109 protein-coding genes and 2 riboswitches (1 of these 111 running past the window's edge) are annotated in these 115343 nt (G+C 33.3%); of the genes, 61 read left to right on the top strand and 48 right to left on the bottom strand.

Features of this window, described 5'->3' with window-relative positions; genetic code table 11:
- Positions 1–202: fumarylacetoacetase (locus ISP71_00005; GenBank protein MBL6662460.1), on the bottom strand; the 202-nt coding region annotated here is incomplete at its 3' end.
- An 87-nt stretch (positions 203–289) separates the two neighbouring features.
- On the opposite strand from ISP71_00005, the gene ISP71_00010 reads away from it, so the two are divergent.
- Together ISP71_00010 and ISP71_00015 are read left to right on the top strand one after the other, a co-directional pair.
- Positions 290–1141: a DUF2279 domain-containing protein gene (locus ISP71_00010; GenBank protein MBL6662461.1), complete on the top strand. Its 852-nt coding sequence runs from the start codon at positions 290–292 to the stop codon at positions 1139–1141.
- The gene (locus tag ISP71_00015; GenBank protein ID MBL6662462.1) at positions 1131–1661 is read left to right on the top strand and encodes a Smr/MutS family protein; all 531 of its coding nucleotides are present in this window, start codon (positions 1131–1133) and stop codon (positions 1659–1661) included. The genes ISP71_00010 and ISP71_00015 overlap by 11 nt, the downstream gene beginning before the upstream one ends.
- Positions 1662–1712: 51 nt before the next feature.
- Here ISP71_00015 and ISP71_00020 read toward each other — a convergent pair whose 3' ends face one another.
- From ISP71_00020 to ISP71_00030, 3 genes are all read right to left on the bottom strand, one after another.
- Positions 1713–2816: an OmpA family protein gene (locus ISP71_00020; protein ID MBL6662463.1), complete on the bottom strand. Its 1104-nt coding sequence runs from the start codon at positions 2814–2816 to the stop codon at positions 1713–1715.
- Between the two features lie 66 nt (positions 2817–2882).
- Positions 2883–4343, bottom strand: coding sequence for a DUF5106 domain-containing protein (locus ISP71_00025; protein MBL6662464.1), 1461 nt, complete (start codon positions 4341–4343; stop codon positions 2883–2885).
- A 55-nt stretch (positions 4344–4398) separates the two neighbouring features.
- Positions 4399–5256: a DMT family transporter gene (locus tag ISP71_00030; GenBank protein ID MBL6662465.1), complete on the bottom strand. Its 858-nt coding sequence runs from the start codon at positions 5254–5256 to the stop codon at positions 4399–4401.
- A gap of 97 nt (positions 5257–5353) precedes the next feature.
- On the opposite strand from ISP71_00030, the gene yaaA reads away from it, so the two are divergent.
- The 7 genes from yaaA to ISP71_00065 all read left to right on the top strand — a co-directional run bounded on the left by yaaA (position 5354) and on the right by ISP71_00065 (position 15126).
- Positions 5354–6124, top strand: a complete 771-nt coding sequence (gene yaaA / locus ISP71_00035; protein ID MBL6662466.1) for a peroxide stress protein YaaA — start codon at positions 5354–5356, stop codon at positions 6122–6124.
- A 497-nt stretch (positions 6125–6621) separates the two neighbouring features.
- Positions 6622–6822, top strand: a complete 201-nt coding sequence (locus tag ISP71_00040; protein MBL6662467.1) for a hypothetical protein — start codon at positions 6622–6624, stop codon at positions 6820–6822.
- Between the two features lie 125 nt (positions 6823–6947).
- Positions 6948–8654 carry a DEAD/DEAH box helicase gene (locus ISP71_00045; GenBank protein MBL6662468.1) on the top strand — a complete coding sequence of 569 codons (1707 nt, stop codon included), beginning with the start codon at positions 6948–6950 and terminating at the stop codon, positions 8652–8654.
- The gene (gene typA / locus ISP71_00050) at positions 8655–10415 is read left to right on the top strand and encodes a translational GTPase TypA (protein ID MBL6662469.1); all 1761 of its coding nucleotides are present in this window, start codon (positions 8655–8657) and stop codon (positions 10413–10415) included.
- Positions 10416–10485: 70 nt separating this feature from the next.
- Positions 10486–11679 (top strand): NAD(P)/FAD-dependent oxidoreductase, encoded by a 1194-nt coding sequence (locus tag ISP71_00055; GenBank protein MBL6662470.1) that lies wholly within the window; start codon positions 10486–10488, stop codon positions 11677–11679.
- Positions 11676–13550: an ABC-F family ATP-binding cassette domain-containing protein gene (locus ISP71_00060; protein ID MBL6662471.1), complete on the top strand. Its 1875-nt coding sequence runs from the start codon at positions 11676–11678 to the stop codon at positions 13548–13550. Before ISP71_00055 ends, ISP71_00060 begins: the two co-directional genes overlap by 4 nt.
- A gap of 64 nt (positions 13551–13614) precedes the next feature.
- Entirely contained in the window at positions 13615–15126 is a 1512-nt protein-coding gene (locus ISP71_00065; protein ID MBL6662472.1) for an aminotransferase class V-fold PLP-dependent enzyme, read from the top strand.
- Here ISP71_00065 and ISP71_00070 read toward each other — a convergent pair.
- Complete coding sequence (locus ISP71_00070) at positions 15116–15490, bottom strand: group III truncated hemoglobin (protein ID MBL6662473.1); 375 nt, start codon at positions 15488–15490, stop codon at positions 15116–15118. The genes ISP71_00065 and ISP71_00070 overlap by 11 nt on opposite strands.
- 6 nt (positions 15491–15496) lie before the next feature.
- Complete coding sequence (locus tag ISP71_00075; GenBank protein MBL6662474.1) at positions 15497–15793, bottom strand: hypothetical protein; 297 nt, start codon at positions 15791–15793, stop codon at positions 15497–15499.
- A gap of 85 nt (positions 15794–15878) precedes the next feature.
- Between ISP71_00075 and ISP71_00080 the strand changes: the two genes are divergently transcribed.
- Entirely contained in the window at positions 15879–16475 is a 597-nt protein-coding gene (locus ISP71_00080) for a Crp/Fnr family transcriptional regulator (GenBank protein MBL6662475.1), read from the top strand.
- 40 nt (positions 16476–16515) lie between these two features.
- The gene (locus ISP71_00085; protein MBL6662476.1) at positions 16516–17340 is read left to right on the top strand and encodes a M48 family metallopeptidase; all 825 of its coding nucleotides are present in this window, start codon (positions 16516–16518) and stop codon (positions 17338–17340) included.
- A gap of 217 nt (positions 17341–17557) precedes the next feature.
- Here ISP71_00085 and ISP71_00090 read toward each other — a convergent pair whose 3' ends face one another.
- The 3 genes from ISP71_00090 to gyrA all read right to left on the bottom strand — a co-directional run bounded on the left by ISP71_00090 (position 17558) and on the right by gyrA (position 24137).
- Entirely contained in the window at positions 17558–18718 is a 1161-nt protein-coding gene (locus ISP71_00090; GenBank protein ID MBL6662477.1) for a tetratricopeptide repeat protein, read from the bottom strand.
- Positions 18719–21523 (bottom strand): insulinase family protein, encoded by a 2805-nt coding sequence (locus ISP71_00095; GenBank protein ID MBL6662478.1) that lies wholly within the window; start codon positions 21521–21523, stop codon positions 18719–18721.
- Positions 21524–21620: 97 nt separating this feature from the next.
- Positions 21621–24137, bottom strand: coding sequence for a DNA gyrase subunit A (gene gyrA, locus ISP71_00100; GenBank protein ID MBL6662479.1), 2517 nt, complete (start codon positions 24135–24137; stop codon positions 21621–21623).
- A 180-nt stretch (positions 24138–24317) separates the two neighbouring features.
- On the opposite strand from gyrA, the gene ISP71_00105 reads away from it, so the two are divergent.
- A complete protein-coding gene (locus ISP71_00105; protein MBL6662480.1) occupies positions 24318–26891 on the top strand; it encodes an ATP-dependent Clp protease ATP-binding subunit in 2574 nt (857 codons plus the stop codon).
- A 56-nt stretch (positions 26892–26947) separates the two neighbouring features.
- Here the strand turns inward: ISP71_00105 and ISP71_00110 are convergent, their stop codons facing one another.
- The 6 genes from ISP71_00110 to bamD are packed head-to-tail and all read right to left on the bottom strand — an operon-like array spanning position 26948 to position 32740.
- Positions 26948–27760 carry an SDR family oxidoreductase gene (locus ISP71_00110; protein ID MBL6662481.1) on the bottom strand — a complete coding sequence of 271 codons (813 nt, stop codon included), beginning with the start codon at positions 27758–27760 and terminating at the stop codon, positions 26948–26950.
- Between the two features lie 40 nt (positions 27761–27800).
- Positions 27801–29459 (bottom strand): DNA repair protein RecN, encoded by a 1659-nt coding sequence (recN, locus tag ISP71_00115; GenBank protein ID MBL6662482.1) that lies wholly within the window; start codon positions 29457–29459, stop codon positions 27801–27803.
- A 3-nt stretch (positions 29460–29462) separates the two neighbouring features.
- On the bottom strand, positions 29463–30407 hold the full coding sequence (locus ISP71_00120) for a DUF4835 family protein (GenBank protein ID MBL6662483.1): 945 nt from the start codon (positions 30405–30407) through the stop codon (positions 29463–29465).
- A complete protein-coding gene (coaBC, locus tag ISP71_00125) occupies positions 30400–31611 on the bottom strand; it encodes a bifunctional phosphopantothenoylcysteine decarboxylase/phosphopantothenate--cysteine ligase CoaBC (protein MBL6662484.1) in 1212 nt (403 codons plus the stop codon). Before coaBC ends, ISP71_00120 begins: the two co-directional genes overlap by 8 nt.
- Positions 31611–31952, bottom strand: a complete 342-nt coding sequence (locus tag ISP71_00130; GenBank protein ID MBL6662485.1) for a DNA-directed RNA polymerase subunit omega — start codon at positions 31950–31952, stop codon at positions 31611–31613. The genes coaBC and ISP71_00130 overlap by 1 nt, the downstream gene beginning before the upstream one ends.
- Positions 31949–32740: an outer membrane protein assembly factor BamD gene (gene bamD / locus ISP71_00135; protein MBL6662486.1), complete on the bottom strand. Its 792-nt coding sequence runs from the start codon at positions 32738–32740 to the stop codon at positions 31949–31951. The genes ISP71_00130 and bamD overlap by 4 nt, the downstream gene beginning before the upstream one ends.
- Before the next feature lie 129 nt (positions 32741–32869).
- Between bamD and ISP71_00140 the strand changes: the two genes are divergently transcribed.
- Positions 32870–34111, top strand: a complete 1242-nt coding sequence (locus tag ISP71_00140) for a pyridoxal phosphate-dependent aminotransferase family protein (protein MBL6662487.1) — start codon at positions 32870–32872, stop codon at positions 34109–34111.
- On the opposite strand, the gene ISP71_00145 is transcribed toward ISP71_00140, so the two are convergent.
- From ISP71_00145 to prmC, 4 genes are read right to left on the bottom strand one after another with little or no spacing between them, the layout of a single operon-like run.
- Entirely contained in the window at positions 34108–34989 is an 882-nt protein-coding gene (locus tag ISP71_00145) for a 4-hydroxy-tetrahydrodipicolinate synthase (protein ID MBL6662488.1), read from the bottom strand. The genes ISP71_00140 and ISP71_00145 overlap by 4 nt on opposite strands.
- Entirely contained in the window at positions 34979–35536 is a 558-nt protein-coding gene (locus tag ISP71_00150) for a hypothetical protein (GenBank protein ID MBL6662489.1), read from the bottom strand. Before ISP71_00150 ends, ISP71_00145 begins: the two co-directional genes overlap by 11 nt.
- Complete coding sequence (gene ligA, locus ISP71_00155) at positions 35536–37527, bottom strand: NAD-dependent DNA ligase LigA (GenBank protein ID MBL6662490.1); 1992 nt, start codon at positions 37525–37527, stop codon at positions 35536–35538. Before ligA ends, ISP71_00150 begins: the two co-directional genes overlap by 1 nt.
- 12 nt (positions 37528–37539) lie before the next feature.
- Positions 37540–38379 (bottom strand): peptide chain release factor N(5)-glutamine methyltransferase, encoded by an 840-nt coding sequence (gene prmC, locus ISP71_00160; protein MBL6662491.1) that lies wholly within the window; start codon positions 38377–38379, stop codon positions 37540–37542.
- Between the two features lie 31 nt (positions 38380–38410).
- Between prmC and ribD the strand changes: the two genes are divergently transcribed.
- From ribD to ISP71_00180, 4 genes are read left to right on the top strand one after another with little or no spacing between them, the layout of a single operon-like run.
- Positions 38411–39421 carry a bifunctional diaminohydroxyphosphoribosylaminopyrimidine deaminase/5-amino-6-(5-phosphoribosylamino)uracil reductase RibD gene (gene ribD / locus ISP71_00165; protein ID MBL6662492.1) on the top strand — a complete coding sequence of 337 codons (1011 nt, stop codon included), beginning with the start codon at positions 38411–38413 and terminating at the stop codon, positions 39419–39421.
- Positions 39418–40257: a DMT family transporter gene (locus tag ISP71_00170; protein ID MBL6662493.1), complete on the top strand. Its 840-nt coding sequence runs from the start codon at positions 39418–39420 to the stop codon at positions 40255–40257. Before ribD ends, ISP71_00170 begins: the two co-directional genes overlap by 4 nt.
- Entirely contained in the window at positions 40258–40872 is a 615-nt protein-coding gene (locus ISP71_00175; GenBank protein MBL6662494.1) for a YigZ family protein, read from the top strand.
- Position 40873: 1 nt separating this feature from the next.
- Entirely contained in the window at positions 40874–41794 is a 921-nt protein-coding gene (locus ISP71_00180) for an aminopeptidase (GenBank protein ID MBL6662495.1), read from the top strand.
- Here the strand turns inward: ISP71_00180 and ISP71_00185 are convergent.
- From ISP71_00185 to ISP71_00195, 3 genes are read right to left on the bottom strand one after another with little or no spacing between them, the layout of a single operon-like run.
- A complete protein-coding gene (locus ISP71_00185; protein MBL6662496.1) occupies positions 41784–42419 on the bottom strand; it encodes an aquaporin in 636 nt (211 codons plus the stop codon). The two genes, ISP71_00180 and ISP71_00185, sit on opposite strands and share 11 nt — an antisense overlap.
- The gene (locus ISP71_00190) at positions 42416–42823 is read right to left on the bottom strand and encodes an acyl-CoA thioesterase (protein MBL6662497.1); all 408 of its coding nucleotides are present in this window, start codon (positions 42821–42823) and stop codon (positions 42416–42418) included. The genes ISP71_00185 and ISP71_00190 overlap by 4 nt, the downstream gene beginning before the upstream one ends.
- A gap of 3 nt (positions 42824–42826) precedes the next feature.
- A complete protein-coding gene (locus ISP71_00195; protein ID MBL6662498.1) occupies positions 42827–43765 on the bottom strand; it encodes an SPFH domain-containing protein in 939 nt (312 codons plus the stop codon).
- 124 nt (positions 43766–43889) lie between these two features.
- On the opposite strand from ISP71_00195, the gene ISP71_00200 reads away from it, so the two are divergent.
- The 7 genes from ISP71_00200 to ISP71_00230 all read left to right on the top strand — a co-directional run bounded on the left by ISP71_00200 (position 43890) and on the right by ISP71_00230 (position 50071).
- Complete coding sequence (locus tag ISP71_00200; GenBank protein ID MBL6662499.1) at positions 43890–44567, top strand: 5'-nucleotidase C-terminal domain-containing protein; 678 nt, start codon at positions 43890–43892, stop codon at positions 44565–44567.
- Positions 44557–45486: a metallophosphatase gene (locus ISP71_00205; protein MBL6662500.1), complete on the top strand. Its 930-nt coding sequence runs from the start codon at positions 44557–44559 to the stop codon at positions 45484–45486. The genes ISP71_00200 and ISP71_00205 overlap by 11 nt, the downstream gene beginning before the upstream one ends.
- A 174-nt stretch (positions 45487–45660) precedes the next feature.
- On the top strand, positions 45661–47094 hold the full coding sequence (gene dnaA / locus ISP71_00210) for a chromosomal replication initiator protein DnaA (protein MBL6662501.1): 1434 nt from the start codon (positions 45661–45663) through the stop codon (positions 47092–47094).
- A complete protein-coding gene (locus tag ISP71_00215; protein ID MBL6662502.1) occupies positions 47094–47549 on the top strand; it encodes a low molecular weight phosphotyrosine protein phosphatase in 456 nt (151 codons plus the stop codon). The genes dnaA and ISP71_00215 overlap by 1 nt, the downstream gene beginning before the upstream one ends.
- Positions 47530–48246 (top strand): SAM-dependent methyltransferase, encoded by a 717-nt coding sequence (locus ISP71_00220; protein ID MBL6662503.1) that lies wholly within the window; start codon positions 47530–47532, stop codon positions 48244–48246. Before ISP71_00215 ends, ISP71_00220 begins: the two co-directional genes overlap by 20 nt.
- A 58-nt stretch (positions 48247–48304) precedes the next feature.
- The gene (locus ISP71_00225; protein ID MBL6662504.1) at positions 48305–48679 is read left to right on the top strand and encodes an SRPBCC domain-containing protein; all 375 of its coding nucleotides are present in this window, start codon (positions 48305–48307) and stop codon (positions 48677–48679) included.
- A gap of 15 nt (positions 48680–48694) precedes the next feature.
- Positions 48695–50071: an LptF/LptG family permease gene (locus tag ISP71_00230; protein ID MBL6662505.1), complete on the top strand. Its 1377-nt coding sequence runs from the start codon at positions 48695–48697 to the stop codon at positions 50069–50071.
- Here the strand turns inward: ISP71_00230 and ettA are convergent.
- Positions 50068–51756 (bottom strand): energy-dependent translational throttle protein EttA, encoded by a 1689-nt coding sequence (ettA, locus tag ISP71_00235; GenBank protein ID MBL6662506.1) that lies wholly within the window; start codon positions 51754–51756, stop codon positions 50068–50070. The two genes, ISP71_00230 and ettA, sit on opposite strands and share 4 nt — an antisense overlap.
- 81 nt (positions 51757–51837) lie before the next feature.
- Between ettA and ISP71_00240 the strand changes: the two genes are divergently transcribed.
- Complete coding sequence (locus ISP71_00240; protein ID MBL6662507.1) at positions 51838–52410, top strand: DNA-3-methyladenine glycosylase I; 573 nt, start codon at positions 51838–51840, stop codon at positions 52408–52410.
- A 62-nt stretch (positions 52411–52472) separates the two neighbouring features.
- Entirely contained in the window at positions 52473–53102 is a 630-nt protein-coding gene (locus tag ISP71_00245; protein MBL6662508.1) for a peroxiredoxin, read from the top strand.
- A gap of 57 nt (positions 53103–53159) precedes the next feature.
- Here the strand turns inward: ISP71_00245 and ISP71_00250 are convergent, their stop codons facing one another.
- The 7 genes from ISP71_00250 to ISP71_00280 all read right to left on the bottom strand — a co-directional run bounded on the left by ISP71_00250 (position 53160) and on the right by ISP71_00280 (position 60049).
- Positions 53160–53594, bottom strand: coding sequence for a DUF2141 domain-containing protein (locus ISP71_00250; GenBank protein MBL6662509.1), 435 nt, complete (start codon positions 53592–53594; stop codon positions 53160–53162).
- Entirely contained in the window at positions 53594–54349 is a 756-nt protein-coding gene (locus ISP71_00255) for a hypothetical protein (GenBank protein ID MBL6662510.1), read from the bottom strand. Before ISP71_00255 ends, ISP71_00250 begins: the two co-directional genes overlap by 1 nt.
- 132 nt (positions 54350–54481) lie before the next feature.
- Positions 54482–55867 (bottom strand): phosphoglucomutase/phosphomannomutase family protein, encoded by a 1386-nt coding sequence (locus tag ISP71_00260; GenBank protein MBL6662511.1) that lies wholly within the window; start codon positions 55865–55867, stop codon positions 54482–54484.
- A 6-nt stretch (positions 55868–55873) separates the two neighbouring features.
- Positions 55874–56926: an endolytic transglycosylase MltG gene (mltG, locus tag ISP71_00265; protein ID MBL6662512.1), complete on the bottom strand. Its 1053-nt coding sequence runs from the start codon at positions 56924–56926 to the stop codon at positions 55874–55876.
- On the bottom strand, positions 56926–58776 hold the full coding sequence (locus ISP71_00270; protein MBL6662513.1) for a tetratricopeptide repeat protein: 1851 nt from the start codon (positions 58774–58776) through the stop codon (positions 56926–56928). Before ISP71_00270 ends, mltG begins: the two co-directional genes overlap by 1 nt.
- Entirely contained in the window at positions 58767–59282 is a 516-nt protein-coding gene (locus tag ISP71_00275) for a GNAT family N-acetyltransferase (GenBank protein ID MBL6662514.1), read from the bottom strand. The genes ISP71_00270 and ISP71_00275 overlap by 10 nt, the downstream gene beginning before the upstream one ends.
- Positions 59276–60049, bottom strand: coding sequence for a diaminopimelate epimerase (locus tag ISP71_00280; GenBank protein ID MBL6662515.1), 774 nt, complete (start codon positions 60047–60049; stop codon positions 59276–59278). Before ISP71_00280 ends, ISP71_00275 begins: the two co-directional genes overlap by 7 nt.
- Before the next feature lie 121 nt (positions 60050–60170).
- Between ISP71_00280 and ISP71_00285 the strand changes: the two genes are divergently transcribed.
- The 3 genes from ISP71_00285 to ISP71_00295 are packed head-to-tail and all read left to right on the top strand — an operon-like array spanning position 60171 to position 62897.
- Positions 60171–61613: a glyceraldehyde-3-phosphate dehydrogenase gene (locus ISP71_00285; protein MBL6662516.1), complete on the top strand. Its 1443-nt coding sequence runs from the start codon at positions 60171–60173 to the stop codon at positions 61611–61613.
- Between the two features lie 3 nt (positions 61614–61616).
- A complete protein-coding gene (locus ISP71_00290; GenBank protein MBL6662517.1) occupies positions 61617–62195 on the top strand; it encodes a hypothetical protein in 579 nt (192 codons plus the stop codon).
- The gene (locus ISP71_00295; protein MBL6662518.1) at positions 62196–62897 is read left to right on the top strand and encodes a methyltransferase; all 702 of its coding nucleotides are present in this window, start codon (positions 62196–62198) and stop codon (positions 62895–62897) included.
- On the opposite strand, the gene ISP71_00300 is transcribed toward ISP71_00295, so the two are convergent.
- On the bottom strand, positions 62887–64215 hold the full coding sequence (locus tag ISP71_00300) for a saccharopine dehydrogenase NADP-binding domain-containing protein (GenBank protein MBL6662519.1): 1329 nt from the start codon (positions 64213–64215) through the stop codon (positions 62887–62889). The two genes, ISP71_00295 and ISP71_00300, sit on opposite strands and share 11 nt — an antisense overlap.
- A gap of 53 nt (positions 64216–64268) precedes the next feature.
- Here ISP71_00300 and ISP71_00305 point away from each other — a divergent pair, with 53 nt between their 5' ends.
- Together ISP71_00305 and pckA are read left to right on the top strand one after the other, a co-directional pair.
- Positions 64269–64655, top strand: coding sequence for a DUF423 domain-containing protein (locus ISP71_00305; GenBank protein MBL6662520.1), 387 nt, complete (start codon positions 64269–64271; stop codon positions 64653–64655).
- 264 nt (positions 64656–64919) lie between these two features.
- Positions 64920–66518, top strand: a complete 1599-nt coding sequence (pckA, locus tag ISP71_00310) for a phosphoenolpyruvate carboxykinase (ATP) (GenBank protein ID MBL6662521.1) — start codon at positions 64920–64922, stop codon at positions 66516–66518.
- Between the two features lie 59 nt (positions 66519–66577).
- Here the strand turns inward: pckA and ISP71_00315 are convergent, their stop codons facing one another.
- Complete coding sequence (locus ISP71_00315; GenBank protein ID MBL6662522.1) at positions 66578–66832, bottom strand: type B 50S ribosomal protein L31; 255 nt, start codon at positions 66830–66832, stop codon at positions 66578–66580.
- A 120-nt stretch (positions 66833–66952) separates the two neighbouring features.
- On the opposite strand from ISP71_00315, the gene ISP71_00320 reads away from it, so the two are divergent.
- A complete protein-coding gene (locus ISP71_00320) occupies positions 66953–68437 on the top strand; it encodes a hypothetical protein (protein MBL6662523.1) in 1485 nt (494 codons plus the stop codon).
- Here the strand turns inward: ISP71_00320 and ISP71_00325 are convergent.
- Positions 68434–69447 carry an acyl-CoA reductase gene (locus ISP71_00325; protein MBL6662524.1) on the bottom strand — a complete coding sequence of 338 codons (1014 nt, stop codon included), beginning with the start codon at positions 69445–69447 and terminating at the stop codon, positions 68434–68436. The genes ISP71_00320 and ISP71_00325 overlap by 4 nt on opposite strands.
- A 55-nt stretch (positions 69448–69502) precedes the next feature.
- Here ISP71_00325 and ISP71_00330 point away from each other — a divergent pair, with 55 nt between their 5' ends.
- Genes ISP71_00330 through ISP71_00355 form a run of 6 tightly spaced genes read left to right on the top strand, consistent with a single transcriptional unit; the run spans position 69503 to position 74701 of the window.
- On the top strand, positions 69503–69850 hold the full coding sequence (locus ISP71_00330) for a 4Fe-4S dicluster domain-containing protein (protein MBL6662525.1): 348 nt from the start codon (positions 69503–69505) through the stop codon (positions 69848–69850).
- Positions 69851–70732, top strand: a complete 882-nt coding sequence (locus ISP71_00335) for a hypothetical protein (GenBank protein MBL6662526.1) — start codon at positions 69851–69853, stop codon at positions 70730–70732.
- 38 nt (positions 70733–70770) lie between these two features.
- On the top strand, positions 70771–71838 hold the full coding sequence (serC, locus tag ISP71_00340; protein MBL6662527.1) for a 3-phosphoserine/phosphohydroxythreonine transaminase: 1068 nt from the start codon (positions 70771–70773) through the stop codon (positions 71836–71838).
- Positions 71838–72794: a D-2-hydroxyacid dehydrogenase gene (locus ISP71_00345; GenBank protein ID MBL6662528.1), complete on the top strand. Its 957-nt coding sequence runs from the start codon at positions 71838–71840 to the stop codon at positions 72792–72794. Before serC ends, ISP71_00345 begins: the two co-directional genes overlap by 1 nt.
- Positions 72795–72832: 38 nt before the next feature.
- Positions 72833–74062: a DUF1015 domain-containing protein gene (locus ISP71_00350; GenBank protein ID MBL6662529.1), complete on the top strand. Its 1230-nt coding sequence runs from the start codon at positions 72833–72835 to the stop codon at positions 74060–74062.
- Positions 74063–74701, top strand: a complete 639-nt coding sequence (locus ISP71_00355) for a YggS family pyridoxal phosphate-dependent enzyme (protein ID MBL6662530.1) — start codon at positions 74063–74065, stop codon at positions 74699–74701.
- Here the strand turns inward: ISP71_00355 and ISP71_00360 are convergent, their stop codons facing one another.
- On the bottom strand, positions 74702–74890 hold the full coding sequence (locus tag ISP71_00360; GenBank protein MBL6662531.1) for a hypothetical protein: 189 nt from the start codon (positions 74888–74890) through the stop codon (positions 74702–74704).
- A gap of 1 nt (position 74891) precedes the next feature.
- Positions 74892–75359 carry a MarR family transcriptional regulator gene (locus ISP71_00365; GenBank protein MBL6662532.1) on the bottom strand — a complete coding sequence of 156 codons (468 nt, stop codon included), beginning with the start codon at positions 75357–75359 and terminating at the stop codon, positions 74892–74894.
- A gap of 60 nt (positions 75360–75419) precedes the next feature.
- On the opposite strand from ISP71_00365, the gene ISP71_00370 reads away from it, so the two are divergent.
- Positions 75420–76139: a pirin family protein gene (locus ISP71_00370; protein ID MBL6662533.1), complete on the top strand. Its 720-nt coding sequence runs from the start codon at positions 75420–75422 to the stop codon at positions 76137–76139.
- 27 nt (positions 76140–76166) lie between these two features.
- Here ISP71_00370 and ISP71_00375 read toward each other — a convergent pair whose 3' ends face one another.
- Complete coding sequence (locus tag ISP71_00375; GenBank protein ID MBL6662534.1) at positions 76167–77117, bottom strand: phosphoribosylaminoimidazolesuccinocarboxamide synthase; 951 nt, start codon at positions 77115–77117, stop codon at positions 76167–76169.
- Positions 77110–78054, bottom strand: a complete 945-nt coding sequence (locus ISP71_00380) for a PhoH family protein (GenBank protein MBL6662535.1) — start codon at positions 78052–78054, stop codon at positions 77110–77112. The genes ISP71_00375 and ISP71_00380 overlap by 8 nt, the downstream gene beginning before the upstream one ends.
- A 109-nt stretch (positions 78055–78163) precedes the next feature.
- On the opposite strand from ISP71_00380, the gene ISP71_00385 reads away from it, so the two are divergent.
- From ISP71_00385 to ISP71_00415, 7 genes are all read left to right on the top strand, one after another.
- Entirely contained in the window at positions 78164–78949 is a 786-nt protein-coding gene (locus ISP71_00385; protein ID MBL6662536.1) for an SAM-dependent chlorinase/fluorinase, read from the top strand.
- Positions 78946–79230 (top strand): antibiotic biosynthesis monooxygenase, encoded by a 285-nt coding sequence (locus tag ISP71_00390; GenBank protein ID MBL6662537.1) that lies wholly within the window; start codon positions 78946–78948, stop codon positions 79228–79230. The genes ISP71_00385 and ISP71_00390 overlap by 4 nt, the downstream gene beginning before the upstream one ends.
- A gap of 13 nt (positions 79231–79243) precedes the next feature.
- Positions 79244–79972, top strand: a complete 729-nt coding sequence (locus ISP71_00395; protein MBL6662538.1) for an ABC transporter permease subunit — start codon at positions 79244–79246, stop codon at positions 79970–79972.
- Positions 79969–81696: a gliding motility-associated ABC transporter substrate-binding protein GldG gene (gldG, locus tag ISP71_00400; protein MBL6662539.1), complete on the top strand. Its 1728-nt coding sequence runs from the start codon at positions 79969–79971 to the stop codon at positions 81694–81696. The genes ISP71_00395 and gldG overlap by 4 nt, the downstream gene beginning before the upstream one ends.
- Positions 81693–82691 (top strand): DUF4340 domain-containing protein, encoded by a 999-nt coding sequence (locus tag ISP71_00405; protein ID MBL6662540.1) that lies wholly within the window; start codon positions 81693–81695, stop codon positions 82689–82691. The genes gldG and ISP71_00405 overlap by 4 nt, the downstream gene beginning before the upstream one ends.
- Positions 82692–82763: 72 nt before the next feature.
- Positions 82764–83885, top strand: a complete 1122-nt coding sequence (dnaN, locus tag ISP71_00410; GenBank protein ID MBL6662541.1) for a DNA polymerase III subunit beta — start codon at positions 82764–82766, stop codon at positions 83883–83885.
- Between the two features lie 50 nt (positions 83886–83935).
- On the top strand, positions 83936–84820 hold the full coding sequence (locus ISP71_00415) for a hypothetical protein (protein ID MBL6662542.1): 885 nt from the start codon (positions 83936–83938) through the stop codon (positions 84818–84820).
- A gap of 52 nt (positions 84821–84872) precedes the next feature.
- Here the strand turns inward: ISP71_00415 and ISP71_00420 are convergent, their stop codons facing one another.
- From ISP71_00420 to ISP71_00440, 5 genes are all read right to left on the bottom strand, one after another.
- Positions 84873–85766: a S1/P1 Nuclease gene (locus ISP71_00420; protein MBL6662543.1), complete on the bottom strand. Its 894-nt coding sequence runs from the start codon at positions 85764–85766 to the stop codon at positions 84873–84875.
- Positions 85763–86479, bottom strand: a complete 717-nt coding sequence (locus ISP71_00425; protein MBL6662544.1) for a 2-phosphosulfolactate phosphatase — start codon at positions 86477–86479, stop codon at positions 85763–85765. Before ISP71_00425 ends, ISP71_00420 begins: the two co-directional genes overlap by 4 nt.
- Positions 86480–86484: 5 nt before the next feature.
- The gene (gene gcvT / locus ISP71_00430; protein ID MBL6662545.1) at positions 86485–87567 is read right to left on the bottom strand and encodes a glycine cleavage system aminomethyltransferase GcvT; all 1083 of its coding nucleotides are present in this window, start codon (positions 87565–87567) and stop codon (positions 86485–86487) included.
- Between the two features lie 27 nt (positions 87568–87594).
- On the bottom strand, positions 87595–89412 hold the full coding sequence (locus ISP71_00435) for a sodium:proton antiporter (protein ID MBL6662546.1): 1818 nt from the start codon (positions 89410–89412) through the stop codon (positions 87595–87597).
- Between the two features lie 75 nt (positions 89413–89487).
- Positions 89488–90654: a hypothetical protein gene (locus ISP71_00440; GenBank protein ID MBL6662547.1), complete on the bottom strand. Its 1167-nt coding sequence runs from the start codon at positions 90652–90654 to the stop codon at positions 89488–89490.
- 51 nt (positions 90655–90705) lie between these two features.
- Positions 90706–90886, bottom strand: a riboswitch (cobalamin riboswitch).
- Between the two features lie 72 nt (positions 90887–90958).
- On the opposite strand from ISP71_00440, the gene ISP71_00445 reads away from it, so the two are divergent.
- From ISP71_00445 to ISP71_00455, 3 genes are all read left to right on the top strand, one after another.
- Positions 90959–93070, top strand: coding sequence for a gliding motility-associated C-terminal domain-containing protein (locus ISP71_00445; GenBank protein MBL6662548.1), 2112 nt, complete (start codon positions 90959–90961; stop codon positions 93068–93070).
- A gap of 96 nt (positions 93071–93166) precedes the next feature.
- Positions 93167–93362: riboswitch (cobalamin riboswitch) on the bottom strand.
- A 64-nt stretch (positions 93363–93426) separates the two neighbouring features.
- The gene (locus tag ISP71_00450) at positions 93427–95541 is read left to right on the top strand and encodes a gliding motility-associated C-terminal domain-containing protein (GenBank protein ID MBL6662549.1); all 2115 of its coding nucleotides are present in this window, start codon (positions 93427–93429) and stop codon (positions 95539–95541) included.
- A gap of 10 nt (positions 95542–95551) precedes the next feature.
- On the top strand, positions 95552–97705 hold the full coding sequence (locus tag ISP71_00455; GenBank protein MBL6662550.1) for an Ig-like domain-containing protein: 2154 nt from the start codon (positions 95552–95554) through the stop codon (positions 97703–97705).
- A gap of 4 nt (positions 97706–97709) precedes the next feature.
- Here the strand turns inward: ISP71_00455 and ISP71_00460 are convergent, their stop codons facing one another.
- From ISP71_00460 to ISP71_00470, 3 genes are read right to left on the bottom strand one after another with little or no spacing between them, the layout of a single operon-like run.
- Positions 97710–98546, bottom strand: a complete 837-nt coding sequence (locus tag ISP71_00460) for a hydroxymethylglutaryl-CoA lyase (protein MBL6662551.1) — start codon at positions 98544–98546, stop codon at positions 97710–97712.
- Positions 98543–99577 (bottom strand): quinone-dependent dihydroorotate dehydrogenase, encoded by a 1035-nt coding sequence (locus ISP71_00465; protein ID MBL6662552.1) that lies wholly within the window; start codon positions 99575–99577, stop codon positions 98543–98545. Before ISP71_00465 ends, ISP71_00460 begins: the two co-directional genes overlap by 4 nt.
- A gap of 34 nt (positions 99578–99611) precedes the next feature.
- The gene (locus tag ISP71_00470) at positions 99612–99944 is read right to left on the bottom strand and encodes a helix-turn-helix transcriptional regulator (GenBank protein ID MBL6662553.1); all 333 of its coding nucleotides are present in this window, start codon (positions 99942–99944) and stop codon (positions 99612–99614) included.
- A 342-nt stretch (positions 99945–100286) separates the two neighbouring features.
- Between ISP71_00470 and ISP71_00475 the strand changes: the two genes are divergently transcribed.
- Genes ISP71_00475 through ISP71_00495 form a run of 5 tightly spaced genes read left to right on the top strand, consistent with a single transcriptional unit; the run spans position 100287 to position 104993 of the window.
- The gene (locus ISP71_00475) at positions 100287–100544 is read left to right on the top strand and encodes a hypothetical protein (GenBank protein ID MBL6662554.1); all 258 of its coding nucleotides are present in this window, start codon (positions 100287–100289) and stop codon (positions 100542–100544) included.
- 1 nt (position 100545) lies between these two features.
- Positions 100546–102348 (top strand): DNA mismatch repair endonuclease MutL, encoded by a 1803-nt coding sequence (mutL, locus tag ISP71_00480; protein ID MBL6662555.1) that lies wholly within the window; start codon positions 100546–100548, stop codon positions 102346–102348.
- Positions 102349–102350: 2 nt separating this feature from the next.
- Positions 102351–103094 carry a rhomboid family intramembrane serine protease gene (locus tag ISP71_00485; protein ID MBL6662556.1) on the top strand — a complete coding sequence of 248 codons (744 nt, stop codon included), beginning with the start codon at positions 102351–102353 and terminating at the stop codon, positions 103092–103094.
- Between the two features lie 2 nt (positions 103095–103096).
- The gene (locus ISP71_00490) at positions 103097–103969 is read left to right on the top strand and encodes a rhomboid family intramembrane serine protease (protein ID MBL6662557.1); all 873 of its coding nucleotides are present in this window, start codon (positions 103097–103099) and stop codon (positions 103967–103969) included.
- Positions 103970–103973: 4 nt separating this feature from the next.
- Positions 103974–104993 (top strand): endonuclease/exonuclease/phosphatase family protein, encoded by a 1020-nt coding sequence (locus ISP71_00495; protein ID MBL6662558.1) that lies wholly within the window; start codon positions 103974–103976, stop codon positions 104991–104993.
- Here ISP71_00495 and ISP71_00500 read toward each other — a convergent pair.
- Positions 104990–106576, bottom strand: coding sequence for an ABC transporter substrate-binding protein (locus tag ISP71_00500; protein ID MBL6662559.1), 1587 nt, complete (start codon positions 106574–106576; stop codon positions 104990–104992). The two genes, ISP71_00495 and ISP71_00500, sit on opposite strands and share 4 nt — an antisense overlap.
- Before the next feature lie 338 nt (positions 106577–106914).
- On the opposite strand from ISP71_00500, the gene mtaB reads away from it, so the two are divergent.
- Genes mtaB through ISP71_00525 form a run of 5 tightly spaced genes read left to right on the top strand, consistent with a single transcriptional unit; the run spans position 106915 to position 111569 of the window.
- Positions 106915–108231: a tRNA (N(6)-L-threonylcarbamoyladenosine(37)-C(2))-methylthiotransferase MtaB gene (gene mtaB / locus ISP71_00505; protein ID MBL6662560.1), complete on the top strand. Its 1317-nt coding sequence runs from the start codon at positions 106915–106917 to the stop codon at positions 108229–108231.
- A 10-nt stretch (positions 108232–108241) separates the two neighbouring features.
- A complete protein-coding gene (locus ISP71_00510) occupies positions 108242–109399 on the top strand; it encodes a prolipoprotein diacylglyceryl transferase (GenBank protein MBL6662561.1) in 1158 nt (385 codons plus the stop codon).
- 14 nt (positions 109400–109413) lie between these two features.
- Positions 109414–110403, top strand: a complete 990-nt coding sequence (locus ISP71_00515) for a patatin-like phospholipase family protein (protein MBL6662562.1) — start codon at positions 109414–109416, stop codon at positions 110401–110403.
- A gap of 34 nt (positions 110404–110437) precedes the next feature.
- A complete protein-coding gene (locus ISP71_00520) occupies positions 110438–110992 on the top strand; it encodes a hypothetical protein (GenBank protein MBL6662563.1) in 555 nt (184 codons plus the stop codon).
- Positions 110993–111017: 25 nt separating this feature from the next.
- Positions 111018–111569: a DUF3575 domain-containing protein gene (locus ISP71_00525; protein ID MBL6662564.1), complete on the top strand. Its 552-nt coding sequence runs from the start codon at positions 111018–111020 to the stop codon at positions 111567–111569.
- Here the strand turns inward: ISP71_00525 and ISP71_00530 are convergent.
- A complete protein-coding gene (locus ISP71_00530; protein ID MBL6662565.1) occupies positions 111566–112978 on the bottom strand; it encodes a sodium:solute symporter in 1413 nt (470 codons plus the stop codon). The genes ISP71_00525 and ISP71_00530 overlap by 4 nt on opposite strands.
- Before the next feature lie 4 nt (positions 112979–112982).
- Positions 112983–113597 carry a recombination protein RecR gene (recR, locus tag ISP71_00535; GenBank protein MBL6662566.1) on the bottom strand — a complete coding sequence of 205 codons (615 nt, stop codon included), beginning with the start codon at positions 113595–113597 and terminating at the stop codon, positions 112983–112985.
- A 103-nt stretch (positions 113598–113700) separates the two neighbouring features.
- On the opposite strand from recR, the gene ISP71_00540 reads away from it, so the two are divergent.
- Together ISP71_00540 and ISP71_00545 are read left to right on the top strand one after the other, a co-directional pair.
- Complete coding sequence (locus ISP71_00540; GenBank protein MBL6662567.1) at positions 113701–114567, top strand: glycosyltransferase family 2 protein; 867 nt, start codon at positions 113701–113703, stop codon at positions 114565–114567.
- A gap of 51 nt (positions 114568–114618) precedes the next feature.
- A protein-coding gene (locus tag ISP71_00545) for a 2-oxo acid dehydrogenase subunit E2 (GenBank protein ID MBL6662568.1) crosses the window boundary here: on the top strand, positions 114619–115343 show its 5' portion. It continues 601 nt past the right edge of the window; only the first 725 of its 1326 coding nucleotides appear in the window; it begins with the start codon at positions 114619–114621; its stop codon lies off the right edge, out of view.

Below are 115343 nucleotides of genomic sequence, written 5' to 3' on the forward strand. Positions count from 1 at the left end.
AATAGTTTTCAGAAAGGATACCATGAAATGCCCCTAGTTCATACGACTTTGATAGGTTTATTACTGTATCACCAATTCGGCTTACTCCGAATTTACTGTTGTTAATATTTGCTATTCCGAAAGGGATATTTTGTATTGGGAAGTCACTACTTTGTATTACCTCTAACCAAGTTTTTAAATTTGGATTATTAGCTTCAATCATTGCTTATTTTTTTTACTTAAGCAAAGATATATAAACAATTCAAATCAAATAGTAAGATTTCAAAAAGGTACTAACTATATTTGCACAATGAGGAGCTTGATAGTTTGTATATGTTTATTGAGTCAAATCAGTTTTGCTCAAAAGGCTGATAGTACTAGAGCATTCCACATTGCCCTTGGTACTGAAATAGTGCTGTATTCTACTACAATGTATGCTCTTAACGATTTGTGGTATAAGGACTATCCTAAGAGTAGTTTTCATTGGATTAATGATAATTCCAATTGGTTGCAAATGGATAAAGTAGGACATGCTACAACTGCTTATCAAGTAGGTATGTTAGGTAAAGACCTAATGGAATGGGGTGGTGTAAGTGAAAAAAAAGCATTGTGGTATGGTGGTTTGTATGGTGCATTTTTTCTAACCACCATTGAAACTTTAGATGGTTTTTCGGAAGAATGGGGAGCTTCTTGGGGAGATTTAATAGCAAATACAAGTGGAACTTTTGTATTTATTGGTCAAGAACTTCTGTGGAATGAACAAAGAATACAAATGAAGTATTCTTTTAAACCCAGTGAATACGCCAAATACAGACCGGATTTATTAGGTTCAAATTTACTTCAACAGTCAATAAAAGATTATAACGGTCAAGTCTATTGGTTGTCGTTCAATATAAATGCTTTTAAAAACACATCATTGCCAGATTGGTTGAATGTGGCTATTGGATATGGTGCCGATGGTATGTATAATGGCAACCCCCATGAAGAAGGAACGTACAGAGAATTTTATGCTAGTTTAGATGTCAATTTGAGAAAGATAAAAACTGATAAAAAGTTTTTAGACAAAGCACTAAAAATATTGAGCTTTATTAAGGTACCTATGCCAGCATTTAAGTTATCACAAAACAAACTGACTTTTTACCCCTTACATTATGGACAATAAAATAAGAATAGGGGATAAAATAAAGTTTTTAGACTCTGAAGGAGGTGGCGAAGTCATTTCAATATTAGGTGATTTATACATAATATTAACTAATGAAGGTTTTGAAGAAAAACATTCATTAAATTCTATTATTAAAGTTAATGAAGACCTAGAGAAAAGTTTAAAAACAACCTATGTTCCTGATGGATTTAAAAAGTTAACTAAAAAAGTGCAAAAAGATTCCATTTTCAAATCTAAAACACCATTGGTTTGGGAAATTGATATTCATATTGAAAATTTAGTTGACAATTTTTATCACATGAGTAATTATGAAATAGTTAACTATCAATTGGATAAGTGTGAAAATATCATTCATAAAGCATTAAAAGCTAAAGTTCATAAATTAGTAATCATTCACGGAAAAGGCCAAGGTGTATTAAGAAAAGAAGTACATAATTTATTGTACTCATTTAGACTTGATTTTAAAGACTCAGATTACATGAGGTATTCTGGTGGTGCTACTGATGTTTTCTTTAGATAAAAAAAAGGCAAACATTTTTTGTTTGCCTTTTTTTTTACTTCCAGTTAATTTTTAGTTATTAATCAATCTAAACTCTGTTCTTCTATTTACAGCATGTTCTCTTTCTGTACAAGATACTCCATCAGAACATCTATTTTTAAGTCTTTTCTCTCCGTAACCATTAGCAACTAATAAGCTTGAGTTTATACCTCTTTCTTGGAGATAGTTTACAACAGCTTGTGCTCTTCTTTCAGAAAGTAATTGATTAGACTCATCAGTTCCTCTCGAGTCAGTATGAGAAGCAATTTCAAGTTTAGCAGTAGGGTTATTAGCTAAAATAGGGAGTAACTTGTTATCAATTATGCTTTTAGCTTGATTGGTTAGTACATAACTATTTAAATCCCAATTGATTGGTAGTACTTGGTATTCAACCAAACTACAGTCAACCTCTTTCCATTGTGTTAAACCACCTTTTTCTTTTAAAACTTCTCTAGTAATAGTAACGTATTCTGCTGGTACTATTTCTTCAATAGTTTTAGCATCTTCAACTCTCACATTCTTAGTGATTGTTGCATATTCAGCCGGAATTATTTCTTCTACAACTCTTGCTGGTTCTGTTATTATCTTTCTAGTATATGTAGCTTTTTCAGATTCGATAGGGTTTCTATTTACATTTGCGTTTTGGTCTAGTTTTTTAATGTTAATGGTTTTAAATTCAGCAGGATATCCTTTGTAGCACCATATTTTACAATCATCTGGGTTGTTAGATTCACAATCAGGGTTTGAATCACCCATTTCCCATTGAGCGTATTTTGGCTTAATCTCAATAGTTTCAACGTCATTATTGAATTTTGCAGCTGTTGGAGTAAGTATAGATGAACCGTCTTTTTTTACATACTCTATCACTTCTTTACCCCATTTTGCAGGAATAACTTTTAATTTTTTCTCCTCTGCCTTTACTAGAACTTTTTCTGTTCTTTTTTCAAATTTAGCGGGAATGGTTTTGATTATTTTGTAAGAGGGTTTGATTTGTACCTTTACTTCTTCATTGACGTATATGTCGGGAGTGGTACACCTAACATAACATTTACCAGGTTCTGGATTTTGAGGCAAGTCTTGTGCTAATAAACCAAGAGTGCCGAATGCCAATAGGCATAAGAGTAGTCGTTTTTTCATGATTTAAAAATTAATTAATTAAGATTGTAAAGATATAACAACTTAATTATTAACATAACAAATCTGTTATTTTTTTGCCTCTTTAAGAACTACTTCAGACAATTGTTCTACTCCAATATTTCCTTTTATAGCATTAACCAAAATATTTTTATCCTTATCTAATAGATATACTTTTGGTGTTCCGTTTATATCGTACAACTGTTTAATATAAGGAAAGGGTGTAACATAAGGGTCGTTTTGTCTATTGAACTCACCATCAACAAAGGTTTTAAATTCGGCAACATTTGTCCAATCGCCAATGTCGTATGTATTAATAAAATCAACCCATTTTTCTCGGTCTAACTCTACACTTACTGCTATGACTTCAATACTAATTCCATCATTTAACCATTCGTCATAATTTTGCTTTATTACAGGTATCTCTTTTTTACAATGTCCACAATCAGGGTCGTAGAAAATAACCATAGTTAAATCTTTGTTGACTTGATACATATTATGAATAATATCTGAGGAGTCTCTAAGCACTAAATTTGGAGCTTTAGAGCCAATCATCAGAGGTTCTATAGTTTCAGCTCTATCAATAATTTTAAACATTTGAGCTTCATCAACCCAAGTTACCTCATTGGTTTTGTAATACTTATTTACTAGATGCACGAATACTTTCTCTAAACCCATTATTTTAGAACGTTCATATGTGGAAGTCAGATACGAGACAACATATCTAAATACGTCTGGATTTGCTCGTGATTTTTCAATAAGGTAGTCACAAGAAACTATGAGAGAATCTGGTGTTTTAGCTGTTAAGTTTTCTAAATAGGTATTTATTTTACTATGAAATACAGGGGTTCTTAGTAATCTATCATCAGAAAAATCAAAGGTGTCGAAAAAGTGAGATTTATAATATTTAAATTGTAAATCTTTATCGTCAGTACCATCAGCTAATAATGGGAGTTTCGGCATTTCAACATCTTTACTTGCATTTAATATTTTGCTGAATAAGATATCAGGGTTATTAGATGTGAAATTAGTTTGAAAATCCATTACTACTTTGCCCATTTCTTCAATTTGTATATCAATACTTTTAGCTTCTTTTTCGCTAACATTTTCTTTTTTGGATTGTAGCTCTTTTAGGGCTTTTTGCTTTTCGGAGATAAACTGCATATATCCGTAAAACTTTTCATTTTCGTAAGAATTAGTAAATTTCATATCTCCAATCAAATTGTCTAGAGATGTGGTGAACGAAAAGCGATCTTCAGTCACTACCATTTCAAAATAATTTCCATCTGGTAATACTACCATATACATGCCGTGGTCTAAGGTTTCATCACCACTAAATACAAAGCGGCCTTCTTTATCTATTTCAGCAGTATCTTTTGCAAATTGCTTATCCCCATAATAATAAGCCAGCATACAAGTTGAATCTTGTAATCCTCTAACTTGACCTTCAAACCTGTAGGCATCTTGTGAAAAAGAATTATTACTAATTACAACTAAAAACAATAGCGTATAAAACAAGTATTTTCTCATAGTATTATAAAATTGAGGTTCAAAAATATAGAGTTATAACGAATATTACTAATTTCTATTTTATAGATTTTTTATCTTCTTTTTTCTTTAAATAACCATCTAAACTGACTGCACCAATAATCAATACTGCTCCTAGATAAAAAGAAAAATTCATGCTCTCGGATTCTCCAAACAGCACCAATGCTAGTATTATACTATATATAGGTTCGAGGTTTACCGCCATTATTACATTATACGGAGATAAGAATTTCATAACTTCTATACTAACTACAAAGGCAAAGCTAGTACATAGCCCCCCTAGTATAATTAGGTAAAATATATCATTCCAACTAATAACTAAGTCGGCTAAAGAAAATGAATTAGAAAACAACATATATATACAGACAAAAAGAAAGCCGCCTAGCATTTCAATAGAAGTTATTTTTTCTGATTCTACTTTATCTACGTACAGAGCATTTAAAATTGTAAATAAAGTTGCTAAGAATGCTGCAGCAATACCATATACATATCCTTTAACATAAGAAAAGTCAGCATTCATAGCAATTCCGATTGCTATAAGTACTAAAACAGCTAATATAATCTCCCTAAGAAATATTTTTCTTTTGATAATTAGTGGCTCTAGAATAGAAGAAAATAGGGAAGAGGTACCCATACAAACCACAGCTACAGAAACATTGGACACTTTTATGCTTTCAAAAAAGAATAACCAGTGCGCTGCAACAATACAACCAATACTAATGATTTGAATGAAATGTTTTCTTGAAACTCTTATTGAGTTTGTTTTAAAATATATGTAAATACTCAAAAATAAAAAGGCAATAAGCATACGATACCATACCAATACAGTAGAACCAGTATCTATAAGCTTACCGAGAACACCAGTCAAGCCTAAAAGAACTACTATTAGGTGCATTGTCAACAAGCTATACTTTTGTGTAAAGTTTCTCAAAATTGTCTAATTTTAGCCTGCAAATGAAATCGTTTGTATTTTAAAAAACAAGTATAAATATATGATTAGTATTGTTTCTCCTGCAAAATCACTCGATTTTGACAATAAAGCCCCTATTTCTGATTACAGTTTGCCTTTATTTCTTGAAAAAAGTCAAAAGATAGTTAATGTATTGAAAAATTATTCGCCTGAAGATTTATCCAAATTGATGAATATCAGTAAAGATTTAGGGCTTTTGAATGCCAATCGATACCAAGATTATAAAACTCCTTTTAATCTTGAAAATGCAAAGCAAGCTATTTTTGCTTTTACTGGAGATGTATATAAAGGCTTAGATGCTACATCATTATCATCAAATGCTATTGGTCATGCCCAAACTCATTTTAAAATACTATCAGGTTTATACGGCATACTCAAGCCATTAGATTTGATTCAAGCTTATAGACTTGAAATGGGCACAAAGATTAGTATAAACAATTCAATTTCACTTTATGATTTTTGGTCTAATCATATTACTTCTGAACTAAATGCTAATTTAGAAAGCACTAACTCTCAATTTTTACTAAATCTAGCATCCAATGAGTATTCTAAATCTATAGATATGAAATCACTAAATGCAGAAGTTATAACACCTGTATTTAAAGATTGGAAAAGTGGTCAGTATAAGATTATAAGTTTTTTTGCTAAAAAGGCTAGAGGTTTGATGAGCCGCTACGTTTTAGAGAATAAAATCAAAAACCCAAATGATTTAAAAGCATTTGATAGTGAGGGTTATGTTTTTAATGAGGATTTTTCGACTGAAAAATCATTGGTTTTCACAAGGAAGTCATAATTATATTAGCTTTCAATACTTCTTTTGAGTTATTTTTAGTGTAAAAAAATTGGATTAAATCGCTTTTTCTCTGTTGATAACTTTTTTATTTGAGTAAGTTCTTTGTCCTTATCTAGTGCAATAACTTGAAATTTAATTAAGAGTTATTAGTATGGTTTTTTATATTTCATTTCAATTTCAAAGATAAAATTCGGTCTAATTGTATAAATCACACTTATATATCTTAAAATATTGGTAATCAACAACTTATAAATTATAATTAGTATTTTCATCTGAAATAATTATTTAAAATTCATTTTCATATCTAGTAAATCAAGAAAGTCGAAATATTGATTTATAAATTTTAAAATGAAGATTCTTAAAATAGTCGATGAATTAAATTTTATATTGTCAATAATTATTTTCTTAAAAAAGATATAAAAACATCTAGTAGAATCAATTTTTTTATAAATTGACCTCTGAATAAAAAACAAATATTTAATTTAAAAACTTTAATTATGGCATTTTCGCATACTAATAGTAAAGGAACAACTTATTACCTTAACTCAAAAGACGTAACTTTAAAATCAACAGGAAGAGTTCAAACTATTTATTATTTCTCAAAAGACGAGCGTAGTACTGGTTTAGATGCAGTTCCTGCTGGTAAAAAAGTAGTTGAAAACCCAAAAACTGGTCTTCCTTTCTTAAAGAAAGCTTAGTTTTTTAGATTATTCTATCTAGAAAGCCTCTTTATTCGAAGAGGCTTTTTTTGTTTTATACTTTTATAGTTCTTTAGAGATAAAAAAGGGTACTTTTGCAAAATATTTAATCAAGCTATTATAATTTGAAAAGTTTCTCAGAATTAGGACTTTCAAAACCACTTTTACAAGTTCTTCCTGAACTCGGTTTCGAAAAGCCATCTCCCATACAAGAACAATCCATTCCTCTTTTAAGTGAAAAGCCACAGGATTTTATCGGTTTAGCACAAACTGGTACAGGTAAAACCGCTGCATTTGGTTTACCGTTACTCGATTGGATTAATACTGATGAAAGAACAACCCAAGCCTTAATTCTTGCGCCTACTAGAGAACTAGGCCAACAAATTGCTGGTCAACTAGAAATTTTTGCTAAGTATTTACCAAAAATTCAAATACAATCAGTTTATGGAGGTGCTTCTATTGTTGTTCAAATGAAGGACATTAAAAAGAGAACTCCTCAAATTGTTATTGCTACTCCAGGTCGTTTGCTAGATTTAATAAGAAGAAATGTTTTGGATTTATCTTCAATAAGGTTTGTTGTTCTAGATGAAGCAGATGAAATGTTAAACATGGGCTTCAAAGAAGATTTAGACGACATTCTTTCATATACCGGTGATGCTAAAAACACGTGGTTGTTTTCAGCTACTATGCCAAAAGAAATAAGAAATATCGTTAAAAGCTATATGTCTAATCCAGTAGAAGTTAAAGTTTCTACAGGAAATCAACTGAACGAAAATATAGAGCACCAATATGCTGTTGTTAAATCATCAGATAAATTTGAAGGACTTAAAAGAGTTCTTGATGTAGAAGAAGAATTTAGAGGGGTTATATTTTGTCGTACTAGAATAAAAACCCAACAACTTGCAGATGACTTAAATAAGAGTGGCTATCAATCTGAAGCACTTCATGGTGATTTATCCCAAGCCCAAAGAGATAGAGTTATGAAGCGATTTAAAAACCATACTTTACAAGTTTTGGTTGCAACTGATGTCGCTGCAAGGGGAATAGATGTCAATGATTTGACACACGTTATACATTATGCTCTTCCAGACGACCCGTCTTATTATACTCACAGAAGTGGTCGTACAGCTAGAGCTGGTAAGAAAGGTATTTCATTATCTTTACTTACTAATAGGGATATGAGAAAATTAGATGGACTGGAAAAAGCTCTAAAAATAACAATTGATAAAATAAGTATCCCAAGTGTTGAGGATATACTTAACATACGCCTTAGTAAATGGGCTACCAATCTTTTAAATTCGCCTATTAGAAAAGATTTAAACGGTAAATTATTAACTGATATTCAAATGCTTTTAGGTTCTTTAAGTTATGAAGAACTCGTAGAAAAATTGGTTTCTAAGGAAATAGATGCCTTGAATTACAATAAAAAAAGTAAAGACTTAAATGAAAGTGAAAGAGCTTCAAAGCGTTCATCTAGTGTAGATTCTGATAAAAGAAGTAAAGGGCGCGAAAGAAAATCAGATAAAAGAGACCGCTCTAAGTCAGAGTTCAAAAGAAATGATAAAGCCGATAAAAAGAGTAAAAAATCCAATAAGAAAGGTGCCAGATTTTTTATTAATGTAGGTAAACTAGATGGTGTTAGTACATCTGATTTAGTAGATTTTATTTCGGAAACAGCAAAAATTCGCAAATCAGATGTGGGCGATGTTGATTTGCAAAAAAAATGTAGCTTTTTTGAGGTAGATGATCGCCATTCTAAAAATTTAGCCAACAGCTTTAAAGGAATATACATAGACGGTAGAGAACTTAGAGTTAATAGAGATTCAAGATAAATGAAACAATCCATTCGCAACATTGCTATCATAGCACACGTTGATCACGGTAAAACCACTTTAGTAGATAAAATAATCCAAGAGTGTGAAACTTTAGACAGTAGAAAAGATACTGGTGAACTTATACTTGACAATAACGATTTAGAGAGAGAAAGAGGAATTACTATACTTTCTAAAAATGTATCCGTTATGTATAATGATGTAAAAATTAACATCATTGATACACCAGGTCACGCCGACTTCGGAGGAGAGGTTGAACGTGTTTTAAAGATGGCCGATGGTGTTCTTTTACTAGTTGATGCCTTTGAAGGTCCAATGCCACAAACACGTTTTGTTTTGGGAAAAGCCATTGAGCTTGGACTAAAACCTATCGTTGTAGTTAATAAGGTAGATAAAGAAAACTGTACTCCAGACATTGTTCACGAAGCAGTTTTTGATTTAATGTTCAATTTAGATGCTAGTGAAGAGCAACTAGATTTTGCTACTATTTACGGCTCTTCCAAAATGGGTTGGATGAATACGGATTGGAAAGTTAAAAATGATAACATCATACCTCTAATGGATGCTATTCTAGAAAACATTCCAGAAGCACCCTATAATGAAGGAAGTGCTCAAATGCAAATTACATCTCTAGACTATTCGTCATTTAAGGGAAGAATAGCTATTGGTAGAGTCTTTAGAGGAGATTTGATGACTGGCAAAGACTATATGCTTTTAAAAGATGGCGTACAAAAGAAAGTCCGTATTAAAGAGTTATTTATTTTTAAGGGTCTTGGCAGAGAACAAGTGGATAAAGTGCGTAGCGGAGACTTATGTGCCATTATTGGTCTTGACGATTTTGAAATAGGTGACACGCTTTCAGATTTAGAAAATCCTGAAGCATTAAAACGAATTGAAGTTGATGAGCCAACAATGAGTATGTTATTTACTATCAACAACTCACCTTTTTTCGGAAAAGAAGGCAAGTTTGTTACCTCAAGGCATCTAAGAGATAGATTATATAAAGAGACAGAGAAAAACTTAGCATTAAGAGTTGAACCAACAGATACTGAAGATAAATTCAATGTATTTGGTAGAGGAATTCTTCATTTATCTGTACTTATAGAAACAATGCGTCGTGAAGGTTATGAATTACAAGTGGGCAAACCTCAAGTTATAGTTAAAGAAATTGATGGTATTCAATGTGAGCCATACGAAACTTTAGTCATTGACGTTCCTGAAGAATTTTCAGGCAAGGCTATAGAATTAGTTACAATGAGAAAAGGTGATTTACTAGTAATGGAGCCAAAAGGTGATTTACAACATTTAGAATTTGATATTCCCTCACGTGGACTTATCGGATTGAGAAATAATATGTTGACTTCGACTTCTGGACAAGCAGTTATGACACATCGATTTAGAGAATTTAAAGCTCTCAAAGGAAATATTCCCTCTAGATTAAAAGGCTCTCTTATTTCATCTGAACAAGGACCAGCAACCCCTTTTGCTTTAAATAGGCTTCAAGATAGAGGACGCTTTTTTGTTGGACCAGCCGATGTTATTTATAAAGGTCAAGTAATTGGAGAACATTCTAGAGATAACGATTTAGAAGTCAATCTAGTAAAAGGAAAACAATTAACTAACATGAGAAAATCTGGCACTGATGAGGCGATGAAGATAGCACCTAAGACACAATTTTCTTTAGAAGAAGCTATGGAATACATTGCTGAAGATGAGTATTTGGAAGTAACTCCTCTGAGTCTAAGAATGAGAAAAATTTAATTCTTACTAGATATTCGGTTTAAAAAATGACGAGTCTTGCTCGTCATTTTCTTTTTATATTTGAACTGATATGAGAATAGCAGTAATAGGAGGAGGGGCAGCAGGTTTTATGGCAGCCATAACAGCACAATCGTCTGATTCCAATTCAGAGGTTATTCTCTTTGAGAAATCCAACAAAGTTTTGAGCAAAGTAAAGATTTCTGGAGGGGGCAGGTGCAATGTTACAAATGCTTGTTTTAGCATTTCAGAACTAGCCAAAAACTATCCTAGAGGTGGCGGATTTTTAAAAAAAGCATTCAATCACTTTAATACAAAAGATACTGTTGAATGGTTTGAACAAAGGGGAGTAGAATTAAAAACAGAAGAGGATAACAGAATGTTTCCCCTCTCTAACAACTCACAAACTATTATCGACTGTCTAAAAAATGAATGTGATAAACACAAGATCTCAATTAAGTATCAAAACCCTGTTAAAAATATTAAGCCACTAGAAAGAGGTTATATGATTAATAATGATGTTATTGTAGATAAATTAATTATTGCATCAGGAGGAAGTCCGAAAATTGAAGGCTTAAAATGGCTTTTAGATATTGGTCTTGAAATTGAAAAACCTGTGCCTTCATTATTTACTTTCAATATGCCTAATGAAGATATTAAAGATTTAATGGGTGTTGTGGCACCAAATGTAAGTGTACACATACAAGGTGATAAACTAAAACATTCTGGTCCTTTACTCATAACACATTGGGGTATGAGTGGCCCTGCAATTCTAAAGTGTTCTGCTTGGGGAGCAAGAATATTAGCAGACAAGAACTATAAATTTAACGTTCAAGTTAATTGGTCTAATTTGAATGAATTAGATTACTTAGAAAGTATAAAAGAAATAAAAAAAAGTCAGCGAATTATAGCCAACAAAAACCCTTTTAACTTACCTAATCGATTATGGTTGTATCTTCTCAAAAAAATAGATATTGACAGTAATATTTCTTGGAATAAACTAGATAAAAAAAGTAGTAATAAGTTATTAAATGTACTTTTTAATGATAGTTATCAGGTGAATGGTAAGACAACATTCAAAGAAGAATTTGTGACATGTGGAGGAATTTCATTACATCAGATTAACCCCATTACTATGGAAAGTAAAATTCATAAAGGCCTATATTTTTGTGGAGAAATATTAGATATAGATGGTGTTACTGGCGGGTTTAATTTTCAATCAGCTTGGACTACTGGATATCTTGCTGGAAAAAACAGTGTAATATGAATTATTTATCGGTTGAAAATTTAGGTAAAAACTACGGAGAACGCATCTTATTTGAAGGGTTGACATTTGGACTAAGCCAAGGAGATAAAATGGCTTTAATAGCCAATAATGGTACTGGAAAATCGAGTATGCTTAAGATTATAGCTGGTCAAGATATTACTGATGAAGGTACCGTAACACTCAGAAAAGGAATAAAAGTTGCATACCTAGCTCAAGAACCTAATTTTGATGCTAATCATTCTATTGAGGAGTTAATTAACGAAAACCAAACTGAAATTAGCTTGTTAATAACGCAATACCAAAACACCTTAAAACAAATTGAAGTTAATGATAACCCTCTGAATAATAAAGCTTTAGAAGATTTAACTAATAAAATGGATAAGGCAAATGCTTGGGATTATGAGCGTCGTATTAAACAAATATTATTTAGATTTAATATTAGTGATTTAACACAAAAAGTTGGTGATTTATCAGGAGGGCAAAAGAAACGTTTATCGTTAGCCTTGCTACTACTCAACGAACCTGATTTACTTTTACTTGATGAGCCTACAAACCATTTAGATGTAGAAATGATTGAATGGTTAGAGAAGTATTTACAACAGCAAAAAATTACATTACTTATGGTAACTCATGATAGGTACTTCCTAGATAGAGTTTGTAATCATATTTTAGAATTAGAAGATGGTAAGTTGTACCATCACACAGGTAATTACGCCTACTTTCTTGAAAAAAGAGCCGAAAGAGAAGCTATATACGACACTAATTTGTCAAAGACTGGTAAGTTGTTGAAAAAAGAATTGGAGTGGATGAGACACTCTCCAAAAGCACGTACTACCAAATCCAAGGCAAGAATAGCCAACTTCGATAAGATAAAAGAAAAAGCCTCCAGAAATAAAGTTAAGCATGAGCTTAATTTAGAAATCAAAATGAGTAGGATAGGGGGTAAAATACTTGAACTAAAGAAAGTCTACAAAAGCTATGGTGACTTAAAAATACTTAATGGCTTTGACTATACTTTCAAAAAAGGAGAACGTATAGGTATAGTTGGTAAAAATGGTGTGGGGAAATCCACTTTTTTAGATATACTTACTCAAAATGAAACTGCTGATAGTGGTAAAGTAAATGTTGGAGAAACCATTGTTTATGGTTATTTCTCTCAAAAGGGTATACAATTAAAAGAAGATAAAAGAGTTGTTGATTCCTTAAAAGACATTGCAGAAGTAATTGTAATGGCTAATGGCACAAAAGTAACAGCATCACAAATGCTAACGCATTTTATGTTTCCACCTAAAACACAACATACTTTTGTGTCAAAACTAAGTGGAGGAGAAAAAAGAAGACTATATCTATTGATGGTACTGATGAAGAACCCTAACTTTTTAATTCTCGATGAGCCTACCAACGATTTAGATTTGTTAACCCTTAATAAATTAGAGGAGTTTTTACTACAGTTTTCTGGTTGCTTGATAATAGTGTCACATGATAGGTATTTTATGGATAAACTCACCGAACATCTTTTTGTTTTTGAAGGTGAAGGCATTATAAAAGACGAGTACTGCAGTTATTCTGAGTACAGAGAAAAACAACTAGAACAAGAAAAAAAGATTAAAACAAATTCTAGTTTAGAAGATAAACAACAAACAAAATCTAAAGGTTCTAATAAAGTTAGTTTTAAAGATAAATACGAATACGAACAATTAGAAAAAGAAATCGAGAAGTTAGAAACGACTAAAAAAGAACTGGAAGAAGATTTACTTCAAGAAGGTTTGTCCTTTCAAGAAATCAATCAAAAAAGTGAAAAATTAGGAGAAATAATCCAAGAATTAGATGATAAGACAATGCGTTGGTTAGAACTCGACGAATTGATGTAAATGATTATCTTTGCAGTATCTTAAAGCATGGGTGATTTATCACCTTAAATACATCTTAAAAACCATGGAAAATCATTTCTCTAAATTTCGTGATAATATCGTTGGTATTAATCACACTCTACAAACTCCTTATCATAAATCAATTCCTATTTTATATGCAGATTGGACAGCTAGTGGTAGATTATACAACACCATAGAAGAAAAATTAAATAACAACATTTATCCCTATGTAGCTAACACCCATACTGATACGAACGACACAGCTAAAATTACAACTCAAGCCTATCACAAGGCCAAAGAAATTATTAAACAGCATGTTGGAGCATCATATAAAGATATTTTAATATCATCTGGTTCAGGAATGACTGATGTCATTAATAAGTTTCAACGAATTTTAGGGTTAAAAATTCATGAATCTCACCAGCAATTCATAAACATAAAAGAAAATGACAAACCCGTTGTATTTATTTCTCATATGGAACACCATTCTAATCATACAACATGGCTAGAAACATTAGTGGATTTAGTGATAATTGAACCTAATGAAGAAGGTTTAGTTTGTGTCGATAATTTTAAAAAAATATTAACAAAATATTCTCATAAAAAAACTAAAATATTATCCATAACAGCCTGTTCTAATGTTACAGGAATTAAAACACCTTATATGGATATGGCGGAAATAATACACCAGCATGGTGGAGTATGTTTTGTTGATTTTGCTTGTTCTGCACCCTATGTAGAAATTAATATGCATGAAGACGATAAAAAAGGTCGATATCTTGATGCTATATTTTTTTCTCCCCATAAATTTTTAGGCGGACCTGGATCAAGTGGTATTTTAATTTTTAACGAAAATTTATACACTAATCTTGTTCCTGATCATTCTGGAGGAGGAACAGTTGATTGGACAAACCCATGGGGAGGCAAAAAATATGTTGACAATATAGAAGAACGAGAAGATGGAGGAACACCTCCATTCCTCCAAACGATTCGAACTGCAATGTGTTTTCAGTTAAAAAGAGAAATGGGAGTAGAGCAAATTTCCTTGAGAGAAAAAGAGATAGTAGATTTAGTTTGGAGTGAATTAGAATCAATTAAAACGCTTCATATTTTAGCTAATAATACAAAAGAAAGGTTAGCTATATTTTCATTTTATATTGATGACTTACACTATAACTTAGGAGTAAAAATGCTTAATGATAAATTCGGCATACAAACTCGAGGAGGCTGTTCGTGTGCTGGAACTTATGGTCATTATTTATTGAATGTAAATCAAGAACAATCAAAAGAAATAACATGTTCTATTGATAAAGGCGATGTTTCTCAAAAACCAGGTTGGATTAGAATGTCATTTCATCCTACTACTACTAATCAAGAACTTGAATACGCCATAAATGCAATAAAAGAACTAGTCATAAATCATAAGGAATGGAGTAAGGATTATGACATTAATCAATTAAAAGGTAAAATAATGCCTAGACAAAACGATAATACCTTTGAGATTGAAAAATATATTGATTCATGTTTTGATTTTTCGACTAATTCAGAGAAAAAATATTTAAAAATTAGTCAATAATCTTTAATGTTTTTTGAATTCCATTAGCCATATTAACTGCTCTTTGCTTAGCTAAGTCTGCTTTAATACCAACAAATTGCTCGTCAATGGTTTCTTCCCAAAGACTAAGCCATTGTTTAAAATGAACAGGAGAAAGAGGCTCATTTTTATTTACATAAAAATGCTTTAACATAGGATTGCCTTTATAAGACATTACACCAAATAAAACGGTATGCCAAAATGAATACATTTGAGATAAATGAAAATTCCAATTTACCTTTTGAACATCTTGAAATATATAACCTATTGTTTCGTCTTTAACAACTTTACTGTAAAATGAATCAACTAATGATTTAATTTCATCAATTCCCTCTATATCTTTCATTAATTTCTAGATGAAAAATGCGTAAAAAATAAAGAAAATAGATAGAAATACAGATGAAGTAAAAATGGTAACAACCCATTTTAACGGAGATTGAGCAATGGCAGCGGCATTTGCACCCATGGCAAAGAAAGAAACTATAGCAACAGGTATAAAGTAAGCTGAATTTTGAAGCTCAAATAAATAATATAAGGCAACGGAAGCTAATGCTGTACCAAATGTTATAGTAAACATCATAATAGAAAATCTGTAAAATTCCATTCTTTCCCAAAAATGATTATCGTTGTATCTTTGAAGTAAGTTCATAATATTAATTTTGATTAATTTTGTTTACCAAACTTCTTAGTTTTAAAGCCAATTTTTTATGATATAAATCATAAAGCCAAAATCTATGATTGAAGAAAACTTACTTATTAAATACCAAGCTAAACTTGTTGAATTCCAAAAAGGTGATTGTTTATTCAAAAAAAATGCAATTCCAAGGTTTTATTATCAGATTCAACAAGGTGAAGTCAAATTATATAATTGTAGCTCAGATGGTAAAGAATTTATTCAATCTATTTATTCTGACAATAGAGGAATAGGAGAGGCAGCTATACTGGGTAGTTTTAATTATTTAGCAGATGGAAAAATAACTAAAGATAGTAGAATATGGCTACTGACAAAAAGTAATTTTTTAAAGCTTATTAAAGAGAATAACAATGAGTTTTTAAATGTATCTAAAACTATTGCTGAACAGTTATATTATATTTCTATGATGGCTTATGAAAATTCAACAGAAAACTCTGAACATAGAATTTTGACTTTATTAAACTATCTCAAAAAAGAAATCTATCAATTAAAAGAACCTTTTGAATATAAAGTAGATTTAAGCAGGAAAGAAATAGGTGAACTTACGGGTCTTAGAGTAGAAACAGTTATTCGAAGCATTAAAAAACTAGAGAAGAACAAAAAATTAAAGTTAATAAATCACAAAGTATATATTTAAAAGTAAGTACATTTGTAATCAATCTTAAAACCTCTATATCATGAAAAAACATACATTAAAATTAGTTTCTATCTTATCCTTATTAATTTTCCTAAACTCTTGTAAAGTCAATCCATTTACTGGAAAAAGCACTTTAAATATGTATCAGTCTAGCGATCAGATTTTTCCTATGGCATTTAGGGAATATGAAACATTTTTATCTGAACATGAAGTAATAAAAGGGACTAAAGAAAGTCAAATGATAAGTACTGTCGGAGCAAAAATAGCTCAAGCAGCAGAAAAATGGTTAACTGCCAACGGATATGAAGGATATTTAAAAGATTACCAATGGGAATATAACTTAGTAAATGAAGAAACAGTCAATGCTTGGTGTATGCCTGGAGGTAAAATCGTCTTTTATACTGGCATACTCCCAATTACACAAACAGAGACCGGTGTGGCAGTCGTTATGGGACACGAAGTAGCACATGCTTTAGCTGACCATGGAGCACAAAGAATGAGTGCTGGTGTATTACAACAAGCAGTTGCTGTGGCTGGAAATGTAGCTTTAAGTGAAAAAGAAGTTGAACGTCAAAAGTTTAATGCTGTTTACGGTATTGGCACAACTTTAGGTGTAATGTTGCCATTTAGCAGAAGCCATGAGTCTGAAGCCGATAAAATAGGACTAGATATAATGGCAATAGCAGGATATAACCCTGATGAAGCAGCTGAGTTGTGGAAACGCATGAAAGCTAAAAACGGCAGTACAACACCCGAGTTTTTAAGCACACATCCTTCAAATGATACTCGAATTGCTAATCTCACTAAATGGGCACCAGCTGCCAAAGCTGAAGCTAAGAAATTTGGAGTTACTTCATTTAAATAATTTTTATTTATCGTATATATTTTCAGCTTGTTTTCAAAAATGCGATTCTCAGCATTTTGAGCGTGAGAATTATAACAACAAAAAATGAGAGTAAATATCAAATACCATACATACGTTCTAATCTGATAATCAGCATAACTTGAACGATAATTAATATTATGTTAAGTAAAGAATTAAGTAATAAGGGGAAACATAAAAGAATCCCCTACTTAAGTTGTTATTTAAGTTTACTCATTACATCTTTATATTTAGCATCATCTCCATTTCTATAATATAATTCTTTAAGTACTAGTAATATATTTTTATCAGAGGGATCAATATCATTACACTTTTCTATATAAGGTAATCCTTTTAACATTGTATTATCAGCGTTAGTTTTAGCAATGTCATATTTTTTAAAATCTTTTATGTTATTAGCTTCTTTAAGCATATCACCACCTTTATTATAATACATAACACCTAAATTGTAAAGAGCATCATAAAAATCTGGTTTGATATTAATGGCTTCTAAATAAGCATTTTCAGCCTTTTCAAAGTCATTTAATTCATCGTAACTACTACCTAATGCAAAAAACAATTGATGATTATTGGGGTCTTCTTCTACAGCTAATGTTAATAGTTTTTCAGCTTTAACAAAATCATTTTGTCCTAAATAATAATTTAATTCAGCAATAATTAAATTAACATCTGATTCGAAAAATTCTCGTCCATATTTGATTACTTCTAAAGCCCCTTCACTATCTTTTTCTTCTAGTAAAATATTAGCCATATAAGAGTATATCTGTGGGTCTTGATAGTTAATATCTATGAGCTTTTGTAAAAATTCCTTAGATGTATTATTATTTCCTTCAGCTGATGATACATAGAATAAATTTAACCAAATACTCTCTTTAGTAACATTACTCCTTTCAAGGTTGTTTTTTTCATCTAAAGGAAATAAATCAAAAATTTTGTTAAACATTTTTTTGGAAGATGAATAATCTTTAGAATTATACAAGTTTATTCCAGAATTAAACAATCCAACTCCCGCTTTTGCAATATTTCCACTTAGTTCGTCCTTATCAAACCATTTTTTTGCTTTTGGGTGCTGATACACAGCAATCCAACTTTCAGCACATTTCATAATGGCCATTGGATCCATAGCTTTATAATCAGCATTCGAGTAAATTTCATAATAGATTTTTCCTCGATAATTATGCATTTTAACATCATCAGCCGTACTAGAATTGGCAGCAGCCATTTCTATGTATTCTACGGCTTCTTCTATTTTCTTCTTTTCTAAAGCTTTGTAAGCATTTTGAACATTACTTTTTTGAGCATAAGCACTAATACTAGAAAAAAGAATTAGTGAACAAACAATAATCTTAGATACTTTCATTTATTTAATTTTTAATTCTGTTACTTTTCCGAATTTCTGTAGTTTATCTTTCAAAGCATATTTATTACCAACAACGACAACAATATGGTCATCCATTTTTAAGTATTTATTTGCTATTGATTTAACATCTGCTACAGTCATATCATTTAACATTTCTTTTTGCTTTTTAGTATAATTGCCATCAAGACCATATCGCTGTATTCGAGCTAAGAATCTTGACTTCTGAAATGCTGTTTCATACTTTAAGGCATCAGAATTAGCAATTGAGTTCTTTGTAAACGCTAATTCTTCTTCATTTATTCCTTCAGTTATATAGTTTTCGAATTCTTTATAGATTTCGGTAAGGGCACTATCTGTCGCTTCAGAACGTACAGACGTACTTATACTAAACATACCGTCAGTATCATTTCCATCAAAGCCTGAACGAATACCGTAGGTATATCCTTTATCTTCTCTTAAATTAAGGTTTAAACGACTACTAAAAGCTCCTCCTAGGGGAAAATTCATAACTCCAGCTTTGTAATAATCGCCATCGACATCATACTTTAAACCTTTATGGGCAAGTGTAATAATAGATTGAGGACCAGGTTTATGAATTAAATAAATGGTTTTACCATTAATTTCTTCAATTGGTAAGTTCTTATTAATGACAACATCACTACCCTCCCATTTATTCAAAAATTGTAATCTTGGTAACATTTCTTCTTTAGTTACATCACCAACTACAACAACACTAGCAAGTCTTGAATTGTATTGCTTTTTATAAAATTCTTTTACTTCAGAAAGTTTGATTTTCTCAACTCCTTTGACAGATGGCATAGTACCTCTGATAGAATTACCATACATCAATTCTGCCACAGCTTGTCTAGCCATATTTTGAGCTGACTTCTTACTGTTATTGATAGACTCTTTAAATTGTTTATTAATTCGTTTATAGTCTTCCTCATTAAAGGCTGGGTTAAATAGTTTTTCTTCAAGAAGTGATATCGTTTCGTCTATTTTACCAACAAGACTTGAAACAAAAATCGAAGATGTTCTATCTCCTGAGCTGAAAGAAATTGAACTACCCAAGTTATCAAGTTTGGCACTCATCTCTTCTGTTGTAAAGTTTTCCGTACTTTCATTAAGAAGCATAGCAGTTAGTTGCGACAATCCAGCTTTTTTAGGATTATCAATAAGTAAATCTCCACCTTCTAGTGTAATCAAAATATTCACTTTGGGAACTTCATTATTTTCTGCACCAATTACTGGGATACTATTTTTGTTTTCGCCAGCTAATTGATTAACATTAAACTCGTAATATACAGGTACAGAAACCGCTTTAGCAGCTGGTGCCGTAGGTCTTACAGAACGATCAAATGTATCAGTAGGCTTAGTATAAGTTAGACCATCATACTGAGGGTCTTTTTTATATGGAACGTTAGCAAAAGGATTTATACTTTGAACGGAGTCTTCAGAAAATGGAGGTAATGGAAAGTAATCTATACCTACTGAATTTTTATTCATTATGTACTTTCTATAGACTTTCTTAACATCTTCAATCGTAACTGCTTCGTACCTTTCAATTTCTTTACTAAAATTGTGTGGTTCATCTAATAAATAGGCCCATGAAGTCAATTGAGAGGCTTTGCCTCTGACACTAGAAAGACCATCAATAATATCAGACCTCATTGTCGATTTAAAGCGTTCTAATGCCTCTTCAGTAATATATTCTTCAAAGTTATTAATTAGAGTATTGATTTTTTCTTCAGTTTCAGCAAATGTATAATCTGGATAAGAAATAACTTGAATTAAAAATTCTCCTGATAATTCAGAACATGGATGACTAACAGAGGCTTGTACAGCTCTTTCTGTTTTAACAAATTCTTTATAAAATAAAGAGTTGTTCCCCCCTCCCATCATATCAGCTAAAGCGTCTAAAGCAGGTTCGTCTTTGTGAAAATTTGGTATAGTTGGATACACAAAAGCAGCCATTGGAAAATATATTCTATCGGCAAATTTTCTATACTTATTTTGAGGTAAATTTACTCTAGGCAATCTTAAATCTCTTACTTCTTGACCTCTTGGAATTGAACCAAAGTATTTTTTTGATAGTTCTAAAACATTTTCTGTCTTAACATCTCCTGCAACTACTAAATAGGCGTTGTTTGGTCCATACCAACGCATAAAAAAGTCTTTAAGGTCATCAACAGTAACTCTATCTAAATCATCAACATATCCTATAGTAGGCCATGAATAAGGATGTCCTTCTGGATATAATGTTTGATCTTTGATTTCCCAAAACATGCCGTATGGTACATTGACCTGATTCTGCATTTTTTCATTTTTTACAGCATCCCTTTGATTCTCAAATTTCTTTACAGTTACTGCATCTAAAAGAAAGCCCATTCTATCGGCTTCTAACCATAAAGCTGTTTCAAGTTGATTACTAGGGACTGTTTCAAAATAGTTAGTTCTGTCTCTGTTGGTAGTACCATTCATAGTACCTCCACTTTCAGAAATTATTTTAAAATGCTCGTCATCACCCACATTGTCAGAACCTTGAAACATCATATGCTCAAAGAAGTGTGCAAAGCCTGTAATACCTATTTGTTCTCTATTAGAACCAACATGATAGGTCACTTCTACGTGTACCATAGGGTCAGAATCATCTTCATGTACTATTATTGTGAGCCCATTATCTAATTCCCATACTTCGTAAGCTATATCGTAATCGTTTGCGGGAGTAATTTTGTTTATCAATGTTTGTGGATACATCACAGATGAAGTGAATAACAAACAAAATAGCAATAAAAATTTTTTCATTTTTTTTAATTTTTGAGCTGTAAATTTAAAACAAAAAACGGCACTAAGTGCCGTTTAATTGTGTGATATAATAAATTTAAAGAATTATATTTTTAATTTATTCTTCAGAAGTTGAACTTTCAGTGTTGTCTATTGAATCTGTTTGACTATCATTCAATTCACTTTCTTCTTCATTACTTACTGCTGGTACTTTTGCAACGGCAGCAATAGAATCCTTTTCTCTGAGTTTGATAATTCGAACACCTTGAGTAGCTCTACCCATTTGACGCAAGTCAGCAACTGAAATCCTAATAGTAATTCCTGATTTATTAACAATCATAAGATCGTTTTCATCAGTTACATTTTTCAATGCAATAAGGTTACCTGTCTTGTCAGTTACGTTGATAGTCTTTACTCCTTTCCCTCCTCTGTTGGTAATTCTATAATCTTCAATACTTGAACGTTTACCGTATCCATTTTCAGAAACCACCAATACATCAGATTCAAAATCGTTGACACAAATCATTCCAACCACTTCGTCCTTATCATTAGCTAAAGTGACACCTCTTACTCCAGAAGCAGTTCTTCCCATTGGTCTTACTTTCTCTTCTTCAAATCGAATAGCTTTACCAGATTTAACTGCTAACATAATTTGAGAGTTACCAGTTGTTAATTTTGCTTCCAATAACTGATCTCCATCTCTAACAGTAATGGCATTGATACCATTTTGTCGAGGTCTAGAATACGATTCTAAAGAAGTCTTTTTAATTACTCCTTTTTTAGTGCACATAACAACACAATGACTATTAACATAGTCTTCATCTTTTAAGTCTTTGGTATTTATAAATGCCATCACCTTGTCATCAGATGGAATATTTATCATATTCTGAATAGCTCTTCCTTTAGTAGCTTTAGCTCCTTCAGGGATTTCAAATACTCTTAACCAGAAACATCTACCTTTTTCTGTAAAGAAAAGCATATAATCGTGGTTGTTTGCCACAAACATATCTTCTAAGAAATCAGCATCTCTAGTGGAAGCTCCTTTAGAACCAACCCCTCCTCTATTTTGAGATTTGTATTCAGTAAGTTTAGTTCTTTTAATATAACCTAGATGTGAAATTGTAATAACAACTTCTTCATCTGGAATCATATCTTCAATTCTGAAATCACCACCACCATATTCAATGGTAGAGCGTCTATCATCACCATATTTTTCTTTTACTTCATTCAATTCTGTTTTGATGATATCCATTCTAACATCTTCATTTTCTAAGATGTTTTTCAAAAAGGCAATGGTTTTCATCAATTCATCGTATTCTTCTTTGAGTTTATCTCTTTCAAGACCGGTTAATTTTTGAAGTCTTAAATCGAGAATAGCTCTAGCTTGAATTTCTGATAAATTAAAACTCGTCATCAATCCATTTCTAGCATCTTCAGGGGTTCTAGAATCCCTAATCATTTTGATAATAGCGTCTAAATTGTCTAAAGCTATTAATAAGCCTTCAAGAACGTGAGCTCTTTTCTCTGCTTGTTCAAGTTCGTATTGTGTTCTTCTTACTACAACTTCATGCCTATGATCTACAAAATGACCTATAATTTGCTTAAGGTTTAACTGTTCAGGACGTCCATTAACTAGAGCAATATTATTGACACTAAACGAAGATTGTAATTGTGTGTATTTGAATAACTTATTTAATACAATATTAGGAATGGCATCTCTTTTGAGTTCATAAACAATTCGCATACCATTTCTATCGGATTCGTCTCGTATATCGTGAATGCCATCAAGTTTTTTATCGTTGATTAAGTCTGCTGTTTTCTTAATCATTTCAGCTTTATTAACCATGTAAGGAATTTCGGAAACAATAATTGCTTCTCTGTTTCCTACTTCTTCAAAAGATGTTTTGGCACGCATCACTACTTTTCCTCGTCCAGTTTCAAAGGCATCTCTAACACCTTCATAGCCATATATAATACCACCTGTTGGAAAATCAGGAGCCTTAATATGTTCCATCAGACCTTGTGTGTCAATATCTCTGTTGTCGATGTATGCAATGGTAGCGTCAACGACCTCTGAAAGGTTGTGAGGTGCCATATTGGTAGCCATACCAACTGCAATACCAGAAGTACCATTACATAGTAAATTAGGAATCCTAGCAGGTAATACAACAGGTTCTTTTATGGTATCATCAAAATTAAGTTGATAATCAACCGTATCTTTATCAATATCAGAGAGTAACTCTTCAGCAGTTTTTCTCAAACGTGCTTCAGTATAACGCATAGCAGCAGGACTATCACCGTCAATAGAGCCAAAGTTTCCTTGTCCATCTACTAACATATAACGTAATGACCATTCTTGAGCCATTCTTACCATAGTATCATAAACAGAAGTGTCTCCATGTGGGTGAAATTTACCGAGAACTTCACCGACAATACGAGCTGATTTTTTATACGCTTTTGTAGAGGTTACACCCAATTCGTGCATACCAAACAACACCCTTCGATGAACAGGTTTTAGACCATCTCTTACGTCAGGCAAGGCTCTTGAAACAATTACAGACATCGAATAATCGATGTACTTTGACTTCATTTCTTCTTCTATGTTAATTGGAATGATTTTCTCTCCGTCAGCCATAAAAATTAAATTTTATTGTTTATATTTAATTGACGAATTTAACTAATCACACTTTGCATAGCCTTAAAAAAAATCAATAATTATCAACACTTTGAATGTTGATAAATCAAAGGTTGATTTATTGTCAAATTCTCAATCTAATTATTAATTTGTGCATGTTAAGCAAACCCTTTAAAAGATATGGATTCTAAATTTTCACCACGACTAAATGATGTTCTTAGCTTTAGCCGAGAAGAAGCTCTTCGACTAGGTCATAATGCTATAGGTCCTGAACACTTTTTACTTGGAATTTTGAGAGAAGGTCAAGGTTCTGCTGTGATTATTCTCAAAGCTTTAGATGTAGATTTAACAGCTCTTAGGAAGGTTGTTGAGAGTTCAATTGTCAACAATGAAAAAAGTGAGTATTCAAATTCAAGTAATTTAGAGTTGAAAAAACAAGCAGCTAGAGCTGTTAAATTAGCACATTTAGAGTTAATGATATTTAAAAGTGTCGAAATTAAAACCATACACTTACTTCTATCTATGCTTAAAGACGAGGATAGTATCGTAACCTTATCTCTAAATCAGTTTAATGTGGATTATGAAACGGTAAAAAATGAGTTTGCTTCAATGATAGATATAAATGGAGAAGAATCTGATGATGACACTTCAGACTTTAGTTCTAGCCCACGTGCCGAATTAGGTGGCTCTGAACCAGATGACGAAGAGCTTTTTTCCAATAAACCAAAACAATCAAGAGGAAATACTAAGTCCTCTACACCTGTTTTAGATAATTTTGGTAGAGACTTAACAAAAATGGCATCCGATGATAAACTCGATCCCATTGTTGGTAGAGAAAAGGAAATTGAACGAGTTTCTCAAATTTTAAGTCGTAGAAAAAAGAATAATCCTATTCTTATTGGAGAGCCTGGTGTCGGTAAGTCGGCAATTGCTGAAGGTTTAGCTCTTAGAATAGTACAACGCAAAGTGTCTCGTGTTCTGTTTAACAAAAGAATAATTTCTTTGGATTTGGCTGCATTAGTAGCTGGTACTAAATATAGAGGTCAATTTGAGGAACGTATGAAAGCTATTCTAAACGAATTAGAAACAAATAGCGATATCATACTCTTTATTGATGAAATACATACTATTGTTGGTGCTGGTGGAGCCTCAGGTTCATTGGACGCTTCTAATATGTTCAAGCCAGCATTAGCTCGAGGAGAACTGCAATGTATAGGAGCTACTACCTTAGACGAATACAGACAAAACATAGAAAAAGACGGCGCATTAGAAAGACGTTTTCAAAAAGTTTTAGTTGAACCAACCTCTATTGATGAAACACTCCAAATTCTTCATAACATAAAAGAAAGATATGAAGAGCATCATAATGTTTCTTATACTGAAGAAGCCCTCGAATCTTGTGTTGCACTTACTAACCGATATATGAGTGACAGACACCTTCCAGACAAAGCAATCGATGCATTAGACGAAGCAGGCTCAAGAGTTCATATCAACAACATCAATGTTCCTGAAAACATCTTAAAACTTGAAAAAGAGTTAGATGCTATCAAATCTCAAAAAGGTAATGTCATCAAAAAACAACGTTTTGAAGAGGCTGCCAAGTTAAGAGATGAAGAAAGAAAAATTGAAAATAATCTTAAACAGGCTAAACTTGTTTGGGAAGAAGAGTTAAAAAATCAAAGAGAAACGGTTACTGAGGATAATGTTGCAGAAGTCGTAGCTATGATGACAGGAGTTCCTGTACAAAGAATTGCAGAACAAGAGAGTAAAAAGCTTGTTCAGATGGAAAAGGAGCTTCAAAAACGCGTTATCGGACAAGATGAAGCTATCAGCAAAATAGTCAAAGCTATAAGAAGAAATAGAGTTGGTTTGAAAGATCCTGAAAAACCAATTGGCTCATTCATATTCTTAGGTCCTACTGGTGTTGGAAAAACCCAGTTAGCTAAAGAGTTATCCAAAATTATGTTTGATACCAATGATTCACTTATTAGAATTGATATGAGTGAATATATGGAAAAATTTGCTGTCACTCGTCTAGTGGGTTCACCTCCAGGATATGTTGGCTACGAAGAAGGCGGTCAGCTTACTGAAAAAGTAAGAAGAAAGCCCTACTCTATTATATTATTAGATGAAGTAGAAAAAGCACATCCTGATGTATTCAATTTATTACTTCAAGTATTAGACGATGGTTATATGACTGATAGTTTAGGAAGAAAAATAAACTTCAAGAATACTATTATCATAATGACTTCTAACATAGGTTCTCGTCAGCTCAAAGATTTTGGTCAAGGTGTTGGATTTTCAACAACTGCTAGAAAAGAATCATATCAATCAGACGCTAAAGGCGTTATTGCTAAAGCGCTTAAAAAAGCATTTGCCCCTGAGTTCTTAAATCGTATTGATGACGTAGTCATGTTTAATTCATTAAGCAGTGAGCATATTCATGAAATTATTGATATTGAACTAAAAATGCTGTTTGAAAGAATTACACAACTTGGATATTCTTTGAGTCTAGATAAAAAGGCTAAAGATTTTATTGCAGATAAAGGTTATGATTCTCAATTTGGTGCTAGACCACTAAAAAGAGCAATACAAAAGTATTTAGAAGATGTTATTGCCGAGGAAATTGTTAATGCTAACCTTGCAGAAGGTGATGACATAAAAATTAGCCTAGATGAAGAAAAAGGTGAGTTAAAGGTTAAAATTAATAAGCCCAAGAAAGAGAAACCTCAAAAACCTAAAGAAGAGGAATAAACCTAAACTAAAAAAAGCTCCTTTTGGAGCTTTTTTTATGTGTAATTATTTAAACTTTACTTTAGAAAATTCTCTAGTACCTCTTCGCTAACACCTGTATTTGAAAACCCTCCGTCATGGAACAAGTTCTGCATAGTTACAGACTGTGTTAAATCAGAAAATAAAGAAACACAGTATTTAGCACAATCGTCTGCAGAAGCATTTCCAAGTGGTGATATTTGCTCTGCATATTTGAAGAAACCATCAAAGCCTTTTACCCCACTTCCAGCAGTAGTAATAGTAGGTGATTGAGAAATCGTATTTACTCTTACTTTATTTCTTTTACCAAAATGATAACCAAAACTTCTTGCAATACTTTCTAGAAAAGATTTATTGTCAGCCATATCGTTATAATCTGGAAAAGTACGTTGTGCTGCAATGTAAGAAAGAGCTAAAATAGAGCCATAATCGTTCATAGCTTCTAATTTCCATGCCGATTGCATGACTTTATGAAAAGACATAGCAGAAACATCTAAGCCTTTAACAGTGAAATCATAATTTTGGTCAGTATAGTGCCTTCCTTTTCTTACATTAACAGACATACCTATTGAATGTAATATAAAGTCAATCTTACCACCTAATATTTCCATTGATTTAGTAATAAGGTTGTCAATATCCTCTACAGATGTTGCATCTGCAGGAATGATGGTAGAATTTGTTTTTTCTGCTAATTCGTTAATTGTACCCATTCGCATTGCAATAGGGGCGTTTGTTAATACAAATTCGGCACCTTGTTCTTTACAATGTTCTGCTACTTTCCAAGCTATAGATTTGCTATCTAAAGCACCAAAAATTATACCTCTTTTTCCTTTTAATAAATTATTTGACATTTTATAAATTGGTTTGTTGGTTACAAATATAAACGAATTATCAAGTATTTAATAAATCTCGTGCGTTACTCAATGAAGAATCCGTAATCGTTTTACCACTAAGCATTTTTGCTAATTCAACGATTCGCTCTTCTGGTAATAATTCTTTAATATTAGTTTGTGCTTTTTCTGATGTTTCCAATTTAGATACTAGTAACTGAACGCTACCTTTAGCGGCAACTTGTGGAAGATGCGTTATGCTAATAACTTGCATAGATTTAGACATTTGACTCATAAGATCTGCCATTTTATGAGCTATTTCTCCAGAAACACCAGAGTCAATTTCATCAAAAATTACACTGGGTAAACTCGTTTTTTGAGCAAGAATATATTTAAAACATAACATCAATCTAGATAGCTCTCCTCCAGAAGCAATACTAGAGATTTGCTTAGGCTCTATACCCTTGTTTGATGTAAAACAAAATGTAAAATCTTCATATCCCTTAGCATTAAGTTTATCATAAGAGTTAGTTGAAATTTTTACTCTAGCATTCGGCATACCTAAATTGGTAAGTAAGCCTTGTAATTCCTTTTGAATATTTGGTAAAATTGATAATCTATTTTTACTCAATAATTGAGCAGTTTTAGATACCATTTTAAAAGTCTTGTCGCATTCATTTCTTAGGGACTCTATGGTCTTGTCCATAGAATGAAACTGCTCTAAATCTTTTGATAGATTGGAGTGGATTTCTAATAAATCTTCAATAGTATTTGCATTATGTTTTTGAAGCAACTTGTTGATTATGCTAAATCGTTCTTGAAGAAATAACAATTGTTTTGCATCAAAGTCAATATTGTAATTAGAAGCTAAATGTTCAAGGTCAGAAACACAATCTTTAAACTCAATCCAAATACTATTAAACCTTGAATTCAAAATATCAATCTTTGAGTCGTTTTTTCGAATACTGTCTAGAGTAACTACTATGTTTGACAACAAGGAGCTAACTGAAAATTCATTGTTCTCTGAAATCATCATAATTTGATTCAGTTTTTGTTGAATTTCTTCAAAATTTTCAAGTTTATTAACTTCTTCTTCTATTGAGTTATCCTCAAGACTTAATTTAGCTTCTTCTAGTTCATCGAATAAAAACTGTTTATAATCTAACTCTCTTGAAAAATGATTTTCATTTTCAATCATTTCATCTAGCTCTTTTTGTTTAGAAAGAAAAGACTGGTACTCAGTTTTAAACTGTGACAGTATATCTTGATGATTACAATAAGCATCAACCAATTTTAGTTGATAATCTTGAGAATTTAATAGAAGTGTTTGATGTTGAGAATGAATATCTATTAGAAAAGAACCCAGTTCTTTTAATAGATTGAGACTTACAGGGGTATCATTCACAAAAGCTCTACTTCTACCCGTAGGCGTTATTTCCCTTCTTATTAGAGTTGGATTTGTGAAGTCTAAGTCATTGTTCTCAAAAAAGGACTCTAAATTATAGTTTGCAATATTAAATTCACCTTCAACTATACATTTCTTGTCAATATCGGCAATGGCTTTAAAATCAGCCCTTTCACCTAATATGAGACATAGTGCGGAAATTAAAATAGACTTACCTGCACCTGTTTCACCAGTAATTGCCGTAAAACCTTTTTTTAAATCGATGGATAATTCATCAATAAGCGCATAGTTATTAATGGATAAACGATTTAGCATGATTTATTTTGAATTAGGCATAGTATTAATTGGCTCATTATTTGAGTTTTGCTCTTTTATCTTATTGTATTTATTGATGTTAGCAGGGTCAATCTGAGTTAGAAGTTTGTAAACCCTATTCTTTTCATCTTGAAAAGCGTTAGAATAAATACTAGCTATTTCATCTGCTTTGGCGTTAAAAAATAACTGTAAAATAAATGCCGTAGGATTAAGCTGTTTTACCTTTCTCATATTTTCAATACTTTCAGTTACAAAGCCTCTACCCTTTTCATTATCTTCATGCATTAAATCTAGACCGCTTCTATGATAACTGTACAAAACTGATTGAAATGTACTGTATTTAGCATCAAGTAGTTCTTCTGCTAACCAATATCTATTCATATTACTTTCAAATGCTTTCCATCCATTTTCAGGTGCAGACTGAGCATTTTCCACAATCTTTTTAGCTTTTTGAAAATACATATTGCCACCATTGTAGCTGAAAGTAGAATAATCTAATCCTATGATTATGTATGTATAAAAGGATAAAATAGCCGATAAGTTTGAAGTGTGCGTGTTTTCATTAAAATCAAGCGGTTGAGTATCTATGAAATCAAACTCTATTTCTTTATCGAGGTAATTTAAAAGTGGTGAATAATAAGAACTATTAAAAACAGGCCGAGAAAATTGCACTTGTAAAGTTCCAGCGTACCTATCAGTTGACACTTTTTCAAGAATATTAAAAGAAAGATTGAATTCAATTCGTTCCTCATCTTTAAATATCTCATTGGTCCACTTTCTATTATTTATGAATTCTCTAGCAGATTTTTGAAGTGTTTGAAGCTTCTGTCTATCACTCATTGGAAGATCGTTCTTTGGCATAACTCTAATGTTACATAATACTTCTTGAGAGTATGACATACAAAAAGAAGTCAGTAAAATCACTAGTGTAAATAAGAGTCTAATCATTGTAATTTTCTACGATATGGTTAATAATATCATCAGCCACTTCTTGCTTTGATTTTAACTCAAATTTATACAATTTATTGCTGTTATCAATGATGGTTATCTTATTTGTATCGTGTTTAAAACCAGCCCCTTTATCATTCATTGAATTCAAAACAATAAAATCTAAGTTTTTATCAGAGAGTTTCTTTTTGGCATTTTCTATTTCATCATTAGTTTCTAATGCAAAACCAATAAGCACTTGTTTATTAGATTTGACTTCACCTAAGCTTTTAAGAATATCTTGTGTTTTAACAAATTCAATGTTTAGACTTTCTGTATGCTTTTTCATTTTGGTAGTAGAAACAACTTTGGGTGTATAATCCGATACTGCTGCACTCATTATAGCTATGTCTGTCAACTTAAAATGGTCAAAACAAGCATCATACATCTCTTTTGCGCTGACTACATTAACTAGCTTAATACTATTATTTATAAGTTGTTGGTTTGTTGGTCCAGTTACTAAAGTAACATTAGCTCCAGCATTTGCCGCAGCCTCAGCAATTGAGAATCCCATTTTACCTGAAGATTGATTGCCTATAAAACGTACTGGATCGATAGCTTCAAAAGTAGGCCCTGCTGTGATAAGAATGTTTTTGTTTTTAAGAGGAAGTTGTACAGATAAATTTTCTTCTATGGCCAAAACAATATCTTCAGGTTCTGCCATTCTTCCCTTGCCACTCAAACCACTAGCCAATTCGCCATCTCCTGGAGGGATATAGACATTACCATAAGAAGTGAGCTTATCAATATTGTCTTGCGTACTTTGATGCTTAAACATATCTAAGTCCATTGCTGGAGCAAAAAACACTGGGCATTGAGCAGATAGATAGGTAGTAAGCAATAAATTGTCACACTCACCATTTGCCATCTTAGAAAGTGTTTTAGCCGTTGCAGGTGCAATAACAAATAAATCGGCCCAAAGACCGATTTCTACGTGGTTGTTCCAGACGTCCTTATCTTCCTCTTTAACTAGACCACTAAGAACTGGATTTTTAGATAAAGTCGATAAGGTCAGAGGAGTAATAAATTGTTGGGATTCAGGAGTTTGTATTACCCTAACATTGGCACCTTGTTTTACAAACTCTCTTACTAAAAATGCAGATTTGTATGCTGCAATACTTGCAGTCACACCAACAATTACATTTTTCCCCTTAAAGAAAGACATTAGATGCTGTCCTCTTCGTTATCTAACTTAGCGTTTCTGTGGTAAATGTTTTCTTCTAAAAATTCTTGTACGGCAATAAGTGTTCCTTTTGGAAGTCTTTCATAAAACTTAGAAACTTCTATTTGCTCACTGTTTTCAAAAATTTCTTCTATAGATTCACTAGGAGTAGCGAATTCTGCTAGTTTAGAAAGCAATTCTTCTTTGATGTCTTTATTTATTTGAACAGCACGTTTAGACATTATTGCTACGGCTTCGTACATATTTCCAGTACGCTGAGCCATATCTTTAATGTTTCTTGTTTCTGTAGTATTTGCTGCTTTTGATTTTTTAAAATCTGTCATTGTTGAAACTTTTCTAGTTGTTTAATTGATTTTTCATAAATGTTATTTGCCTCTTTTAACCTATTATCTTCTGGAAAATTTTTGACAAAATATCGATAAGATGCTATTGTATTGTTTAAACGTTCTATTTTCTTACTAGAAACACTATTTGTAGCCAATTTGTAATTAGCATCTAATATTAAAAATTGTATTTCGGATTGATTATCAATAGTTGGATAGTCAGTTATAACGTTATTTAAGGCAGTAATTGCAGCATTATAATCTTCGATATCATAATATAACTTCGCAATACCGTAAACTTTCTTATGAACTTTCAAAGTTAAATCATCTATGAGAGAATTACATTTTTCAACTTTCTCACTTTCAGGATATTTATCTATGAATGTTTGTAACTCTTGAATCGCTTTCAGGGTATTCGTTTTATCTAGAGAATATTTAGGAGATTCTAAATAGTAACAATAAGCTGCCATATAAGCCAACTCTTCGTTGTGTTTGCTGAATGGATAAGTTAGAGTAAATAGTTTGAATTTATAACTAGCTAACATATTAGCACCTAACCCATAATGAGTGTATGCAAGTAAATAATCTACTTCTTCTGCTTTCTTGGTTCCTTTAAACAAGGTGTGCAATTCATCAAGAAGTGGTAAGGCCTTAAAGTATTCGTTCTCTTCATAATACTTTTTAGCCATTATATACTTTAACTCGATATCGTTACTCTTTACTATCTTCTGATAGCCATTACAAGAGAACAAGACTGCTAATAAAACGATATATAAGAAATTTTTCATCTAAAATAATCAGTTGCAAAGATAGTAATTGGAACGACTTTTGAAATATTTTATTTTACATAGTTTAAAATGTATTTTGTAAGATAAATACTATTGATTATTTTAGCCAACTTAAACGGACAAGTTAGTATGGATCTTTTTGATAAGATAAAAAACAATAGAGGACCCTTAGGAAAACATGCCAAAGATGCACATGGCTATTTTACATTTCCTAAACTAGAAGGCGAAATTTCTAACAAAATGTTTTTCAGGGGAAAAGAAGTTTTAGTTTGGAGTATTAATAACTATATAGGACTTTCAAACCACGAAGAAGTTAGACGTGTTGATGAACAAGCTTCTAAAGATTGGGGTTTAGGTTACCCTATGGGTTCTAGAATGATGTCTGGTAACACCAACTACCATGAGCAACTAGAAAATGAACTTTCTTCTTTTATGAAAAAAGAAGATACTATACTACTTAACTTTGGATACCAGGGAATAATGTCATCAATTGATGCATTAGTAGATAGAAAAGATGTTATTGTTTATGATAGTGAATGTCACGCTTGTATAATTGACGGCGTTAGATTACATCAAGGAAAACGCTTTGTTTTTCCTCATAACAATATTGAAAATTTTGAAAAGCAATTACAAAGAGCTCAAAAGATTACTGATGAAACAGATGGTGGAATACTAGTTATTACTGAAGGTGTTTTTGGAATGTCTGGCGACTTAGGTAAACTTAAAGAGATAACAGCTTTAAAAGCAAAATATAATTTCCGTCTGTTAGTTGATGATGCACATGGTTTTGGAACTATGGGAAAAACTGGATATGGCGCAGGCGAGCACTTAGGTTGCCACGATGAAATTGATGTTTACTTTGGTACATTTGCTAAATCTATGGCAAGTATTGGTGCCTTCATTTCCTCTACCGAAGATGTTATAGAATACTTGAGATACAATATGCGTTCTCAAATTTTCGCTAAATCTTTACCTATGCCAATTACAATTGGTGCTATCAAGCGTTTAGAACTTCTTCAATCTAAACCAGAGCTAAAAGCTAATCTTTGGAATATAGCAAATAGCTTACAGTCTGGACTTAGAAAAGCTGGTTTTAATCTAGGCAATACTGAATCTGCCGTTACGCCTGTTTATTTGTCTGGTGGTGTTGGTGAAGCAACTAACTTAACCTTAGATTTAAGGGAAAATTTCGGCATATTCTGTTCTATTGTAACCTATCCTGTTGTTCCTAAGGGAGTAATTCTTTTAAGACTGATTCCTACTGCTGTTCATACAATAGAAGATGTAAACTATACAATAGAGTCCTTTAGTGCTATTAAAGATAAGTTAGAAAAAGGAGAATATGTTTCTGAGAAGTTAGCTAGTTTCTAGACTAATTTATTCAATTCTTTTTCAAAGATAGATTTTAATTTTGCCGAAGACTTGACCAATGGCAATCTCACTTCCTCCTTGCAAATACCTTGTAAACTGAGAAGTGTCTTTACTCCCGCTGGATTTCCTTCTATAAATAGTGGTTTAACAAAACTCAATATCTTGTAATGTAATTCTTTGGAGGCTTTTAAATCTCCTTCAAGACCATATTTTACCATAGAAGAAAAATCTTTTGGTAAGGCTTGACCCAATACTGAAATAACACCATCACCTCCCATAAGAATAATAGGAAGTGTAATAGCATCATCACCAGAAAGAACCTTAAAATCAATGGGTTTTTTAGAGATGATTTCCATAATCTGCTCCATATCACCACTCGCTTCTTTTATTGCAATAATATTTTCAAAATCATTAGCTAATCTTAGAGTAGTTTCAGAAGTCATATTAGAAGATGTCCTACCCGGAACATTGTATAAAATTATAGGTAGTGGCGAACTTTTAGAAATCGCTTTGAAATGTTGATATATACCCTCTTGTGTAGGCTTGTTATAAGCTGGTGAAACAGATAAAATAGCATCAACTCCATCAAGATTAAAAGAAGAAAAAGACTGGGTAATGTAATCTGTGTTATTTCCACCAATACCTAAAACAATGGGTAATCTATTATTGTTTGCCTTTTTGACACAATCTAATGCTGCATTTTTTTCTTCTAATGAAAGTGTTACACTTTCACCGGTTGTTCCCATGACGACAAGAAAATCTATGTTACCATCAACACAATGATTGACCAAAGAAGTTAATGCTTCAAAGTCAATACTTAAGTCAGATTTGAAAGGAGTTACTAAAGCTACACCAGTTCCACTTATTTTATGAAGCATTTTTTTTGTTGATTAAGTTAAGGTAATGTTTTACTTCAGTTATCAAAGCTGATAAGGTTTCTTGTTTAACATCTATCATCATATCATAGATGGATAAATCTTGTTCGTATTTGCCAACCTTAAACTTAGCTTTTGAACCACCCGCTAAATATTTGACAGGCACACAATTACTCGTACACAAATTGATAAGTATATCGTAATCCTTTTCCAAGAAATTTTTGATGATATAATTTTGAGGTTTATAGTACCAATTCAAATCTTTCAAAAAGAAAAAATCGAATTGAAGCATAGGCATATGATGATGTGTAAGTTCATTTCTATTCACAAAACCTAAGGCCTTAACATCTTTTTTAGTTTTAAATAGTTCGTTTGCAAACTCGCTTACAAGCATCATATCTTTCAAATCGGTAGCATCATAAAGAATGCCAATAGATTTAGCTGTATGTAAATTATGAACTTCACGTTTTCTGTCGTTGTGTTTCAAATCACGTTTAAAAACATAATCACCAACTTTCTGCTTTATATTTTCTACAAATTGAATATGCATTAACTAATCTTTTTAATGAATTCATCTTCGGTCAATATGGGAACATTTAACTTTTCGGCCTTTTGAAGTTTGCTAGGCCCCATATTCTCACCTGCTACTACAAATGTAGTTTTTTTAGAAATTGAACTAACATTTTTTCCTCCATGTTGTTCAATTAATTTTTTAAGCTCATCTCTCGAAAAATGACTAAAAACGCCAGAAATAACAATTGACATACCTGATAACTGCGATGAAATAGCTTTACTTTCTTCACCTATTTCAAAACATAAACCTTGATTTTTCAATCTGTCAATAAGCTTTATATTTTCATTATTTTGAAAATATAACACCACACTTTCTGCTATTTTCTCTCCTATTTCATCAACATTTTCCAAGCGTTCTTTATCAGCTATCATTAAATGGTCTATGTGTTGAAATTCTTTGACCAATACTTTAGAAACTGTTTCTCCAACATATCTAATACCTAGAGCAAATAACAAACGTTCAAATGGAATGGCTTTTGATTGTTCTAAACCCTCAATAATATTAGATGCCCATTTTTCACCTTCTTTTTTAAATGGTAATAAATCTTCTTTTTTAAGGTCGTATAAATCTGGAATCGAAGCAATAAGTTGATTTTCAAAAAGTAGGTCAATCGTCTCAGGACCAATGCCATCAATATCCATAGCCTTTTTGCTTATAAAATGTTCAAACTTGCCTTTTATTTGAGGCGGACACATCAAGTCGTTTGGACAGTAATGTTTAGCATCGCCCTCAGACCTTACCAATGGTGTATCGCATTCAGGACAATGACTGATATAAACCGTAGGCTGAGAAAACAAATCCCTTTCCTTTAGGGCAACTCCAACAATTTTAGGAATTATCTCTCCCCCTTTTTCAACATATACCTTATCGCCTACTCTTATGTCTAGTTTTGAGATTTGGTCTGCATTATGTAATGAAGCTCGTTTGACAACTGTTCCTGCCAAAAGAACAGGCTCAAGATTAGCAACGGGTGTAATAGCTCCTGTACGACCCACCTGATAAGTGATTTCATTTAAAACGGTTGATACTTGTTCTGCTTTGAATTTATAAGAAATAGCCCAACGTGGGCTTTTAGCCGTAAAACCCATCTGTTCCTGCAATTTCAAGTCATTAACCTTTATGACTATGCCGTCAATATCGTATGGCAAATGATGTCTTTTATTGTCCCAATAATTGACAAAATCAATGACCTTGTCAATAGACGAACAAACTTTTATTTCATGAGGTATCTTAAAGCCCCATTCTCTAGCATTTTGCAAATTTTCATAATGCTTTTGAGACGGTAATTCTTTACCTAACAAATAGTATAAAAAACAGTCTAAAGGACGTTTAGCAACTTCTTTACTATCCTGCATTTTAACACTACCAGAAGCTGCATTTCTAGGGTTGGCGAAAGGCTCTAAATCATTTGCTATTCTCTTTTCATTCATTAGATTGAAACCATCGTGTGGTAAAAATATTTCTCCTCTTATTTCAAATTTAGAGGGATAATCACCTTTGAGTTTAAGCGGAATACTATTGATGGTTTTTACATTAACTGTAACATCATCTCCGTGCGTACCATTACCTCGAGTTAAAGCTTGTTTCAACTCGCCATTTTCATATTTCAAACTTATGGATACACCATCGTATTTGAGCTCACAAACGTATTCTATATCCGTTTCAACTAATTTGGTAATGCGTTTATCAAAGTCAACTAGTTCTTCAGCAGAATAGGTATTTCCTAGAGATAACATACGGTATTCATGAGCAACAGTATCAAAAGATTTAATTAGCTCACCTCCTACACGTTGTGTAGGAGAATTTGCATCGTAAAATTGTGGGTTTTGTTTTTCTAAATCTATAAGCTCGTTGAGAAGCATATCAAACTCAAAATCACTAATAGTAGGTTTGTCCAACACATAATAATTGTAATTGTGTTGCTGCAATTCACTTCTTAAAAAAACAATACGATTTTCTACATTCATTAGAATTCGAATTTACGATTTCCTAACGGCTTTTACCATTCTATTTTTGCCTTGCATATCTTTTTTTATTAAGACATTTTTAAAGCCGTTATTCTCTAGCAATTCCTTTATTTCAAATGATTTTTGTTCATTTATTTCTAAAAACAACAAGCCTTCTTTTTGTAAATGGACTTTTGAAAAATCTATGATACGCTTGTAGTATATTAAAGCGTCATTATCCGAAACAAACAAAGCTAAATGTGGCTCATAGTCCAATACATTATGTTTCATCAATGCCTTTTCACTTTCTAAAACATAAGGAGGATTACTAACAATTAAATCAAAGGAAGTTTTCAAATCAATATCATTAAAAATATCGTGTTCAATAAAATGAATATCCACTGTGTTTTTTTTAGCATTTTCTCTAGCTATTGACAAAGCATCAGATGAAATATCCAAAGCCGTAATTTGAGACTCTTTATGCTTAGCTAATGCTATTGGAATACAAGCACTGCCAGTACCTATATCTAGTGCTTTTGTAAAATTATGTTGTAATATCCAATGAACTAACTCTTCAGTTTCAGGGCGAGGTATCAAACAGGATGGAGAAACTTTTAACGATAAGCCGTAAAATTCACATTCTCCCAATATGTATTGCAAAGGTTCAAAATTTTGTAATCTACTAACTACTGACTGATAAAAACTTACTGTGTCTTTTGATAATGGACTATTCGACGACAATAGGTATTCAGAACGACTTAGTTTTGATATTGAATGAATACACCAAAAAGCCATGTTTTGAGCTTCTTTCTTAGAGTAAAATTGCGTTAACTCCCTTTCAAAATAAGGCAATATATCATGAATCATTTTCATCTGAGCAATTTAGTTAAATTTGTACGTGTTGATGGACAAAAAATACATGCAAGTTTGTATAGATTTAGCGTTAAAGGGCTTCCCTTTAGCCTTTCCTAACCCAATGGTTGGTTGTGTTATTGTTCACAACGATAGTATAATTGGTCAAGGATATCACCAACAATTCGGCTCTCATCATGCTGAAGTCAACGCTATTGCGAGTGTAGAAAATAAAGAATTACTAGAACAGTCCACCTTATACGTTAGCCTTGAACCTTGTGCCCATTTTGGCAAAACCCCTCCTTGTGCAGATTTAATAATAAAGAGTAAAATACCTCGAGTAGTTATAGGCAGTTTAGATACTTTTTCAGAAGTCAATGGCAAAGGTATTCAGCGATTGAAAGAGGCTGGTATTGAAGTGCTTACTAAGGTTTTAGAAAAAGAATGTCGAGCTATCAATAAGAGATTTTTCACTTTTCATGAGAAAAAACGTCCTTATGTCATTTTAAAATGGGCGCAAACATCAGATGGATATATTGCCCCTTTAAATCAAAAAGAACCCCTTTGGATTAGCTCTCCTGAATCCAAAATTTTAGTCCACCAATGGCGTAGTCAAGAACAGGCTATAATGGTTGGTCGCAAAACAGCAGAACTTGACAATCCTTTACTTACCACTAGAGAAGTTGAAGGTAAAAATCCAATTCGAATAGTGTTAGACAGAAAATTATCTTTAAATAAAGACCTCCTTATTTTTAATGATGACGCCCCTACTCTAGTTGTTAATGACAAGCTATCATCTGAAAATCATTTGAAAATAGATTTTGACAATCTTGCACCATCTCTTTTAGAAGAGTTACACAGTCGTAATATTCAATCTATCATAATTGAGGGTGGTGCTCAAACATTAAATACATTTATTGATGCTAAAGTGTGGGATGAGGCTCGAGTTTTTACATCAAAAAAGACATTAGGAAAAGGAATTCAATCTCCTTTAATTCAGTCATTTATAAATCACTCAGAAATTGTTGGTGACGATAAATTAACTTATTTCATTAACTCATGATTGAATTAGGATTATCCATATTATTTACCATATGTCTATTTCTTTTTTTTAAAGAATTTGACAGAAGAAAGGTTGATACTCTGGAAGCAATTACATTCAATTATCTTTCTGCTGGAGTCTTATCAATAGCTTTTGGTAGTTCAGGCTACACTATTGAAAATACCATTTATGCCGATTGGTTTATCCCTACTGTCTTTTTGGGGATGTTTTTTATAGTAATGTTCAATATTATGGCCTTGACCACTCAGAAATTGGGCGTTACCATAGGCTCATTAGCAAGTAAAATGTCTTTGATAATTCCTGTTATTGCTGCTTTGTTATTTCAAGGGGATTCATGGACAATACTAAAATCGGTAGGTATTGTTATCGCACTATTATCGGTTTATCTGACTGTCAAAAAAGATGAAAATAAAAACGGACCTATATATCTAGCTATTCTCTTATTTGTAGGTGCAGGATTATTAGATACAGTCTTATCCCATATACAATTCAAATACCTTGAAACACAAGCCGCTAAAGACTATTTTACGAGTACGGTATTTTTAGTTGCTTTTTGTGTGGGCTTTATTATACTAATCGTTAAGAAACAAGGATTCAAAATGAGGAATGTGATTTATGGATTATCTCTAGGTATTCCTAATTACTTGAGCATCTTATTTGTTTTGAAAAGTTTGAATAAAATGGATTCTAGTTTAGTTTTTCCTATCTTGAATATTGGTGTAGTGGTTTTATCGGCACTTATCGGTTGGGGATACTACAAAGAACATTTATCCAAACTAAATTGGCTAGGTGTCATATTGGCTATCACTTCTATTTGCATCCTTATCTATTCATAAATGCTTTTCGAGGATTCATATTTAGAAGTTGTCGGCTCATCTCAGGGGCTTTTTAAAGACAAGGGAAGTAAGTTTATTGCCTATACTTTTCATATCAAAGATGAAGATGATGTGAAAACTAGAATGGCAGAAATTAGAAAGAAAGAATATGCAGCACGTCACCATTGCTATGCATACATTCTAAATCCAGATAAATCTATACAAAAAGATAGCGATGATGGCGAACCATCCAATACGGCTGGAAAGCCCATTTTAGGTCAGCTTTTATCTAATGACTTAACCAATACTCTAATCATTGTAGTTCGTTATTTTGGTGGAGTGAAACTGGGCGTAGGTGGACTCATCAACGCCTACAGAAGTGCTGCACAAGATGCTTTACAAAATATTGCTATCGAAAAACGCTACATAAAGGAAGTTTTTGTGGTGCATTTTCAATATCCAGAAATGAATAATGTCATGCGAATAGTTAAGGATTTAAATCTAGACGTTATGCGGCAAAAGTTTGAAATAGAATGTGAATTAACTTTTAGTATTAGAAAAAGTCAATCTGAACAAATGCAAAGTATATTTGCACTCAATCATAAAGTAAAATTAGTTTATCAAAAAACCATTTAATATGGAATTATTAAAAACACTTTGCCACATAGAAGCCCCATCAGGTTCTGAACAAAATATGACTGAATTTGTATTGGATTATATCAAAAGTAATCAAGACAGTTGGAAAGTAAAACCTGAATTGTTTTATGGCGATGGTTTTCAGGATTGTATTGTTTTGGTCTTTGGTAAACCTACCACAGCCATTTTTGCTCACCTAGATAGTATTGGCTATACCGTAAAGTATAACAATGAAGTAGTAAAAATTGGAGGCCCTAGCACCAAAGAAGGCATTGTGTTAGTGGGACAAGATAGCCAAGGAAGGATTGAAGAAAAACTACAACACAAAACCGATAAAGATGGAAATAAAACTCTTTTTATCGGAGGTAGAGAAGTTGAAAGAGGTACAACACTAACGTTTAAAGCTGATTTTAGAGAAACTGACGACTTTGTTCAATGTTGTTATATGGACAACCGTTTGGGTGTGTGGAATGCCCTTAAAGTGGCTGAAAAGCTAGAAAATGGCATAATTTGTTTTTCAGCTTGGGAAGAACATGGCGGTGGTTCAGTAGGATACTTAGCTAAATTCATCTACGAAAAATACGGAGTCAAACAAGCCCTTATTTCTGATATAACTTGGGTTACGGAAGGGGTTAAACACGCTAAAGGCGTAGCCATATCAATTAGAGATAGCGGTATTCCTAGAAGGTCTTACATCAATCGAATTATTGATTTGGCAAAATCTAGTAACATTCCTTTTCAATTGGAAGTAGAAAATGCTGGAGGTAGCGATGGTAACGCCCTACAGCGTTCGCCCTACCCTTTTGATTGGTGTTTTATTGGTGCTCCCGAAGATTTCGTACATACACCCGACGAGAAAGTGCATAAATCAGATATAGAATCCATGACTCAGATGTACGATTATTTGATGATTAATCTTTAATCAACCTTACGGCATAAACAGAAGCAATAGCTCCTAGCGTGGTAGCAACCACATACAGCCACAAGTAAGTCAAATGACCAGAAACTACTGCTGGAGCAATAGAACGTGCTGGATTCATAGAAGCACCAGAAACAGGCCCTGCAAAAATAGCCTCAAAAGCTACTACTGACCCAATAACCAAGCCCGTCATCACTCCCACTTCTTTACTACCTTGTGAAAGCAACAGAATAACAAACATCAGAATAAAGGTTAGGATAAATTCTAATACAAAAGATTGTTGCCAACTATCAACAGGTATAGTAGCACCTAAAAATTCATGCTCTGGAAACATTATTTTGAGAGATAAACTAGCCAAAAAAGCACCAAGCAACTGAACGCCTATATATGGCAAGACCTCTTTAGTTTCAAAGCGTTTAGCTACCCAAAAGGCAATACTAACTGCTGGATTGATATGTGCTCCAGAAATACTACCAATGGAATATATAACTGCCATAACTACCAAACCAAAAGTTAAGCCAATACCTAGATGAGAAACGCTAGCATACAAGTCGTTAATAATGATAGCTCCTGTACCAGCAAATACCATCATAAAAGTGCCTAAAAACTCCGCCCAATACTTTTTCATAATCCGAAAGATTTTAACTGAGATACAAGTTCCTGTGGAGCAGAACACGGTTTATTTTTTTCCATATCAACAAAAACTAAAACGACTTCTGCTTGATTAATTTTCACTTCCGATTCGTTATAAGTTTCAAAATAAAAATGAATACGAGCTTGTGGCAATTCTTTGATGAATAACTTAATGGTCAATTCTTCATCGTAAAAAGCCGGTTTAAAAAACTTAGTGGAATAAGAAAGGACAGGGAGCATCACTCCCTTATCCTCCATTTCTTTGTAATTAATACCTAAACTCCTTAGGGCTTCTACCCTAGCTACTTCAAAGTAAGTAGCATAATTACCATAATAGACGTAACCCATTTTGTCCGTCTCGGCATAGCGAACTCGTATTTTGGTTTGGTGGGAAAACATACTCTAATCTTCTGTGTCAGTAGTTGAATTTTTCTTCTTGTCTTGCTTCTTCATGGCTTCACCTATCTGATTACTTGCAGTAAATGAGGCTACCATATTATTCAACATATCAGAACCTGCTTGTGGAGAATTAGGTAATAATATCAAGTTACTATTAGTATCAGCACCAATAGCTTGTAAGGTGTCATAATGTTGAGTGACTACAATTAATGCTGATGCTTCTTGTGAGTTTATTCCTACTTTGTTTAATACTTCAACAGATTCTTCCAAACCTCTAGCAATTTCCCTTCTTTGGTCGGCTATACCTTGACCTTGCAAACGCTTACTTTCGGCTTCTGCTTTAGCCTTTTCTACAATTAAAATACGTGCCGCATCACCTTCATATTGAGCTGCTACTTTTTCACGCTCAGCAGCATTAATTCGGTTCATTGCATTTTTAACCTGTGCATCTGGGTCAATGTCAGTAACTAAAGTCTTAATAATGTCGTAACCGTACTCTATCATAGCATCATTCAGCTCTGACTTTACGGCTATAGCAATATCGTTCTTCTTCTCAAAGACATCATCTAACTTCATCTTGGGAACTTCTGCTCTAATAACATCAAACACATAAGAAGTAATCTGATCGTGTGGATAGTCTAGCTTGTAAAAAGCCTCATATACTTTATCCTTAATCACCTGAAATTGAACAGAAACTTTGAGCTTAACAAACACATCGTCTTTAGTTTTGGTTTCTACAACTACATCTAATTGTTGAATCTTTAAACTCAATTTTCCTGCTATTCTATCCACAACAGGGATTTTTAATTGAAGCCCTGAATGTCTAATTGAGGTAAACTTACCAAAACGCTCTATTATAGCAGCCGATTGTTGCTTAACTACAAAAAAAGCAAGGGGAACTAAAATTATAATTAAAGGTAAAATGAAGAAAAATGTGTTCATGATTTTTAGTTTTAGATTAATTGATATCAAATTTAGCGAATTAGTTTATTGATGATATTTTCAAACGATTAATTAATCAATAATTTTTTAACAATAATTAAAGTATAAATTTTAGATTTGTGCTATGCAGTTCATTTACCTTTTATTAGCCCTTGCGCTATCCAGCCCAACTACTAGCAACTACACTAGCGTAAATCGTGAAGTTTACGACGTACAATCTTTAGATGTTGATAGTAATATGTATTATACTATTCTTCCTTACAAAACTGAGCTTGATGCTCAAATGAATGCTGTTTTGTGTCATTCTACACAAGAGATGAAAAAAACAAAACCAGAAAGTTTGCTTGGCAATTGGACTTCTGACGTTTGCTTAGAAATGGCTCAAGAAATGTATGAAGATGATATTGACCTTGGTTTTTTCAATACTGGCGGTCTAAGAAGTCCAATACCGCAAGGAGATATCACTAAAAGGGATTTATATCAGCTCATGCCTTTCGAAAACGAATTAGTCGTTTTAGAGTTGAATAAAACTGAAATGCTTGATTTAAAAGCCTATTTCAATTTCACCAAAGGACAACCTGTAGCTTTTGCTGATGACTTTTCATTAAACGATAGCTTATTTTTAGTTCTTACAACAGACTATTTGGCTAATGGTGGTGATAAAATGAAATTCTTTAAAGACAAAACACAACATAAAGTAGGCGTCAAAATGAGAGATGCTCTCATAAACTATTGTATTAAAAAAGATACCATTTCGTCAAAGCTAGACCAAAGACATTTAATTCTATTCGATGAAAACTAGAAGAACATTCATAAAACAAATTGGACTAGGTACTGCTCTAGTAGGCTTATCCCCTTTACAAGCATTTTCTACCGATGCTAAAAAACCAATTAAATTAACCATTCTTCATACCAACGATATGCACAGTCATATCGAAGCTTTTTCTTCAGGTAGGAATAAAGGTTTAGGAGGTATGTTTCAATTGTCCTCTCTAGTTAAGAAGATAAGACAAGAAGAAGAAAACATACTTTTATTAGACGCTGGAGATATTTTTCAAGGTACTCCCTACTTCAATCTGTTTGGCGGAGAACTGGAATTTAGACTAATGAGCGATATCGGCTATGATGCTGTAACTATTGGAAATCATGACTTTGACAATGGTATCGATGGACTAGCTCGTCAAATGCATCATGCTAATTTCCAATTCATATCTTCAAACTATGACTTTAGCAATACTATACTAGAGGATAAGGTAATACCTCATAAAGTATTTAATAAAGGAGGAATAAAAGTAGGAGTATTGGGAATAGGTATAGAATTAAAAGGTCTTGTTGACTCAAAGCTTTATGGCAACACACAATATTTAGACCCCATAACTGTAGCCAATAAAAAAGCTCATTATCTTAAGAAAAAGTTGAATTGTGATTTGGTTATTTGTTTGTCTCATTTAGGCTTTGAATACAAAAACAGTAAAGTCAGTGATATGAAATTAGCAGCTCAAACTAAAAACATCGATTTGATAATTGGTGGACACACACATTCCTTTCTCAATGAGCCCGTAATTGTAAAAAATAGTGTTAATAAAGATGTACTTATCAGCCAAGTTGGATTTGGCGCCATTAAATTAGGTAAAATTGACTTTTATTTTGATAAAAATAGGTCAAATTATCGTAATTTTGAACACGCATTTGATAGCAATGTATTAGATGTGATAGCCTAAAAAAAAGTTTTTGATTTTCCTTTCAGATAAAATCCATAAAAAAAATCATATCTGTAAAAAAAACATTAAAATCAAGGGCTCTAAAATTTTTTTTTAAACTTTTTTATTAACACATTTGCCTTTCAATTTTAACAAAGAATAAAAGCGTATTTAATTTTTAAATTAACAAGTTAAATGACAGAAGATAAAGTTTTCGAGATTGTATGGAATAATTGTCTTAGCATTATTAAAGATAATGTCAGCCCACAATCTTTTAAAACTTGGTTCGAACCTATTAAGCCAATTCGCTTGAAAGGTGATGTACTAACAATACAAGTACCATCTCAATTTTTCTACGAGTGGCTTGAACAACATTATATTGATTTACTAAAGAAGACAGTAAAGAAAGAATTAGGTGATGAAGGCAAGTTAGAATATAGTATAGTAATGGATAACAACTACAATACAAAACCTTATGTCACTAAGGTTCCTAGTAGTAGCAAAGGTAATTTAAAGAATACCCCCATCCATATGCCCATTAACATCAATGAGACTTCTATAAGAAATCCATTTGTTATACCAGGTTTAAAAAAGATACAAGTAGATCCACAACTAAATGCCAATTTTTCCTTTAACACATTTGTTGAAGGCGATTGCAACAGATTAGCTCGTTCGGCAGGTTATGCCGTAGCACAAAAGCCTGGTGGCACATCTTTTAATCCATTACTCATATATGGTAATGGTGGTTTAGGAAAAACTCACCTTGCCAATGCTATTGGAATTGAAGTAAAAAACTTGGACCCAGACAAAACGGTTCTGTATGTTTCAGCTGACAAATTCCAAACTCAGTTTGTAGATGCTATCATGGACAACAAGAAAAATGATTTTATTCACTTCTACCAGTCCATTGACGTATTAATAATAGATGATGTACAATTCTTTGCTGGAAAAGAAAAAACTCAAGACGCTTTCTTCCACATCTTCAATCACCTACATCAAAATGGCAAACAAATTATCCTAACATCAGACAAAGCACCTGTAGATATGCAAGGTGTTGAACAACGCTTATTGTCTCGATTTAAATGGGGATTGTCAGCAGACTTACAGTCACCTGATTTAGAAACTCGTATTGCTATCCTTAAAAAGAAATTATATAACGATGGTATTGAAATGCCATACGAAGTAGTAGAATACATCGCCTACTCTATCACAACCAATGTGAGAGAATTAGAAGGCGCTCTAATATCTTTACTTGCTCAATCTTCACTCAACAAGAAGAATATTACTATTGACTTAGCTAAGGAAATGTTAGATAAGTTTGTGAAGAATACTGCTAGAGAAATTTCTATTGATTACATTCAAAAAGTAGTATGCGACTATTTCGATATTCCTATCGAATTGATGAAATCTAAGACTAGAAAAAGAGAAATTGTTCAAGCCCGACAATTGGCTATGTACTTCTCTAAACAGCTAACCAAAAACTCTCTAGCTAATATCGGAATTCATTGTGGCAACAAAGACCATGCAACAGTATTACACGCCTGTAAAACAGTCAATAACCTCATTGATACCGACAAACAGTTTAGAGCTTTTGTGAACGATATTGAGAAGAAGTTAACGCTTAACTAATATTTTCAAAACAAAGCAAGGTGAAAATACTGTTCGTTTGCCTAGGAAATATTTGCCGCTCACCTCTTGCTGAAGGTATTTTTAGGCACATCAACCCTGATATTATAGTCGATTCTGCTGGGACTTCCAATTATCACATTGGCAGCCCACCTGACAGACGAATGATTGAAACAGCAAAATCTTACGGCATAGACATCTCAAATCTAGCTGCCAGACAATTTACAACAGAAGATTTCAATCGCTTTGATAAGATTTTCATTATGGATGATGAAAATTACAGAAATGTTGTATCTCTAGCCGAAAATGAATCCCATATTGAAAAAGTACATTATACTTTATCAAAGCAAAATAATGTCCCAGACCCCTATTTCGGTGAAAAAGATGGCTTTATTCAAGTCTATGAGATGTTGTATGAAGCTTGCCAAACGATAAATGATGAAATCCAACAAAGGTAAGCTCATACTCATTCCCTGCACACTAGCTGACACAGAGATAAACAAAGTGCTTCCGTTAGAAAATACAACTTATATCAATTCTTGTTCTGAATTCATTGTAGAAAATTTACGCTCGGCAAGACGCTTTCTTATAAAATCAAATATAAATACAGCTATTGAAGATTTAAAATTTCATTTACTCAATAAGCACACTAAGGAACATGAATTATGTACTATGCTAAAAAGCATTGAAGATGGTAAAAATATTGGATTACTTTCAGAAGCTGGCTGCCCTGGCATTGCAGACCCGGGCGCAGATATTGTCAAATTGGCTCACTCTAAAGGTGTTACTGTTCTACCTTTAGTCGGTCCATCGTCAATTTTGATGGCACTTATGGCGTCAGGACTTAATGGTCAAAACTTCGCTTTTAACGGTTATTTACCAAAAGAAAAAACAGAACGTAAAAAACGCATACTTTTTTTAGAGAATTTGTCGTTTAAACAACAACAAACACAAATATTTATAGAAACACCTTTTCGAAACAATCATATGCTAGAAGATTTATGTAAATATTGCCAAGCTAATACTGTACTAGTAATAGCAACTAATATTAGCACAGAATCGGAAAGTATTACAAGAGACAGCATTAAAAATTTTAGAAAAAAGACCCTAGACTTGAACAAAAAGCCTAGTGTTTTTTTAATTCATAAATATTAAAAACTTGTCATTGTAAATTATTTGCATATATTGAGCTCGAAGCTTAAAAAAATATCCAATGTTATATCAACTAGAATACCCTTTACAATCCTCTATAAAAATACTTTACGAACGTTTGAGCACTATTAGTGGCTTATCAGAATGGTTCGCTGACGATGTCAATATCAACAGAGAAGGCATTTATACTTTTACATGGGAAGGCAGCTCACAAGAAGCTGAGTTAATCAGTAAGAAAAAAGGGGAGCATATCCGATTCAGATGGTTAGACTCTGAAGCCGATGAATATTTTGAATTTAGAATACAAATTGATGAATTAACTTCTGATGTTTCTCTTATAATTTCGGATTTTGCCGAAGACGAAGAAGACAGAGAAGACGCTACCAACCTTTGGGATGCTCAAATTGACAATTTGAAACACATTATTGGCTCATAAAGTATTTACGACCGAATGAAAAAGCTAAATCTTTTCATTATAAAATCTTTTATCGGTCCTTTTATTTTCACTTTTCTGATAGCTATCTTCCTATTGCTTATGCAATTTTTATGGAAGTACATTGACGACTTAGTTGGCAAGGGCTTAGACTTCTTGACCATATCCAAACTGTTGTTTTATGCTGCTGCTCGTTTTGTACCTATGGCATTACCTATTTCGGTATTGTTATCTTCAATAATGACTTTTGGAAATATTGCAGAGAAAAATGAACTTATGGCCATTAAATCGGCTGGTATATCCTTAAAAAAATGCATGAGACCGTTATTAATGTTCATTATTATTATTTCAGCATCCTCTTTTCTTTTCTCTAACTATTTTATGCCTTATGCTAACCTTAAAGCTGGTTCGCTATTATACGATATCAGAAAACAAAAACCTGCCCTTAACATCAAGGAAGGTATGTTTTACAATGAATTGAGTGGTTATAGCATAAAGATTGATAAAAAGCTGGAAAATGGCATCGATTTGGAAGGTGTAATGATTTACGACCATACCTCAGAAGAAGGCAACGATAAAGTAATTATTGCTGAAAAGGGCCAAATGTACCTTTCTGAAAATGAAAACTATTTCATCATTTCACTGGAAAATGGCTATAGCTATTACGAGATGAACATCAATAAAAAAGACGAAAAACGTCCCTTACAACGTAGCCAATTCAAACAAGATATTTTGAGGTTTGATATGTCTGATTTTGGTATGAAACGAACTAGCGAAGAATTGTATCGTAATCATTACGCTATGATGAACAATGCCCAACTTACTGTTGCAATAGATTCTATATACTCTAAGAGTTATGCTAAATTACATCTTTTTAAATCTAATATTTCGGATAAAATAGATGTTGATTTTCAACAGCTAGAAAGCAATTTCAGCAGAAAAGATAATAATATGACCTATTATCCATCGAAAGTTTACGCCAATGCTATTTCTTCTGTCAAGTATTTAAAATCGATGTTAAGCAATACCATCTCAGATCAAAGTTACTCTCACAAAATTGCGATAAAACACAAAGTAGAATGGCATAGAAAATGGTCTCTTGCAGTGGCTTGTATTATTTTCTTTTTGATAGGTGCTCCATTAGGTGCTATTATTAGGAAAGGTGGGTTTGGTATGCCCGTAATTGTATCCGTAGGCTTTTTCATCACCTATCACATCGTATCTGTAACTGCTGAAAAGATGGTCAAAGAATCTGAAATATCTGTAACAGAAGGCATGTGGATTGCTAATTTTATCCTTTTACCTGTGGGGCTGTTCTTGAGTTATAAAGCCAATACAGACTCTCAGTCGTTTAGTTTGCCCTCCATCAAGCAATTATTTGTAAGAAAAAACTAGCGTACTAACTTCTTATAACGAATACGGCTTGGGCCAACATCACCCAAACGTTTTTTACGATTTTCTTCGTAATCGCTATAACCGCCTTCAAAGAAATACACTTGCGAATCGCCTTCAAATGCTAAAATATGTGTACACACTCTATCTAAGAACCAACGGTCATGAGAGATGATGACTGCACAGCCACCAAAATTTTCTAAACCTTCTTCTAAAGCACGTAAAGTATTGACGTCTAAATCGTTGGTAGGCTCATCTAAAAGCAACACATTACCCTCATCTCTAAGTGTCATAGCCAAATGCAGTCTGTTTCTTTCACCACCAGATAAAACGCCTACTTTTTTATTTTGGTCAGAACCTTGAAAATTAAATTTAGCTACATAAGAACGAGAATTTACTTTTTTACCAGAAACTTCTAGCAATTCATTACCACCTGTTACTTGCTCCCAAATGGTTTTTTCTGGGTCTATATCGGCGTGTTGTTGGTCTACATAAGACACTTTTACAGTTTCTCCAATACTGAATGAACCGCCATCGGCTTCTTCTTGTCCCATTATCATTCTAAAAAGTGTTGTTTTTCCAGCTCCATTAGGGCCTACAATACCCACTATACCTGCTGGGGGCAACTTAAAGTTCAAGTCTTCATACAATAACTTATCTCCAAAGGCTTTAGAAACTCCTTTTGCTTCAATAACGTTTGTACCCAAACGAGGCCCTGGCGGTATGTATAATTCTATTTTTTCTTCTTGCTGTCTATTTTCTTCACTAAGCAATTTATCATAATTACTCAAACGAGCTTTGGATTTAGATTGTCTTCCTTTGGGACTCATTCGTACCCATTCCAACTCACGTTCTAATGTTTTTCTTCGTTTACTAGCTTGTTTTTCTTCTTGAGCCAATCGTTTCGATTTTTGATCTAACCAAGAAGAATAATTCCCTTTCCAAGGAATACCTTCTCCTCTATCCAATTCTAATATCCAACCTGCAACGTTATCTAGGAAATACCTATCGTGAGTTATAGCAATTACGGTTCCTTTGTATTGTTGTAGGTGTTGCTCTAGCCAATGTACCGATTCGGCATCTAAATGGTTTGTTGGCTCATCGAGTAATAAAATATCTGGCTCTTTTAATAGTAAACGGCAAAGTGCTACTCGTCTTTTTTCTCCTCCTGACAATACAGAAACCGATTTTTCGCCTTCTGGACATCTTAGGGCGTCCATAGCTATATTCAATTTAGTTTCTAAATCCCAAGCACCAGCAGCATCTATTTGGTCTTGCAATTCCCCTTGTTTGGCCATCAGCTTCTCCATTTTGTCGGCATCTTCATAGACTTCAGGTAGAGCAAACTGATTATTTATGTCGTTGTATTCAGTAATAAGGTCAACAGCTTCTTGCATACCTTCTTTGACGATATCCATTACCGTTTTAGAATCGTCCATTTCTGGCTCTTGAGCTAGATAACCTATGGTGTGTTCTTTAGAAAAATGAACATCGCCTTGAAAAGACTTATCCAAACCAGCAATAATCTTCAATAATGTCGATTTACCCGAGCCATTAAGACCAATAATGCCAATTTTAGCACCGTAAAAAAAGGACAAGTGGATATCTTTTAAAACTTGTTTGTTATTAGAAGGGAAAGTCTTACTGACCCTATTCATAGAAAATATAATTTGCTGATCGGACATAATTAGAATATTTGCCACAAATATCGTTATTTTGAAAATATGCTAATGAAAAAAATATTTTAGTTTTTAACCAATACTAAATCAATGAAAAAACGTTGTCAATGGCCTTCAGAAATAGAACTAGACTACCACGATACAGAATGGGGCGTTCCTGTTACAGATGATAAAAAATGGTTTGAATTCTTGCTACTAGATACCTTTCAAGCCGGACTAAGCTGGAAGATTATTCTTCAAAAAAGAGAAGGTTTTAGAAAGGCTTTTTTCAATTTTGATGTGTATAAGGTGGCTCAAATGTCGGATGAGCAAATAGCTGAATTAAGAGAAAACCCTAATATCATTAGAAATCGACTTAAAATAAAAGCAAGTGTGACTAATGCCCAAGCTTTTATTAAAATTCAAGAAGAATTTGGGAGTTTCAACAGCTATATATGGCAATTTACTGATGGTAAAACTATCCACAACCAATTCAAAAAGCTTTCAGAAATTCCTAGCACATCTACCCAATCAGACAAAATGAGTAAAGAATTAAGATCTAGAGGATTCAAATTTGTGGGTAGTACCATCTGCTATGCTTTTATGCAAGCTTCTGGTATGGTCAATGACCATACGGTAGATTGTTTTAGGCATCAAGAAATAAAGAAAATAAGTTTTAAATAACAGTACTTTATGCTTAAATTTGTACCAAAATTAAAGAATCACATTAAACTAAATTTTAAAACATGGTATTAGTAGGAAAAAAAGCACCGAATTTCAGCACTAAAGCTGTAGTAAATGGCGGTGAAATCGTAGACGGTTTCTCATTAGAACAATTCATCGGTAAAAAACACGTTTTGTTTTTCTTTTACCCTAAGGATTTTACATTTGTTTGTCCATCAGAATTACACGCTTTCCAAGCCAAATTGGAAGACTTCAAAGCTAAGGGTGTTGAGGTTGTCGCTTGTTCCACTGACACTCCTGAGAGTCACTGGGGTTGGCTGCAAGTCGCCAAAGAAAATGGTGGTATTAAAGGTATTACTTACCCTATCGTTGCTGATGTAGCTAAGACAGTTGCCGAAAACTTCGGTGTATTGGCTGGTGACTATTTCGTGAATGAAAATGACGAATTAGAAGCTGACGGTCCAATGATAGCTTACAGAGGTCTTTTCTTAATTGACAAAGCAGGTGTTGTACAACACCAAATCGTAAATAACTTCCCTCTTGGAAGAAATGTAGATGAAGCTTTAAGAATGGTTGATGCTCTTCAACATTTTGAAGACGAAGGTGAGGTTTGCCCTGCCAATTGGTCTAAAGGAAAAGAGGCTATGAAAGAAAGTTTTGCTGGTGTAGCAGACTACCTTTCTAAGCACTAAGGATTAGTTTTATACAAACAAAAAAGCCCGAGCATTTGCTCGGGCTTTTTATTTGCTTTACTTTCCTATCAGACTAATGTGAATTTCTTGATTTTCAGACACAAAAAAATGACAATCTTCAAAGTTAGGTTGTCTAATTAGTGGCTTAAAATTATTAGAAAAGCCATAGGGCTCTTTAGGGATTCCTATTACATTCAGATTACATTCTTTATCCCCATTGACATCGTGATACAAGGATACAGCATAATGACCTTCAGGGAGGTCTTCAACCTTAATTATTATGCTATTTCCTATCACAGGTTTAGAATACTTTCTAATCGATTTATCCTTTTGCAAAAACACTTCAGACTTGTCAAAGACAGCCAATTCAATGTTACCTTGTTGAGTGTTAATATTACTCACCACAACTTCAATATCGTATTTTTTAGCCTTGGGGTATAAGATAATTAGTAAGGCAACAGAAACAATAAGTAGGTAGCGTATGATTTGCATTATTCCTCTTGGTATTCGCCGAGCCAAAAGACACCGACAGGAATCACTTCATAAGACATTAACTCGGCTTGGATAAAGCCCATACTATCACACAAAGCTTTAGCATCTTCCTTATTGTTGGTATTAATGAAGAAAACAAAGTCGGTTATGTTATTCGTTCGACGCTTATAAGCATCCTCCTCGCCAGACATTTCCCAATAAACATTTTCTATATCACCAGATTGGTATAAGTTTTTGATACTACTAGCTTGGGTATTTATTAAATCACCATACTCCTCTACATTGATATCTGTAAGCGTCTTCCATACCGATACGTATGATTTAGTAAGACCTTTATCTTGTATAACATCGGCATTTCTTCCAAACCATTTGCTACCAACGGGGAATACGCTGAAGGTAGCAATACCGTTTTTTACAACCGCCAATTCATTAAGTCTTTCTCTAGCTGATTTATAAGATTCAGCTTTTAGGAAGTAACAAATGTTTGGCAAATTTTCTACGCTAGAAATCTCAGAATTTGCATTATAATAAGCGTTTTCTATTTCGCCATTGCGCCACATTTCTAGCATATCATCATTGATACATTCGAGGTGGGTTCTTATCATATCGGCATCAGTAACTGCCCATTGCCATACTACAGCATAATTTTTGAGTTGAGTTGTTGTAATGCTGTTTTCGGAACATTCTTGTTTGCTAGGATTAGCACAAGAAAATAACAGCACAAAAGCTGTTAGACTAAAGTAAATGTTTTTCATCGTTTAAAGTTTTAAAAAAGTTTATTCAAAGTTAGGAAAAATGACTTAAGTTTTGTGCTAATAATAACATTATTAACTAAAAATAAAGCCCGAGTGAATACTCGGGCTTTATAATATCTATTTAGCTCAATACTAATCCAATAAGGCTTGGTGTACCTTCTTGAGTATTTCGAAGCACTTGTCTTGATTTTTGGCTTCGGCATAAGTACGCAGTACAGGTTCAGTACCAGAGGGTCTTATCATTATCCAGCTATCTTCATCGAAGTAGAACTTATAGCCATCAATGCTTTCTGTTTTGACAATTGGCATATCGCCAAAGGCGGTATATACTCCATTCTTGCAGTTTTCTACTATCTCGACTTTCTTAGCTTCTTCCAAGTGTAAGTCAATACGCTCAAAAGCAAACTCCCCTACTATATCGTACACTTCTTGAATAAGGTCATCTAAACTCTTTCCTGTTTTTGCCATATATTCCCATATAACTAAGCCCATCCAAATACCGTCTCTTTCTGGAATATGTCCTTTAATAGCCACACCACCAGATTCTTCTCCTCCTAGTAGAACGTCTTCTTTGAGCATTACGCCTGCTACGTACTTAAAGCCAACTTTTACAGTTTCATGCTCCAATCCGTAGTGAGCACACATCTGAGCCACTTTTACCGAACACGAAAAGGCAGTAACAACCTTACCACTCATGCCCTTATATTTAACTAAGTAATGTATTAACAACAGGATAATATGGTGAGAGTCTATAAATTGACCTTTAGCATTATATAATCCTATCCTATCGGCATCGCCATCGGTAGCTAAACCACAATCTATTTGACCGCTTTCACGGATAAGGTCAGAAAATTCAATTAGATTTCTATGAATAGGTTCTGGTGCTGTTCCCATAAAACTAGGGTTTTTTGAACAATGCAATAGCGTAGTTTTTGGCAATAACGCTGGTACAGTTTCTCTACCCGCTCCATACATGGCATCATAACCCCAATTGAAATCAGAATTATTTATAGCGTCAATATCAAAACTTGCTCTAGCCTTATCGAGATACATTTTTACTAAATCGGCCGTTTGCACACCTTCCATTGTCAAAGACTGCAAATCTAAACCATGAGCATCAGGAATAATGTCTTCTACATCTTGTATATCATCAGGCAATAAAGGTCCTCCAAAGTTTCCTTTTAACTTATAACCGTTGTATTCTGGTGGATTGTGACTAGCAGTAATAACTACACCCAAATCGGCTTTTAATTCCAATACACCTAGTGAAAGCATTGGCGTAGTGACAAATCGGTCAGCTAAAGTCACTTTAATACCAAAGTGATTAAAAACCTTAGCGGCTGTTTCAGCAAATAGCGAACCAGCAAAACGGCAATCGTGACCTATTACTACCGAAGGCTTATCAAAATTATTGTTCAACCATTGGGCAGCTCCTACTGTTACTCGTGCCACATTATCTACTGTGTATTCTTCTGCAATAATGGCTCTCCAGCCATCTGTTCCAAATTTAATTTTCATAAATAATTATCGTTTAATGTTTCTATCGTTTAGGGCTTTTCTATACTTAGCAGCATTGATGTTATGTTGAATTGCTGTTTGGGCAAAGTTATGATATCCTGAAAAATCTTCCCTAGCACACATGAATAAATAATTGTGCTGTTGATAATTCAAAACGGCATCAATGGCTCGAATTGAAGGGAGAGAAATCGGGCCAATGGGTAGCCCTTTGTATTTGTATGTATTATAGGGTGAGTCGTATTTTAAGTCTTTCTTTAAAACACGTCTTATGGAGAAGTCGCCAATAGCGAAAATAACCGTTGGATCGGATTGTAACTTCATACCTTTTTTTAAACGGTTGAGGTACAAACCTGCAACTACTGGCTGTTCGCTTTTTTGTAAGGTTTCTTTTTCTACTATGGAAGCTAAAGTAACTACTTCTTCTTTAGTCAGATTCAAACGTTTGGCCTTTTCTTGTCGGCTTTCGTTCCAAAAATGATGGTGCTCTGCTACCATACGAGATAAAAAACTTGTTACGGTAGTATTCCAATAAAATTCGTAGGTGTTAGGAATAAACAAACTACTAACAGTAAAGGCATCAAGACCTAAAGGATTTAAAAAGGCCGTATCTAGCATAGCCTCTAAAATTTGTACTGAATCTAATTCTATCTGATGGGCTATTTTACCAGCAAATTCTTCTTTAGTACGAACATTATTAAAAACTACATTGACTGGAGTTTGACGACCAGAACGTAATAAATTGACCAACTCATTATTATTCATACCATCTTGAAGTAGGTATCGCCCCGATTTGATGTTTTTTGTATAATGCTTTCTTTCTGAAATCCAACGAAATGATGATGAACTAATAATAATTCCCTCATCAGTAAGCTGTTGTAGGACATCTTCAAAACTTGCACCAGTAGGTATATAAATAAATACTTCTTTTTGGTAGTCTAAAGAAACATTGGACTGGTAAATTCTTCCATAAAAGACAGAAGCCGTAATAGCACCACTCAAAAATAGAACTCCTACTAAGCTCCAAATAAATTTCTTAAAAAAACTTTTCTTTTTTCTCATTAAAGTGTGCTCAATAAATATAGCGCTTTGCTGTTGTTAGGCTCTATATCTAAAATTCGTTTCAAATATAACTTTCCTTTGTTAAAATCACCATCTAAAATCAGTAAACTTGCCTTGTTGAGTAAGGATTGTATGTGTGTAGGATTCAACTGTAAGGCTTTATCATAGCATTCCATAGCCGATTGGTTTTGACCTTGTTTTAGCAAAACATATCCTAAATTACACCAAGCACTTTCGTGTTTGGAAAACTGAGCTAAAAGTGTCCGGTATTCTTTTTCGGCTAATGCAAATGAATTGGTGTTAGAATACATATCAGCTAACTTTAAACGAAAATCCAAAACATAAGGTGCTAATTCTACCGCTTTTTTATAGTAAAAAAGAGTTTGACTAATTCCTAACTCTTGATTTTGATGAGCCTGAGCAATGCGATAGGCAGTCCAAGCGTCGCTATTATCGTAGGACATTTTATCTAGACTCAAATCTTCCATAGAATTACAAATGTTCAGGATAGCTATATCGTCTTGCTTCAAGAAATACAGATGTATTCGTTCTTTATAAGATTTTTCTAATGCTATACTATTCAAAAGGTTTAAAGCAGAGTCTAATAAATAAGGTTGTGCATCGAATTTTTCATACTGATACAAATAGGCTTTAGCTCGTATTAATTTAGAAGGGTTGGCGTTATTTATCGCCTCTAAACCGATGAATTTGCCTTTTGTTACTATTGTATCCTCAGTGTTATGAATACCAATTTTATGATCGTGTATGCTAACGTGAGGGATATCAATTGTACTTGATGACGGCATATGACAAGCTATACAATTATCATTCTCTCTAAATTCGTCTTTGCAATTGTCGTGACAAGACAAACACTTATCATTAAAAAAGTTAGGACTCTCCTTTTGTACAGAATGATGTGGATTGTGGCAAGTAATGCAATTCATTTCAGAGTTGGTAAAACAAGCACTTTGCTTGAGTCTATCTACGTGCGATGCCATTATGAAGGTGTTATCGTCTTCATACCTTGGCACAAATACAGTCATTACTTCAGACAAGTCCATACCCGGTTTAAAGTTTAAAAAGCTTTTGCCTTCTGAAAGTACGGTATTACCCTGTAAATGACAACGCATACAAATTTGAAATTGGGCTTCTAATGACAGTTTTTTAGGATTAACAATAGAGTAGTCAATCTGAGTTGAGGTATCTACCAATTCGCCATTTAGCATACGCTGAACATGTAGTTCTCCGGGTCCATGACAACGTTCACAATCTATCCCTTGAGCTACGCTATGATACTTATTCTCTGAACCCAAAACAAAATCTGGAGTAGCGTTATGACAACTCATACATTCTAGTCCTATTTTTCTAGAGAAACGGCTATTGTAACCGTCTTCAAATCCAGGAGGAAAATCCAAATGACCATCTTGGGTATAATAAGTAAAAGGCATCTGATGAACATAACCCCCTTCTTCCCACAAATGTGAATTGGTATGGTGTCCAGAGCCAACAATAAAATCTACATCTTCTATGCGTTCACCATAAGCGTGCAACTCCTTTAATTTCAGCACACTATCTTTCCAAAACGGATGGTAGCGAAACTGATTAAATGTATCTGTAAGTATGGAATTCTCAGTAAAAATAGCCTCACTGTTTTGTAGCGTAGCTAAGGACATAGACTGCCCCATTCCTGTTTGTACATACGTTTGATAAATATCGTAATGACAAGCCATACAACTCTCCTTGCCCACATAAGCAACCGTATCGTGGTGATTTAGATAAGTGGTGTAAGGCTCTATCCTTGAGGTACATCCTACTAAAGTAATAAATATGGAAATGTATATTATTCGCACAATAACTGAAACATCAATTCATCTTCCCAACCGTTTGGCGACTTATTCCATTTTTTCTTAACACCAATAAGCACAAAGTCTAAAGAACTGAATAAATTAATACTGGCTTGATTATTGGCAGAAATATTACAATATAATTGATTGAGTTGCAATTTAAAAAAGGCGTATTCTATGATAAGTCTTAAGGCTTCCTTGGCATAACCTTGTCTTCTATTGGACTCTTGCACTATCCAAATTCCTAAACCTGCTCGGGCATGCATAGGCTCATAATCAAACAAATCAATCGTTCCTATAGCAACTCCCTCCCTTTCAATCATTAAACGCAACTGCTTAACGGTAAAAATATCTTGGTGAGCATTTTCCAAATATTGTTTTAAAAGATACCTTGAAAAGGGTTTATAAGTTTGGCTTATCTTCCATATACTAGAGTCGTTTTCCCATTTGTAAAACAAATCTAAATCCTCTGGCTCTAAAGCCCTTAACCTGATGTTTTCGCCTACTAACATTTTATTTCACCTTTGAATACACAATTGTAAGGACCTACTAAATCTATAGTGTGATAATGGTCTTTTTTCTCAAAATTTACTTTTAAATCACCACCCAAAGCTATTACTTCAACAGTATTATTAGTAATTAACTTAGCGTCAAATGCCGATAGTACAGAAGCAACAACACCTGTACCACAAGCCAAGGTTTCATCTTCAACTCCTCTTTCATAAGTTCTAACATAAAGTTTCTTGTCTTTTATCTGAACAAAATTGACATTAGTACCCTCATTTTTAAATCGTTCATTGTAACGTATTTTCTGACCTTCTTCAAACACATTAACAGACTCTATGTCTTCAACAAATTTGACATAATGTGGAGAGCCCGTATCTAGAAAAAAATAATCCTCACCACTTTCTATTTCTTCTACATTTTGCATTCTTAAAGAAACAAAAGAGCTAGTCCAAGTGGCTAAATGTGGGCCATCGCATGCTAAAAAATGACATTCTTTTTCGAAGATATTCAGTTGTTTAGCAAAGTCAACGATACATCTACCACCATTACCACACATAGAACCTAAATGACCGTCTGCATTGTAATACACCATCTCAAAGTCATAGTTTGTGGCATTTTGCAATAAGATAAGTCCATCAGCACCAATTCCCAACTTTCTATCGCACAAATTTTGAATGAGCTTATGATTAGAATCGTCAAATAACAATCCTCTGTTATCGATAATTATAAAATCATTACCCGCACCTTGATATTTTTGAAATTGGATATTCATGCCTCAAATTTACGTAATACAATCGTATTTTGTACGCTTTTCATTTTTGTAAAATTTTATTGCTTGTGAATATCAAATCTGTAAATTTGCCGAAACTAACTAACATTCCTTACACCTCAATATGAAAACTGAAAATTACGAAAACGAACTGTCCCTTTGGATAGATAAAGAAAAGACCACTTCAGAACTATCTGACGTTGTGAGCCGTTTGATTCTAGAATATGCCACAGAATTAGTTATGTTCAGAAATAGAATGACACATATCACTAAAAGTGAAATCTTAAACCTCCATGATTATGCTGCTAAATTTGTCAAGCAGGATATTAGCGTTCATCAAACCCTACCTCTAGCCAAAGCCATACTTGAATTGGGTATTAAAAATGCCAAAATTGATTTAGGAAAGTTAGCTTATGAATGGAATAAAGAAGGATCCTCAAAAAATAAAATTAATGACTTCGTAAAGATTAAATTGTCCGCATTTATTAAAAAAGAAAATAACTTAGTCCCAAAAGACGTCATTCTTTATGGTTTTGGTCGTATTGGTAGATTGGTAGCTAGGGAGTTATTTTTGCAAGATAATGCAGGCGGTCAATTGAGATTAAGAGCTATTGTCACTCGTAGCAATTCTGAAAAAGATATTACTAAAAGAGCTTCTTTACTTCGTACGGATTCTGTTCACGGTGTTTTTACTGGAACGGTCAAAGAAGATTTTGAAAATAAAGCCCTCATCATAAACGGTCGTACAGTAAATATGATTGCTGCAAAAAGTCCTGATACCATAGACTATACTGCTTATGGCATTCAAGATGCTTTAGTGATAGATAATACGGGTGTATTTAGAGATAAAGAGGCTTTGAGTCTTCATCTACAATCCAAAGGAGTCGATAAAGTATTATTGACTGCTCCAGGAAAAGGTGTTCCAAACATTGTTTTTGGAGTAAATCATAAAGTAGATGTTGACAATACTTCTATTTTTTCGGCAGCTTCATGTACCACTAATGCCATCACTCCTATCTTGGAAGTTGTAGAAAAGCAATTAGGTGTAGTAAAAGGTCACCTTGAAACTATTCACGCCTATACCAACGACCAAAACTTAGTGGATAATATGCATAGCAAGTATCGTCGTGGACGTGCTGCTGCCTTAAATATGGTAATTACTGAAACTGGTGCAGGTAAAGCGGTTACAAAGGCTATTCCTTCTTTAGAAGGCAAACTCACTTCTAGTGCTATTCGTGTACCAACACCAAATGGTTCCTTAGCTATTCTGAATTTAACGGTAGAAAAGAAAACGAACTTAGAAGCCATCAATAAATTAATGTACGATGCGGCTTTTGACTCTGAATTGGTAGAACAAATTCGATTTTCAGTAAATAACGAACTCGTGTCATCGGATATCGTTGGCGATAGTTGTCCTTCTATTTATGACAGTCCAGCCACACAAATTTCCAATGATGGTAAATCCATAGTGTTATACATTTGGTACGACAACGAATATGGCTACACTCGTCAAGTGCTAAGACTAGCCAAGCATATTTCTAAAGTGCGAAGAAACTGTTACTACTAAATAATGTTATCCAATATTAACCTCAATCAAAGTGCTTTTATCCTATACAAATGGTTTAACTCTTTGTTTTTGGGCGTTTCTATTGGTAGTGTATTTACGATTTATGAGCCTTTAGAACCTTCGGTTTATTCATTAGGTGGAATTGCTTTGGCAGCAGCCATGATAATCGTGGCTAAATTTTATCATAAAATCTTAAATGCATATTACTTTTTTAGACTATCGTTAGCTGTAGAGCTAATCGTAATGCTTATGCTGATAGCCTTTCTAATTTTTTCATACAGTTATCAAACAGCACTTTTCATATACATCGGATATCAGATAACTTTTGTCTTTGGTTCGTATTTGGTAAGAGCAGAAACTTTGGTATTCAAAGAAGACCACATTCTTACCAAAATAGATATGGCCAAACAAATAGGCTATTTAGTTGGTATGGCTATTTCCTATGCTTTTTACAAAGGAGTAGAATATTTTGAATTACTTTCTGACAAACAAGAGCAAGTCTATTTCATTCACTTTCTTTTAGTTGCTATCGAGCTAATCGTTATTATTTTACTCTGGAAAGCCTTTAATGATAAAAGCTAAATGAGGTTTCATTTCAAATCCTTTAGCATTAAGCAAGAGCAATCGGCTATGAAAGTAGGCACAGATGGCGTATTACTTGGTGCTTGGACAAAGCCCTCGTCATATCCACATCAAATACTAGATATAGGGACTGGCACAGGTCTTGTAGCAATTATGTTAGCACAACGCTTTACAAGAAGTCAAATACACGCTATTGAGATTGACCAAGCAAGTGCTGAAGAAGCTCTATTTAACGCTCAATCCTCGCCTTGGTCAGAACGATTAAACATTAGTCATTGTGCCTTACAAAATTATAATCCCTCTATTAAATATGACTTAATTGTCAGTAATCCCCCCTATTTTAGAAATACCACTCCATCTCAAAACTTAGCACGAGCAACCGCTAGAAATAACGATAACTTAAGTCTTGAATATTTGGTAGAGAAAAGCCATAAATTACTCAATGAAAATGGAGAATTAGATTTAATAATACCCTCCAATGAATTTGCAACTATACAATCCTTAGCTGAAAAATTCAACTTTTACATTAATAAATTGTGCTGGGTAAGAGGTAACCACCAAAGCCCTATAAAACGACTGCTGATTGCCCTAAATAAGAACAAAGAAATTCTTGAAGAGAAAAATTTAACGATTGAAAAAAGTAGACATAATTATACACAAGACTATAAAAATTTGTGTCAGGATTTTTATCTTAAACTATAAATTCCTCTTCGACAAAATCTATATCAAACTCTTTTAGCCTCTCTAGTACAGGAAGATATATTTCTTTGTCTGTAGGAATCCTTACACCTGTTAGTGTAATCTCGCCATTGAGGATAAGTTCAGTAGCAATAGCAACAGGTAAACCTACCGTCATACTCATAGCCGTATGAACTTGGTCTTTACCCCTAAGTACTAATGAAGATTTTAAATGGTAATTGGTGTTATTTAGGGTATAATCAAATAAATGCTGCATTACAATCATATCTTTATCTTCAGATTGTAAAGCCCATTTCTGCTCTAATAAATGCTGTAAAACTTGTGCAGGACTACCCTCATCTAAGCCAATCTTGGTTTTTTCAAACAATCCAAGCCAAGCTATTTTTTCCATAATGGTAGCGTCAACAGATAAGTAGTCTTGTAATTTATCTTCGACAGACATTTCCTTATCATAGACTAAAAACGAATTCGTGAAATCTCTCCAAGTCATTTCAGAAAGATTAGATATAGTAAAAGAGTCATCCGTCATACCCAAACGGACAAATACATCCCAAGCCTCAGAAAAACCTGGCCTTCTAAGTGTACCCCTAAACATAGTAGGTATATTTTCTAGACCATATATTTCTCTGTATGATAAGGAATCTCTATTGGCATAACCTTCAAATTGTCCTTCATCCAAAACTTCAATTAATTCAGTTCTTCTAAATAGCTTGTTATAGGATATAAATTTGGGCTGGTTGTTTCGAATAAATTGTGCCGTTCCTTGTCCTGCTAAGACTACATTTCTAGGATTCCAAGTGAATTTATAATTCCATGGATTGTTGTCGTACTCTGGAGCTACTAAGCCACCACAAAAAGATTTAAAAAGTGTAATCTCTCCACCCTTTGCTTGAATTTCATCTATAATTTTCTTTGCTGACAAATGATCAATCCCTGGGTCTAAACCCATTTCATTGAGCAATAAAACACCTTTTTCTTGTGCTTTTTCATTCAAGGCTTTTATATCATTTGAAACATAGGAAGCTGTTATCATATTTACACCCTGAATAACACAGTCTTCAGCCAATAATACGTGCATACTAGCTGGTAGCATAGACACCACAATGTCAGCGTCTCGAATAGCGTCATTACGTTGTTCTACATCAAAGACATCAAACTCCAAAGCAATGCCATTAGGGTGGTCATTTACTTTTTGTATAGCAAGATCATAATCGTAATCTCCTACTGTTACTTGCCAATTGTTTTTATCAGACTTTTCTAGTAAATAGTCTATTAAAGAAGTTGCAGATAAACCTGCACCAACAACAAATATTCGTTTCATATCTTTATTAAATGAGTGGCTAATATATGTAAATTAGCAACAAAATTTATTCTATGAACAATAAGCTTATCAGCATAGCAGGACTTTTAGCATTTTTGGCTGTGGGCCTAGGTGCATTTGGTGCTCATACCCTCAATGAATTATTAACAACCGAAAAGCTAAATAGTTTTGAAACTGGTGTGAGGTATCAATTTTACCATTCATTAGCACTTCTAATTATTGGTCTAAATGCCAATAAACTAAATGCTACTGCCTTAATTGGAAAATTCATGCTTATTGGAATAGTATTCTTTTCATTTTCTATATATCTATTGTCCTTACAAGACTTAATTGGAATTAATTTATCATTATTAGGTCCAATAACTCCTATTGGAGGGCTTTTACTAATGCTTTCATGGCTCATTTTAATTACCAAAAATTACAAGAAAACACAACTTTGATTTTTTAAAAGACGTTTTTAAAGAATAAATTTATTGACCAAAGTGCTATTATGTGTTTTTAAAGCCCAAAAAACTGTACATTTTTTCAAAAATTTATAATGCTTAAAAAGCACATTATTGTCTTAATTATACTCTAACTTAGTGTTTGATATACACACTTTTTAAATTTTGATTTTTGAAATTCTTATCTGAAAAACTCTATTTTTTTTTTGGTCTACTAGATATAAATTTTAATCTTTGTCAGCCAACAAAAAGAATTTAACTATGAAAAATGTGAGCATCAAATCCTTAGAAGATTTGAGAATTACTGAAGTTAATGCAAATTGGAACCTTTCAGCCGAACAACTTACTGAGATATCTCTTTCAAAGAACTACGCCACTTTGGCAAATTCTGGTGCTATTTCTATCAATACAGGAGAGTTTACCGGACGTTCACCTAAGGATAGGTTTGTAGTCAAAGACAGTACTACTGAAAATGTCGTTTGGTGGGGCGATGTCAATATTCCTTTTAGTCCTGAAAAATACCACACTCTTTATAATAAAGTAACAGAATACCTCAAAGGTAAAGACGTATATGTCAGAGATGTTTATGCTTGTGCAGATGAAAATTTTCGATTAAACATTAGAGTAATCAACGAATACCCTTGGTCTAACCTATTTGCCTACAATATGTTCTTACGACCAACTGAAGAAGAACTTAACAACTTCACTCCCGATTGGTCGATTATTAATGTACCAAGTTTTATGGCAAATGCTGAAATTGATGGCACTAGACAACATAACTTCGCTATCATCAATTTTACCGATAAAAACATTTTAATTGGTGGAACTGGCTACACGGGAGAAATCAAAAAAGGTATTTTTTCAGTACTAAATTTCATTCTTCCACATGAGAAAAATGTACTTTCAATGCACTGTTCAGCCAATGTCGGTGCTAATGGAGATACTGCTGTGTTTTTTGGACTATCTGGAACAGGAAAAACTACCCTATCTGCCGACCCCAATAGAAAATTAATTGGTGATGACGAACACGGTTGGAGCGATAATAGTGTGTTTAATTTTGAAGGAGGGTGTTATGCTAAGTGTATTGATTTAACCGCCGAAAAAGAACCCGATATTTTTGCAGCAATTAAAAAAGGTGCTTTACTAGAGAATATAATCTTTAAAAACGGCACAAAAGATGTTGATTTTGAAGACAGTAGCATTACTGAAAACACTAGAGTCAGCTATCCTATTGACCATATCCGAAATATTGCTATTCCATCAATGGCAAGTGCACCCCAAAATATTTTCTTTTTGACTTGCGATGCTTTTGGTGTATTACCTCCAATATCTAAACTGAATACTGGACAAGCTATGTATCATTTTATTTCTGGCTATACAGCCAAGGTAGCTGGTACAGAAGAAGGTATTACAGAACCTAGCACTACTTTTTCGGCTTGTTTTGGAGAACCATTCTTGCCCTTACACCCTACTAGATATGCCGAGCTATTAGGCGAAAAAATGAAAAGTAGTCAAGTTAATGTTTGGCTAGTCAATACGGGTTGGTCAGGAGGAGCTTATGGAATAGGCTCACGATTAAGTTTAAAATATACACGTTCTTTAATAACTGCAGCTTTAGAAGGCAAGTTAGAAAGTGTAGAATATAAAAAACATGAGGTTTTTGGTTTGGCTATGCCAAGCCAATGCGATGATGTTCCCTCAGAAATTTTAAACCCAAGAAATACATGGGAAGATAAATCAGCGTATGATTTAAAAGCCAATGAATTGGCACAAGCGTTTAATAATAACTTTGATAAGTATTCGGATTTTGCTAATCAAGAAATATTAGATAGCGCACCGAAGTTAAAAGTACTTTCGTAAAAAGTAAAGCAAAAAAAAACCATTCATTAGAATGGTTTTTTTTGTGTCTATACCCTTGATTATTTAGAGAATTTAGAGTATTTGTTTTTAAACTTATCAATACGACCTGCAGTATCGACTAATTTCATTTTTCCAGTGTAATAAGGATGTGAATCTGAAGAAATCTCCATTTTAATAAGAGGATATTCATTACCGTCTTCCCACTTGATAGTATCTTTAGTATTAGCTGTTGATTTTGTTAATACAGTGAAACCTGTTGAGATGTCTTGCATCACTACATGTCTATAATTTTCTGGGTGTATGCCTTTTTTCATTATTCGAATAATTTGGAGTGCAAATATAAACACTTATCACAAACTAGCAAACCCTCTTAAATTTAATTTACCATACTATTATTGATGGACTAACGTTTATGTTATATTTGCAATCATTCTATGGCAATAAGAAATTTTTTCATTGTAATTCTAATCTGTTTAGCATTTAGCTCTTGCAGAAAAGACTTTTTCGCAGAAAGTGGTCCTGGTCAGCTTTCATTTTCTAATGATTCTATATTATTCGATACGGTCTTCACGACAGTTGGTAGTGCTACTAAAAAGTTTGTAGTTTACAATAATAATAACAACCCTGTAACCATAGAAACCATTCGCCTAGCTGAAGATAATCTATCTGATGTTTACAGGATAAATGTAGATGGTATGCCCATCGAACAAAGCCAAAATATAAAAATTGCCCCTAATGATAGTCTTTTCATATTTATTGAAGTAACCATAAACCCAAACAACCAAAATATTCCTTTCTTAGTTAGTAATCGTTTAGAGTTTATTACAAATGGAAAAACACAACTTATTGATTTGGTAGCCTTTGGTCAAAATGCTAATTTTTATACACCATCTGATAATTTGTTCATTGCTGATAAGGATACCATAAATTTTAGATATCATTCCATATCACAAAACACCACTTGGACTAATGAAAAACCCCACGTTATATACGGTTATGTTATAGTAGAGCCTAACGCCACCCTAACTATAGAAGAAGGCGCGCAAATCTACTGTCACGCTAACTCTGGGCTTTTTATTGGCAATCCCATTCTAGGAGCTAATAATGATGGAGGCACCTTAACTGTCAATGGTAGCTTGGGTAATGAAGTTGTTTTTCAAGGCGATAGATTGGAAGATTGGTATCAAGATGCACCGGGTCAATGGAGTCAAATATGGCTATGTGCTGGAAGCAAAAACAGCACTATAGACTATGCCATTATCAGAAACGGAACAGTCGGTATTAAAGCAGATACATTAGGTAGTTCTAGTGAACCCACATTGAAAGTTAATAATACCATCATAGAAAATATGAGTGACATCGGTCTTTTTGCTCAAGGCAGTTATGTTACTGGCTTCAACAATCTTATTAGAAATTGTGGCAGATACAATCTAGTGTTAAATATTGGAGGACGCTATCAGTTTGACCACTGCACCTTTGCTAATTACTACACTTATGGTAGTAGAAATACACCCATTTTATTGATGAATAACTATTACGAAGACATCAACAAAAACATTCAATTGAGACCATTGATTCAGGCTCATTTCACCAATTGTATTATTGACGGAAGTGCTGCCCATGAAATAGAATTACAAAATAATTCTAATAGTGAGTTCAACTATATTTTTGACCATTGTTTAATCAAACTTCATCAAGACTCGTCAATTAATAATTTGAACCAGACAAATAGTATTAAAGTAAATAGTAGTTCTTTTATTTTTCTTGATCCACAAGAACAAGATTTTCAACTTAGCGATAACTCCATTGCAATTGATGCTGGTAAAGCCTCGATTTTGACTAATACTTTATCCTTAGATATTTTAGGAAATAGCAGAGACGGCAACCCAGATATTGGAGCATACGAGAAAATATACTAGATAGACTCAAGAAAACGTAGTGTATCAACACCATCAGCATAATCCTCTAAATCAGGTTGTTGTGCCTTACCAAAAGGAATGTAACCCTTGCCTACAATACATTGAATATCTTCTTTCAATTCGTCAAGTTGAAGTGCCAATGATTCTATTTCATCGTAGTACTCGTAATTTAAGACTGCTACAGGAGAATGCAAGGCTTTGTCCTCTTTGAGAATAAGGAAACCATTTTCTAAGATATTATGATTACCCATCATGTATATGGCTCTGTAATAATCGTAATTATTAGCGTATTTATTATTCAAGACCACATCTTGGTATTCAAAAAAGACTTCAAACAAGAGATTTAAATCATAATTTTTAGGAACATAAAGTTTGGTTACATTTCTACAACCCAAACCATAGTATAAGAAGATATCATTAGCTAATGCTTTTCTTTCATCTAAACTCTCCTCTCCTGTTAGAATTGCTACAGAAGTACGGCTCTTTCTTAACAAAGTAGGATAATCTTTAAAGTAGTATTCAAAATGCTTGAAGGATTCATTACTTCCTGTGGCGATAACAGCGTCGAAATTTTCAACTTTTTCCACTAACTTAATATCATCTTTAAAACGTGGCTCAATTTTTATCAACTCTTCAATGATTGGTAAAAATAAACGGTTGTCTTTAGATGATAGTTTGATAATAGCCCTATGCCCACTCATCAAAACACATAGAAAATCATTAAAACCAACCAATGGAATATTACCAGCCATTATAATAGAAACATTCTTTTTTCCATCAACAGGAATAGAATATGAAGATAACCATGAGGATAGTTTAGTAGAACTCAAATTGTTGCATATAGCTGATATAGAAGACTTTATGTTATTCGATGTAAACCAACCGTTATAAGAAGATGAGGATTGTATGATGGTTTCTAAAGGATGATTTGAATTAGAATTTTCATCACAAAAATCCATTAAAAAATTACCTAATTTTTCAAAAGCCTTTATTCTATCTTCTATTATCATTTCTTAGTATATTTGTACCGCAAAATAAAACTATTAACCTTTTTTAGTTAAAAAAATGGCAATTAAAATTTCTGATGAATGCATAAACTGCGGTGCTTGTGAACCTGAATGTCCAAACAATGCTATCTATGAAGGTGGTATGGAATGGCATTTCTCTGATGGCACTACCCTATCTGGTACCATAACACCTAAGAGTGGTGGTGATTACGATGCTGATGCTTCACAAGAACCTGTCGATTATGACGTTTATTATATAGTTACTGACAAATGTACTGAGTGTAAAGGTTTTCATGATGAGCCTCAATGTGCTGCAGTTTGTCCAGTAGATTGCTGTATTCCTGATGAGGATAATGTTGAGACAGAAGAAGAACTATTATCTAAAAAAGACTTTTTACATTCTTAGATGAAAAACCGATTGTTACATAAAGCCATTTTTATACAATCGATTTTTACTTTGCTTTCTTTTTCAGTTTCAGCCCAAAAAACAGATTTTGCATACTATGAATCTGAAATTCAAAAAATTGCTCCCCTTTTACAAAACGCTAAAAGCGATGAAGAAAAGTTAAAAGCCAATGCTGATTTCATTGAACTTTGGGATTTGGTACTTGACAATCCTAAATCCATGAAGTACGATTTTGAAATGTTAACGACCTTTCCTATTCTCACTTCACAAAATAGAAAATTAAGGATAATAAATTGGTATGTCCCGCTTTCCAATAACATCAATAAATACTTTGCTATTGTTCAGTATTACAACAACAAAAAAGAATACAAAGTAGAATATCTCAAGCCTCTAGAAGGAGAAGTTAAATCTGCAAATTCGCTAAAACTAAACAATAGTCAATGGATTGGTGCTTTGTATTACAGTCTAACACCATTTAAAAGAGGTAAAAAAGACTATTACCTATTGCTTGGTTGGGATGGTAACGATGAAAGAAGTAATAAGAAAATTATGGACGTCCTTTCGATTTCAAAATCCTTGACCTTTGGTGCTCCTATTTTTCGCTATAAAAAAGAACGTTTTCATAGATATATTTTAGAATATAGAGAAGACGCTGCTGTTTCTGTACAATTCAATAACGATATAGAAAGCATAGTTTTTCCAAACCTAACCCCCATTAACGAGGATTTGACTGGACTATACGACTTCTACATACCTGACGGTAGCATAAATGCTTTCGAATTGAAAAACGGCACCTTTAAGTTTAAAGAAGATATTCAAAATCCTCAAAAAGTTAATGTTCCAAACATCAAAAAAATTGACAATGGTTTGTTTCCTAAGTAAAAAGAAAACTGCATTTTTGCATACGTAATATTTCGAATATGAAAAAGCATAATTTTAGTGCAGGACCTTGCATTCTACCCCAACAAGTTTTTAAAGAAGCATCATCTTCCATTTTAAACTTCAATAATTTAAACCTTTCCTTGATAGAGATATCTCATAGAAGTGCTGACTTTGTTGCTGTTATGGAGGAGGCTGTACAACTCGTTAAAGAACTTTTAGAAGTGCCTTCAGGCTATTCAGTTTTATTCTTACAAGGTGGAGCTAGTATGGAATTTTTGATGGTAGCTAGCAATCTAATGAAAGTTGGCGGAAAAGCTGGCTATTTGGACACAGGAGTTTGGTCATCAAAAGCAATCAAGGAAGCTAAATTGTTCGGTGATACTCAAATATTGGCTAGTTCCAAAGACAAGAATTATAGCTACATCCCTAAAGATTATGCTATTCCTTCTGATTTAGATTATTTTCACTGCACTTCAAACAACACTATTTTTGGTACGCAAATAAAAGCGTTTCCACTAACAGATGTGGTTACCGTCTGTGATATGTCATCAGATATTTTCAGTAAGAAAATTGATGTTTCTAAATTTGACTTAATTTATGCTGGAGCACAGAAGAATTTGGGACCTGCAGGGACTACTTTAGTTATTGTAAAAGATGAAATATTAGGACACACTGGTAGAGAAATTCCTACTATGCTAGATTATAAAACACACATAGACAAGGAAAGTATGTTCAACACTCCTCCGGTTTTTCCAATCTATGTAAGCATGCTTACAATGCGTTGGTTGAAAGAGAATGGTGGTGTTAGTTGGATAGAAAAAGTAAATCAGCAAAAAGCAGATTTACTTTACCAAACTATTGACAATAGCTCAATCTTTAAAGGAAGTGCTAATAAAGAAGACCGTTCGACTATGAATGCTACTTTCCTATTGACTAATACAGAGCTAGAAGAAGAATTTAATAAAATGTGTGCTAATGGTGGTATTAATGGACTTAAAGGTCACCGTTCTGTAGGTGGTTACAGAGCATCTATGTACAATGCTATGCCACTAGAGAGTGTCCAAGCTCTAGTAGAAATAATGAACGAATTAGAAAGAAAAGGATAATGACAAAAGTACTTGCCAACGATGGCATCTCACAACTAGGAATTGACACTTTAGAATCTGCTGGTTTTGAAGTGATAACTCAAAAAGTAGCCCAAGAGCAATTGGCTAATGTGATTAATGAAAAGAATATTAGTGTTTTATTAGTAAGATCGGCTACTACGGCTAGAAAAGAACTTATTGACGCTTGTCCAAACTTAAAAATGATTGGTCGTGGTGGTGTTGGAATGGATAATATTGATGTAGACTATGCTAAAAGCAAAGGCTTAGAAGTGGTTAATACTCCTGCAGCATCTTCTGAGTCAGTAGCTGAACTGGTATTCTCTCACCTATTTAATATGGTACGTTTTGTGTACGATTCTAATCGACAAATGCCATTAGAAGGAGATTCTAAATTTAATGAATTGAAAAAGGCTTATGCTAAAGGTACAGAGTTGAAAGGCAAGACACTAGGGATTATTGGCTTTGGAAGAATTGGTCAAGAAGTGGCCAAAAGAGCTATTGGACTAGGTATGAAAGTTATTGCTAATGATAAATTCATCAAAAATGCTACAGTTGAGTTAAATTTCTTTGATGGACAAACAGCCAATTTTGATATAAAAACGGTTTCCTTTAATGATGTTCTTAAAGAAAGTGATTACATCACCCTTCATATTCCTAAACTTTCTGATAAAGCTGTTATTGGCGAGAAAGAAATAGAAATGATGAAAGATGGCGTAGGAATTGTCAATGCTGCTAGAGGTGGCGTTATAGATGAAGATGCTTTAATGAGTGCCTTAGATAGTGGCAAAATATCATCTGCAGGTTTGGATGTGTTTGAAAATGAGCCTAAACCTAAAATCAAACTATTAATGCAGTCCAATGTTTCTTTAACACCACATATTGGTGCAGCGACCAATGAAGCTCAAGATAGAGTAGGTAAAGAGTTAGCCGATAAGATAGTATCTTATTTTAACTAATTTGCCCCCCCCTTAAAAGCCTTTAAAATTGTATTACTATGGCAAAAATAGTCCCTTTTCGTGCAATACGTCCTAGTCGAGATAAAGTCTCTCTAGTAGCTAGTCGTTCCTATCTTAGCTACTCTAAAGAAATACTCGTTGAAAAACTTGAAAACAACCCTTATACTTTTCTTCACATCATCAACCCAGATTATTCAGCTGGATATGAGGTTAATAGCAATGACGAAAAATTTAAACTTGTCAAAGAGAAATTCAATAGTTTTATAAAAGAAGGAATATTCAAAAAGGATAATTCTGATAATTTCTACATCTACCAAAAAGATAATGAGGACGGAAATTCATTTATTGGAATAATAGGTGCAGCCTCCGTTATGGACTATCAAAATGGCAAAATTAAAATACACGAGCAAACCCTACAAAAAAGAGAAGAACTGTTCAAAACTTACCTACAAACCACAGGCTTTAATGCTGAACCCGTTCTATTAACTTATCCTAATCATCAATCCATCGATAAGATTATAAAGCGTTATGCTCAAACTAGAGCCGAATACGAATTTACGACCACTAATAAATCCCAACACAAACTTTGGTTGGTCAATGATGAAAAAGACATTCAATCAATTGAACAATCATTTAGTGAAATTGAAAATCTATACATAGCTGACGGCCATCATCGATTTGCTTCTTCTAGCCTACTAGCTAAAGAGTCTAAAAATATAAACAACTCAAATACACAATATTGCATGAGTTACCTTATAGCTGAAGACCAATTGCAAATAATTAGCTTTAACAGACTTCTTAAAAGCTTAAACGACCTATCTGATGAAGACTTTTTAACTCAAATTAAGAAAAAATATCAGCTTAAGGAAGTTCAAAAGGCTTTAGTACCAACTCAAAAAGATGAAATCTCACTATATATTTCTAAAAAATGGTATTCTCTTATTGCCAAAGAAGAATACGTCAATAGAACACATTGTGTAGAAAAATTAGACCCAGCTATATTATCAAATAATATTTTAGCCCCCATTCTAGGTATAACAGACCCAAGAAATGACAAACGTATGTCATTCATTGATGGCACTCATAGCTTAGAGGAAATTCAACAAAAAGTCGATTCCGGAGAATTTAAAGCCGCTTTTTTGCTAAAACCAATAAGCGTAAATCAAATAAAAGAAGTAGCCGACCAAGGTGAATCTATGCCACCTAAAAGTACTTATATTAAACCCAAACTAAGAAGCGGTATGTTAATTTATGATTTTGAGGATTAAATGAATATTAAAACTAACATATCAAATATACTTCTTGATTTAGATGAAAAGGTTCAATTGGTAGCTGTTTCTAAAACAAAACCTACAAACTACATTCTTGAAGCATACCAAGCAGGTCAACGCATATTTGGAGAAAATAAAGTTCAAGAATTAGTCGAAAAGTCTGCTATTCTACCAGATGATATTCAATGGCATATGATAGGTCATCTTCAAACCAATAAAGTAAAATACATCGCACCATTTGTTTCTCTTATTCACGCCGTAGATTCTAAAAAGCTATTAATTGAAATCGATAAAAGAGCTAAACAGCATGATAGAGTGATTCACTGCCTTTTGCAAATTCATATTGCGCAAGAGTCTAGTAAGTTTGGATTGAACGAAGATGAGGCTTTAGAATTATTGGAAATGAAGCTAGCTAACGTCAGCATTGATGGATTAATGGGAATGGCAACTTTTACAGATAATAAACAACAAATAAGAAGTGAATTTAAGTCCCTAAAAAACACTTTTGAAAAAGCTAAAAGTAAATTTCATAAATTATCTATCCTATCTATGGGAATGAGTGGCGATTATGATATTGCCATTGAAGAAGGAAGTAATATGATTAGAATTGGCTCATCTATATTTGGTAACCGATAATTACTTTTGCTTACTAATTAATTCCCACATTTTGCCAACTTCTTTATTTTCAGAACCCCTATAAACCTGACCAGTTTCTTCATCAATTAATATCCATTTAGTTGGACATTTTGTAATTACTTTAAGCTCTACAGCTTTATCTAAATCCTCAACTTCTACTTTATTTATAATTCTAGTTTTTTTCGTCATATCAATAGTATTGTGCTATTTCTCTTAATTGGTCTAAAATACGATTTGTTTGTTTAGCATTTTCATCAGAAATTATGGTTTTTATCTTGGAATTCATATCAGCTAAAATCACATCTATTTCTTTTAAAACAGATAGGCCTCTTGAGGTGATAATAATTGCAATTCTTCTACGGTCTTTAGTAGATACACTTCTGTTCACTAAATCTTTAGAAATTAACTTATCTACTAATCTAGATACATTAGAAGACTTATCTAACATTCGATGCTCTATATCCATTAAAGCAATAGATTTGCCCTTCTGCCCTCTTAAAATTCGTAACACGTTATACTGTTGAGGTGATAAGTCATAAGGTTTAAACAAACGACTAGTTATTAAATTCAACAGATTTGCTGAATAGATAACATTTATTGTAAGTTTTTCTTGCTCTGAATCAAACTTTGATTGGGAAATGGATTGTTCTAAACTCATAAATACAAATATATGTATAAACATTATATGTATATACAATTAATTTTGTATATTTAGACTATGATTAAACATTACAACATTAGTAATCAAGCATACGGTGAATTTAATGGTGGTGACATCATTGAAAATAAACCAATTGGCTTTCCACAAGACGGTGGAAAACTAAAACCCTATTCAAATTTATTCTACTGGGCACACGCAAGTGCTAAAAAAGACAGTGTTATAGGTTTGCATCCACATCGAGGATTTGAAATTATGTCAATTGTATTAAAGGGCAATATACAGCATTATGACACCCTACTTAAAGAATGGATACCGTTAGAAAAAGGCGATGTTCAGTTAATTCAGTCAGGCTCGGGCATTTCTCATGCTGAGGCAATGCAAAGTGAGTCAGAAATATTTCAGATTTGGTTTAATCCCGACTTAAGAAAAACATTAAGTCATCCAGCTAAATATCTAGACATTAAGGGCAAAGATTTGCCACAAACTAATAATATTACTACAATAGTTGGTAAAGACTCCCCTGTTCAATTAGAAAGTGAAAAGATTGAAATCACCGAAATAGCATTACAAGTCGGTAAGTTTCAAATGGAAATTGAAAAAGAATTTTACTACTCTTTCTATCTTATAGAAGGCGAATTAATGATACACCAAGTCCATGTTTCTGAAAATGGTTTTTTTATCGTTGAAGATGAAGAATCATTGAATTATGAAGTTTTGGTTAATGGAAGAATGCTCTGTATAAAGTCTCCAGTAACCCTATCCTATCCTGTTTATTAAAAAAGGCCCCGTTCTGGGGCCTTTGATTTATTTGCTTAAATAGTTAGAAATGTTTTGTTCTACTCTATTGAGAACATCTGAGACGTCTTCTTTGACAAATTTCTCACCAGTGATATGCTCAAAAAGCTCTATGTATCTTTCCGAAACAGATTCACAAAACTCTTTACTCATCTCAGGAATACTTTGACCATCTTTACCTTGAAAACCATTTTCTATGAGCCATTGTCTAACAAACTCTTTAGATAATTGCTTTTGTGAATTTCCTGCTTTTAGATTTTCTTCATAGCCTTCTATGTAAAAATAACGTGATGAATCTGGAGTGTGAATTTCATCAATAAGAGTAATCTCACCATTAGCATCTTTACCGAATTCATATTTAGTATCGACAAGAATAAGCCCTTTGTCTGCTGCTAACTCTGTTCCTCTCTGAAAAAGTTCTCTAGTATATTTCTCTAATAAGATATAATCTTCCTCTGAAACTAAACCTTGAGCAAGTATTTCTTCTCTAGAAATATCTTCGTCATGCCCTACTTCTGCTTTGGTAGTAGGTGTAATTAGCGGTTGTTCAAACTTTTGATTCTCAACCATACCATCTGGCATAGGTACACCGCATAACATGCGTTTGCCGTCTCTATACTCTCTCCAAGCATGTCCTGTAAGGTATCCTCTTATTACCATTTCTACTAGAAAAGGCTCACATCTTTTACCAATGGTTACCGATGGATCTGGTGTAGATTCTTTCCAGTTTTGGACAATGTCAGAAGTAGCGTCCAAAAACTTAGAAGCTATTTGATTTAGTACTTGCCCTTTGTATGGAATTCCCTCGGGAAGAACATGGTCAAATGCTGATATTCTATCCGATGCAATCATCACCAATTGCTCATCTCCAATACTATATACGTCCCTTACTTTTCCTTTGTAAAGGTTTTTTTGGTTTGGAAAATTAAAATCCGTTTTAATAATTACATTGTTACTCATTTTTGTCTTGTTTTGATTTGTATGCTTTAATAATTTTTTTCACTAATTCATGGCGAATAACATCTTTGTCGTCTAGTTTGACAACACTGATACCTTTCACGCCTTTTAACACCTTCAAAGCCTCTAACAGACCAGAAGGTTGTTTAGATGGTAAGTCTATCTGTGTTTCATCTCCTGTAATAACAAACTTAGCCGATTTACCCATTCTTGTAAGAAACATTTTCATTTGTTGACGAGTAGAATTTTGAGCTTCGTCTAATATTACGAATGCATTATCTAAAGTTCTACCTCTCATAAAAGCTAATGGTGCTATTTCTATGATTCTATGTTCTATATATTCATTTAACTTCTCTGCCGGAATCATGTCCCTTAGAGCGTCATAAAGTGGTTGTAAGTATGGATCTAACTTTTCTTTTAAATCACCTGGCAAAAACCCTAAATTCTCTCCTGCTTCTACGGCAGGTCTTGATAAAATTATTCGTCTGACCTCTTTATTTTTTAAAGCTCTAACAGCAATAGCAACGGCGGTATATGTTTTTCCTGTTCCTGCTGGTCCTACAGCAAAAAGCATATCGTTTTTTTGAGATTCTTTAACTATCTTACGCTGGTTAACGGTTTTAGCTTTAATTATTTTTCCGTGAGGACCATGAACCAAAGTATCGTTATCTCCTTCTAACACAGCACTATCCTCTAATATTATACGTTCTATATTGCTATGCGTAAGACGTTGATATTTACTAAAATGCTCAAGCATCAAAGTAAATTTTTGAACAAATGCTTGTATGGATTCATCGTCACCTATAAGTTTTAGTGTATTGCCTCGAGCTACACATTTTATCTTTGGAAAGAAATCTAGAATGAAAGACAAAGTCTTGTTATTTGAACCATAAATATCTAGAGGGTTAATACCTCCTAAATCTATAATTTTTTCACCCATGTATTATGCTCAATTATATTAATGACGAATCAGCAAAAATTATACTTACTTTTGATGGCACAAAATAACAACTTTTTAAGACATTTAATTGGATTAATTGCTCAATATTATGCCAATAATTACACTAACCACAGACTTAGGCACAGTTGACCATTACGTGAGCGCAGTAAAAGCGACTATTTTAAGGCAGTTAGACAATGCTAATATTGTAGATATTAGCCACGACATACCCCCTTTTAATATCATACATGCTGCATTTGTTCTTAAAAATGTTTATCAAGAATTTCCTCCTGGAAGCATACATATTATTGGTGTAAATGCTGAAACTAACGAGGATAATAGTCACCTTGCGGTTTATGCTAACGGACATTATTTTGTAGGTACTGACAACGGAATTTTCTCTTTACTTTTAGATTTAAAACCTGATAAAATTGTTGAAATAACTACCACTAGGGATTCTGATAATGAAAACTTTCCTGTGAAAGATGTTTTTGCCAAGGCAGCTTGTCATATTGCTAGAGGAGGTACATTAGAGATTATAGGAACTGAAATCAAACAATTTTCTAAAGAATTTGCTAAACTAGAGGCTTTACACGATAAAAATTCTATTAGAGGCTCAATCATTCATATCGATCATTATGGCAATGCTATAACCAACATTAGCCAACGTCTTTTTAAAGATATTGCTAAAGGTAGAGCCTATACCATAAATTTGGGTAGTAAAGAACACTACTCATTAAACACCATCAAAAGAAAGTACAATGAAGTACAAGCTGGAGACGCTGTTGCACTTTTTATATCAACAGATTTCCTGACCATATCCATTAATAATGGCTCTGCATCTTCTTTAATGGGACTACATATTAACGATACCGTTAGAATTGAATTTAAATGATAAAGCGCATAGTAAAAATGGAGTTTGAGCCAGAGAATGTAAGTGCTTTTGTAAATATTTTTAAGACAAATAAAGATAAAATCACAACTTTTGATGGCTGCCATTCTGTAGAGTTATTAAAAGATATTAATACTCAAAATATCTTTTTCACCTACAGTATATGGGATTCTGAAAACTCTCTTAATAGATATAGAGAGTCTAACACATTCAAAGAGATTTGGTCTAAAACAAAACCTCTATTTTCCAATAAAGCTAAGGCTTGGAGCCTTGAAGAGATTTAATATTTTTGCAAATATGTATGCACTATTTAAAAAAGAGATAAACACATTCTTCAGCCATAACTCAGGCGTTATTATTATTTTGAGTTATCTGCTCACAAATGGTGCTTTTTTATGGCTCATATCTAGTGATTTTAACATTCTTGACTCTGGATTTACACAGATGAATGGTTTGTTTTCTCTATCCCCTTTTTTATTTTTAGTCTTTATACCGGCTTTGACCATGCGCTTGTTTGCAGATGAATATAAAGAAGGTACTATTGAGGTTCTTCAAACCTCACCTATTTCTAATACCAAACTTGTTTTGTCCAAGTATTTTTCAGGATTAACCCTTGTTTTCTTAGCTATACTTCCTACTGTAGTTTATTATTTTAGCTTATCTAAGCTATCCGAAACAGAAGGAAACATCGATACTGCTGGAATTATTGGCTCATACATTGGACTACTGCTTTTATCAAGTGTATTTGTTGCCATAGGAGTCTATGCCTCTTCTACTACCAAAAACCAAATCACATCTTTCGTCACAGCTATTTTTATCAGTGCATTCTTCTATTTAGGTTGGGATTTAATTGCTAGTGAAATAGCTAACGGAAAAATCCAAATTGCTATCTCATATCTTGGAATGGATTCGCATTACAACAGTTTGAGCAGAGGTGTTATTGATAGTAGAGATATTATTTATTTTCTGAGTTTAAATGTCATTTTTATACAACTTACTAGCCACTCAATCAGCAGAAAAAAATGATAGCAATTAAACGACATAAATCTCTTTTCATTAACCTAATTGTACTGATAGCAATTAATGTTTTAGCTAGTAAACTGTACTTTAGGCTAGACCTGACTGAAGAAAAAAAATATTCATTAAACGATGCCACTAAGGAAACCTTAAACTCAATTGATGACATTGTTTATGTAAAGGTTTATTTGAATGGCAACCTCCCTGCTGGATTCGTTAGGCTTAGAAACTCTTGTCAAGAGACATTAGACGAATTCAGATACCACAATACTTTAATAGAATATCAGTTTATTGACCCTAATGAAGCCGATAGCCCAGAGGATAGAAAGAAAATTTATAAAGAATTATCAGAAAATGGTCTAGAACCAACTAATCTTCAAGTCCAAGCAAATAACAGTAATAGTGAGCAGATTATATTCCCAGGAGCTATAATCTACTACAAAGGTAGAAGTCAATCTTTAAACCTCTTACAAAATCAAATTGGCACCAATCCTGAAAATGTACTTAATAATTCTGTTGAAAGTATCGAGTATGAACTAACCAATGCTATCCACAAACTCATTACTAACTATAAACCAAAGATTGCATTTTTAGATGGGCATAATGAATTAGACGAATTAGAAACTGCCGACATAAATCATTCTTTAGGTCTTGTAAAAGGCTCATTGTCAGAGTACTTTAGCATCGATAGAATTGATATTAAAGAATATGAACTAGACCAAAACAACTCGCCAAGTCTTGGTAATCAAATAAAACGACTACTACAATACAAGGCTCTAATCATTGCTAAACCTACTAAAGCCTTTACTGAAGTTGATAAATTTTTGATTGACCAATACATTATGAATGGTGGAAAAACCATGTGGTTTCTGGACGGCGTAGCTATGGATATGGATAGTTTAAAAGGAAATGCACCTTTTTCAATGGCAGTTCCTTTAGATTTAAATCTCACAGACTTACTTTTCAAATATGGTGTTAGAGTAAATTACGATTTGGTGATGGATTTTCAAGCCGACCAAATACCTATAATTGTTGGATATCAAGGAAATGTACCACAACAACAATTACTCCCATGGTTCTACCACCCTATTATTATTCCTAAAAACAAACAATCTATTGTCAAAAACTTAGATGGAATTAAGAGTGCTTTTGTAAGTACATTAGATACCGTCAAGGCAATCAACATCAAAAAAACACCTTTGTTGTTCTCCTCGCCTTATTCAAAAATAGTTAGAGCTCCACATCGAGTTAGTCTATCAATACTAGAGAAAGAACCACAAATAGAACAATTTAATGCTGGTGAAAAACCAATCGCATATTTGTTAGAAGGAGAATTTCAATCCGCATTTCAAAACCGTATTGCACCTAATAACGAAAGCTTAAAACCGAAGCTAACAAGCCCTTCAAATAAAATGATAGTATTCGGAGATGGAGATATTATAAAAAATCACGTTTCCTCTTCTGGAAATGCATTTCCACTCGGTTACAATCAATTTAGCAAATCTCAATTTAATGGCAACAAGCAAATAATTGTTAATGCTTTGAACTATTTAATGGATAATGAAAATCTAATCAATATAAGGGCAAAAGAAGTCAACCTCAGATTATTAAATAAATCGGAAATCAAAAATAATCGATTAAAATGGCAGTTGATTAATACTTTATCACCTCTAGCTATCATCTCTCTAATAATCGTTATTTTTGGTGTAGTGAGAAAAAGACAATACAGATGAAAAAAATATTTTTATTAGCACTACTGATTATAGCATCACTAATACTATTTTTCCTTAATAAGAATGATACGACCTTAAGCGAAGAATTAAGTGATTTTGCTGTTGAAGACACGGCTAGTATTCAAAAGGTATTTTTTGCTGACAAACACGGCAATTCAGTTACTGTGAGTAGAGATAGTGGCACATGGCTAGTAGACGATAAATTTGAAGTTCGCCCAGAAGCCATAGAATACTTACTTAAAACAATTAAAGATATTGAAGTCAAGCACCCTGTTAGCAACAGCTTACATGATAAGGTTATAAAAAACCTTGCCAGTTCAGCCGTTAAAGTTGAAATATTTACTAATAATTTAGATCTAGCACACAAAACCTACTATGTTGGCGGAGAAGCTAAGGATTTAATAGGTAGCTTTATGCTTCTGGAAAATTCAAGCCGTGCTTTTGTGGTTTATATACCTGGATTTAATGGTTTTTTAGCTCCTAGATATACTATAGATGGTACTACAGTTGCTAGTGACTTGTGGAGAGATAGAACTATTTTTTCTTACAATAGCAATGATATAAAGACAATAAGTGTAATCAATCACGAAGACGACAACAAATCCTTTAAAATGCATCGTCAGGAAAAGTTTTACAGTTTCACCAAAAACAACACTACTAAAATAATACCAGACAGTCAAGGTCAAGAATATTTTAATCTGTTCAAGTCCGTTAAATGCGAAGGTTTTATGAATGACTTTTCAAAAAAAGACTCTATTTTCAATAGCACACCCTTTTATACTATACGTATAACCGATACAAATGGGAAAATGGATTCTATAATAGCTTATCACAAAGAACCAAAGAGAGAAGATTATATGCAGGAAAACTGTCAAAAGCTAGAGTATGATGTAGATAGAATGTACGCTAAACTCAACTCTGACTTAATACTTATACAGTTTTATGTATTCGATAAAATACTTTTAAGAACACCTCAATTTTCTGTTGAAAAATAGTTGAAAAGTATATCATACTAAGAAATGTAATTCTTATATATTTGTTTGTTAACAGATATAGAAAAAACGAATATGAAATTTATAGTTTCTAGTGCTCAATTACTAAAGCAACTCCAAACCATTAGTGGTGTTTTAAACTCAAGTAACACCCTCCCTATTTTAGATAACTTCCTGTTTGAAATATCAGATAATACACTTTCCATTTCTGCCTCTGACCTAGAGACAACAATGAAAACTACGGTAAAAAATGCAGATGCAGATGAAGACGGAAATATCGCTATTCCTGCCAAATTATTATTGGATACGCTTAAAACATTTTCAGATCAACCTCTTACATTTTTAATCGATAAAGATACATACGGTATAGAAATAGGTTCTGAAAATGGTAAGTTCAAACTGGCTGGACAAAATGGTGATGAATTTCCAAAAACACCATCAATGGATTCTGCTTCTAAAACAACTATGCCTTCAGAAGTATTAGCATCAGCAATTAATAAAACGCTTTTCGCTACAGGCAACGATGAATTAAGACCTATTATGTCTGGTGTTTTTTGTGAATTATCATCTGATGGTTGCATATTTGTTGCTACGGATGCCCACAAACTTGTTAAATACAGAAGAACTGATGCCACAGCTGATAGTATAGTTTCATTTATTTTACCAAAAAAGCCGCTTACACTCTTAAAAAATTCATTGATTAATGATAGTGATGTGTCAATAGAATACAATGAAACCAATGCCTTTTTCGTATTTGATGAAATCGAGCTAATTTGCCGACTCATAGATGGAAAGTATCCTAATTACGAGGCTGTAATACCTAAAGAAAATCCTAATGTGTTAACTATTGATAGACTAGAATTTTATAATTCCATTCGTAGAGTTGCTATTTTTGCTAGTAAATCTACTCATCAAATACGTCTTAAAATTGCAGGCTCTGAGTTACACATTTCATCTGAAGATTTAGATTTTTCAAATGAAGCTTTTGAAAGATTAAGCTGTAACTATTCTGGCGAAGACATCGAAATTGGCTTCAATTCACGTTACTTGTTGGAAATGATTAATAATCTTTCATCAGAACAAATTAACCTAGAAATGAGTGCTCCCAATCGAGCTGGAATAATAATTCCTCAAGATGGAATATCAGAAAATGAAGAGGTTTTGATGTTAGTAATGCCAGTAATGTTAAATCAATGATGCAAATAGCTTATATTAGCAAACAATTAAAACAACAATAAACCACTATTATGAAAAATATACTTCTAATCATATTAGTTATCGCTACTACTCAAGTAAATGCCCAATTTGAAAAAGGAAATTGGTTTCTTGGTGCTTCAAGTAGTAATATTAATTTCAGCTCAACTACTAACTCAGAAAACACTATCGATGTCACTTTTACGGGTTTTAGAGATACTTTAGTTAATGCTACAGACAGTTTGAACTTGGACTTTTTATTCCCCTATTCTTATAAATTAGACCAGGATAAACAAAGTGAGTTTAATGTCAATCTAAAAATGGGATATTTTATTGCTAATAAGCTAATGCTTGGTGTAGGCTTTGGATATGACACTGAAACAAGTCTTTTCAAAACAAATCCTGATTCTGAGATTTCTAATGCTAGTTTAGCAGATAGTATGATAAATGTTTGGTTTACAGGTCTTCCAGATGTAACCACTAATGGTACAACTTATGCTAATCACTATTTAGAACTTTATAGCTTGGTGGCCGCATCGGTTGATAATGACTTAACATATTCTAAAACTTTAATGACGATTTCTCCTTTTGTCAGATACAACTTTCAACTAAGAAAAGGTAACTCCATCTTCGTTGATGGTTCCTACAGAATGGCCTCTGGAAAAGAAGAAGTTAAAGATGCTATCAGTTCAGTTAGCCAAACAACAGAACTAGCCTCTTCTACAATTAATTTAGGCTTAGGTTTTTCTGCCTTTTTATCTAATAAATTTAGTATTGAACCGCAATTCAATTACTATATGTACAACTCTACAGCTACTATGAAAGAAGATGCTATACATCCAATTTTAAGTGTTGCTGATATGGGAGAAAAAACCACAGAGAGAACAATTGCTGGATCTGGAATAAACTTTTCAGTAGGTTTATCTTTCTACTTCTAAAATATTTTAAAAAAATCATATAAAGACTTTGCCTTATCGCAAAGTCTTTTTTTTATTCATTTTCTTGATATTGCCATTCATCCATATTGGGCTGGCCAGCATCTACCCAAGCTGAATACCAAATACAACCTATGGCTAAGATAGATTTTCGCATTTGCCTTTCAACCATTCCATCTAACATTAGATGATAGGCTTTTGAATAGTCTTCAGAGTACACTTTTTTATCGCCCTGCCCCTTTTGTTCAATACTAAATTTTAAATCACTACTATAGCTTTTATTTAATTTAGCCTCAAACGCTAAAACAGAATCTTTAGCTGAATAACTAGATTCTACAATTGACCAAACGTAAGATAATATATCGTCTTGATAGCTGACTTTAGGTAAATAAAAATCATAATTTTCGGCAAATAGCTCTGGTAAGCGTGACTCCCAAAAAGCATGAATTCCTTTTTGATTACTTAATTGCCCATCATAATTAAGCGTCGTATGCAGAGGAACGTGAGCATCTGCTACATAATGCCCTAAGTCCGATAAAAGATTAATAGAACGCTCTATTTTATGCTCCTTTAAGGCTTTTACTAAAATGTGGTACTGCTTGTTGATGTGCCAAGGTAATATACCATACTTAATAAGGGTATCTTCTGAATACTTTGCAACAGCATCGTCCCATTTTTTTGGCATTACGGCAAAAGGTGAATCAACACTGTAAGCATCAATATCAATAAAATGTCTTGGTGCCTCATCCTTTACGGTGAATTTTCGCTTATCAGCATTTACAGCCTTATCTTCTAAAAGATGAATGTGATTTAAAAAAAATGTATTCATACTCTCAGGAAGAGTATAAACTGCCATCTTATTAATTTTATAATGAGAAAAAAAGCCCCAAGTCAATACTGTATTATTAAATAAAAAGATAGCAATGAAACTTAGTATTAGCTTTTTCATGAATGAGAAATCAATACGTTGTCTTTTAAAATAGGAATTACTTCAGATTTATTCAATTCTAAGCAATAACGGACATCGTTTTCTATTCCTAAATGCGCTAAACGTTTTCTATGCTGAGAATCTTTTAAAAACTCAAATAAGTTGTCTTTAGCCTTTTCATAGAGTATTAAACTACTGGCAGTAGAATCGTTATCATAGTAAAACTTATCATTTTTAATTAATTCCTTGGTTAATGCACCTGCAAATAGCGTGTCCTCTAGACAGTAGTCGTTTTTCCAACCAGCACATAAAATAATAATACCCTTGTCCATCTCTACCAAAAATGAAGTCAAGGCTTTTAAGTTTAAAAATGAACCCGTCACAACAAAATGATCTTGTTTAGCAATATTTATGGCTTTTGTCCCATTAGTAGTGGTCAACACCATCTTTTTACCTTGAAGAAAATGATTGGAATAATCTGTCGGAGAGTTTCCTAAATCAAAACCTCTAACAATTTTGCCATTTCTCTCAGCTGCTATTACATACTCATTACTATCCTTATAATCTAGAGCATCTTCTAATGTAGAAACAGGCATAATAGACTCAACTCCAAGCTCTAAAGCAGTACATATTGCTGAAGTAGCTCTTAACACGTCAACAACAACGACAACACTTGTTCTATCCGAATATATCGGAAAAAGAGATGGGGTTAAGCAAACTTTAATATTGTTCATAGAAACTATGATTTGTAAAATGGTAATTTAACGACTTGGGCCTTGAGTTTCTTATTTCTTATCTGAACATACAGCTTAGTATCGCTTTTAGCATATTCTGAATTCACATAACCCATTCCAATAGATTTTTGTAGTGATGGTGACATAGTACCTGAAGTAACAAAGCCAATTTCTTCATCTTTTTCATTAAGGATTGTATATCCATTTCTAGCAATACCTTTGTCTAGCATTTCAAAACCTACTCTTTTACGCTGAACACCATTTTCTTTTTGTAATTGTAATTCTTTAGAATAGTTAAAGTTGTTATTAAACTTAGTAATCCATGATAATCCAGCTTCAATAGGTGATGTATCATCATTAATATCATTACCATAAAGGCAAAAACCCATTTCTAAACGCAAAGTATCTCTAGCAGCTAAACCTATGGGCTGTATGCCGTAAGATTTACCAGATTCTAAAATTGATTCCCATATCGATTCGGCAATGTCGTTTGGAAAATATATTTCAAAGCCACCAGCACCTGTATATCCAGTAGCAGAAATGATGATATCATTAAATCCACAAAAATCAGCTAAAGCAAAAGTATAATACTTCATAGCTGATAAATCTAGCGAAGTAAGCGATTGAAGTGCTTGTGATGCCATAGGGCCTTGCACAGCTAGTAAAGAGTAATCATCGGATAAGTTTGAGATAATAGCTTTATTTGTGTTGAATTGACTTATCCAATTCCAATCCTTTTCAATATTTGAGGCATTAACTACCAACATATATTTTTCAGCATTGAATCTGTAAACTAGTAAATCATCAACTATCCCTCCTTCTAAATTAGGCATGCAAGAATACTGAACTTGACCATCAACTAAAGCAGAAACATCATTAGAGCTTACTCTTTGTATTAAATCCAAAGCATGAGGTCCCTCAACAAAAAACTCTCCCATATGAGAAACGTCAAAAACCCCTACCTTATATCTAACATTTAAGTGTTCAACTGTTACGCCTTGGTACTGAACTGGCATGTTGTATCCTGCGAAGGGCACCATTTTAGCACCTAAATCAATATGTTTTTGTGTAAGAGCAGTAGTTTTCATTGAGTTAATTTTAGGGCGCAAATATAACTAAATTAACTCCCCAATATAGGCTAGAACATCTCCTTCTACGAATTGATATTCAAAATCAACAGTAATGAATTGAATGGTGTCATTTCTTCTAAGAAGTATAGGCAGATATGACTCCTTATCACTTTTAAAAAGAGATTTTAAATGGTCTTCTGAGGTTATTTTTATTTCCTGAACTTCAGGATATTTTCTTACCAATTCTATTAGTTTAATATAATCTGAGTCATCTGAAAACAAAATATTATTAGGTCTAGATAAAGCATCAAATTTTATCTCATTAACAGTAATAAGACGATAAACATTAGATTCTCCAAAGGTTGACTTGAGTTTTCTACAAGCAAAAATATTGACATCATTACTAGAAGTAAGTGCTAATAAATGTCCAACATCATCAAATTCTAAATCATCGTCATTAGAAAGGATGTTTTTTTCGAGGACATTTAAATTTGCTGCTCTTGCTTGACGAATATTTTCTTTCGATAAATCAACTAGAGTGTTTGAAATATGGAGTTTTTCAAGGTACTTAGCTATACTAATAGAACCCTCGTTTGCCCCTACAATAACTACTCCATTTTTCACGTCCTGAACCAATCCCAACAACCTTGCCACAAATTTGGCTGATAAGCCATTTAAAGTTACTGTTCCTAGAATTATCATAAAGGTCAAAGGAACTAATAACTCCACATCTTCTTTTAATGATGGAGGCAGTGAAATTTTATCCGACATTAAATACAAAGAAAATAAAGAAGCAACAGCAGCAGCAACAATACCTTTAGGTCCAATCCAAGCTACAAAGGCTTTTTCTCTCCAATTCAAATCAGACTTCCATGAACTTATCCATACTACTATAGGGCGAAGTACAAACACAACAATTAAAAAAATGTATAAAGAATTAATTTCTAACAATCTTAAATCCTCCATAGATATTTTAGTGGAAAGAATGATAAAGAGTACGGATATTAAAATAACAGTTAGACTTTCTTTAAAATCTAGAATCTTATCTAGATTTGGAGTTTTTATATTAGCTAATAAAATCCCCATGACAGTAACAGATAATAAACCCGATTCTGCTTGTAGAGTATCAGCACCAGCAAAAGCAAAAATGACAAAACCTAAAGAAAGAACATTGATTAAAAAATGAGGAATCAAATTTCTTTTAAGTAATGTATGTAAAGTCCAGCCTGAAAGTAATCCAAAAAAAGTTCCCACACATAAGGTTAAAAAGAAGGTTTTTAAGGCTACTTGTGTTAGTCCCATAGAATGATCTCCACCAACCCCCATAGTAGAAACAAATAATAACTCATAAACCAAAACAGCTACCAAGGCACCGATAGGGTCAATGGCTATACCCTCCCACTTTAGAATAGTGCTAATATTTTTCTTAGGACGAACACTTCTAAGAATAGGAGCAATTACTGTTGGACCAGTAACTATAATTAACGAACCAAATAATAAACCTACTCTATAATCCATATCTAGGAAATAATGAGCTGCTAATGCCCCACCTATACCCATAACTATTGGGCCAACAATAAGTAAGTTTCTAACTACACCTGCTAACTGTCTAACTTCTTTAAATTTTAAGGTAAGCCCCCCTTCAAATAAGATAACCCCAACAGAAAGTGAAACAAAATAATACATGGTTTTACCAGCAAAAATATTTTCTGGATCAATCCATTTTTGGTCTAAAAATAAAGTTGAAAGAGGCCCCATCACAAGACCTAGTATGATTAAAGGGAAAATAGCTGGTATTTTCATTCTCCATGCTATCCATTGAGCCAATAAACCAATAACTATAATTGCAGCGAGTTCTAACATAATTTTTCAATTTTGATAAATATAAAAAAATAAAAAAAGGAGCCGAAGCTCCTTTGATAAATTTTTTTAAAAAAATTATTGTCTGAAAATCTTTTTGCCTGAACGGATATAAACACCCTTTGGTTGATTTTCAATTTGATTGATTTTTCTTCCAAACAAATCGAAAAAGACATCGTCTTGAGTTTGATTGATAGAGTAATCTTCTATTGAAGTTGTACTTCTCACATCAAAAACAATGGTTCCTGGTGATACACCACAATCAAATTCAGAAACTAAATTGTTGTCTGCATCATAAATGTGTACTTTTCCATACGTAGAATAGTCCGTTTCGGAAGCGTATAGATAATTATTGACTTCATCGTAAGCTAACTCATAAAAGTTTTGATTGATTCCCAAAGGATTACCCGAAGATAATAGCGTTGCTGGATCCCATTCTAACAAAACAGAATCCATTGATATTTGAAAGTTGATTTTATCCCCTCGTAAACAAGATGTACCACAACCTGTACTCACATCAGAAACATTAATAGTAGTTGAAGAATGTGTACTTAAATCTACTTTTGAAAAGGATGCACCAGACCAGTTTTTATTATTAACAGTATAAATATAGTTGTCTGTAATCATCATATTATCGGTATTAGTAGCATCCGAGCCCAAATCTATTTCCTCCAAATAACTCAAGGTATTTAAATCCAATACGCCAATTAGTGATTTTTCATTGCCCCATTCGAAACCATTATTAATTGCCACATAAAGTTTATTATCGGTATGTACCATATTCTGAGTAGTCCATTTAGGGCCTTCAGTAGTATCTAATTCTGAAATAAAAGTTAAATCAGATTTTGAATAAATTTGAAAGTATGAATCAAAACTTACTCCATACTCTCCTCTTGAAACAAATAAATTGTCATTGACAATTAGTATATTTCTTACTCCAGTAACTGATTGACTAGCTAACAACTCATATGTATTCAAATCATACTTGAGAAGTTGTGTATCAGCAGCTATATAGAAATAATCACCATTAATAATCATATCTGAAGCAAAACGAGCTCCCTCTATTGTGTCTACTATTGAGTAATTGTTAGTGACAGGATCATAGCTTCCAATAGTAACAGGAGTTTCTATTTCTCCAGTTGTGTAATTGTAACGACCTTCATTAAGTATCAATACTTGATTAACTACATTTTGTGCTACAACACCTTGATAAATAAGGTATAACACTAATACTACTTTTTTCATTCTATTTTTTTAAGTTTATAGACAAATACTAAGACCACCTTATCCCGAGGTTTTCCGTTCGTTTGTTATGGCAGGTCTTCTGACTTGCTCTCCTAAGTGGCCTTCCCATTCTTACAGAACAGTGGACTGTGGATCTTAGGTTCTTTATGAGCTTACAGCTGCGGGAACAGTTGAGGACTTACACCTCCTTCCCTATTAATTCTTTTCAGAAACCGTAACGCCACAAAGTTAGCCCTATTTCTTAATAAAAATCAAAAAAATGCCCTATATTTGTTATTTACTTACTTAAAGCCGATAAATTGTGATGAAACGCTTACTTATTTACTCTTTTACTATTCTTTCTTTTTTATCATTTTCACAACAAATTGCTGTATATGACTTTGAAAATTTGTCTGAGGGTGATATTAATGGTCAAGATGGATGGCAATATAGCTCATCGTTGTCATCATTAGATAATGGATACAATTGCCCAGTAATTGGGAATCCGTTAGTCACTGAGGTTAGTGTGCTTGGTAACTCAGGAAACTATCTAGCTGGTAAGGCTATACGTACTGGAAGTGGTTATGATAATCAAATTGTATTAATAAGCAGAAAAAATAACGCTGATTGGTCATTCCCCTCTTTACAAAATAAACAATTTTTGATGTTTGAATTCGTAATGGGTTTGGGCTGTATGAATAGATCTGTAAAATTAGGATTCGATGAAAACATGGATGGAAACTATGGTGAAAATTGTGGATTAGAAGATATAAATGAAGCGAGTTTTGGGTTAAGTTGGTCTGTATGTGATACACCAACTTATTTAAAGCTTTTCGACGCCTCATCAAATGTAATTGCAACAGATAACCAAGTTAACTGGGGGTTTGTTAGGTATTTAATGGTTATAGATTTTTATGCTAATGATTATCAAGGTGAGGTTTGTGTTTTAACTAAACATCTGACCGGACAGACCAACTGGTCTCCAGTAGTATCAATGCAAAATTTAAATATGGGATTTGATTTTTTATCTGCTGAAAAAAATAATCCAATTAACCTTGACGGAATTATTCTTCAAGAAGGAGGTGATGCTGCATATTTTGACGATATAAAGTTTACTGTTTTTGATTTATTTCCTAATGATACCACTATTTGTTTAGGCAAGTCTTTAACTTTAGGAAAACCAATAAATGGAGTTTCGTATGTATGGAGCACAGCAGAAACTACACCAACTATAGAAATAACTTCAGAAGGTAGCTATTCTGTTGATCTTTACATTAATAATAATAAAATTTTGTCCGATAGTACTTATGTCAGATTTAGGGAATTAGATAATGTAATCAATGACACTTCATTTTGTCAGAATGAATCTATAACATTATTTGCAGAACAAAACTTGGACTTTTATTTATGGAACGATAGTAGTACGTATAATCAATTACAAATCGATTCACCTGGAGAATACTCATTATATTTCGAGAAAAATGGTTGCATAGGATTCGATACAATAGAAGTAATCGAAATTTTAGCTCCAAATATAGACTTAGGTCAAGATATTATAGCTTGTCCTGATGAAGAAGTCATTTTGCAAGCCAACACGAATGGTACAGCTTTCAAATGGTCTGATGGTAGTACGCGGCCTACTTTAGAAGTTAAACAATCTGGAGATTATCATTTGACCACCTCTATTGAGCAATGCACAGCTTCAGATACTATTAACGTAACTTTTATACCTTCAATAAATTTAGGAAATGATACCACCATTTGTGAGGGTGATTTCTTTACCATTGATTTAGATAAAGATTATGAAGATTATTCATGGCACGATGGAGATAAAAGCAGTAGTAAAGATATTCATTATGATGGAGAGTATTTTGTAACCGTAAAAAAACTGAATTGTGTTATACAATCAGACACTCTCAAAGTAAATAGAGTATTACTTCCTCGCATTTTAGAAACTACTGACGATACTCTCATGTGTGAAAACTTCCCCTTATTACTTAAAGTAAAAGCTGAATTATACGATAATTTATTATGGTTCGACGGTCATACTGATACTGTAACATTGGTAAGAACTTCAGGAGTGTATTGGGTAAGCACTAGTAATGAATGTGGAGTTATTACGGACAGTATTAAAGTAACAACAGAAAATTGTTTATGTAAAGAGTTTTTGCCTGATGTCTTTACACCAAATGGAGATAGATTAAATGACTTTTTTGGATATGAATCTAATTGTATTCCTTCAAAATATTATAGTCTTCAGATTTTTAATAGATGGGGAGAACAAATATTTGAGAGTAATGATTATAAACAAAAATGGGACGGAACATTCAAAGGCTCAATATGCCCTACTGATATTTATTCGTTTTTGTTAATTGTTCAATACAAAAATGATATGGGGAAAAGAACCATCAAAAGAAAATTTAGTTTAATACAGTAAATTACAGGATATGAAATCATTAATTCTATTTACTCTAGTTATTTTTATAAATATTACTCTTTATGCTCAGTGCGACTGGTCGGTTGTTTTTTATGACGATTTTGAGCACAACAACGTTGATCCTGGCTATGTTCAAGGTACTGCTTAAGTAAGTGGCTTTCCCATTCTTGTAGAATAATGGACTAAATCTTAAGTTGTTTTTGAGCTTACAGCTGCAGGAACATTTGAAGACTTACACCTCCTTCCCTATTAATTCTTATATGAACCCGTAACGATACGAAGTTAGCCCTAATTCTTAAAAAAAATCTCAAAAAATTACCCTATATTTGTTTTCTTACTTAAAGTCAATTAATGTGATGAAATGTTTACTTGTTTACTCCTTCACCTTTCTTACTTTTTTATCATTTTCACAACAAGTTGCTATTTACGACTTTGAAAATTTGTCTAATGGAGATATTACTAATCAAGATGGGTGGCATTACAGTACTTCTATGTCATCTATGAACAATGGATATAATTGTCCAGTTGTTGGAACACCATTGATACCTCAAATTACTGATATGCCGACAGATGGCGATTATATAGCTAGTAAAACTATAATGTCTAATAGTGGCTGGGGCAATCAACATGTTGTGATAAGTAGAGTTAATAATAACGATTGGTCATTTCCATCATTTCAAAACAAACAATTTCTAATTCTTGAATTTGAAATGTCAGGTGGATGTTGGGGTAAGGATTTTAGGTTAGCATTTGATCAAAATAATGACGGTAATTTTGGTCAAAACTGTGGACAATCAGACCCAAATGAAGGAAGTTTTGGCATACAATGGTTTGGCTGTAATCAAAACGCAAATCTTAAACTTTTTGATGCTAATTCAGAAATGGTAGCGGTGGAAATGGTACTTGAACCTAGCTGGGTAAAATATGTTATGGTTATTGATTTTTATGCAAACAACTATCAAGGTAGTGCTAGTGTATTTAGAAAGAATTTAACGAACCAAGCTGATTGGGTTACAATAAACACAATGCAAAATATAAATCTAAATTTTGACACAGCCTCAACCGGTAACAACAACCCATATAACCTAAATGGAATCAAGATAGATCAAGAAGCTGGTGTACAGGCTTATTTTGACAACATCAAATTCACAGTTATGGATTTCAATCATAAAGATACCACAGTATGTGAAGGGGAAACCATAACTATAGGCAATCCCATAAGCGGCAGTCAGTATTTATGGAATACTGGAGATACATCATCTACAATAGATGTGAATACTGAAGGTATATATTTTGTAGACTTATATAAGGATGGTTTAAAAGTACTTAGAGATAGTATAACTGTTAATCTAATAGAATTACCAAGAACTTTTAACGATACTAGCTACTGTGAAGACGAAAATTTTTTACTATTTGCAGGTAGTAATTTGGACTATCATTTTTGGAATGATAGTATATCAGATAATGAAATAAACATTAATAGTGCTGGAGAATATACCATTCATTATTCAAAAGATGGATGTGTACGTACTGACACCTTTCAAGTAGTAGAAATTGTACCTCCATATATGGATTTAGGTCAAGATTTTACAGCTTGCCCTGATGAAGAAGTCATTTTGCAAGCCAACACGAATGGTACAGCTTTCAAATGGTCTGATGGTAGCACACAATCTTCTTTAGAAATAAAACAATCTGGAGAATACCATTTGACTACCTCTATTGAGCAATGCACAGCTTCAGATACTATTAACGTAACTTTTATACCTTCAATAAATTTAGGAAATGATACCACCATTTGTGAGGGTGATTTCTTTACCATTGATTTAGATAAAGATTATGAAGATTATTCTTGGCATGACGGAGATAAGAGCACTTCAAAAGACATTCATTATGATGGAGAATATTTTGTAACCGTAAAAAAACTGAATTGTGTTATACAATCAGACACTCTCAAAGTAAATAGAGTATTACTTCCTCGCATTTTAGAAACTACTGACGATACTCTCATATGTGAAAACTTCCCCTTATTACTTAAAGTAAAAGCTGAATTATACGATAATTTATTATGGTTCGACGGTCATACTGATACAGCGACGATAGTTAGAGAATCAGGCGTTTATTGGGTAAGCGCCTCTAATACATGTGGAGTTGAAACAGATAGCATTAAAGTAAATGCTGAAAATTGTCTATGTGAAGAGTTTTTACCTAATGTATTTACCCCTAATGAAGATAGACTAAACGACTTTTTTGGCTATCAATCGAATTGTATCCCTTCAAAATATTACAGCCTACAAATTTTTAATCGCTGGGGAGAACAGATTTTCGAAAGTCGTGATTATAACGAAAAATGGGATGGCACCTACAGAGGCAAAATTTGTCCTACTGGTGTCTATTCATATTTATTGGTAGTTCAATATAAAAATGATATGGGAAAAAGAACCATCAAAAGAAAATTTAGTTTAAATCAATAAACTTATGATTATGAAAAAACAAAATGTAATACTGACAAGTATAATTTTATTATTCGCCAAGAGTCTATTTTCTCAAATAATATACACAGATATTGAGCCAGATGCAAGTACTACTCTAGACCCAATAATTATGTCAGTCAATGGGGTTGTTGAAATAGATTTTAATAACGATGGGAATGCAGAATTTGATTTTAGATGGGATGATTATTCATTTATTGGATACGGTTATTTTTCTCACATTACCAACCCTAATAATAATAGTCATACAATGTGGTTAAGTGGAAGCAACAACAGTTATAATGCGGGGTATTTGCAAGTCGTTAATGAAAATGAACTTATTGGACCTAATCTTCAAAGTGGTCTGTGGGGAATGACTATACCTGACCCAATAATAGCAGACTCTGAAAACAATACATTTCAAGAACTTGGGGATAAATACATCGGAGTTCAAATCAACTTAAATGGTATTCTTCATTATGGTTGGATAAGAGTATCATTTGATGAGAATAAGACTTTAACTATCAAAGATTATGCCTATCAAAGTTTACCAAATACCGCAATTCTAGCCGGTGCTTCTCAAGATATTTTACCAGAGTCTCTAGAAATTGAAGGAGAAAATGGAGTTACAACTATATTAAATAGTCAAAGTTTACAAATGATTAGCAATGTACTTCCAAGCAATGCTAGTAATCAAAACGTAATTTGGAGTGTAAGTAACGTTAGTGGTTCTGCTACTATAAATAATACTGGATTACTTACGGCCACTTCTTCTGGAACAGTACTTGTTGAAGGAACTATTTTAGGTACTACAATTACTGATACAATCTCAATCATAATTAATCCCAATTTGATAACATCTTTGGTGATTTTTGGAGAAAATAATAACTCTACTGTTTTGATTGGGCAAACACTACAGATGTATTCCACAATTGTACCCGGTAATGCAGATAATACAAATTTGACCTGGACAGTAAGCGATCAGGGAGGTAGTGCTACTATTGCCGACAATGGACTATTAACTGGTGTAACAGAAGGTCAAGTTTTGGTAACAGCCAGCACCAATGATGGTTCAAATTTAAGTGATACAAAATACATTACAGTATTACCTGTCAATTTAGATTCCATTTCAATATATTCAGATGGCTTTGTCACAGAAATTGATTTCAATGAAAGCGTTCAAATGAGTGTCATATTTTATCCAGAAAATGCCACCTACCAAGAAGTAAGTTGGGATATAGTTGAACTAGAAGCTAATGCAAGCATAAATCAAAACGGTATGGTTTATGGACAAAGTGGTTCTCAAGGAATTGTTCAAGTTGTTGCTACTTCTACTATTTCTAATTCAGTATCAGATACGTTTGACTTATTCATTAACTACATACCTATCACTACTATCATTGTTCAGGGAGAAAACGGTTTAATGTCTGTAGATGAAGAAAATGACTTGCAGATGGAGGCTATTGTTAGCCCTTCTAATGCTACATCTTCTAATGTAACATGGAGCGTTGAGAATTTAACTGGAGAAGCTACAATTGCATTCGATACAGGCATATTAACAGGTGTTAGTCAAGGAACAGTTAAAGTTATAGCAAATGCTGCTGATGGCAGTGGTACAATTGGAGATACTATCGTTACTATCAATGAATTGTATCGTTATATAACCTCAATAGAAGTACAAGGAGAAAATGGGGCTACATCAATCAATTTGAATGGTTATTTACAAATGAATGCTACAATTTTACCTCAAAATGCTACTAATCCATTGATTGCTTGGACAGTAGTCAACAATACAGGCTCTGCCTTTATAAATGATGAGGGATTACTTTCACCTACTTCATTAGGTGATGTCATTGTAAAAGCTGTCGCACAAGATGGTTCAAATTTAATCGGACAAGAAACAATAAACATAACTCAAGCAGTTGGGTTAACTTTTGATAATAATGAAATCACAAAAATATTCCCCAACCCTACTAGTTCGAGTATTTATGTACAGTCTTCAAAAGATATAGAACATATCAGTTTGTTTTCAATCGATGGAAAATTGATTATGGAGGAAAAGCAGTCGAATTTATTAAATCTGAATAGACTAAGCAATGGTAGTTATTTAGTAAAAGTAAACTACTTAGACAAAACCTCAGACATTCAACTCATTATGAAACAATAGTGAGCTAAAAAGTATCAATAGCTTTGTTGTAGGCACTTTCAAAAGCTAGTGTATTAATACCTGTTTCTATTTTCTTCTCTTGAGTAAAAGAAAGTAATTTTTCTGTTGGCATATTACCCACTAAATCATCTTTTGCCATAGGGCAACCGCCATACCCTTTGATAGCTCCATCAAAACGTTTACAACCTGAATTGTATGCTGCTTCAACTTTTTCTCGCCAACTTTCCAAGTGAGTATGTAGGTGTGCACCCCACTCTATTTGTGGATATTCTTCGATTAGCAAAGAAAATAAAGGCTTGATATTATCTGGATTAGAAACCCCTATTGTATCAGATAAGGCTAAAGTTTTAACACCCAAATCGGATAGCTTTTCACCCCATTTAGCGACAATATCTTCGTGCCAGTATTCCCCATAAGGATTACCAAATGCCATAGATACATATACTACTAGGGATTTATGATGTTTTATACAAGTATTTTGTAATTGCTCAACTAAAGACAGAGATTGGTCAATACTTTTATTAGTATTACGTTTCTGAAAGTTCTCTGATACTGAAAAAGGATATCCTAAATAATCAATACGGTCAAAAGAACAAGCCTCATCAGCTCCTCTTTGATTGGCAACAATAGCCAAAAGTCGAGTGTTAGAATCGTCCAACTGAGAGAGGACATTTGCTGTATCTCTCATCTGAGGAATAGCCTTAGGAGACACAAAACTACCAAAGTCTAATGTATCAAAACCAACTTTCAATAATGAATTGAGATAAGCCACTTTTTGAGCAGTAGGAATAAAGTCTGTAATCCCCTGCATAGCATCTCTAGGACATTCTATGATTTTCATAAGTGCTTCAGAATTCCTTGGTTAATCTTTTTGACAATACTTGGGCCTTCGTATACAAACCCCGTATATATCTGAACTAAACTCGCTCCTGCCCTTAACTTTTCAATAGCATCTTCTGCACAATGAATTCCTCCTACTCCAATAATTGGAAAGCTTTTATTCGATTTTTCAGAGATGTAACGAATCACCTCTGTCGAACGCTTTTTGACCGCTCGACCACTTAGCCCCCCATTTCCAATAGCTTTAAGCCTCTTTTCAGACGTTTTAAGACCATTTCTATCAATTGTCGTGTTAGTTGCTATCAAGCCGTCTAATTTGGTCTCTACAACTATGCTAACAATATCATCCAATTGTTCGTTGGTTAAATCTGGTGCAATTTTTAATAACAAAGGCTTCCTTTCAGTTTTAGCATTGTTCAATTCTTGCAAACGAAGTAATAGCTTAGTGAGTGGCTCTTTCTCTTGAAGTTCTCTTAAACCAGGGGTATTAGGTGAGCTTACATTGACTACAAAATAATCTACATAATCGAAAAGTGCCTCAAAAGTAATTTCATAATCCTTAACAGCTTCATCATTAGGAGTTACTTTATTTTTACCAATATTACCTCCGATAATAATTTTTGTTTTACGCTTTTTAAGACGTTTTACAGCATCTTCTACACCATCATTATTAAAGCCCATTCTATTGACAAGTGAATGATCCTCAGGCAACCTAAACAATCGTGGCTTAGGGTTACCAGCTTGAGCTAAAGGTGTTAGTGTTCCTATCTCTATAAAGCCAAAGCCAAAAGCAGCTAATTCATCAAATAGCTTAGCATCCTTATCAAAACCAGCGGCTAAACCCACTGGATTATCAAATGTCAAGCCAAATAACTCTCTTTTAAGTTTTTCATCATTTACTCTGTAAATCTTATTCCAGACAGTTAATTTAAATGGAATATAGGAAGCTAATTTTATAATTCTGAAAATGAGATGATGTATAAATTCAGGATTGAATAAGAATAAGATTGGTTTAACAAGAATTTTATACATCATAAGTGGCAATTATGAAGCAAAAATAAAAAGTTTATTTGTTCGGCTTGTATTCTTCAAAACTATTATCAGAATAAAATACGACTATCTTATCGATTGACTTGACTGTTTCAATAGTATTTTCTTTTGGCACTTGAGAGGAAGAAGGAGCTAAGTTAGTATCATCTATAGCTCCTTGACCCAACAACAACCAATTAGCTGAAACGTCAGGAAAACGTCTAAGTATCTTTTGCAGAACCTCAATACTAGGCTTATTTCGACCAGACAAAATATGTGATATAGTAGACCTATTTACATCTATTTCTTGTGCAAAAGTATTAGAACTTAATCCATACTTTTCTATGATATTTTGAATACGATTTTCCATTTTTTTCACCTGTTACAAATGTAAACATTATTTATGTAGTATTATACTTTAAATGGTATAAAATTCATCTAAAAAAAGCTTAAATACACCTATTTACATTACTTTATTTATTCATATAAAACTTATAACTTGCTGAAAATATGTGTTTTATAAAAATTATATATAAAATGTTTACTTTTGTAGTAAAATTGCACTTAAAAGTCGCATTAAAACGTTTACATCGGTATAAATCAAATGATTTTACACAAGTGTTAGTAAACATTATGTAAGGTAAAAAAGACATCAAAAAACCTCCATTCTACCACCCTACTCTATTGCATAAGAATTATGTATTTTTGTAATATGCAAGCACCCAAACTACCAAGCTTTTTTAAAACATCAAGGCATCGTCAATTTGATTTCAAGACGAGGTACTACGATGCTCAAAAGGAAGATTTAGACAACAGGGTGAAATCTGCTGAAAGCGGAAAAACAACTTTGAGATTTAGTAAAGATTGGCAACATTCTAAACGCTCTAAAGAAAATAGCACCTCAAATAAACGCATAATTCTTATCGTTATAATTTTAGTATTACTTAGCTTTGCCCTATTGAAAATCTAATATGTCAGACCTAATTCAACTTTTACCAGACCATGTAGCTAATCAGATAGCCGCAGGTGAAGTCATACAAAGACCGTCCTCTGCAGTTAAAGAATTGATTGAAAATGCTATTGATGCAGGAGCTACTGATATCAAGCTTATAGTAAAAGATGCTGGTAGAACACTTATCCAAGTAGTAGATAACGGCTCAGGAATGAGTGATACAGATGCAAGAATGTCACTAGAAAGACACGCTACTTCTAAAATCAAAAAAGCTGACGATTTATTTTCCATTCGTACTATGGGATTTAGAGGGGAAGCTATGGCATCTATGGCAGCAATTTCTCACTTAGAATTAAAAACCAAACTTCACGACAAGGAACTTGGCACAAAACTTATCGTTGAAGGTAGTGAATTGAAATCACAAGAAAATTGTGCTACTAACAATGGCACATCTATATCCATTAAGAATTTATTTTTCAATGTTCCAGCTAGAAGGAATTTCTTAAAATCAGATCACATTGAACTCAAACATATCATCGATGAATTTCAACGCATGGCCCTAGCACACCCCCAATGTGCTATGAGTTTTTTTCACAATGATAAAGAAATATTTATGCTATCATCTTCGACACTCAAACAACGAATTGTTGGCATATTTGGAAATAGATACAACGAAAAATTAGTCCCTGTAAAAGAAGAAACATCTCTAGTTGTAGTCAATGGTTTTGTAGGAAAACCAGAATTTTCAAAAAAAACACGAGGTGAACAGTTTTTCTTTGTCAATCAACGATTTATCAAAAGCGGTTATTTACACCATGCTATAAGCAACGCCTTTCAAGACCTTATCCCAGAAAAGAACCACCCCTCTTATTTTTTATTTTTTGAGATAGACCCAAAGTTTATTGATGTCAATATTCATCCCACTAAAACAGAGATTAAATTTGAGGATGAAAAATCCATTTACGCTATCGTTCGCTCCTGTGTAAAAAGAGCCTTAGGAGTACATAACATTGTGCCTTCGTTAGATTTTGAAAAAGACCCCGCTTTTGAGAATATTCCGACTTCTAATAAGTCAGAACTCAAACAACCCAGCATAAAAGTGGATTCTAGCTATAATCCATTTGAAGAAAAGAAAAAACCTGATAATAATTATAATCCACCTCCTAAAGTAAAAACAGAAAATTGGGAGCATTTATTTGAGAATATTCCTGCCCCACAATCCAACACTACAACTGAGGTATTAGAAAAAAGATGGAATGAAGACTCAGAAGAAACCGATAAAACTATTTTTCAATTAAATAATCAATATATCGTTTCTAGTATAAAATCGGGATTAATGGTTATACACCAACAAAGAGCCCACGAAAGAATATTGTACGAGTACTACCTTAAAATGCAAAACAAAGAAGGTCCGTCACAACAATTGCTTTTTCCTAAAACTGTTGAGCTGACTCCTTCTGATATGGCAATAGTAAAAACCATAAGTAATGAGCTTTTGAATATGGGCTTTAGATTTGACTATCTAAACAAAAACAGTATTGTCGTATTGGGAACTCCTACAGATGTAGAAATGGAAAAGCTAGAGAGTGTTATGGAAGAATTGGTAGAGCAATTTAAGAATGAATCTTCTGTAGAAAAGCACGACAATTTATCCCGTTCATTAGCAAAAACTATGTCAATCAAATCTGGACGTAAACTAAACCCAGAGGAAATGCGTTCTATCATAGATAATTTATTTGCTTGTCAAATACCCAATACCACAGCTCAAGGAAAACCAACACTTATTACCTTAACTTTAGAAGAATTAGCTAAAAAGTTTTAATTATGAACATTGGTCCTGCTAGATTTAGTTATTTACCTGAGGTCGTTAAAAACCTACTCATTATCAACGCCTTGTTTTTTCTTGGAAAAATTGTTCTTGGAAGTAGCTTTGGTATAGACCTAGATAAATTATTTGGTTTACATAATTGGCAATCACCTGATTTTAGACCACATCAGTTGGTGACACACCTCTTTATGCACGGTAATTTTTCTCATATTCTCTTTAATATGTTTGCCTTATGGATGTTTGGTAATCAACTAGAGAATATTTGGGGTGGAAAGCGTTTTTTAATTTACTATATGCTAACTGGATTTGGAGCAGCACTTTTACATTTAGGAGTCAATCAATTTCAGATTTCAATGGTAGAAGCTCAAATGTCAGTAGAGCAAATAAATATGGTATTGGCAGACGGTTATAATGCAATACAGAATGGACAAAACTTTGTAAATCCTCTTATGGGTAAATTGAATGTATTATATCACACACCTACTGTTGGAGCATCTGGTGCTGTATTTGGTTTACTATTAGCATTTGGAATGCTTTTCCCAAATACCCTTATCTACCTTTACTTTGCAATCCCTATCAAAGCTAAGTACTTTGTTGCCGCTTATGGCGCATTAGAACTTTATTTAGGTTTACAAAATAATCCAGGAGATAACGTAGCTCACTTTGCACATCTTGGAGGTATGTTATTTGGATACTTGCTTATCAAATATTGGAGAAAGAATAGTCAACATTTTTATTAAACATGATAATAAACGACTTAAAAAACAGCTTCAAACAAGGCAACCTACTTAGTCGCCTCATTTACATCAACCTCGGTGTTTTTGTACTTATTAAAATTCTCGGTGTTTTCTTCTTCCTATTCAATTTAACTAGCTATGAAATAATTGAAATATTAGCACTTCCTGCTGAAAGCAAAAAATTACTTTCTAAGCCTTGGACAATTATTACCTACATGTTTGTTCACAACGGCTTTATTCATCTGATTTTCAATCTCTTATGGCTATATTTCGGAGGTGCTATTTTCTTAAAATACTTGAGTAACAAACAAATAGTTAGCACCTACATTTTAGGAGGTCTAACGGGGGGGGTATTTTATATTCTTGCTTTTAATTATTTTCCTGTTTTTGAGTCAGTACTTGAGCAATCTATAGCCGTAGGTTCATCGGCATCTGTCTTAGCTATACTTATTGCTATCGCTACTTATGTACCCAATTATATTGTAAATCTCACTTTTATCGGTAGAGTAAAATTAAAACACATAGCTATCGTTTCAATTGTATTGGATTTAATTTTAATACCTCAAGGAAATGCAGGAGGTCATATTGCTCATTTGGGTGGTGCTTTTTATGGATTCTACTTCAGTCGCCAATTGTTAAAAGGAAAAGATACTAGCCGATGGTTTAATCATCTAATGGATTATTTGGTTAATCTATTCAAGCCAACAAAGCCATTAAAAACAGCTTATAAAAGACCCATGACTGATGACCAGTGGAGAGAGAATAAAGTCAATGACCAAGATAAAATCAATAAAATACTAGATAAAATTGCAAAATCTGGATACGAGAGCTTAAACAAAGAAGAAAAAGAAACCCTATTTAAAGCCAGTAAAAAATAAAGATATGCTAAACGGCATCTTGTACATACTAAATATGTTGTTGCTTTTCGCACTTTTTTTGTCCTATGCCTCATCATATATAAGCCCCGACACTTTCTTATGGCCTATCGCCTTACTAGGTTTAATCTATCCTTTTTTATTACTCATCAATCTTTTATTTACTATCTATTGGATTATACGTTTCAAAAAACATTTTTGGGCTAATATTATTGTCATATTACTAGGCTATGGGCATATTCAAAACCTCATAAACATACAAGATAAAGGAATTGAGACAGAAGCAAAATTTTCGGTAATGAGTTTCAATGTACGTTTATTCAATGCCTACGATTGGATTAAGAAAGACGATGTGAAGCAAGAAATTATAGAATATCTAAATAAGGAATCCGTAAATATTCTTTGCCTACAAGAATTTTACGCTCCAGAAGAACTACCAAAACTTAACTATCCCCACAGTCATATTGGACTACAGAGTGAACGAAAAAGTTGGCGAATGGCAACCTATTCCAACTTCCCTATATTCAAAAAAGGAACAGTTAGTATTTCTGGAGAAAGAACCAATAACGTTTGTATATATAGTGATATAGCCATAGGAGACGATAGTATTAGGGTGTATAATGTTCATCTAGCATCGAATTGGTTTGAAAAAGAGGATTATGAGTTTTTAGACAGACCTTCCGTAGAAGGTGCTGAAAGCATCATCCAGCGACTTAAAACATCTTTTTTCAAAAGAGCAAAACAGGTCAAAGCCATAAAAGCACATATGAATACCTCACCATACCCAATCATTCTGTGTGGTGATTTCAACGACACACCCACTTCTTTTAGCTATAAGCAACTCTCAGAAGGTTTAAATGATAGCTTTACTAATGCTGGAACGGGATTAGGACAGACTTACAATGGAAAATTTCCTACGCTTAGAATAGATTATATTTTACACAGCCCAGAATTTAAGATAAATAGTTTCAAAACAACAGAGGTCAATTTATCTGACCACTTCCCTATTGTCAGCACTTTCAACTAGGGATTAAGCTTTTGAACACTTTTCAATTCCAATAAATTCATGGCATTAGATTCAAAACCAACAATATCATTTTGCACAAATCGTATTACTTGATCGTAATATAAAGGAACAATTGCCGCCTCATCTAAAATCATTTGATCCATCAAATGGTAATAAAAACGTCTTTTTTCTAGATTAACTTCTTTTAGAGCCAATTCATAATAGTTATCGTAGGTTGGATTTGAAAAATGCGTGTAATTCGGTCCGTTCGGACAAAAATTCTTTGAATAAAATAATGCTAAATAATTTTCAGCATCGGCATAATCTGCTATCCACGAACCTCTAAAAAAATCTAATTTTGAAGTCGCAACCATTTGTCTATGTGTGGAGGGTGGATTAATATTTATTTCTAGTTGAATGCCCACTTCAGCCAATTGATTTTGAATAAATTCACACAAATCTAAGTAGGAACTGGTAGTATTGAGCTCTATTGAAATAGGGGTTGATATATCCGAATCGGCTAATAATTGCCTTGCCACTTCTGGATTGTAATCGTAACCTCGCAAACTATCTGTAAATGATGGTAAACCCTTCGGCACAAAACCTTCATTTGCAGGACTTCCAATGTTATTACGCAAATAAGTAATCATTTTTTGTCTGTCAAAGCCATAATTAATAGCCTTTCTTACCGCCAAATGTTGTGATGCTGACAAATTATTTTCATCCATCAAAAAGCCTAAATATTCGGTATTGAGATAGGGTAAGGTCTGTAGTTGTATTCTTCCAATATAATTCTCTTGCAGTTGACCCTGTGGCGTAAGTACTTCATCTTTGTAAGAAGCATCTAGCCCAGAGATAAAGTCCAAATTACCCTTGATAAATTCTAAAAAGGCTGTTTGCTTATCTTTTATAAACGTAATTGCAATTGCATCTAGTAATGGCAATCCATTTTCATAGAAATCCTCATTTTTTCTTAGTACGAGTTTTACATTTTCTTTCCAATATTGAAAATGAAAAGGTCCTGTGCCAATTGGCGCATCTCGAAAGCTAGTATTTTCAACAATTTCTTGAGGAACAACAGAGCAATACGGCATACTCAGTAAGCCTAAAAAAGGAGGAAAAGGAGTTTTCAAACGAATAAAAAAAGTGCTATCGTTAATAGCCTCATAATAGTCAACATTGTTCATTACCCAAGCACCTGGAGAAGATACCGCTTTGTCAGTCAAACGATTAAAACTATACACAAAATCGTCTGCTTTGACCACCCTATCTTGATAATCTTCAAACAATGAATGCTGGTGAAAAAGCACATCATTTCTTAGGTGAAAGGTATAACTTTGAGCATCTTCTGAAATAGTCCAAGAGTGAGCAATAGATGGCATAACATTAAGTTGAGAATCGACCTGCACTAAACCGTCAAAAATTTGATTAGCCACCCATATACTAGCTTGGTCTTTGGAAAAAGCAGGGTCTAAACTATTTATTCCTGCCGATTCATTATATCTGAAAATGGATAAATTCTCATCAGAATGTTTTTCCTGGCACGAGAAGAACACTAGAACAACTAAAAAGAAAATAAATTGTCGAAATGAAGAAGCTGTCATTGGTGCTAAAAATACACAAATAAAAAATTCAAAATCCAGTCTGTCGGAATATAAATCGAAATGTCGGCTATCGGATTTATTGAACTACATCTTTTTGGTTAGCTTCATTGCGTGATAAACGTTTTGCTATTTTTGCATTTGTCAAGATGTAGTCTTCTAACAAGACTGGAAAATGAATTTTCAAAAAACTAAAAAAACTATAAAAAAACGACACATTGCTTTTGACAGCACTTCATTTTACGTACAGGATATTGTAAAGGTTACACTAATTATATTTTTTTTGTATTCTATTGAAACATTAACCTAATAAACAATAGAAAAAGTTAATTTTGCAACCGATGGAAAATCAATCTACTGTTGCATATTACACCCAAGGTTGTAAACTTAACTTTTCAGAAACCTCTACCATTTCAAGACAATTGACTAAAGAGGGCTATCAAAAAGTTGATTTTAAGGAAGTTGCTGATATTTATGTTATCAATACATGCTCAGTAACTGAAAATGCCGACAAAGAGTGTAAGCGTTTAGTAGCTTCAGCCTTAAAGACCTCACCAGATGCTTTTATAGTGGTGGTTGGTTGTTATGCACAGTTAAAGCCAGAACAAATTTCACAGATTGATGGAGTTGATTTGGTGCTTGGTGCAACAGAAAAGTTTAAACTCAATCATTACCTCAATGACTTGAGTAAAAAAGAGCATACAGAAATTCATTCTTGTGAAATAGATGATGCTAATTTTTTTGTTGATGCCTACTCTATTGGCGACAGAACCCGAGCTTTTTTGAAAGTACAAGACGGTTGTGATTATAAATGCACCTATTGTACTATCCCTTTAGCACGTGGTATTAGTAGAAGTGACAAACTAGAAAATGTGCTTAATAATGCAAAAGCCATTTCCGAAAAAGGCATACAAGAAATCGTTTTAACTGGTGTTAATATTGGCGATTATGGCAAAGGAGAGTTTGGCAATAAAAAACACCAACACACCTTTTTAGACTTAGTCAAAGGGCTAGATAAAGTAGAGGGTATCAATCGATTACGAATATCTTCAATTGAGCCCAACCTTTTAAAGAACGAAACCATAGAATATGTAGCTAATTCTAAAGCCTTTGTCCCCCACTTTCATATTCCTTTACAGTCTGGTTCTGACCATATTTTGAAAAAAATGAAAAGACGTTACTTGACCGACTTATATGTCGATAGAGTAAACACCATAAAATCTTTAATGCCACATTGTTGTATTGGCGTAGATGTTATTGTAGGTTTTCCGGGAGAAACAGAAGATCACTTTTTAAAAACCTATAATTTCCTCAACGAACTAGACATTTCCTATTTACACGTTTTCAGCTATTCTGAACGAGCCAACACCGAGGCTGCTGAGATGGCTAATGTAGTCGATAAAGGCCTACGACATAAAAGGAGTAAAATGTTGAGAGTACTTTCAGCTAAGAAGAAAAGACACTTTTACGAACAACAACAAGGCAGTGTACGTACCGTTTTGTTTGAAGGCGAAAATAAAGACGGATTTATGTATGGTTTTACTGAAAATTACCTTCGTGTAAAAGCTCCTTTTAATAGCGAGTGGATAAACCAACTTATGCCAACAAAACTTAACACTATTGATGAAGATGGAATTTATATCTTTGAATCACATTAAATAAGCTCTTATGTATCCAAACATTAGTTACTTACTCAACGACCTTTTTGGTGTCTATATACCATTACCGATACAAACTTTTGGTTTTTTTGTGGCATTAGCCTTTATTTTCTCTAGCTGGACTTTGGCTTTAGAACTGAAACGCAAAGAAAAAATTGGCTTAATAAAAGCGGTAAAACGTCCCAAGTTGGTAGGTCAAAAAATAAGTACTACTCAATTAATTTCTGCTGCTGCCTTAGGCTTTATTTTAGGTTACAAATTACTTTATGCTGCTCTTAACTACTCAGAATTTGTAGGCAATCCACAAGCAGTTATCTTATCTACTGAAGGTCATTTAATAGGGGGGCTTTTAGGGGCTATACTAAACGCCTTTTTAAAACACAGAGAGTATAAAAAACAAGAATTGGATCAACCCAAAACAGTCAATGAAACGGTTCACCCCTACCAATTAGTTGGTAACATTACTATGATAGCTGCTGTTGCAGGTATTTTAGGAGCTAAAATCTTTCACAACCTAGAAAACATGAATGACTTTTTGGCTGACCCTATTGGGCAATTGCTATCCTTTAGTGGACTTACCTTTTATGGAGGCTTAATTTGTGGAGCAATAGCCGTTATCTACTACGCTAAAAAGTACGGCATACACTACAAAATCATTAGTGATGCTGCTGCACCCGGACTGATGTTAGCTTACGGAATAGGACGTATGGGTTGTCACTTTTCTGGCGATGGCGATTGGGGAATAACCAACCTAGCACCTAAACCCGAATGGTTGAGCTTTTTACCCGATTGGGCGTGGGCTTACACCTACCCTCACAACGTCATCAATGCTGGTGTTCCAATAGAAGGTTGTGTTGGCCCGTATTGCAACGAATTGCTATACCCTGTCTTCCCTACTCCTATCTATGAAATTATAATGGCATTAGGATTATTTGCTCTCTTGTGGTACTTACGCAAACGCATAAACATCGCTGGTATGTTATTCGGTATATATATGGTAGTTAATGGTCTAGAACGTTTCTTCATTGAGAAAATAAGAGTGAATACCAACTACATCTTGTTTGGACAAGAGATTACTCAGGCAGAACTCATTTCCTTGGCTATGATTATAAGTGGTCTAGCCATAGTGTACAGGCTAAATACACAACATAAAAAAACGGCAACTTAAAAATTAGTTTTGCCATGAAAAACATCTTATTAATTCTTCTTTTTTGTCAGCAACTGTATGCACAAAACACCATTAAAAATTTAGTTTTTGAAGGTGCAGGAGTACGTGGTATAGCTTATGCAGGAGCTATTAAGGAATTGGAAAACAACAAGCTAATTAGTCAAATAGAAAAAGTAGGTGGCACTTCGGCAGGAGCTATTACGGCTATGATGTTAGCCATAGGGTATTCTTCAGATGAAATCGGTGAAATTATATCACAAACTAAATTGAATAAATTTAATAATGGTAAATACTTATTTTTTGGAGGTATATATAGAATGAAAAAACAATTTGGCTGGTATAAAGCCAAACGATTTGATAAATGGCTAACAACAATTATAGAGAACAAAACCGCCAATCCGAACATTACTTTTTCAGAACTTAACCAAGAAGGTTACATCGATTTATACGTAACGGCAACTTGTCTCAACAAACAACAGTCTATAATTCTGAGTAAAGAAAGCTACCCAAGCATGAAAATAAAAGATGCAGTACGTATTTCTATGTCTATACCTCTTTATTTTGAAGCGGTATTTATAGATAGTCTAGGCAATGTTTACGAGAAACCAAAAGAAAACCAAGAACTAGATATTATGGTCGATGGAGGAATAGTCTTAAACTACCCCATTACACTATTCGATAGCATCTCTGAGGGTAAACGAATTATTAACCCACATACCCTAGGGTTCAAAATAGAAAGAGCCGAACAAATACAATACAACAAGCACCAACTACTTGCTCCAATGGCAATACATCAACTCGATGATTATGTATCAGCTCTGTATAACTATGTCATTGAAAACCTAAATAACAAAGGGCTCAAGCAAGAAGATTGGAATCGTACTGTATTTATATCTTCTGAAGGTATTTCGCCCAAGATTAAAAAACTTAAAAAAGAAGAAAAACAAAAACTAATAGACAGCGGCAGACATTATAGCCAAAACTATTTGAATAGTTTTCATTAAGCTCTATATTTGAATCTTCTTTAAGCAAACTACTATGAAAAAACTATTCCTAATCGTCCTTTTATTTTCTACTATTATATGCTTCGCTCAACAGAAAAAAGAGGCTAAAAATGAAGTTACTATAAGTCCTGCGTCTATTTTTTTTGTGAAACCTACAATAACTTATGAAAGGCTTTTTAAAGATGGTGTTCATTCTGTTGGAATAGATTTAGGAATGCATTTTGGAGAAAACACTGATGAGAATAGAATAAATATTTTGGATCATGATTTTTTTGAAAAAAATATAATTAGACCATTTTACCGCTTGTATTTTGGCGAGAATTACAACAAAATTTATTTTGAAAGTCATCTCAATTTTGATAAGATTTACTACTACCCTTATAATGATTATCCAGTAAGTGAGGTATTCAATAAAATCGGATTAGGGTTTAATATTGGATACAAAAAAGTTTCTGCTAAAAACTTTGTTTTTCAATTGAAAGCCGGAGTTTCAAAAGATTTTAAAAATGAATATTCATCTGGAAATGATTCAGATATTAACGTAAGCTTTCGATACACAGCATTACTTTCTATAGGAAAACGTTTCTAAACCAATAACATTAAGCCATTTGATTATGAAAAAAGTATTATTAATTAGCCTTATATTATCTAGTATTTCGGCATACTCTCAAAAAAATGAGATTTCAATAAACCCACTTAATATACTATATAAAAGACCTGTTATAAGCTACGAAAGGCTTTTAAATAAGAGTCATTCTGTTGGTATAAATATTGGTAATTATTTTGGAAATGAAAAATATGAAATTACTCTTGTAGGTTCAATGTACTATTATAAACAAATTATTCGACCTTATCATAGAATGTATTTTGAAAAAAACCATTCAACCTTTTATATTGAAACTCATCTAAATTTCGACCTTTTTTTTATGAACGAATATGAAGATTATTATCTACCTCATGAATTAGATAAAAAATTTCGTAAAACAGGATTGGGCATAGCCTTTGGCTATAAATATCTAAACAGTAAAAACTATTTTATCCAAATTATGAGTGGTCTATCAAAAGATTTTAACAATAAAGATGTTTATGAAAATTTGCAAGGTAATTTAAGCTATCCTATAAGTATCGACTTCATTGGAGGTATTACTATCGGCAAACGCTTTTAAGCTCTTTTAATTAATAGACACAATCCTAAGAATGTAATCCCTCCATTGACCATAAGTAATTCGAAACCAAAAGGAATATAAAGCTGTAAGATATAGGCTATTACAGGAGATAAAACTGCCACTATGGGTACTGCCCTATCTTTAATATTCCATTTCGTAAAAATACCAAAAGCAAACAGTCCCAACAAAGGACCATAGGTATAACCTGCTACCTTAAAGAGTGCCGATATAACACTGTCGTCATTGATGGCTTTAAAAATAAGAATAGCCAAGACCAAAACCACCGAAAAGCCCACATGCACCCATTTTCTAGTTTGTACTTGTTGTCGCTCTGCTTTCTGCTCTATATTCAGAAAATCTACACAGAAAGAAGTCGTTAGTGAGGTAAGTGCCGAATCGGCACTAGAATAGGCTGCCGCTATCAAACCCAAAATAAAGAAGATGCCTACACCCAAACCCAAATCGGCTTTTAAAGCCACTAGGGGAAACAAATCATCGCCTTTATTAATGTCCATACCTATTTGCTCGGCATAGAGGTATAACATAGCCCCTAGAGCTAGAAAAAAGATATTGACTACAATAAGCACCACACTGAAGGAATACATATTCTTTTTGGCATCTGACAGACTTCTGCAAGAAAGGTTCTTTTGCATCATGTCTTGGTCTAATCCTGTCATTACAATGGCTAAGAAAGCACCCGAAAGGAATTGCTTCAAAAAGTGTTGTTTGCCTTCCCAAAAGAATACCTGAGAATACTGACTCTCTCTGATAGTATGACTCAATTCCACCAAACCTAAACCCATTTTATCCGAAATGAGCCATATACTCACACCCACTGCCAAAAGCATAAATAAGGTTTGTAAGGTATCTGTCCAGATAATAGTTTTGATGCCACTTCTAAAAGTGTATATCCAAATGAGTATAATGGTGAGGGATACCGTTAGCCAAAAAGGAACATTCCAAGCGTCAAAAATGGCAATCTGCATTACATTGGCTACTAGGTATAATCGGAAAGACGCCCCTATTGTTCTTGATAGTAAGAAGAAAAAAGCACCCGTTTGGTGCGTGGACTCGCCAAACCTATCGCCCAAATAGGCATAAATAGACGTTAAATTCATGCGATAATAAATGGGCATTAAAACGTTAGCAATAACAACATATCCAGCCGTCATACCCAATATCATCTGCAAATAACTGAACTGACTATCTGCCACCCAACCGGGTACAGAAATGAAAGTTACTCCAGATAGTGTTGCTCCTATCATACCAAAGGAAACAATGTACCAAGGCGACTGTTTGTTGCCTAAGAAAAAGGCATCGTTGCTATCGCTTTTTCCAGTAAAATAGGAAATGAGAATAAGAACAAGAAAATAAATGGCAATAATGGACAGTATAAGAGTTGGCGACATGGTGCTAAGCTAAAGAGTTTTCATAAGGTGTTCTATTGACTATGGAACGACCTAAAGTGACTTCATCGGCATATTCGAGCTCATCACCTACCGAAATACCACGAGCAATAACACTCATTTTAACACCGTATTCTTTCAATCGTTTAAAGATGTAGAAGTTGGTAGTATCCCCTTCCATAGTCGTACTCAATGCCATTATGATTTCTTTGATATTTCCTTGAGCAACCTTAGCCACTAGACTTTCTATGTTAAGGTCTGCTGGACCTATACCGTCCATAGGAGAAATGATACCACCTAAGACGTGGTATTTGCCCTTAAACTGATGGGTATTTTCTATAGCAATAACATCTCTTATGTCTTCTACTACACAAAGTAATGAGGATTCTCTATTGGGGTTAGAACACAATTCACATATATCTATATCGGAAATGTTGTGACATTCTTGACAATAGTTAATCTTATCCCTCAAATCGATAAAGGCTTCGCCAAAGCTGCGCACTTCATCTTTATCCATTTTTAACAGATGCAAAGCCAAACGCATAGCCGATTTACGACCTATACCCGGTAATTTAGCAAACTGTTCAACGGCGTCTTGTATCAGTTTTGAGGAAAAGTTCATATCACAAAAATAAAAGAAACCATCTAAATAATAATGATATTGATAGAGAGTTATTGACAAAGATAAACCTAAGCAATTCAACTTAAATTCTATCTTTGTGTCTATGCAACTGTCGGTTATCATTGTTAATTATAATGTCAAAAATCTTCTGAGAGATTGTCTATTGAGTGTGCAGAAGGCAGCGCATAGCATAGATACCGAAATCATTGTGGTTGACAACGCCTCTAGCGACGGTTCTGTACAAATGTTACAATCTGAATTTAAAGAGCTTAAACTCATTGCCAACACTCAAAACCTTGGTTTTTCAAAGGCCAACAACCAAGGTATAGCACAAGCACAAGGACAGTATATTTTACTGCTCAACCCTGACACGCTAGTCTATGAAAATACCTTTGAGGACTGTTTAAACTTCAGTACACAAACCAACAACTGCGGTGGTATTGGTGTACAAATGCTAGATGCTAACAATCAATTTTTAAAAGAATCTAAGCGGGGCTTTCCAACGCCCTGGGCATCTTTATGCAGACTGAGTTTTCTAAATAAACTATTTCCCAATTCTGCTCTATTCAACGGCTATTATTTAGGTCATTTGAGCAAAGATGAAAACCACCAAGTAGAAGTCTTAGCAGGTGCTTTTATTTGGCTTAAAAAAAGTATAATCGATGAAGTTGGTGGTTTAGACGAAGCCTATTTTATGTATGGCGAGGACATCGACTTTTCATACCGTATCCAACACGCTGGATATCGCAATTACTATCTAGGAACAGTACCTATCTTACATTATAAAGGAGAAAGTACCGATAAATACAGTTTCAAATACATTGAACGTTTTTATGGTGCGATGAAGATTTTTTCAAAAAAGCATTACCCTAAAACATACCCCCTTTATCATTTGGGAATTCAGCTCGTAATGATTTTACATTCTACATACCAATTTTTTAGACGATTATTTGTTAAAAAAAAGCCATAGACTAAGTAATATATTTTACTAATTTAGCCACACAAACTAACACACTTTTAGATGGCTAAAATCGAGTTAATAATGCCAAAAATGGGCGAAAGTGTAGCTGAGGCTACCATCATCAATTGGCATAAGGAAGTGGGCGACTCCGTAGAAATGGACGAAACCATAGTAGAGATTGCAACAGATAAAGTAGATTCAGAAGTGCCATCTTCTCTAGAAGGCGTGTTAGTTGAAAAGCTTTTTGATGTAGATGCGGTAGTAAAAGTTGGCGAAGCATTTGCCATTATAGAAACTTCTGCCGAAGATAGCCAATCGTCAAGCCCACAGCCTCAAAAAGAAGAGAAAGTAGCTACTCCCCAACCCCAAGTCGTTGCCGAAAAAATTGAAGAAGAAATAGCCCAAGTCAAAGAAAGTGTTCAAAAAATAGAAAATAACGGCGAACGCTTTTATTCTCCCCTAGTTCGTTCTATTGCTACTGAAGAAGGGTTAAGCATAGAAGAATTGGATAACATACCAGGAAGTGGTAAAGACAGTAGAGTAACTAAAACCGACTTACTCAATTACCTAAACAATAAAACACAAGCTACAACAAGCCCTAAACCTTCAGCCAGTCCTACACCAGCACCAGCACCAAAAACAGTTAGTAGCCCTCCTCCAACTGTAAGCATGAGCGGTGATAAAGAGATTATTGAAATGGACAGAATGAGAAAACTCATTGCCGACCACATGGTGATGTCCAAACAAACTTCTCCTCACGTGACATCTTTTGTAGAAGCCGATGT

It is taken from the genome of Flavobacteriales bacterium, assembly GCA_016779995.1.
In the GTDB taxonomy this organism is placed as follows: domain Bacteria; phylum Bacteroidota; class Bacteroidia; order Flavobacteriales; family UBA7312; genus UBA8444.

Bases quoted from the DNA above. Each gene is read 5' to 3' on its own strand.
- ISP71_00240 (MBL6662507.1), top strand. From the start codon at position 51,838: ATGAAAAAACGTTGTCAATGGCCTTCAGAAATAGAACTAGACTACCAC.
- ISP71_00510 (MBL6662561.1), top strand. From the start codon at position 108,242: ATGTATCCAAACATTAGTTACTTACTCAACGACCTTTTTGGTGTCTAT.
- ISP71_00090 (MBL6662477.1), bottom strand. From the start codon at position 18,718: ATGAAAGTATCTAAGATTATTGTTTGTTCACTAATTCTTTTTTCTAGT.
- ISP71_00180 (MBL6662495.1), top strand. From the start codon at position 40,874: ATGGAATTATTAAAAACACTTTGCCACATAGAAGCCCCATCAGGTTCT.
- gyrA (MBL6662479.1), bottom strand. From the start codon at position 24,137: ATGGCTGACGGAGAGAAAATCATTCCAATTAACATAGAAGAAGAAATG.
- ISP71_00415 (MBL6662542.1), top strand. From the start codon at position 83,936: ATGAAAAATATACTTCTAATCATATTAGTTATCGCTACTACTCAAGTA.
- ISP71_00055 (MBL6662470.1), top strand. From the start codon at position 10,486: ATGAGAATAGCAGTAATAGGAGGAGGGGCAGCAGGTTTTATGGCAGCC.
- ISP71_00305 (MBL6662520.1), top strand. From the start codon at position 64,269: ATGAACAATAAGCTTATCAGCATAGCAGGACTTTTAGCATTTTTGGCT.
- ISP71_00075 (MBL6662474.1), bottom strand. From the start codon at position 15,793: ATGAACTTACTTCAAAGATACAACGATAATCATTTTTGGGAAAGAATG.
- ISP71_00495 (MBL6662558.1), top strand. From the start codon at position 103,974: ATGCTAAACGGCATCTTGTACATACTAAATATGTTGTTGCTTTTCGCA.
- ISP71_00435 (MBL6662546.1), bottom strand. From the start codon at position 89,412: ATGTTAGAACTCGCTGCAATTATAGTTATTGGTTTATTGGCTCAATGG.
- ISP71_00315 (MBL6662522.1), bottom strand. From the start codon at position 66,832: ATGAAAAAAGGCATACACCCAGAAAATTATAGACATGTAGTGATGCAA.
- ISP71_00200 (MBL6662499.1), top strand. From the start codon at position 43,890: ATGCAGTTCATTTACCTTTTATTAGCCCTTGCGCTATCCAGCCCAACT.
- ISP71_00300 (MBL6662519.1), bottom strand. From the start codon at position 64,215: ATGAAACGAATATTTGTTGTTGGTGCAGGTTTATCTGCAACTTCTTTA.
- ISP71_00080 (MBL6662475.1), top strand. From the start codon at position 15,879: ATGATTGAAGAAAACTTACTTATTAAATACCAAGCTAAACTTGTTGAA.
- bamD (MBL6662486.1), bottom strand. From the start codon at position 32,740: ATGAAAAATTTCTTATATATCGTTTTATTAGCAGTCTTGTTCTCTTGT.
- ISP71_00020 (MBL6662463.1), bottom strand. From the start codon at position 2,816: ATGAAAAAACGACTACTCTTATGCCTATTGGCATTCGGCACTCTTGGT.
- ISP71_00275 (MBL6662514.1), bottom strand. From the start codon at position 59,282: ATGTTAGTAGGCGAAAACATCAGGTTAAGGGCTTTAGAGCCAGAGGAT.
- ligA (MBL6662490.1), bottom strand. From the start codon at position 37,527: ATGAATGTAGAAAATCGTATTGTTTTTTTAAGAAGTGAATTGCAGCAA.
- ISP71_00065 (MBL6662472.1), top strand. From the start codon at position 13,615: ATGGAAAATCATTTCTCTAAATTTCGTGATAATATCGTTGGTATTAAT.
- recR (MBL6662566.1), bottom strand. From the start codon at position 113,597: ATGAACTTTTCCTCAAAACTGATACAAGACGCCGTTGAACAGTTTGCT.
- serC (MBL6662527.1), top strand. From the start codon at position 70,771: ATGAAAAAGCATAATTTTAGTGCAGGACCTTGCATTCTACCCCAACAA.
- ISP71_00320 (MBL6662523.1), top strand. From the start codon at position 66,953: ATGGCAATAAGAAATTTTTTCATTGTAATTCTAATCTGTTTAGCATTT.
- ISP71_00245 (MBL6662508.1), top strand. From the start codon at position 52,473: ATGGTATTAGTAGGAAAAAAAGCACCGAATTTCAGCACTAAAGCTGTA.
- ISP71_00485 (MBL6662556.1), top strand. From the start codon at position 102,351: ATGAACATTGGTCCTGCTAGATTTAGTTATTTACCTGAGGTCGTTAAA.
- ISP71_00130 (MBL6662485.1), bottom strand. From the start codon at position 31,952: ATGACAGATTTTAAAAAATCAAAAGCAGCAAATACTACAGAAACAAGA.
- ISP71_00190 (MBL6662497.1), bottom strand. From the start codon at position 42,823: ATGTTTTCCCACCAAACCAAAATACGAGTTCGCTATGCCGAGACGGAC.
- ISP71_00010 (MBL6662461.1), top strand. From the start codon at position 290: ATGAGGAGCTTGATAGTTTGTATATGTTTATTGAGTCAAATCAGTTTT.
- ISP71_00500 (MBL6662559.1), bottom strand. From the start codon at position 106,576: ATGACAGCTTCTTCATTTCGACAATTTATTTTCTTTTTAGTTGTTCTA.
- dnaN (MBL6662541.1), top strand. From the start codon at position 82,764: ATGAAATTTATAGTTTCTAGTGCTCAATTACTAAAGCAACTCCAAACC.
- typA (MBL6662469.1), top strand. From the start codon at position 8,655: ATGAAACAATCCATTCGCAACATTGCTATCATAGCACACGTTGATCAC.
- ISP71_00380 (MBL6662535.1), bottom strand. From the start codon at position 78,054: ATGGGTGAAAAAATTATAGATTTAGGAGGTATTAACCCTCTAGATATT.
- yaaA (MBL6662466.1), top strand. From the start codon at position 5,354: ATGATTAGTATTGTTTCTCCTGCAAAATCACTCGATTTTGACAATAAA.
- dnaA (MBL6662501.1), top strand. From the start codon at position 45,661: ATGACAGAAGATAAAGTTTTCGAGATTGTATGGAATAATTGTCTTAGC.
- mltG (MBL6662512.1), bottom strand. From the start codon at position 56,926: ATGAGAAAAAAGAAAAGTTTTTTTAAGAAATTTATTTGGAGCTTAGTA.
- ISP71_00365 (MBL6662532.1), bottom strand. From the start codon at position 75,359: ATGAGTTTAGAACAATCCATTTCCCAATCAAAGTTTGATTCAGAGCAA.
- ISP71_00465 (MBL6662552.1), bottom strand. From the start codon at position 99,577: ATGTATAAAATTCTTGTTAAACCAATCTTATTCTTATTCAATCCTGAA.
- gcvT (MBL6662545.1), bottom strand. From the start codon at position 87,567: ATGAAAACTACTGCTCTTACACAAAAACATATTGATTTAGGTGCTAAA.
- ISP71_00220 (MBL6662503.1), top strand. From the start codon at position 47,530: ATGAAATCCAACAAAGGTAAGCTCATACTCATTCCCTGCACACTAGCT.
- ISP71_00385 (MBL6662536.1), top strand. From the start codon at position 78,164: ATGCCAATAATTACACTAACCACAGACTTAGGCACAGTTGACCATTAC.
- ISP71_00390 (MBL6662537.1), top strand. From the start codon at position 78,946: ATGATAAAGCGCATAGTAAAAATGGAGTTTGAGCCAGAGAATGTAAGT.
- ISP71_00425 (MBL6662544.1), bottom strand. From the start codon at position 86,479: ATGAACAATATTAAAGTTTGCTTAACCCCATCTCTTTTTCCGATATAT.
- ISP71_00450 (MBL6662549.1), top strand. From the start codon at position 93,427: ATGAAATGTTTACTTGTTTACTCCTTCACCTTTCTTACTTTTTTATCA.
- ISP71_00330 (MBL6662525.1), top strand. From the start codon at position 69,503: ATGGCAATTAAAATTTCTGATGAATGCATAAACTGCGGTGCTTGTGAA.
- ISP71_00295 (MBL6662518.1), top strand. From the start codon at position 62,196: ATGAGGTTTCATTTCAAATCCTTTAGCATTAAGCAAGAGCAATCGGCT.
- ISP71_00015 (MBL6662462.1), top strand. From the start codon at position 1,131: ATGGACAATAAAATAAGAATAGGGGATAAAATAAAGTTTTTAGACTCT.
- ISP71_00030 (MBL6662465.1), bottom strand. From the start codon at position 5,256: ATGCACCTAATAGTAGTTCTTTTAGGCTTGACTGGTGTTCTCGGTAAG.
- ISP71_00150 (MBL6662489.1), bottom strand. From the start codon at position 35,536: ATGCATATTCAATTTGTAGAAAATATAAAGCAGAAAGTTGGTGATTAT.
- ISP71_00325 (MBL6662524.1), bottom strand. From the start codon at position 69,447: ATGATAATAGAAGATAGAATAAAGGCTTTTGAAAAATTAGGTAATTTT.
- ISP71_00515 (MBL6662562.1), top strand. From the start codon at position 109,414: ATGAAAAACATCTTATTAATTCTTCTTTTTTGTCAGCAACTGTATGCA.
- ISP71_00290 (MBL6662517.1), top strand. From the start codon at position 61,617: ATGTTATCCAATATTAACCTCAATCAAAGTGCTTTTATCCTATACAAA.
- pckA (MBL6662521.1), top strand. From the start codon at position 64,920: ATGAAAAATGTGAGCATCAAATCCTTAGAAGATTTGAGAATTACTGAA.
- ISP71_00225 (MBL6662504.1), top strand. From the start codon at position 48,305: ATGTTATATCAACTAGAATACCCTTTACAATCCTCTATAAAAATACTT.
- prmC (MBL6662491.1), bottom strand. From the start codon at position 38,379: ATGAAAATGATTCATGATATATTGCCTTATTTTGAAAGGGAGTTAACG.
- ISP71_00455 (MBL6662550.1), top strand. From the start codon at position 95,552: ATGAAAAAACAAAATGTAATACTGACAAGTATAATTTTATTATTCGCC.
- ISP71_00205 (MBL6662500.1), top strand. From the start codon at position 44,557: ATGAAAACTAGAAGAACATTCATAAAACAAATTGGACTAGGTACTGCT.
- mtaB (MBL6662560.1), top strand. From the start codon at position 106,915: ATGGAAAATCAATCTACTGTTGCATATTACACCCAAGGTTGTAAACTT.
- coaBC (MBL6662484.1), bottom strand. From the start codon at position 31,611: ATGTCTTTCTTTAAGGGGAAAAATGTAATTGTTGGTGTGACTGCAAGT.
- ISP71_00040 (MBL6662467.1), top strand. From the start codon at position 6,622: ATGGCATTTTCGCATACTAATAGTAAAGGAACAACTTATTACCTTAAC.
- ISP71_00110 (MBL6662481.1), bottom strand. From the start codon at position 27,760: ATGTCAAATAATTTATTAAAAGGAAAAAGAGGTATAATTTTTGGTGCT.
- ISP71_00350 (MBL6662529.1), top strand. From the start codon at position 72,833: ATGGCAAAAATAGTCCCTTTTCGTGCAATACGTCCTAGTCGAGATAAA.
- ISP71_00375 (MBL6662534.1), bottom strand. From the start codon at position 77,117: ATGAGTAACAATGTAATTATTAAAACGGATTTTAATTTTCCAAACCAA.
- ISP71_00540 (MBL6662567.1), top strand. From the start codon at position 113,701: ATGCAACTGTCGGTTATCATTGTTAATTATAATGTCAAAAATCTTCTG.
- ISP71_00420 (MBL6662543.1), bottom strand. From the start codon at position 85,766: ATGAAAAAGCTAATACTAAGTTTCATTGCTATCTTTTTATTTAATAAT.
- ISP71_00140 (MBL6662487.1), top strand. From the start codon at position 32,870: ATGGATCTTTTTGATAAGATAAAAAACAATAGAGGACCCTTAGGAAAA.
- ISP71_00085 (MBL6662476.1), top strand. From the start codon at position 16,516: ATGAAAAAACATACATTAAAATTAGTTTCTATCTTATCCTTATTAATT.
- ISP71_00345 (MBL6662528.1), top strand. From the start codon at position 71,838: ATGACAAAAGTACTTGCCAACGATGGCATCTCACAACTAGGAATTGAC.
- ISP71_00105 (MBL6662480.1), top strand. From the start codon at position 24,318: ATGGATTCTAAATTTTCACCACGACTAAATGATGTTCTTAGCTTTAGC.
- ISP71_00095 (MBL6662478.1), bottom strand. From the start codon at position 21,523: ATGAAAAAATTTTTATTGCTATTTTGTTTGTTATTCACTTCATCTGTG.
- ISP71_00405 (MBL6662540.1), top strand. From the start codon at position 81,693: ATGAAAAAAATATTTTTATTAGCACTACTGATTATAGCATCACTAATA.
- ISP71_00520 (MBL6662563.1), top strand. From the start codon at position 110,438: ATGAAAAAACTATTCCTAATCGTCCTTTTATTTTCTACTATTATATGC.
- gldG (MBL6662539.1), top strand. From the start codon at position 79,969: ATGATAGCAATTAAACGACATAAATCTCTTTTCATTAACCTAATTGTA.
- ISP71_00470 (MBL6662553.1), bottom strand. From the start codon at position 99,944: ATGGAAAATCGTATTCAAAATATCATAGAAAAGTATGGATTAAGTTCT.
- ISP71_00195 (MBL6662498.1), bottom strand. From the start codon at position 43,765: ATGAACACATTTTTCTTCATTTTACCTTTAATTATAATTTTAGTTCCC.
- ISP71_00070 (MBL6662473.1), bottom strand. From the start codon at position 15,490: ATGAAAGATATAGAGGGAATTGATGAAATTAAATCATTAGTTGATTCA.
- ISP71_00185 (MBL6662496.1), bottom strand. From the start codon at position 42,419: ATGAAAAAGTATTGGGCGGAGTTTTTAGGCACTTTTATGATGGTATTT.
- ISP71_00525 (MBL6662564.1), top strand. From the start codon at position 111,018: ATGAAAAAAGTATTATTAATTAGCCTTATATTATCTAGTATTTCGGCA.
- ISP71_00260 (MBL6662511.1), bottom strand. From the start codon at position 55,867: ATGAAAATTAAATTTGGAACAGATGGCTGGAGAGCCATTATTGCAGAA.
- ISP71_00445 (MBL6662548.1), top strand. From the start codon at position 90,959: ATGAAACGCTTACTTATTTACTCTTTTACTATTCTTTCTTTTTTATCA.
- ISP71_00490 (MBL6662557.1), top strand. From the start codon at position 103,097: ATGATAATAAACGACTTAAAAAACAGCTTCAAACAAGGCAACCTACTT.
- mutL (MBL6662555.1), top strand. From the start codon at position 100,546: ATGTCAGACCTAATTCAACTTTTACCAGACCATGTAGCTAATCAGATA.
- ISP71_00120 (MBL6662483.1), bottom strand. From the start codon at position 30,407: ATGATTAGACTCTTATTTACACTAGTGATTTTACTGACTTCTTTTTGT.
- ISP71_00370 (MBL6662533.1), top strand. From the start codon at position 75,420: ATGATTAAACATTACAACATTAGTAATCAAGCATACGGTGAATTTAAT.
- ISP71_00360 (MBL6662531.1), bottom strand. From the start codon at position 74,890: ATGACGAAAAAAACTAGAATTATAAATAAAGTAGAAGTTGAGGATTTA.
- ISP71_00170 (MBL6662493.1), top strand. From the start codon at position 39,418: ATGATTGAATTAGGATTATCCATATTATTTACCATATGTCTATTTCTT.
- ISP71_00460 (MBL6662551.1), bottom strand. From the start codon at position 98,546: ATGAAAATCATAGAATGTCCTAGAGATGCTATGCAGGGGATTACAGAC.
- ISP71_00355 (MBL6662530.1), top strand. From the start codon at position 74,063: ATGAATATTAAAACTAACATATCAAATATACTTCTTGATTTAGATGAA.
- ISP71_00145 (MBL6662488.1), bottom strand. From the start codon at position 34,989: ATGCTTCATAAAATAAGTGGAACTGGTGTAGCTTTAGTAACTCCTTTC.
- recN (MBL6662482.1), bottom strand. From the start codon at position 29,459: ATGCTAAATCGTTTATCCATTAATAACTATGCGCTTATTGATGAATTA.
- ISP71_00475 (MBL6662554.1), top strand. From the start codon at position 100,287: ATGCAAGCACCCAAACTACCAAGCTTTTTTAAAACATCAAGGCATCGT.
- ISP71_00335 (MBL6662526.1), top strand. From the start codon at position 69,851: ATGAAAAACCGATTGTTACATAAAGCCATTTTTATACAATCGATTTTT.
- ISP71_00250 (MBL6662509.1), bottom strand. From the start codon at position 53,594: ATGCAAATCATACGCTACCTACTTATTGTTTCTGTTGCCTTACTAATT.
- ribD (MBL6662492.1), top strand. From the start codon at position 38,411: ATGGACAAAAAATACATGCAAGTTTGTATAGATTTAGCGTTAAAGGGC.
- ISP71_00285 (MBL6662516.1), top strand. From the start codon at position 60,171: ATGAAAACTGAAAATTACGAAAACGAACTGTCCCTTTGGATAGATAAA.
- ISP71_00230 (MBL6662505.1), top strand. From the start codon at position 48,695: ATGAAAAAGCTAAATCTTTTCATTATAAAATCTTTTATCGGTCCTTTT.
- ISP71_00025 (MBL6662464.1), bottom strand. From the start codon at position 4,343: ATGAGAAAATACTTGTTTTATACGCTATTGTTTTTAGTTGTAATTAGT.
- ISP71_00255 (MBL6662510.1), bottom strand. From the start codon at position 54,349: ATGAAAAACATTTACTTTAGTCTAACAGCTTTTGTGCTGTTATTTTCT.
- ISP71_00440 (MBL6662547.1), bottom strand. From the start codon at position 90,654: ATGAAAAAAGTAGTATTAGTGTTATACCTTATTTATCAAGGTGTTGTA.
- ISP71_00530 (MBL6662565.1), bottom strand. From the start codon at position 112,978: ATGTCGCCAACTCTTATACTGTCCATTATTGCCATTTATTTTCTTGTT.
- ISP71_00395 (MBL6662538.1), top strand. From the start codon at position 79,244: ATGTATGCACTATTTAAAAAAGAGATAAACACATTCTTCAGCCATAAC.
- ISP71_00280 (MBL6662515.1), bottom strand. From the start codon at position 60,049: ATGAATATCCAATTTCAAAAATATCAAGGTGCGGGTAATGATTTTATA.
- ISP71_00175 (MBL6662494.1), top strand. From the start codon at position 40,258: ATGCTTTTCGAGGATTCATATTTAGAAGTTGTCGGCTCATCTCAGGGG.
- ISP71_00060 (MBL6662471.1), top strand. From the start codon at position 11,676: ATGAATTATTTATCGGTTGAAAATTTAGGTAAAAACTACGGAGAACGC.